The organism is Pseudoduganella ginsengisoli, assembly GCF_009720865.1.
Taxonomy (GTDB): domain Bacteria; phylum Pseudomonadota; class Gammaproteobacteria; order Burkholderiales; family Burkholderiaceae_D; genus Rugamonas; species Rugamonas ginsengisoli.
Genome location: NZ_WNLA01000004.1, coordinates 57,672 through 168,249, shown reverse-complemented (window position 1 = coordinate 168,249; position 110,578 = coordinate 57,672). Strand labels below are relative to the sequence as shown.

Genomic DNA, 110,578 nt, shown 5'->3' with positions numbered 1-110,578 from the left:
GCAGCCCGCCCCCTCTGATGGCCATGCTGCGCTGCACTGCAAGGGGCTTGCGGTCGTTACCGCCTTTCACAGTTTGATACAAAGGCGCTACAAAACCCTATAAGGCGGACACCCTCGCCCCGTACAATCAGCAACATGAGCGAACATATCCTGATTATTGAAGACGATCCGCGGCTGTGCGACATGCTGTCGGAATACCTGGCCAAGTCCGGCTACACGGTCACCACGCACATGCGCGGCAAGGCCGGACTGGCCTGGCTGGCGGAAAACCGCGCCGACGCCGTCATCCTCGACCTGATGCTGCCCGATATGGATGGCCTGGAAATTTGCCGCCAGCTGCGCGCGTCGTCCGCCGTGCCGGTGCTGATGCTGACGGCGCGGGGCGACGCCATCGACCGCATCATCGGCCTGGAACTGGGCGCCGACGATTATTTGCCGAAGCCGTTCGAGCCGCGCGAATTGCTGGCGCGCCTGCGCGCCGTGCTGCGCCGGGGCGGCGAAGCGCCCCGCGCGTCAAAAGAAGTGCTGCGCTTCGGCCGCCTGGAAATCGAACCGATCGCCTATGCGGCGCGGCTGGACGGCAAGCTGTGCGACTTGACGGCATGCCAGTTCGATTTGCTGTTGCTGCTGTCCCGTAATGCGGGCCGCGTGATGTCGCGTGAAGCGCTGATGGACGCCACGTCCGGCAGCCAGAGCGACGTGTTTGACCGTTCCATCGACGTGCACATGTCGCGTTTGCGCGCCGCCATTGAAGACGATCCGAAACACCCGCGCCGCATCATCACGGTGCGCGGCGCCGGCTATGTGTTCGCCAAGGACCAGGATTGACGGAGCTCGCAATGCCACGGCTGTATTTCAGGTTTTATATCGCGCTGCTGGCCAGCCTCGCGCTGTTCACGGCAGCGGCGGCGCTGCTGTGGCACTACGCCGGCCCGTTCGAACCATCCGACCGCGCACTGGGCCTGTTGCTGCGCAATACGCTGCCGCCGGTGACGGCGCCCGCCGCCGAACAGCAGGCCGCGCTGACGCGCCTGACGAAGGACATCAAGGCCGACATCACGCTGTACAGCCGCGAAGGCGAACGCCTGGCCTACGTGGGCGAGCCGCTGCCCCGTCCCACGCGCGGCATGTGGCGCGAGCGGCGCATGATGCTGGAACATGGCTCCGGCTCAGCGGGATCCGCGTCCATCGCGGACGAACACGAACGCATGATGGCGCGCCATTTTGACCGCGACGAAGACGGCCATCTGCGCCCGCGCCGCTTCTTCATGCGGCTTGACGACGGCCGCCTGGTGGTGTCGTCAACACCACTGCGTCCCGTGCCGCCGCGCTACCGCCTGCACTACATGCTGATTGCACTGGCCATCATTATTGCCATCGGCGCGTATCCCGTGGTGCGCCGCCTGACGCGGCGCCTGGAACGCCTGCAGCGCGGCGTGGAATCGCTGGGCGAAGGCAAGCTGTCAGCCCGCGTGAAAGTGGAAGGCAATGATGAAGTGGCGCTGCTGGCGGCAAGTTTCAACCGTTCGGCCGACCAGATTGAAGCGCTGGTGGGCGCCCATAAAACCCTGCTGGCCAACGCATCGCACGAATTGCGCACGCCGCTGGCCCGCATCCGCCTGGCGCTGGAACTGTCGAGGGACAGTGTCGACGAAAAGCGCCGCGCGGGGCTGGAACAGGATATTGCGGAACTGGACCAGCTGATCGATGAAATCCTGCTGGCCAGCCGCCTCGACATGGCGGACGTGGCGCACGACAAAGGCGGCGCGCATTCGGAACGGGAACAACTGGACGTGCTGGCGCTGGCGGCGGAAGAATGCGCACGCTATGACGAAGCGGAACTGGAAGGCGAATCCGCCGTGGTTCACGGCGAAGCGCGCCTGCTGCGCCGCCTGCTGCGCAATTTACTGGAAAACGCCCGCCGCCACGGCGCCCCGCCGACGAAAATGCACGTGCGCTGCGCGGGCAATCTGGCGGAAATCACCGTGCAGGATGCTGGGCCCGGCGTGCCCCCTGCGGACCAGGACCGCATCTTCGAACCGTTTTACCGCAGCGGCAATGCGCGCGACAGCACAGGCACGGGACTGGGCTTGGCGCTGGTGCGGCAAATCGCGCGCCGCCACGGCGGCGACGTACGCTGCGAACAGGTGCGGGGCGGCGCCAGCCGCTTCGTGGTGACGTTGCCGCTGGGATGACCGGCCCACGCAATAGCTGTCCGTTTCCGGACACTGTACCGCATGGAACCGTGCGCTATCGGACAACCCGGCATGACTGGCGCACGTTTCCAGATATGGCACGCGTCTTGCGATAGCGGTGGTATTCTTCACCACCGCTGCTTTTTCCATGAATCGAACCTTTTCCAGCCTGGTACAGGATTTCCGCGTCGGCTTGCGGCTGCTGGCGCGCGAACCCGCGTATGCACTGACCGCCGTTGCCGGCCTGGGCATCGGCCTGGCCGTATGCCTGCTGTTGCTGGGCTTTGTCCGCTATTCGTGGCAATACAATGCGCACGTCCCCGATGCGCAGCGGGTCTACGTCGTCAAACAGCGCCACAATGCCGATCCCGGCGCGCCATGGTATGACCAGGTCCCCGCCATGCTGTCGCGCGCCGCGCCGCAGGTGGCCGGCGTCGAGCAGGCTGCCGGCTACCTGACGTGGGCGCCGCTGGCCATCAAGCGCGGCAGCCGCCCGGTCGCGGTGGCCGGACTCGCTGTTACGCCGGGCTTCGAGCGCATGCTGGGCCTGCAGGCAGTCAGCGGCGATATCAGCGCGGCACTGGCCAGGCCGGACGGGCTGGTGTTGACGGAAGCATCCGCGCTGCGCCTGTTCGGCACCACGGATGTGCTGAACCGCGTCGTGCCGGTCAGCACCGCGAACAGCCACAAGGCGGCGCTGCGCATCAGCGCCGTGGTGCGCACGCCGCCTGCCAACTCCACCATGCCATTTGAAGCGCTGCATGGCCTAGGTTCCGCCATCATGCCGCCCGATATCCGCGGTGAAGCGCAAACGGGCGCGCAAGGCTGGTGGGGCTATGTGCTGGTCAAACTGGCGCCCGGCGCATCGCCAGCCAATGTGGCGGCCGGGCTGCAGCGGGCGCTGGACCAGGCGCCGTTCATGCAAACGCTGCCGCCCGGTACGCGCGAGGCGCTGGGCACGCGCAAAGCCATGGAAGTGCATCTGGCGCCATTGACGGACGCGTATTTCGACCACGACGTGTCGGCCAACTTCCTGTCGATGCGCATCGAGCGGGGCGACAAGGACGTGGTGGGCGGCCTGGCCGCCGTGGCGCTGCTGGTCCTGGCGCTGGCCGCCATCAATTACGCCAACCTGGCCACGATCCGCGTGATCCGGCGCCGCCGGGAAATCGGCTTGCGCAAGGTGCTGGGCGCGGGACTGGGGCGCCTGGCGCTGCAATTTACTGCCGAAGCCATGGCCGTGTCGATGCTGGCTACGCTGCTGGCCGTGCTGCTGGCGTGGCTGGCGCTGCCCCTGTTCGGGGCCGCCATGAACCGTGATTTGTCCGGCATCCTGTGCGCACAAAACGTGGCTGCCGCACTGCTGATTGGCGTGGCGCTGGGTCTGGTGACGGCGGCTTACCCCGCATGGGCCGCGTTCCGCGTACGCCCTGCACAGGCACTGGCAGGCCGCCCCGATGCGGAAGCGCCGGGCGGCGCGCGGCTGCGCAAGGGGCTCGCCATGCTGCAGGTGGCGGCAGCTATGGCGCTGGCCAGCTATGCGATTGCCGTCGGCTGGCAAACGCGCTACGCCATCCATTCGTCGCCGGGATTCGATCCCCGGCCATTGCTCGTGTTTGAATTGCCGGAACCGCACAATGCACAATCCAGTCCGGAAGCGCGCAGCCTGATGCAGGCGCTGGCGCGCGACGCCGCGATTGCTGGATTGGCTGTCTCCAATGAGCCGGTGGGCGCCGGCCGCAACCAGCAGCATACGGCGCTGCGCGGCGCCGCCAGCGTTGCCGAAGTGGCAACCGATATCCAGTCCGTCAGCACGGACTTCTTCACCGTCCATGGCATCGCGCCCGTCAGCGGCCGCCTGTTTGCATCGCGCTCGGACCGCGAAGACGATGCGGAACCGCTGGTGGTCAACCAGCTGGCCGCGCGCCGATTGGGATTTGCCCATCCAGACCAGGCCATCGGGCAATCCGTGCAATTCAGCGATCACGGTCAATGGCGCAGCAAGCGCATCGTCGGCGTGGCGCAAGACGTGCGTTTCCAGTCGATGAAAACCGCGCCCCGGCCGGCCGCCTATGCATTGAGCACGGCGGGCTCGGTCCTGACGGTGCGCGCAGCCGCCTCGCCCGCCGCGGCCGAGCAGGCGATCGCCGGCGCATGGCAGCGCTACTTTCCTGATGCGCCGCTGGACGTGCGCAGCGCACAGGATATTTACGCGTCCGGCTACGCGGACGACTTGCGCCTCGCGGGCTTGCTGGCCGGGACCACGGCGGTCGCGCTGATGCTGGCGGCCAGCGGCGCCTATGTGCTGGCGGCCGACGCGATCCGCCGCCGCACGAAGGAAATCGCGCTGCGCAAATTGCATGGCGGGCGCGGGCGCGATATCGGCAAGCTGGTAGCCCGGGAACTTGCAGCGCTGGTGGCGCTGCCTGCCATGGCAGGATTGCCGGTGGCGGCAGTGGCGATCGAGCGCTATCTGTCGGCGTACGTCGAGCGCGCACCGATCGGGTGGTGGCCTCTGGCGTGGGCGCTGGCATTGGGCGCTGTCACGGCTTGCCTTGCCGGCGCACGCCACGCGTGGCGGGCAATACGCTTGCAACCCGCCACCGCATTACAGGCTTAACCCGCCGCGAAATCGCGCAGTGCGGCGCCGTGCATACGGTACCGCACCCACTCGTCTTGCGGCAAGGCGCCGATCGACAGGTAAAAGTCGATCGCCGGCTGGTTCCAGTCCAGCACACTCCACTCGAAGCGGCCGCAGCCCTCTTCCACTGCAATGGCCGCCAGATGGCGCAGCAAGGCTTTGCCTGCGCCTTTGCCCCGGCTGGCCGGCGACACGTACAAGTCTTCCAGGTAGAGCCCCTTCTTCGCCTGCCACGTCGAATAATTGAAGAAATACACGGCAAAGCCCACAGCCTCGCCATCCACTTCGCAAATCAGTGCACGGGCCGGGGCGCCTGGACCGAACAGGCTGGTGCCGATGGTGTCAACAGTGGCGGCCACCTGGTCGCCTGCCTTTTCATAGACTGCCAGCTCGATGATGAAGCGCAGGATCAGTTCGGAATCGGCAATGGTGGCGGGACGGATATGAAGGGTCATGGCGAATCTCAACGAAGGAAAAACGCCATGCTACGCCACGCAGTAAAATGCATGAAGTGCATTTATTTCACAAAGTATTGAACACCATGCATCCTATTCTGCGCCGCCTGGACTTGAACCTGCTCCCCGTCTTCGATGCGCTGCTGCGCCAGCGCTCCGTGACGGCTGCCGCCAGCGAACTGGCCATGAGCCCATCCGCGCTGAGCCACGCGCTGTCGCGCCTGCGCGAATCGCTGTCCGATGAATTATTTGTCCGCATTGGCAATACCATGCAGCCCACAGCTTATGCGGAAGGTTTGGCCGCGCCCGTGGCCACTGCCCTGGAAGCACTGGCGCTGGGGCTGGGTGAAGCACGGGGCTTCGATCCCGCCACCAGCGAGCGCACCTTTGTGCTGGCCGCGACGGATTACACAGCGTTTGCCGTGCTGCCGCCGTTGATGAAACGCTTGCAGCAGGCGGCGCCCCGCTTGCGCTGCAAAGTCATCTATTCCAGCGGCCGCGCATCCAGCGAAGAACTGGCGGCGGGCCGCATCGACTTTGGCATCGGCTATGAAGAAGATCCGATTACGCCGGCGCCCGGCATAGAAAGCTTCGACTGGCTCAGCGACGACTACGTGGTGATTGCCGCGCAAAACCACCCGGCCATCCGGGGCGCCATCACGATGGAGCAATATCTGGCGGCACGCCATGCCGTCGTCACGCCGTGGAATGAGTCGTCCGGCTATATCGACAAGGTGCTGGAAAAGATGGGATGCCAGCGCGACGTGGCGCTGTATTTGCCGTCCGTGCTGGCGGCGCCGTTCGTGATCGGCGGATCGGAACTGGTGATGACGGTGCCGCGCCAGGCGGCGCTGGCGCTGCGGGAAACGGCGGCCATCCGCATTTATGCTGCGCCGTTTGCCATTCCCCGCTATACGGTCAAGGTGTATGGGCACGTCCGGCACAGCCGGACCGCTGCCCACCTTTGGATGAAGAACGTGCTTATGGCGATTCGCACAGGCAGTGCGTGATGGCCGCGAATGGCTTGTGCTGGACCGAGACTTCATTCAGCCAGCTCAATTCCTTCGCGGTTTCCGCCGCCGCGCCCATCGGCAAACCGGTCGGCGCAATCGACGCCTTGACGAACGGCGCCAGCGTATCGGCAACGGCGTGCGTCACGGAGCCGCCAAACAATTCCAGCAGCTTGTCGAACTTCGACGATTCACGCTCGATGTACACGATGCGGTGATCCGGGCCCAGCTTCGCGCGCTCGGCTGCGGTCTTCAGCGCGTCCTGGTACGTACCCAGGCGGTCCACCAGGCCGCGCTCTTTGGCTTGCGCGCCAGTCCACACACGGCCCTGCGCCACTTCATCGATTTTCTCCGGCGTGGTCTTGCGTGCAGCCGCCGCGCGGGCCGTAAAGTCGCTATAGATATGATTGACGCTGGTCTGGATCAACTGCTTGAAGCGCGGATCCATCGGGCGCAGCGGGTTGTATGCGCCAGCCAGCCACGTGGTGGTCACGCCGCCCGTGTGGATGCCCAGCTTGTCGCCGACTTTTTCCGCCGTCGGCAAGATGGCGAACACGCCGATCGAACCGGTGACGGTATTCGGCTCGGCAATGACTTCATCGGCCGACATGGAAATCCAGTAGCCGCCCGACGCCGCCACGTTACCCATCGAAACAATGACCGGCTTGCCCGCCGCGCGGGTCAGTTCCAGTTCGCGGCGGATCTGTTCCGAAGCAAAGGCGCTGCCGCCCGGCGAGTCAATGCGCAGCACGACCGCCTTGATGTTCTTGTCTTCACGCGCGGCGCGGATCAGGTTCGACGTGGACAGGCCGCCGATTTGTCCCGGAGGCGCCATGCCGTCGCTGATTTCACCGACCGCCATCACGACGCCGACGGCATCGCCCATGATTTTCGGACGGTTGCGGGCCAGGTATTCGTCAAAGCCCACCTGGCGGAACGATTTGCCTTGCGCATCCTTGGCGCCACGGTCGATCATCATCTGGCGGATTTCGTCGCGGGTTTTCAAGCCATCGACGAACTTGTTCTCTTGCGAGAATTTACCCATATCACCGCCCGCCTTTTCAAACAGCGCAGGCAAATCATCGATGATTTTCATAACCTGGCCTTGCGGCAGCTTGCGCGATTTTTCCACTTCATCCGTGTAGTTGGCCCACAGTGCATTTTGCAGATACGCTTCCGCTTCTTGCGCGGCCGGCGACGGACCATTGGCGATATAGGGTTCGGCAAAGCTCTTGTACGTGCCGACTTTCATCAGGTTGACGGTAATGCCGATCTTGTCCAGCGCATCGCGGTAGTAATTGCGGTGGCGGCCAAAGCCTTCCAGCATCACGCCGCCCATCGGGTGCACATACACTTCGTTCGCATGCGCGGCCACCAGGTATTGGCGCTGGCTATAGTTGTTACCCCATGCGACGACTTTCTTGCCGGACGCCTTGAAGCGTTCCACCGCGCGCGCCACTTCGCGCAAGCTGGCCTGGCCGCCGCCATCCATGTCGTCCAGCAGCAGCAAGGCGCCGCCCACGTTTGGATCCTTGGCTGCCGCGTCCAGCACCGTCAGCACATCGCGCAGCACGACGGTGCGGTGCGCCTCGCTGCCCGTCAGGTTGGCTTTCAGCGCGTCGCGCACGCTGCTGGGCGACTGTTCCACCAGCTCGCCCTTCAAATCCAGCACCAGCGTGGTTTTTTCACTGAGCGGCTTGGGGCCGCCAAAGATGATGGCCCACGCCAGCGCCAGCAGCACGATCAGGAAAATCAAATTGAAAATGGCCCTGCGGCCCGCATCCAGTGCGCGCCAGGCAAAGCCAAAGCCGCGGCGCACATAGGAAAAGATGGATCGTGACATCATGACTCCTTGTTGAAATTTAATTTCTGGCAACACTTTAACGGATACAGCCTTTATTTACCACTGGGCGGGAGATCAAAAACAGTCCCGCCATCACCAGCAAACCATTGACCACCAACAGTTCCAGGCCGATCCGGTACGGCCCGAACAGCACACCTTGCCAAACGTCAAGCAGCCAGCATAAGACCGGCCCCGCCAGCGCCACCAGCGGCACCCAGCGGTCATTGACCTTGCGCTGCGTCAACATCCCAAACGCAAACAAACCCAGCAGCGGGCCATACGTGTAGCCGGCCAGCTTCAAGATCACGACGATCACGCTGGGACTGGCAATCCATTTAAATACCATTACCAGTACAAGGAACAGCGCGCAAAAGGCCAGATGCACGCGGCGCCGCAGGCCGATCCGCTGCGCTTCCGTTAAATCGGCGCGGCGCTCGATGCCCAGCATGTCGATGCAAAACGATGACGTCAGCGCGGTAATCGCCCCGTCCGCACTGGGAAACAGCGCCGACACCAATGCAATGAAAAACACCAGCTGGATCACGGCCGGCATGTGGCCCATGACGATGGCCGGGAACAGCTGGTCGCCTTTGGCCGCCACGCCGGCCAGCGGCGCATACAGGTGCAGCAAGCCGCCGAGGAACAGGAACAAGACCAGCACGCCGGTCAATATCACTGTCAACAGCAGCATGTTCTTTTGCGCACCGGCCAGCGTGCGCACGGAGATATTTTTTTGCATCATTTCCTGGTCCATGCCCGTCATGGCAATCGTGATGAACATGCCGGCCACCACCTGCTTCCAGAAGTACAGCGGGCTGTTGACGTCCATCGTCAGCACGCGCGACAGGCCCCTGTCGCCCATCTGCGCCAGTGCACCTGCGGCATCGAGATTCAGCGCATGCAGCAGGAATGCGGCGCACGCAATCAGCCCGGCCAGCATGCACGCCGTTTGCAGCGTATCGGTCCATACAATGGTTTTCACGCCGCCTTCGAATGTGTACAGCAAGATCATCGCAAGGATCACGCTGGCGGTGATCCAGAATGGCACGCCCAGGCTGTCCAGCAAGGTGGCCTGCAAAATATTGACGACCAGGTACAGCCGTGCGCTGGCGCCCAATGTGCGCGACAGCAGGAAAAACGCGGCGCCGCTCTGGCGCGACCGGCGGCCCAGCCGCATGTCGAGGTAGTGGTAAATCGACGTGAGTTGCAGGCGGTAGTACAGCGGCAGCAGCACGAACGTCACGGCCAGGTAGCCCAGCACATAGCCCAGCGTGATTTGCAGGTAGCCAAAGCCATCGCGCCCCACGGCGCCGGGCACGCTGATGAACGTCACGCCGGATAACGTGGTACCCACCATGCCGAACGCCACCAGCATCCAGTGGCTGTTCTTGTTACCGATAAAAAAGCTGGCATTGGTGGCGTTGCGCGACGTCCGCCAGGCGACACCCAGCAGCAGCGCGAAATACGCCAGCACGATGGCAAACAGGAGAGCGGGAGACATATATTTCCGATACGAAAAACTTTGGGGCGCAATATAACACTGACTCACCCGCCCTTCCTTAGCGGTCGCTTACAATGGCGCCATGTACTCTCAAGACACCATCGCTTACGCGCGGCAGCAGGAAGCGCTGATCCGCCCCCTTGAATACCGCGTGCACGCCCAGCATGACGGCCGCAGTGAAGCCCGCGAAGACGGCATGCGCGATTACGCGCGTGTGCTGTATGCGGCATCGTTCCGCCGCCTGCAGGGCAAGATGCAATTGCTCGGCGTCGACGCCAACCGCTTCAACCGCAACCGTTTGACCCACAGCCTGGAAGTGGCGCAAATCGCCCGCTCGATTGCCGCGGAACTGGGACTGGAGCGCAGCGTGGTGACGGAAACCTGTTCACTGGCGCACGACATCGGCAACCCGCCCTTCGGCCACTATGGCGAGAAAATCCTCGACAGCCTGTGCGCCGAAGTGGGCGGGTTTGAAGGCAATGCACAAGCGTTCCGCATCTTGCGCACGCTGGAAAAACGCCACTATGGCTATCCTGGCTTGAACTTGACGGTGCGTACGCTGTTCGGCATCACCAAGTATTTCCACACGCGGGCGGAAAATCCCAGGAAATTCCTGTACGACGATGACCATGCATTCCTGTCGGGCGAACTGGCAAAGCACGGGGTCGCCGTCACGAAAAGCATCGATGCGCAAATCATGGATTTGTCCGATGAAATCGCGTACGCGGCGCATGACGTGGAAGATGCGCTATCGTTCGGCATTATCACGGTGGGCGAAATTGCCCATGAATTCAAGATCAGCCCGGAGTATGGCGCTGCGTACGGCATGTTCACGTGTATCTCGGATTTCGCCCACAGCGAAGCGCTGAAATGCGAGCAGCATGCATCGTCGGAAGAATATTCCATTGTGCTGCGCAAGGAATTGACGTCGCAGATCGTGTATGAACTGTGCCGCGATATCGCTGTCGTCGATGGGCAGCTGGGCTACAAATCCAAGCTGTTGCTGGCCAAGGGGTTAAAGAGCTTGCTGTGGAAGGCGATTTTGCGCAAGAAAGATGTGCAGCTGTATGAAAAGCGCGGCGAAAAGATTATTCGCGGCTTGTTTGAAGTGCTGACGGACCGGCACTACAACCGGGGCAACATCTTGCTGCCGCCGGAATTGCGGTGCTTAAAAGATAGCCAGGAGCGGCTGGTGGTCGATTACATTGCGGGGATGATGGATACGTCGGCTGCGCAAGAGTATGAAAAGTATTTTGGGCCGCGCAGTTTGGAAGCGATTTACTGACCGGTGAACGGGGCCGCATAGCGGCGTGACAATTCGCGCATTTTTTCGCTGAGGCAAGCTGCTATGCTTCGCCATTTATGGCTCCCGCCATGTGCGTTTAGACCCAATCCCTGAACAGGAAACAATTGATGCGCTGTATTTTTATGGCAGTTGTCCTGGCTTGCTGCGCGGCAGGCGCAACGGCCGCTTCCAACACCTCCGCCGAATCCGATCCAAGCAAGCCGCCTGTGCTTGATGCTGGTGAAAAATGTACCGATGCAGTCGTTCAAACCGCCCTGCCAATCTGGCCGAAAGATGCGCTTCGCTCGGGCACGGTTGGCTGGGTTGTAGTCCGCTACGATTTAGATGGCAGCGGGCGGGCGCAAAATGCCGAGATCTCCGCGTCGGCGCCTCAACAAGTCTTCGATAAGGCATCTGTGGACAGTGTAAAACGTTCGAAATTCGCCACGGGATTCGCCAAGACCGGATGCAAGACGGTATTGGTTTATTCTCTTCAAGCAAATAGTTAACCGGAATATGGCATTCACCGTCAGGCACATGTATCTCACGCTTGTTGCAGCAGGACTTGCCTTATGCAGCGTACTTAACGCGGCTCATGCTGCCGATGTTTTCGGCATTGAAGATGAAAACCTGCAGCCTGTACCACCGGCCGTCGCAGCCGCGTTGCGTGCGCATGTCAGGAAGACAGAATACAGGGAATGCGCGCAAGGAGACTTCGTCGGCAGCGCAGTGGATTTGCAGGGGCAAGGGCGAAATCAGGACTGGATTGCGAAGACCGCCGATGGTTGTGCATGGGGGGCAGCGACTGCGAAAATCTGGATACTGAAACATGACATGCCCCGGTATCGCGTTGTGCTGGACACTGGCGGCCATGGCGTAGACTTGCTGAAGTCAACTTCGCATGGACTCCGTAATCTTTCCGTGAGCAGTGGCACAGCAGGGCATTATTCAGATGCCCTGCTCAAGTTTAATGGCCGGCGCTATAAAGTGTTCAAGTCGTGCTTTGTTGATCCGGGCAATCCCGAAGAGGCTAGTAAGCATCCGGATGGGCAATGCCACATCAATTAGTTAAATATTACGGGTTGATAAGGAATGAATTATACGGATATTGGCAAAACCATCTATGGCATTCGCAGGCTGGACAGTGTTTTAACTGGCTTTACCGAATGGATGGCGGAGCACGTTTCGCCGCAAGTCAATTTATCCGGGCCCGAGTTGAGAGTTGCGGTGGCTGCAGCCTACTTTGAGGATAGAAAATCACTTTCCGGCATTAAAGAAGCGTACCTTGAGTTATTGGCGCTATTTGATCAAATTGAAAGGGAAAAAACGCCAGAACTATTGGCTGGCCGCCTTGAAGTAGTGCGCCATTTGCATCATGAAATTCCAAAGGTATTCTCGGCAGTTGGGTATGATGCGATACCGGCGGCTTTTCTTGCAGCGCATCCCAATCTTTAAGTGTCAAACTTCCCTGCAAGCCCTTTGGCTGGATTGGCTTGAAGTGTATTCACCGCCAATCCAGTATGCTGCCAGTCGCCGCTGCGCGATCAATGCCCGCCCACCACGCGGCGAGGTTCCACCGCCGCCACGCCCTCGCGCGCATCCAGCCGCCCGCTAAACGCCGTCAACGCATACGCCCCCATCACCACCAGCGCACCGATCCACCCCGTGTGTATCAACCCCAGGCGCTCGACAATCAAGCCCCCGCCCCATGCGCCGCCGGCAATACCCACATTAAACGCCGCGATATTCAAGCCGGAGGCCACATCGACCGCACGCGGCGTGTAGTGTTCGGCCTGCTGCACAACGTACACCTGCAAGCCCGCCACATTCCCAAACGCCACCGCGCCCCACAGCAGTACGGTCGCCACCACCAGCACCGGATGCGGCGCCGTGAATGACAGCGCCAGCAGCACGGCAGCCAGCCCGGCAAAGATGATTTTCAGCGCGCCAACGGGACCGCGCTGATCCGCCAGCTTGCCGCCCCAGATATTGCCCACGGCAACCGACACGCCATACACCAGCATCACGAGGCCCACCGCATTGTCGCCAAAACCCGCCAGCTTTTGCAGGATCGGCGCCAGATACGTAAAGGCCGTGAACGATCCGCCATAGCCGGCCGCCGTCATCGCATACACCAGCAGCAAACGCGGCTGGCCCAGTACTTTGACTTGCTGCAGCAAGGACGCCGGTTTGCCATGCCGTATCGACGATGGCACAAACAGCAGGCTGCCGATAAACGCCAGCACGCCCAGTGCGGAAACGGCGAGGAATGTCGCGCGCCAGCCCAGGTGCTGGCCAATAAACGTCCCCAGCGGCACGCCCGTCACCAGGGCCACGGTCAAGCCTGTAAACATGATGGCAATCGCACTGGCCGCCTTTTCCTTTGGCACCAGCGACGTGGCAATGGTGGACCCAATGGAAAAGAACACGCCATGCGCCAGCCCCGTTAAAATGCGCGCGGCCACCAGCGATCCATAGCCGGGCGCCAGCCACGCCAGCAAGTTACCGGCAGTGAACAGCACCATCAGCCCCAGCAGCAATTGCTTGCGCGGCATGCGGCCCGTCAATGCAGTCAATACCGGCGCGCCTACGGCAACGCCCAGCGCATACAGGCTGACCAGCAGCCCGGCGGATGGCAAATTCACACCGAGGTCGGCGGCAATGGTGGGCAGCAAGCCGACAATGACGAATTCGGTGGTTCCGATGGCAAAGGCGCTGATGGTTAGCGCCAGCAAGGCAATAGGCATAGTTAAACTCCAGGTTGAATTGAATGCCTGGCAGTATCGGACTGATCGTCGTTGCGAAAAATATGTCAAACAGCAGAAGATATTTGATTGAGAGTCAACAATGATGGATGCGGAAGCGTTGGCGCAATTGCTGACCTACAAAATGCCCTACGGTAAATACAAAGACCGGGTGCTGGCTGACTTGCCCGGCCACTACCTGGGGTGGATGGCCCGCGAAGGCTTCCCGCAAGGCAAACTGGGTAGCCTGCTGGCGCTGATGTACGAGCTGGACCATAACAATTTGCGGGGCCTGCTGGATCCGCTGCGCGCGCCGCGGCGCTAACTGGCTAAAATGGCAGTTTTCACAGCGGAGACAGCGATGGCAAGCACCAGCTACGTGCGCAAAATGGCCGAGTACAACGCATGGATGAATGCGAAGGTCTATGAAGCGGCAGCCAGGCTGCCGCCCGCCGAACTGGCGCAGGATCGGGGCGCATTCTTCGGCTCGATACTGGGCACGCTGAATCACCTGGTAGTGGCCGACACCATCTGGCTGAAGCGCTTTGCCGCCCATCCGGCACAATTTACTGCGCTGGACCCCGTCCGCGCACTGGCGCTGCCGCAGCAACTCAATGCTGTGCTGTTCACCGACCTGGCTGAAATGACGGTGCACCGCGTCTGGCTCGATGGCGTCATCAGTGCCTTTGCCGATGCATTAACGGAAGCGGACCTGGCCTCGTCCCTGCATTATGCAAACACGAAAGGCGTGCCGTTCACGCGCCAGTTAGGCGGCGTCATGATGCACTTCTTTAACCATCAAACCCACCACCGTGGCCAGGTTTCGACCTTGCTGACGCAAGCGGGCGTAGACATTGGCGTTACGGATTTACTGCTGCTGATACCTGACGCACTGTGAGTTCCGGATAGCCGGTCGCGGGATCGAACTCACGGCTGAACACATGCCCGGGCAATAGCGCCAGCAACACTTCGGCAGTGGTGCGCACCGTACAGCCAGCCGCCACGTGCCCGCCCAGCACCCTGCCCTGCGCATCGGACACCGACATGTGCAAATGCGCACCGTCGGGCGCCACCGATCCGGCCAGCGTGAGGATTTCCAGGTCACCGGTCAATGCCGTTGGCTGCGGCAAGCCCGCGTAACGCAATTGCGCGCCATCCAGGCTGCCGATGCCCTGCAATACAAACGCGGCCTGTGCGCCGGCTGACACCACGGCATCGACCAGCGCCGCCCGCAAATCCTGGCCCGGCGCCAGCCGCACGGGCAAGGCGTGCAGCGGCGCCATCATCAGCTGGTGATCTTCGGCGCCGTCAGCGCCGTCAATTCACCGCTATCGGCCAGCCGCTGCACATCCTCGAAGCCGCCAATCAGCGTACCGTCAATGAACACCATCGGCAACGTCGGCCAGCCCGACCACATTTTCAGCGCCGTGCGGCGGCGCCACTGGCTGAAGTAGCTGCCATATTCCAGGTACGCGTAGTGCACGCCCAGCCGGTCCAGCAAGGCCCGCGCCTTGCGGGGAAAGGGATTCATCGCCATTCCCACCACCACCACTTTGTTGGCCGCGATGGCTGCTTGCACTTGCTGCACGATATCGGCATGGTTGCCGCTGATTTTCGCGCGGATGGCAGGATGAATACGGGACTCTTCAAGGACAGGTCGGCTCATGGTTGGCGATTTTCCGTAACTTATTAGGCAGATGATGGCATTTTAGAGACAATATTTCCACTCTGTCACGATAGAATTGTGTCATGTCACGCAGCTTGGAAACGTGACACGTTGTCCCGATCAAACTGCCGTGGAAGGAAATCAAAAATGAAAACGACGTTCGCCCTGCTGGTACTTGCAAGCTTTGCCCTGACGGGCTGCGCCACCCAACCCGCCGCAACGACGGCGCAGGTAGTGGATACGCCCAGCAAGACGGTAAAGGCCGAATATGATGTCCCGATTACGGCCAGCCGCACGCAGCGCAGCAATGTCCAGTAAGGACCGCCGCTAGCGGGAAGAAAACGCCAGCCGCTTTCCTTCCCGCAGCATCTGCGCGAAATCGTCCGCCGGTACTGGCGGACTGAACAGATAGCCCTGCAACTGGTCGCAACCCAGCTCCCTCAGGAAACTCATTTGCTCCGCAGTTTCCACCCCTTCCGCCACTATCTCCTGCCGCAACTGCTGCGCCATCGTGACGATGGCCCGCGCAATGGCGCAATCATTTTCTTCGTAGGGCAAGCCGATGACGAATGAGCGGTCGATCTTCAAGGTACTAATGGGGAATTTCTTCAGGTAAGCGAGGCTGGAATAGCCGGTACCGAAATCATCCAGCGCCAGCGCCAGCCCCATGGCCACCAATTCATTCATGATGCTGATGACGTTGTCCGCACCGCCCACCAGCAAGCTTTCCGTAATTTCCAGCATCAACTGTTCGGGCAGGACGCCGTGGCGCCGCATGACGTCCGCCATGCGTTCCGGCAAACGCGCATCGAACTGGCGCGCCGACAGGTTGACGGCAATCGGCGTCATGATCAGGTTATCGTCCTGCCACGCGCGCACCTGGCGGCACGCTTCTTCCAGCACCCAGTTGCCCAGTTCCAGGATCAGCCCCGTCTCTTCCGCCACGGGGATGAACACGCCCGGCGACACCATGCCGCGCACCGGATGCTTCCACCGCAGCAGCGCTTCCGCACCGACGATGCGGCCGCTGCGCAAGCTGACTTTCGGCTGGTAATACAGCTGCAATTCCTTGTTCACCAGCGCCTGGCGCAACTCGCTTTCAATGCGCAAATGCTCTTTCGCGCGCTGGTTCATTTCTTCGCTGTAGAACAGGAATTCCACTTCACCGTGCACGGCTTTCGACGTGGCCACGTCCGCATGGCGGATCAGGGTCGCCGTATCCGTACCATCTTCCGGATACACGGCAATGCCGGTATGGACGCGCACTTGCAGCGTATGCTGCGCCAGCTCGATCGGTGCGGCCACCGATGCTGCCAGCTTTTGCGCAACGATGGCTGCGTGTTCGCGTTTTTCAATGTGCAGCAGCGCGATGGCAAAGCGGTTGCCGTCGAGCCGCGCCAGCACATCCGCTTCACGCAGCACGCCACGGAATTGCTTGCCCACGGCTTGCAGCACTTCGTTGCCGACATCATGGCCCAAGGTATCGCTGATGGCGCCCAGCCTGCCGATTTCCACCGACAGCAGCGCGCCGTGTTCATGGCTGCGGCGCGCTTCCGTCAGCGCCTGCCCCATCAGCTGGGACAACAGGCACTGGTTCGGCAAGCCCGTCAGCGTGTCATAGTTGGCCATGCGCTGCATGCGCGCTTCCGCATCCTTGTGCACGCTGATGTCGGAAAACAGCGAGAACGTGTGGCTGATATTGCCATCCTCGTCGCGCACGGCGCTGATGGTGACGGACTGCGGGAACAATTCACCGTTTTTGCGGCGGCCGACAATTTCACCGCGCCACGGTCCCGCGCCGGACATGGCGGCGCGCACCTTGGCGCGGAATTCCGCGTCATGCACGCCGGAGCGCAGCAAGTCCGGCGTGCGCCCCAGCGATTCGCTGGGCGTATAGCCGGTGATGCGGGTAAAGGCGCTGTTGATGGAAACAATGCGTTCGCTGGCGTCGGTAATCAGCACGCCCTGGTCGCTGTCTTCAATGATGCGCGCGTGCAGGCTGATTTTGTCGACCTCTGACAGCGGTTCGTGCACCTGCGTCATCGATGCATGCATGCCGACTGGGTCGCCGCTTTCATCTTTCAACAGCATCATGGCCAGCTTGACCCAGACCACGTCGCCATTCTTGCGGCGGCGCCGTACTTCCGCCACCACAGTTTTATTGTCCCCCTCCGCCATGAACAAGTCCGCGATGTGATCATCTTCATCATCGTCGGCATGCAGGAACAGGATGTTTTGCCCCAGTACTTCCGTGGCCGTATAGCCAAACAGTGTTTCAGCGGCGGCATTCCACGACGTCACGTAGCCGGCCAGGTCCAGCGTCAATACCGCTTCCGGCGGCGCGGCCGGCACATTGTCCGGCACGGATCGCGCCTGGACTTCGGCCAGCGCCGCGTCAAGTTCGGCAAGCGTGGCCGCCAGGGCTTCGCCCTGTTGCGTTCGGGCCGCAAGGCTCAGTGCCAGGCAGCGCTCGATCGCCTTGTCAACCATGGGCCTGGCCCTTGTCGGTCGCCACGCTCAGCATCCAGCTGTGCGATTCGCCAACGATGCGGTTGAACTCTTCCGGCGCCAGCGGCAGCTCCGGCAATTGTGCGGCGACAGCGGCGAAATCGCGCCGTTCCGCCGCTTCGACCAGCGCCAGCAAGGCGCCCAGTTCTCCTTCCTTGTCCAGCAGCGCATGTGCGACCGCATCGCTGACCGTCAATGGCGCCAGCACTTCCTGCAGCGGCATGCCGAACAGCACGCCCAGCAGTGAAAACATGCCGACCATGAATGCCTGTTCTTGCTGCGGCTTGCCCATGCCGGTTTCACGCGCCAGCAATTCCAGCATGTGCGCGCGGACTGCCACGCGGGCCAGCAGCATCGGCGAACGCACGTCGCCTTCGCGGGCCGAGAACAGCATCAAGTTCAGCCAGCGGCGCAATTGCTGGCGGCCCAGGATCAGGATCGCCTGCGCAAAACTGCCGACCTTGCGGCCCGACCCCATCGACAGTGAATTGACGACTTTCAGCAAGTGGTACGACAGCGTGGGATCGCGGCGCAGCAGCGCTTCGATTTCATGGGTATCCGCATCGTTCGACACCAGCTGCACCAGTTGCAGCGCCAGCGCGCGCGATGCCGCTTGCGCGCCGACGGCTTTGGCAGGCGGCGCCAGCGGCCAGTCGCCCGCCAGCAGCGCCGCGTTCGGCGCCAATGTGTTCTTGTCGAATGCGTCGATACGCTGCACCTGTTCGGCAGCTAATGCCTTCCAGCCCGCCTCCAGCCATGCCTGCGGATCGTCCAGCCCATCGGGAATGAAGCAAGGGAATTGTTCCGCCAGGGAGGCCAGATCGTCATCCGGCTGCGCCGACGGCGCAGCGGCGGCCAGCAGCAAGCCGGCCAGCTTGCCGTTACGGTCGGCAAGGTGTTCAAGGAATACGGGTGGGGTGGAGCCAAGTGCAGTCATGATGCCTGGTGGAACAGTTAGCGGGAAACAGTTATAGGAACGGATATAGTTACATTATGGTACTCCGAAAACTGTTGGCGATGGTCAACTCTGTCCGGCTATCTCCTGCCAACTTGCGCTGGACGCCACACCCATGCCAGGCAGATAACGGCACAGTTGTGCAAAGACATGAGGCTGGCGCATACGGCTGATCCACCACTCCAGCGCCGCACCCTGTTCGCCCGCCCGCCACGCCACATAAAATTGTTCGTCCGGCTTCGGCTCTTCCACTTGTTTTTCCACCAGCAGCCCTGCTGCTATGGCAGCCCGCGCCCCCGGTTCGGGCAAGAAGCCGAAGCCCAGCCCGGCCACTTGATAATCATATTTGCAGTGCAGCGTCGGCACGGACAGCGTGTCCTGGCCCAGCACCAGCCCCACCGTGCGGGGCGCGATGCGGCGCGCCGTATCCGCGACAGCAATGGCGCGGTGGTGCTGCAACTGGCTGCGCCCCAGTTTGCCCTGGACAAGCGCCAGCGGATGATGGGGCGCGACGGCAAACACAAACCGCACGGAACCGATCGCATGCGACACATAACCGCCTCCGGGCGGCCCGTCGCCGGGCGCGCCCACCAGCACATCCACGCGGCGGTCCAGCAGCGCTTCCCATGTGCCGGACAGCGCTTCCTGCACGATACGCAGCCGCGTTTGCCGCGCCACCCCGTAAAAGGCCGACACGTCCGGTTCCAGCGCCAGCGGGGAAAACATGGAATCCATGCCGACCGCCAGTTCCGTTTCCCAGCCGGACGCCACGCGCCGCACCCGGTCTTCCAGGTCTTGCGCGGCTTTCAACAGGTAGCGCCCTTCTTTCAGCAATTCCTGCCCCGCCTTCGTCAATTCCACGCGGGGACCATTGCGCTCGAACACTTGCACGCCCAAGTCTTCTTCCAGCTTGGCCACCGTATAGGAAATCGTCGACGGCACACGGTGCAATTCTTTGCCGGCGGCGGAAAACGAACCGCGCCGGTCGATGGCATCCACAATCTGCAGCGCTTCCAGGCTTAATCTGAGCATTCGAATTTTTCGATAATGAGACGGAAAATTTTCCGTTTTTTTAATCAATGCGACCCGCCTATACTGTGATCCATCGACGCGATGAATGCAAGAAATAGTAAAAAACCTCGTTCGAATTTATCGCATAACCATTTCAAGGAGCCAAAAATGCTGCAAGTACGTAAAAGTGAAGACCGGGGCCACGCTAACCACGGCTGGCTGGATTCGCACCACACGTTTTCGTTTGGCCACTACTACGACCCTCAGCACATGGGTTTCGGCCCGCTGCTGGTGATCAATGAAGACCGGGTCGCCCCCGGCCAGGGCTTTGGCGCCCACGGCCACCGCGACATGGAAATCATTTCCTACGTGCTCGATGGCGCGCTGGAGCACAAGGACAGCATGGGTAACGGTTCCGTGCTGCACTATGGCGACGTGCAGCGCATGACGGCCGGCACCGGTGTGCGGCACAGCGAGTTCAACCACTCGAAAACGGAAGGCGTGCATTTCCTGCAAATCTGGATCCAGCCCTCGCAAACGGGCATTGCGCCCGGCTATGAAGAAAAACACTTCACGCCGGACAGCAAACAAGGCAAATTGCGCCTGATTGCGTCCAGCGATGGCCGTGACGGTTCCGTGCTGATCCACCAGGATGCGGCCATTTACGCCACCATCCTGAACGGCGCGGACCAGGTGGCACACCAGCTGACAGCGGGCCGGGCCGGCTACGTACACCTGATCCGGGGTACGGCCACCGTCAATGGCACGGCCCTGAAAGCAGGCGATGCATTGAAAGTCATAGCAGAAGAGCAAGTCGTCATCAGCGGTGCGGAAGCGGCAGAATTACTGGTCTTTGACTTGCCATATTGAAAAAGTGAATATGCTACCTAATATAGGCCGCATAGACATTCCGCAAATTTTGCTATGATGCAGGCATGCGTTTCCTCAAATGAAGCGCATGCCTGTCATAACATAAAGAGTAAATCATGCAGCCCGCCGCAGAAACACCAGTCAAAGAAGAACTCGATTACGTCACGTCGTGCCTGTTGCCGACCCCTTGGGCGCAGTTCACGCTGCACGCGTTTGTCGAGCATGCGACGGGCAAAGAACATTTGGCCATGGTGCTGGGCGATATCACCGATGGCCAGCCGGTGCTGGCGCGCGTGCACTCTGAATGCCTGACGGGCGACGTGCTGTATTCGCAGCGCTGCGATTGCGGCGCGCAGCTGGAAGGCGCGTTGAAGCGCGTGGCCGAAGAAGGCCGCGGCGTCGTGCTGTACCTGCGCCAGGAAGGCCGCGGCATTGGCCTGATTAATAAAATGCGCGCATACCGCTTGCAGGAAGCGGGCTTCGACACGGTGCAAGCGAATGAACAGCTGGGCTTTAAGGCCGACCAGCGAAATTACGCGCTGGTCGAACCCATGCTGAAGCAATTCAATGTCAGCAGCCTGCGCCTGATGACGAATAACCCGCGCAAGATCGCGGCCATGGAAGCATTGGGCGTGACGGTCGCCGAGCGCGTGCCGCTGCTGGTCAACCGCAACAAGTTCAACCAGCACTACCTGAATACCAAAGCCGCCAAGCTGGGCCACATGATGACCCCGCCGGCCGCCACCGCCGCCGAAGACGGCGAACTGTAACTTCCTCTTGCCCTGCCGCCTGCCTGCATGAGTCCACACTTCAGCGTCACATCAACTTTCCCGGGCAGCGCAGGCGCTGCCTTCCACATCAAACGATTGGCTGCCGCCTTGCTGGTGGCGTGCAGCGGTGCGGCGCTGGCCGCCCCTGCCACGCCGGCGCCGCCGCAGTCTCCTGACCAGCCGCGCACCGCTGCCGATACGGCCGCGTTGCCGCAGCCATCGAGTTCCGCGCAAAAGCTGTATTCCAGCGCCAAGGCCGACTTGCTGCAAGTGCGCTCGCTGCTGAAAAGCGGCCGCACGCAATCGTCTGTCGGCTCCGGCTTCTTGATCGGCAACAGCAACCTGGTGGTCACGAATTACCACGTGGTGTCGGAATTCGCGCTGGAACCGGATACCTACACGGGTGAATGGGTCGACACGGGCGGCCAGCGCGGCAATGTGGAATTGATGGCGGTCGACGTGCTGCATGACCTGGCCGTGGTGCGCGTGAACCGCAACGGCACCGGCGTGTTCAACATGCCGGAACGCCTGGCGCACCTGTCGCAAGGCCAGTACCTGTACTCGCTGGGCAATCCGCTGGACTTGGGCTTCGCGATTTCCGAAGGCGCCTACAACGGCGTCATCAACCGCAGTTTTTACGACCAGCTGATGTTCACGGGCCCGATCAATTCCGGCATGAGCGGCGGCCCCAGTGTGACGGTCAATGGCGATATCGCCGGCGTCAACGTATCGAAGCGGCTCGACGGTGAACTGGTGAGCTTCCTGGTTCCTGCGCGCTATGCACAGGAACTGTTGAAATCCGTGACGCCCAACAGCACGCCGCCGAAGAACTTTACCGACGTCGTGGCGCAGCAATTGCTGGCGCACCAGAAGGCCATGGTGGACCAGTTGCTGGCCGCGCCGCTGACGATGAAAGCCATGGGTCCGTACAAGGTGCCGGTGCGCGAATCGGAACAAATGCGCTGCTGGGGCAAGTCCAACGTCAAGGCGGACAAGCCGTTCACGGTGGACATCACCAGCTGCGCGATGGAGTCGGCGATTTTTGTGTCCGGCACCTTGCAAACGGGCGCCATCGGCATCCGCCACCAGTTCATGCGCAGCACGGGGCTCGATCCGGTACGCTTCGCACAATTGTCCAGCGCATCGTTCAAGAATGAAGGCTTCGGCAGCCACAAGGACAGCCGCCTGACGGGACCGCAATGCACGGAACAATTCGTACGCGCCCAGGGCCCGAACAGCGTGCCGCTGCGCGCCGTGCTGTGCGTGCGCGCCTACCGCAAATTCCAGGGCTTGTATGACTTTGCCCTGCTGACGGCCAGCACGGATGAAGGACTGATGAATTTACAAAGCCGCCTCGATGCGCGGGGCGTGTCCTATGAAAACGGCATGCGGACTGCGCGCGCTTTCCTGGAAGCGCTGTCGCGCGGGACGGCGCCATGACCGCACCTTACTACATCGAGACCTTGTCGCGCAGCGGCGACGTGCTGCACCGCCAGCGCTTCGAGCAATTGCCGATTCACGTCGGGCGCGGCTACCACAATGAATTCATCCTCGACGATGCGCACACGGCGGAACGCCATGCGGTGATTGACGTGGATGCCGATGGCCACCTGGTGATGCGCGACCTGGGCAGCCAGAATGGCGTGGTCCACCTGGGCAAGAAGCAGGCGCAAGTTGCGCTGTCCGGCACCACTGTCGTGCGGCTGGGCCATACGCGCCTGCGCGTGCGCAATGCGGACTTCCCCGTCGCGCCGGAAGTAGCCGACACCACGATGCACGCATGGGAAGGCGGCGCGCCCGCACTGGCGGGGCTGGCGCTGATTGCCTTGTTCACGGGCGTGGACGTGGCGCTGTCCGATGCGGAATCGTTCAACGCCATCCGCTACCTGCTGGTGATAGCATCGGGCCTGGGCGCCGGCATGGTGTGGTGCGGCGTGTGGGCGCTGGCCAACCGGCTGTTTGGCGGCCACGCGCGCTTTGGCCGCCATCTGTTCATCCTGGGCAGCGGCTTGATTGCCATCGGTGCGTGGAAAACCATCAGCAGCGTGCTGGCGTATGCCTGGTCGGCGGAAGTGTTTACCCGCTATGGCAACCTGGCGACCTTGGCGCTGGGCTGTGGCATGGTGTTCTTCCACTTGCGTACCATCCTGCCGCGCCACCCGCGCCGCCTGGCCGTGATGTCGACGTTGCTGATGATCGCCGGCAGCGGACTGCTGTTAATGAACAATTACCAGACGACAGGCCGGATGTCGAGCGAACTGTATATGTCCGTGCTGCTGCCGCCTGCCGTGCGGCACAGCCCCGACCATTCCGTGGACGACTTCATGGCGCAGGCGGGCAAGTTGAAACACCAGGCCGATGCCGCCAAGGCGAAAAGTGTGAAGGCGGACCTCGATGACGATGATGAAGATTGAGCTGCCCGCTCCCAGCCGCCATGCCGCGCACGGTTGAAATGATTAAAATTATTAAAATTTTAATCATTTGATATCCTCACGGCTTTCCACTTTGCCAGGGAGAGCCGTTTGCAAAACCATTCGTCGCGCATCTGGTTAGCCCTGGAGCAGCACGAACGCCGGCTCGGGGCCGGCGATGGCTGGCATTCCGCTTATGACAGCTTAGGCCGGGAGAAAGCCGCCGCTCCCGGATTTGGCATGCGCGATATGGCCAGCCAACTATCGCGCGTCGAGCGCGTGCGGCAAGCGCTGGCCGATTCGGGCGAACTGGCCCGTCACCTGATCGCCACCCGCCTGTCCGGCATTTCCCTTGCAGGCATATGGGACATCCTGCTTGCCACCTGCGAAGACATTGCCCTCTACTATGGCGGTTCCGTCGTCGCCGGCGCGGCGGTTGGCGCTGCGGGCGGGGCCTTCCTGGGCGGCGTGGGCGCCATTCCTGGCGCTGCTGTGGGCGCAACGGCGGGCGCGCAAGTGGGCAGCTGGGTCATGGCGGCGCTGGGATTGAAGTCCCTGGCTGAAGGATTGGCCACCGCCATTCCCGACGCGCTGCACTATTACGAACGCGGTTTCCGTGAAGCGTGGGGACCCGCGCCGCAAACAAGCCAGTCAAGTATCCAGATATACAGCAACGGCGGCAACGTGCGCCACGCCGCGTTTGAATTCGCGAATGGCCATGTGGCGATGATTGCCGCGATCCTCACTGCGCTGATGGCGTATCTGTCGCGCGGCAGGGGCAGCAAGGGCGTAGTCTTGCAAGAGATCCGCGAAAGCCGCCGCCTCGGCCCGAGGATTGCCCAGTGGGTGGAAGACAACGAACAGCGGCTGGCGAACCACCCTGCCCTGCAGTCGCGCCGCAACAATGTGGCGGCAAGCCCGGCCGAAGAACCAGGCGCACCGCCGCCGAAACGCGGACGCCAGCCGGATGAAGGCGACCCGCGCCGCGCACCAGCCGGCATGCCGCAAAAGAAGGTACCGTGCTTCCAACCCAACGACTTGCCGCAAGCGAGCTATCCGGAATTTGACCGGCAGTTGGCGGGGCAAGAGGCGGGGTTGAATGATATGACGGTGGAGGAATATGTTCGGGGGCGGGAGGCTTACGGCAATGGTAGTGCGAAGCGCGATCGAAACGTCGCCCAGTCAGCGCGGGACGACTATAAAAAGGATCTCGTCGTAATATTACGGGAGCAATTTGAAAAGACCGGAATGTCACCACGCCAAGCCAAGTTGGAGGCACAGGAAGCAGCCAATAAAAAGATGAGTACATTGGCTGCCCTGCATAATCCTGACATGATCGCTGGAGGCAAAGATGTCATCAACGGATTTGGCGACCGCGGGATAAATTCACGCATTGGCCCTCAGTGGAAAAGCAGGGTTGGCGCACTGGACCAGGCCGCAGCGCAGGTTCCAGCTGCGATGCGTAGTCATGTCAAAATAAACGCGAAGCTAGAACGTTGCAAATAAAGGGTGAGTATGAACGAGTACTTTGAAATGTTCCTGGACGAATTAGGGCCCGCTACCCATCAGCGTCCCGTACCAACGTCCAGTATCGAGCGTTATAGAGGCAAGCTTCCCCAGCAACTGCTGGAGTATTGGGAAGAGTACGGATGGTGTGGCTACGCAAACGGCCTGTTCTGGACCGTCGATCCCCAGGAGTATGAACCTGTGCTGAAAGCCTGGATCGGTGAAACACAGTTCATGGAAAAAGATGCGTACCACCTCATTGCAAGAAGCGCGTTTGGAAAACTGTACTTTTGGGGTGAAAACACTGGCGATACTCTGAAGGTTTTTGCACCCGGTTCATACTGCCTCCCTCGCGCATCGTTGTTCCGAAAGGACGAGTTAGAACGAGGTCTCCGCGTATTTTTCAGCAATCGGGATCGCGAAGAAAATGACTTCGCCGACTTGTTCGCACCCGCCCTGCGCAAACTGGGGCCGCTCGCCCACGATGAGCTATACGGCTTCGTTCCAGCACTCGCGCTCGGCGGCCCATCGGATATCGGGCATCTGCAAAAAGTCAAAGCCGTGGAGCATCTGGTATTCCTTGCCCAGCTCGCGCCGCTGGAAATCATGGCGCCGCCGTCAACCGAAAAAAGCTAAGAACGCCTGGCACAATCGGCATTGTCCTGCCAGAAGCAACCGCGTACACTGGGCCGCCTCAATCGTCCACTATCGGCGTGAACGGTTCATCCATAACCCTACACGATTTTATGCACGCAATTTACTTTAGATGGAAAGTAGCCTCCGGCCATGAGCAAGACTTCGAGCGCGCCTGGCAGGAACTCACTGAACTGATACGCGCCGAGCGGGGCGGCCTCGGGTCGCGTTTGCACCGGTGCGCCGATGGCCATTATTTTGCGTACGCCCAATGGCCGTCCGAACTCGTGTGGGCTGTCCAACCCGAGCCCACCGCACGCATGGCCGAGCTGCGCAACCAGATGCGTGCATGCGCTGAACTTGTCGATGGCCCGCTTCGGGGTGACGTCGTTGCTGACCTCTTGGTATCGGCAACTCCCGAGTAAGGAAACAGGACGGCAATAGCCCGCACCAGGCTGCGCCCATCACCCCGCCCCACGCCTGAACTTTGCCTGCCGCGCCGCCTGGCGCAGCGCATCGAGGAAAACCCTGGTGCGCTTAGGCAGGCTTCGTGTGCCATAGACTGCGTGCATCTGCGCCGGCTGCCCGCCGGCTGACACCACCGTATAGGCAGGACAGGCGCGCACCAGTGCGCCGCTTTGCAAATAAGGCGCAGCTACCCAGCTGGCGATCCGCCCCACGCCGGCGCCGGCCAGCACCAGCTCCAGCACGCCATTGCCAGTATTGACGCGGTGCGCAGCGCGCATGTGCTGGCGCACCGTCCGCCCGCTTGACGCAAAATGCCAGTCCTTCAGCACACGCGGCGCAATGTGCTGCACGAGCCGGTGTTCCGCCAGCTCCTCAGGTTCCTGCGGCAAGCCTGCCTGCGCCACATAGTCTGGCGACGCGCACAGGATACGGTCATATTCCCACAGCGGATAGACCAGCAAATCGCTGTCCGCCGGGAAGGCGCCACGGATCGCGAAGTCGAGTTTCTCCTGGATCGGGTCGATGAGCGCATCGGAATACAGCACATCGATTTGCACGTCAGGGAAGCGCGCCGCCAGCCGCGCGATTTGCGCCGGGAAGAAATGGCGGCTGCCGATTTCCGGTGCAGAAAAGCGTATCCACCCTTTCGGCGTGTCTTGCACGTCGGCCAGCGATTCTTCCGCTTCCGCCTGCATATCAAGGATGCGCCGCGCATAGTCGTAATACACGCCGCCGGCCGCCGTCAGCGCCACGCGCTTTTGCGAGCGCTGCAGCAGCGCCATGCCCAATTGCGTTTCCAGCGCCTGCACGGTGCGGGTGGCGGAACTGGGCGAAATCGCCAGCATGCGCGCCGCCGTCACGAAGCTGTGCCGTTCGATGACGGCGCAAAAGACTTTCAATTCCCACAGCGTGCGGCCTTGCATGCGATGCCTCCATAATAAACGCGATTTCTGCAACAAGATATTGCAACAACAACGCAAATGGGGCAACTACACTGCATATACCTCATCACCCAACAAGGAACCCCATGTCCCTGCACTTTGACGATATCCGCCAGGCCGCCGCCCGCATTGCCGGCCATGCCCACCGCACCCCCGTGCTGACGTCGCGCACCGCCAATACCGTCACCGGCGCCGAACTGTTTTTCAAATGCGAGAATTTCCAGCGCGTGGGCGCATTCAAATTCCGTGGCGCCTACAACGCGCTGTCGCGCTTCACGCCGGAACAGCGCAAGGCCGGTGTCGTCACCTATTCGTCCGGCAACCATGCGCAAGCCACGGCGCTGGCTGCGCAATTGCTGGGCATTCCCGCCACCATCGTGATGCCGCACGATGCGCCGCAAACCAAAGTCACCGCGACCAAGGATTATGGCGCCCAGGTGCTGGGCTATGACCGCTACACGGAAGACCGCGAAGCCATCGGCCGCGAACTGGCGCAAGCGCGGGGCATGACGTTGATTCAGCCGTATGACCACCCGGACGTGATTTGCGGCCAGGGCACGGCAGCGCTGGAATTGTTTGAAGAAGTAGGCCAGCTCGACGTGCTGCTGGTATGTCTCGGCGGCGGCGGTTTATTGGCTGGCTCCGCGCTGGCGGCATCGGGCATGGCGCCACAGTGCGACGTGATCGGCGTGGAACCGGAAGCCGGCGACGACGGCCGGCAATCGCTGCGCGCCGGCCGCATCGTCCACATTCCCGTGCCGGACACGATTGCCGATGGCGCCAAGGTCACGCACATCGGGGAACACAATTTCGCCGTGATCCGGCAGCACGTGAAAGACATCATCACCGTCAGCGATGCGCAACTGGCCGATACCATGCGCTTCTTTGCATCGCGTATGAAAATGGTGGTGGAGCCTACCGGCTGCCTGGGTGCGGCTGCGGCACTGCACGGCGCCTATCCAGTCAAGGGCAAACGCGTGGGCGTCATTGTCAGTGGCGGCAACGTGGATTTACCTGTGATGGCGCAACTGTTCGCGGGCTAAACTCTGTGGCGCGCTGCCAGCAGCCATAGCGCAAACACGGACTCGCCCACCAGTGGCGGCAGCATGATGAACGGGAACAGCATGTCCGCCACGGCTGGCGCCACCAATAGCGCAAAGCTGTTGACCAGGTAGCTGGCGCCGGCCAATGCCATCAGGATGCCAATGGCTTTCGGTACAAAGCCGGAGCGGAACAGCAGCCAGCCGCGCGCCACGCAGGCGACGCCAAAGAAAATCAGCCCGATGCCAAAACCGAAGCCATGCACTTTCACGGCCAGGTAAGCCAGCGTCTGCAATTGATCGGGCGGGAACGCTTTTAAATAGGCCGCATCGCCCAGCAAGAACAAAGGCAGCAGCAAGTTCAGTTTATTCGCCGCCAGCACGGCAGTCTGCACCACGTTGATCAACGTGGCAAACTGCGCGACGCCGCGGTCCACGGGCCGCAGCAGCAGGTACAGCACGACGATGACGGGCAAATCCAGCACGTGCATCAGCAAGTCGCCCGCTATGCCCGCACGCCACAGCCCTTCCGACGCCATGATGTTGTGCGCCGTCGCTGCCGCATCGCCGGACACCACCAGCGAGCCGCGCACTTTCATTTCGCCAAACGCGCCAAGCACGATCAGCGCCAGGTACAGCAAGCCCGCCAGCCGCAAATGCCACGCTTGCGGACGTTCCACTGCAAGGAATGCCGGCGTGACGGCCATGTCAGCGCACCGCCGCGCGGGTGGCCACCGAACCCCAGCGTTCGCCCTGCTGTTTCACGTAACGCTGCACCACGTAACCCCATGGAACCGCGATATACACCAGCACGACAAACGAGCAATCAAAGACTGTCGAACTGATGGCGGCATCGACATGCCCATTCACCCACCATTGCGGCAGCGGAACGAATACCAGCCAGATGGTTTTCCATGCAGCTTCCCACAGCAGCAGCGGCAGCATTTGCAGCGGATAGCGCAAGCCCAGCAAACTCAATAAAGACAAGGCGCCCAGCATGCATGCCACCACGCCTTCATTGCGCTCCCACGACTGGGCATGCAGCAGGATTTCTTTCCAAATCTGCGAGCCCATGGCAAGGGCAATCAGTGCATACATGGCACGCAACATATACAAACGGTACAGCGGTACGTCGTTCATGGCCGGCTCCTGTGGGATGGGTTATTCGACTTCCTTCAATATTTTTTCCAGCGACGCCACGCGCGACTGGATGTCTGCCAGCGCGGCGCTGACGGATGCCAGCGCCTGCGCGGTTTCGGCCTGCGCCGCCACGGCTTTGGCAGCCATGTCGCGGTACGCCTCGTCCTGCGCCAGGCGCACTTTTGCCTGCATCACGGCGGACAGGTATTTCCAAAAAAAGATCACTACGGCGGCGGCGGCCGGAAAGAAAAACGCCGCGAAATATGCATTCTCGGTCATGGCAATCTCTACGATTCAGGGTTGTTGGTCAGGGTGGCCGCCGCGGTGGCAATCGCATCCGGGGTCAGCGGCACGTTAAACGGGGTGACTTCGAAATAATTGAGCGCCTTGCCATCGCTGGATAGTTCCATCGTGCTGCTGACCAGGCCCGCCGCTTCCAGCTTTTGCAAGTGCAAGTGCAGCAGTGGACGGCTGATGCCGATTTCCCGCGCCAGCTGGCTCACATAATTGCGTCCGCCGCCCTGCAGCGCCGCAATGATGCGCAGGCGGTGCGGGTTGGCCAGCGCATTGAGCACTGCCAGCAACTGGTCGCCATCGTCGGGGTTTAATTTTGTATTCACGTGTAAAGAATAACTTACAGGTGAAAGGAATTCAACTGCTAAATGAGTCGGGTGTGCGTCGGGTGCGCGTCGGGTGCCCGATCAAGATCCTTAAGCCATGGGCGCCAGTGGCGTAGACGTTCCGCGGCGTGGTTCTGTCTGCTGACTGTCCGATGGGTTGTATATGGCAAAGCAGCCCTTGCCGCCTCTCTTTGCCTGATAGAGCGCCGTGTCTGCGTTTCGCAGCATCTCGTCCGCGCTGGTTACACCCGCCTCATGCAAGGCGATCCCGATGCTGATACCGATCGGCGTAGCCTGGCCATCTGCGGCATACGCACGGGGAAGCGTGGCAAGAATTCGTTCCGCGAGCACGCGCGCATCGTCGGGCCGGGCCAGTTCTTCAGCCAGGATCGTGAACTCGTCCCCGCCGAGGCGAGCGGCCAAATCGGTCATCCGGCTACATTTTTTCAATATCTGCGCCACCTCCTGCAGCAGCACGTCACCGGCGGCATGTCCCATCTTGTCATTGACTTGCTTAAAACCGTCCAGGTCCATGTAGAGCACAGCGAACGGCGCGACAGGGCGGCGCTGCTCCAGGTTGATGCGATGGGTCAGCCGATCCATGAAAAACCCGCGGTTGGCCAAGCCGGTCAGGCGATCATGCGTGGCCACATGCCGCAGCTGGTTCTCGGCGTCGAGCCGCTGCAGATCGGCCGCAAACAATTGACGGGCATTCCACCAGATCAGCAAGGCAAGCGCCAGCACGTTGGCGATCACGAAGATCGCCACGCCCAGCTCGTTTTCGTAGAGACCCGCCCGCTGTCCCGCAAGGCGTAGCCAGCCCATTCCTATGGGCAAAAGGATCGCACATGGCAGCAGCGTGCGCGCCATCCGGCCAGCCGGGCCATCGTTGGTGACAACCGCCATCGGACCGACGTCGGGCCGCGCGTACAGGGAGGCGCCGGCCAGCAACAGAAACGACGTGGCTGTATGGACTGCCATCGGGATGAAGAGTCCGACGCCATAAAAACGGCTGATACCGTAGGTGTAGCCGACAATCGCTAAAAGCGAAATCAATGCGCTGACGACCGCGATAACCTGCGCCAGCACCAGGCCCCGTCCAATGTGAAGCAAGATGATCACCACGCTCAACATCAAGAAATTGGCGGCAGTATTCGGCGCCATCCGGTTACTTGGGCCGGGCCCCAGGTCCAGCTTATCGGTGAAGAGCCATAAATCCGCGCCGGGCGCCGCGCCAAGCAGAATTTCCGACAGCTTCCAGAGGGCCACCAAGCCAATCCCGGCACCGCATGGAATTGCGAATTTGCGCAGGAGCGGTAGTCGGATCGACCAATGGTGGGCCATCAATGCCGCGCCGCCAAGTATCATGCCCAGGGCCGTGACCGGATTCATCGCAACCAATTTCGGGTCGATGCGCTTCAAGATTTCGATATCCCAATTCCAGCCGGCTAGTGCCAAAAAGCCAATCAGTGCCGGGATAAGCGTGAGGGCGTACTTCACTGGATATCAAAAGTGTATGGACGAGTACCTATGTTAGCACTCCTGCGTGTCTCAAAAACAAACTCGAACGATGGGACGAGCCCTCCCGCAGACAGTCAAACGGATGGGCCCGGATGCAGGTGTATGGCCAGCCACATCGCGCCATCGGACACGGTGAGGACAGTATGGGGAGTACGGGATGGCAGGAACAGGTAATCGCCTTCGCCCAATGCAACGTGGCCGCCTGCGACATCCAACGTGGCGCTGCCTTTCAGCAACACCACCCATTCATCCTGTTCCTGGACATATGGTTGCGAAGCGATTTTTGACGTGCTGACGATGCGCTCGATGACCAGTCCTTTATGAGACAGCAAGACATCGAAGCGCTCGCCTTGCGCCGGCGGCGCGGCATCCGCGAGCAAATTGCCGACTGCCGGGCCCGGCATTCAGGCGAACTCCACCTGGGTTGCCGGCACGGCCCGGGTGCGGGGGCCGAAACTGGACAGGTTCGACAACGTCGCGTTGTGATGCGCCGCGATTTGCTGTGCAGTCAGCACGCCGTTGTCCAGCGTGGAGTGGCCATCCGCCACCAGTTGCACCGGATAGCCGTGCGCCATGGCGCGGCGCGTGGTGGTATCGACGCAAAAGTCGCTTTGCAGGCCGCAAATCACCAGTCGGTCGATGCCGCGCTGCTGCAACTGGGCGTGCAAGTCCGTGTTATGGAAGGAATCCGATGCCTGTTTGCGCAAGCGGATGTCGGTAGCCGCCGTCTCGAGTCCATCCGCCAGTTGCCACCCTGCACTATCAGCCTGCAGGGGGCCACCGGGTTCATCATGCTGGATCAAAAACACAGGCGCACCTGCGGCGCGCGCTTTCACGCTGACCGTATTGATATTGGCAAGGATGCGGCTGATGTCCCAGGCGGCGTATTCGCCATAGCACAGGGCTTGCTGGACATCGATAATAAGCAGGGCAGTTTTCATGGCGGCGTTAGCGTTGTTGCACGGAAGAAAAATTAGTAAGCGTTAGTATGGATTCGTATCGCATATAGGCCGGTAGTGGTGGTTCGCAAAATCCGGTTTCGTGGAAAGGCATACCTACCGCGCCAGCGGCGGCAGCATCGCGGGAATCAATTCGGAAATTGCCATCGGCTCGCGCTCTTGCGGCCACAGCAATTGGCCACCTTGGGCGACAAAGCCCTGCAGCATATGGATCGCGAATTGCACGCCCAACTGCAAAGCTTGCCAAGTATCCACGCCAAAAAGTACATGGGGCGCACGCTCCAGGCCATCGAGCAGTACGGCACAGGCACATTCACCCGTCCCCGTCTCATAGGGCGCGCCAACGCCGAACGTGAGCGCAAATTCGCGGCCATCCGCGTCCATGGCCAGCAATGTGCGCTGCGCAATCCAGTTCTGGTTCAGCTGGCCAACTGCCATGCAGGCCCTTTCAACTCAACCGTATTGCCTTCCGGGTCTTGCACGTAAATCGACGGTCCCTCGCCTTCCGCACCATAGCGCGATTCGGCCGGCCCCGCTTCCACACCATGCGACGCCAGCCAGGCAAGAATGCCCGCCTCGTCGAAATCATCGACACGGAAGCAGAAATGGTCAACGTTGCGTCCTTCCTTGCCGGGCGCGGCGCCGCCCATCTTGCCCAATTTGCCATCGACGGGCACCAGATCCACCAGCGATGCGCCGGCGCGCAACTGGATCAAGCCGATCGCTTCTTGCCGCTTCTCGATCGTGCAGCCCAGCACTTGCGTGTAAAAAGTGATCATTTTGTCCAGATCCTGGACCCGCAAAACAATATGGTCGATGTCGCGCAGCTTGATCATTGATCCTCCGGCAAAGTTGTTGATTCAACTATATGCGGCCACGTTTGAATTCGGCAAGGAATTTCGCGGTCTGTTCTGGCGACAAGACTTTAACAGGGTCGCCGTGGTAGACATACAGATACGGCAATCCGCCCAGCCGGTCCGTCAGCTTCGCCGACACCAGGAAGAAAGTCCCGAGCGGATACTGGTCTATATCCGTCATGACCTTCGGGCAATAAGCGATCAATGCCGGGGAATACGCTTGCCCCGGCACTGGGCAAATCCGCACCTGGTTGTCGACCACACACGATTGCACCGCCACATCCCGGTACGCATAAATGTCACGCGCCATCGCCATTCTCCAGTGAATCCAGTTTGCTTTGCGCGAGGGCCAAATCCCCATGCAGCGCGAGCAGTGCGTCCGCGCCCATCAGCGACGCCATTTCGTCTTGCGCCGCCCGCCATGCGCGACGCGCATGGCGGACTTTGTCCCGCCCGGCTTCGGTAATGGTCACGATACGCTGGCGCGGGTCGTCCCCGGGCGTGACCGTCAGCCAGCCGGCATCCGCCAGCGGCTTCAAATTACGCGTCAGGGTCGTGCGCTCCGCACCCAGCAACGAAGCCAATTGCATCATTGGCAACGCTTGCACATGGACATGAACGAGTACGGAAAATTGCGTGGTCTTTAACCCGCTTGCCGACAAGTGCCGGTCGTACAAGCGCGATACAGTCCGCGCGAGCTTGCGCAATTGGAAAAAAGTACAGGCTTGGGGGATAGCCAGTAAAGCAGGATCGAGCATCATAGGTGTAGCTACACGCAAGTATCAGAAAACCATTATAGTGTATGCGCACCCCTTCCCTCCCCCCTTGGAGAAAGATTTTCATGGAAACAACAATGTCAGATGCGTGGCTGGCCGAAGAAACAGAAATCCGCACCAAAGCCGCGCCATTCGGTGTGGCCAGCCGGGATTATTTGCGCGAGCGTAGCGGTCATGATTTTTTAAACGGTATGAATACGGGCGAAACGCCGCCGCCACCGATTGCGGAATTAATGGGATTTGTATTGATCCGCGCAGATCACGGCGAAGTGGTTTTCCAGGGGACGCCGGGACGGCAGCATTACAATCCCAGCGGCATGGTGCATGGCGGTTATGCAGCCACATTATTGGATACCGCAGTCGGATGTGCCGTGCATTCGACACTGCCAGCCGGAAAAGGCTTTACGACATTGGAGTTGAAAGTCAACTATATCCGGGGAATGAATGATAAAACCGGGCCGGTGCGCGCCGAAGGGAAAGTGATTACTGCCGGTGGACAAGTGGCGGTGGCGGAAGGCAGGATTGTCGATGCGAATGGAAAGATTTATGCGCATGCGACGACGACGTGCTTGATTTTCCCGATTTAAACTACCGAACTAACGTACCCCAGTCGTAGGGAGGGTTCTACGAACCCGCCATTCTTCGGTCCGCCACTGCCTCCACCATTTAAGAAGCCGCCGCTCCGCAAACAATGGCGGGTTTATAAAACCCGCCCTACGGATTTAACGTCAGCGCAGCAGTTTATGCCAACTCCTGGCGCGATCGCGCTAGTTGATGGTATGAAACTTCCTGAAACCCGCCATTTCTGGCGAAAAAAAGCCGGGTGCATCGCTGCCCCCCGGCTTTTCAATCTTGCCTTAACAATCAGGAATCGCGCCGGATCAGCAATGCCACCGCCTCCGCATTAATCCCCTCTTCCCGCCCCAGATAACCCATACGCTCATTCGTCTTGGCTTTGACATTCACTTGGCCAACAGAAATACCCAAATCCTCGGCAATATTCGCCGCCATTACAGGAATATGCGGCGCCATCTTCGGGCGCTGCGCAATAATCGTGCAATCGACATTACCGATATCGTAGCCGGTGGCTTTCACACGCTTGGCGGCTTCGCGCAGCAAGGCGCGGGAATCTGCTCCTTTAAAGGCCGCATCCGTATCAGGAAAATGCTTGCCGATATCTCCTAATGCGGCCGCACCAAGAATCGCATCCGTAATCGCATGCAGCAAAGCATCCGCATCCGAATGTCCCAATAATCCTTTCACGTGCGGAATTTCCACGCCACCGAGTATTAATTTGCGCCCCTCAACTAACTGGTGGCAATCGTAGCCCTGGCCTATGCGAAATGGCAATAATACACTCATGATTATTCCTGTTCAGTTTGCGCCATATACATTTCCGCAATGCGGATATCTGATGGCAATGTGACTTTCAAATTCCGCGGATGGCCTTCAATCAATAACGGCGAATAGCCCAGCATTTCCACTGCACTGGCGTCATCTGTAACCGCCAACGGATCAGGCGCCTCGCTTAATGCCCGCAATAATAAAGCGTAGTTAAACATTTGCGGTGTTTGCGCCAGCCACAAGCCGTCGCGCGGTACGGTCGCCAGCGCGCTTCCGCGCGTACTTTTCACTGTATCTACCACAGGCAAAGCCAGCAATCCGCCACCCGGCGCATCGCCCGCGCCTTCGATTAATTTGCGGATCAACGCGGGCGTCAGGCCCGGCCGGGCCGCGTCATGCACGAGCACCAGGTCGGTATCGGCCACTTGTTCACGCACCGCGCGCAAGCCATTCAAGATGGAATCCATGCGCGTCGGGCCGCCACAGCGCAGTACCGTGACACCGGTTTCCGATGGCGAAATGACACCGTCGATATAACCATCGCCTTCGCTGACGACGATATATGTATGCGAAATCAGCGGGCTGGCGAGAAAAGCGTCGGCGGTCAGGCGCAGCATGGGCTGGCCCGCGATGGGCAAATATTGCTTGGGACTGCCTGCCGCCATGCGGGCGCCCACGCCGGCAGCGGGGATCAGCGCCACGCAGCGCCGTGTTGTTTGTAGTGGTTCTGTCATGTTTTTATCAGGTCCAAGCGGCTTTCAGCGGCGCTTGTGGTCCTGTTTAAGGATACGTTGAATCTCGCCATCACAGGCATTGCTGATGCGCCGGTATTCCGCTGGCGCATCGATCGCCACTTGCGCCACTTCCGCTTTTTGCATTTCATTACGGATAAAAGGCATCCACGATGCCTGCACTTCATGTTCCAGTGCAGACACGGCAGTACCCTGTGGCGCATAAAATGGCTTGCCCGAAAAGCGCTTGGCCAGTGCATCGCGCACGACTTGTTCGGCTTTCGGCAAGTGATCCAGGTAAGCCTGCATGTGCCGGAATTCGTGCGCGAGGACTTCCTTGTAGGCGCAAGTTCCCGGCGCAAATTCATTGCCCACGTAAATCACGAACGGTTTATAACTCAGGCTGAAGGCCAGTTGCGGTGCTATGCACTCATAACCGCTGAGCGGATCCGGCAAGATACGCAGCTTCACCGGGTTCAGCTGGATCCACGATTCCGCCTTGGTCAGCCCCAATACATACTGGCTGTTGCCGCCGCCCGTCCCCGCCATCGCGGTCAGCGCCTTGTACGACAATTGCGTGTTAATGGAATAGCCATTTTGCTGGGCCGTCAACACCGAAATCGTCTTGTCCAGCGTATCTTCGCAGCGCGCCTGGAATGCCGTGCGCGCCGGTGCGGCCTCAGCGGAACCAACCGCAGCCATCAGCAGGCACAGCAGCCTCCACATGGATCAGCCCGGCTGCCAGGCGCCTGCCTGGATTTTTTCCAGCCAGAAGGCGCCAATAATGGTTTTCACATCCGTGATGGCGCCCGTGCGGACAGCATCCAGCATATCAGCCAACGGCATGGAGATGGTTTCAATGAATTCGCCCTCGTCGAGCTGCGCTTTGCCGGCCACGAGGCCGCGCGCCAGATAAATATCGAGGAATTCGTCGGAGTATGCGATGGCGTTATGGATGGTGCAAACGAAATCCCACTGGGTCGCCGTGTAGCCAGTCTCTTCCAGCAATTCACGCTTCGCGCATTCCAGGTGGTCTTCATCCGTTTCGAGCTTGCCAGCTGGCAGTTCGATAAACACGCGGTCATTGGGATAGCGGAACTGGCGTTCCAGCAGCACGTCGCCATTGTCCAGAACGGGCAAAATCACCACGGCGCCGGGGTGTTTGATGTATTCGCGGCCGACTTCTTTGCCATCGGGTAAACGAATGATATCGCGGTGGACTTTCAGGAAGTTGCCGTCATAGGCAATGCCGCCACTGACGCGGGTTTCTTTTAAGTGCGCATCCATGCGCCCTCCTCGGCTGAGTTCAGAAACCCGCAGTGTACAGCTTAGTGACGATGTTTGTGCAGGTAGCGCACGGCAAAGCCCGGGAAGGCCAGCACGAGGAAGAAACAGGCGGTGATCGCGTAAAACTCCCACGTTTGCGGGAACACGCCGCCGATGCGGTTTTCCAGTGCGACGGCAATGCCGCCCACCAGAACGTACAGCACAGCCAACTCGCCCAGGCGGGCCAGCAGCGGCTTGTGCCACGGCCCTGCCTCGCCGCGCGCACCTTTCAGTGCGATCACGGCGAATACCTTGTCATTAAAGAAAGGCAGGTTGGCGCCCACAATTGCGAGCAAGATAACCAGCCAGCTGGAGGCGCCAATATCCATAGCGAATTACGAAGCCAGGGTCTTGGTCATCGCTGCCAGGCATGCGTTCAGCAGCGGGCCAGGAATCACACCAAACGCCACCACGGCCAGCGCATTCAGGCCCAGCACCAGTTTGGTGTCGCCGAATACGGAGATCGGAGCGGTGTCGGCTGGTTCGTCAAACCACATGACTTTCACGACGCGCAGGTAGTAGAACGCACCGATCAGCGAGAACATCACGGCCAGCACGGTCAGCCACGTTGCACCGGTCTGCAGTACGGCTTGCAGCACGGAGAACTTGGCGGCGAAGCCCACCATCGGCGGCACACCGGCCAGCGAGAACATCAGCAGCGACATAATCAGCGCATAGCCTGGCGAACGCTTGGACAGACCTTTGAAGTCAGCCAGTTCGTCCGCTTCGAAGCCTTGACGCGACAGCACCATGATCAGGCCGAACGTACCCAGCGTGGTGAACACGTACACCACCGAGTAGTACAGCGCCGAGCTGTACGCGGCAGCCGCGTTGGATTTGTCCACGCCCACGACGCCAGCCATCAGGCCCAGCAGCACGAAGCCCATTTGCGCGATGGTCGAATACGCCAGCATACGCTTCAGGTTGGTTTGTGCGATTGCCGTCAGGTTGCCCACAGCCAGCGACAGCACAGCCAGGATCATCAGCATTTGCTGCCAATCTTTAGCCAGCGGCAGCATGCCTTCCACCAGCAGGCGTACGCAGATAGCGAACGTTGCCAGTTTCGGTGCGGCGCCCAGCAGCAGGGTCACTGGGGTTGGCGAACCTTGATACACGTCCGGCACCCACATGTGGAATGGCACAGCACCCAGTTTGAACGCCAGGCCGGCCACCACGAATACCAGGCCAAACACCAGGATGGTTGGCTTGATGGTGCCGCTGGCGGCTTTCAAGGCCACTTCCGTCACGTCCAGCGAACCGGTCGCACCGTACAACATGGAAATGCCATACAGCAGGAAGCCGGAAGCCAGTGCGCCCAGGATGAAGTATTTCATCGCAGCTTCGGTCGAGACCGAGTGATCACGGCGCAGCGCCACCAGCGCGTACAGCGACAGCGACATCAGTTCCAGGCCCAGGTAGATGGACAAGAAGTTGTTGCCGGAGATCATGACCATCTGGCCCAGCAGTGCGAACAGCGCCAGGATGTAGAACTCGCCGCCCAGCGTATCGCCCAGCATGCCGCGCTGGTGCGCGTACTGGCGGGAATACACGAGGGTCACGGCCACGGCGCCATACGACGCCAGTTTCAGCAGGTTGGCCATCGGGTCGGACACGAACATGTTATTGAACGTGTAGACGGTGGCGCCCGTGTTGTAGTCAGCCAGGCTGAAGAAGGCGCAACCGGCCAGCGTCAGCAACGACAGTACGTAAGTGATCGAACGCTTGCTTTCAGCCAAGAACATATCGATCAGCAAGATCGCCGACGCGGCGACCAGCAGGAAGACTTCAGCGTACAGCGGCGCCATATTGGCCGCTTGCTGGGTCGTTTCAGGAGTCATCATTACTAAGTCCTATTTATGGCAGTTTGCTGATTGCGACATGCTTCAGCAGGTCGGCCACCGAAGTTTGCATCGTGTCGGTGAACGGCGCTGGATACAGGCCCATCGCCAACACCGCGATTGCCAGGATGCCCAGCATCAGGAATTCACGGTTGTTGATGTCGGTCAGTTCCGCCACGTGGTGGTTCGCCACTTTGCCGAAGATCACGCGCTTGGCCATCCACAGCGAATAAGCCGCGCCGAAGATCACGGCGGTGGCCGCTGCGATACCGGTCACGAAGTTGAATTTCACAGCGCCAATGATCACCATGAATTCACCGACGAAGCCGGACGTGGCTGGCAGGCCGCAGTTGGCCATCGAGAACAGGATGAAGAATGCGGCGAAACGCGGCATCTTGTTCACAACGCCACCGTAGTCGGCGATCTGGCGCGAGTGGGCGCGGTCATACAGCACGCCGATGCACAGGAACATCGCACCGGAAATAAAACCGTGCGACACCATCTGCACGATGGCGCCCTGCACCGACATGTCGTTGAACATGAAGAAGCCCAGGGTCACGAAGCCCATGTGCGCGATGGACGAATACGCCACCAGTTTTTTCATGTCTTTCTGTACCAGGGCCACCAGGCCAATGTAGATCACGGCGATCAGCGACAGGCCGATGACGAACCAGGCCAGGTCGCGCGATGCGTCAGGAACGATAGGCAGCGAGAAACGCAGGAAGCCATACGCGCCCAGTTTCAGCATGATCGCGGCCAGCACGGCGGAACCGCCGGTTGGCGCTTCAACGTGAACGTCAGGCAACCAGGTGTGGACCGGGAACATCGGAACCTTGACCGCAAAGGCCATGAAGAAGGCGAAGAAGATCAAGGTCTGTTCCGTCATGCCCAGTTTCAGCTGGTGCCAGTCCAGCACGTTCCACGAGCCGGATTTGTTGTACAGGTAAATGATCGCAACCAGCGTCAGCAGCGAGCCAAAGAACGTGTACAGGAAGAACTTGAACGCGGCATACACGCGGTTCGCACCACCCCACACACCGATGATGATGTACATCGGGATCAGGGTCGCTTCAAAGAAGAAGTAGAACAGCAGGCCGTCCAGCGACGCGAATACGCCGATCATCAGGCCCGACAGGATCAGGAAGGCGCCCATGTACTGGGCCACGCGTTCCTGGATCACTTCCCAGGCGGAAATCACGACGATGACCGTGATGAAGGCCGTCAGTGGAATGAACCACAGCGACAGGCCGTCCACGCCCAGCCAGTAGAAGATGTTAAAACGCTCGATCCACGCGGATTTTTCTGCGAACTGAATGCCGTGATGGGCCGTGTCGAAACGGGTGATCAGCGGCAGCGTCGGCAGCAGCGACACCAGCGAACCGGCCAGCGCCAGCACGCGCGTCAGGCCGGCACGCGAATCGTTGCCGATGGCCAGGATGATCAGGCCGAATACCACCGGCAGCCAGATCGACAGGCTCAGGTAAGGAGTTGAACTAAATAAAATTGTTGACTGCATCTTATTCTCTTTGCGTGTCAGCGGTTAGGCTTGCCAAAACGGCAGGAAGTAGACCAGGAAACCAACGATGCCCAGGATCATGACGAACGCATAGTGGTAGATGTAACCGGTCTGCGCCAAGCGGGTCAGCGACGAGAACCAGCCCACTACTTTGGCGGAACCATTAACCACCAGGCCGTCGATCAGGGTACGGTCGCCTACATTCCACAGGCCGTTGCCCAGCAGGCGCGCGCCACCGGCGAACACCACTTCGTTGAACTTGTCCATGTAGTACTTGTTATCCAGCACAGTGTGGATAGCCTTGAACTTGTCGTAGAACCAGGCCGGTACTTTTGGATTGATCATGTAGCAGTAGTACGCGGTTGCCACGCCAGCGATGGCCAGCCACAGCGGCAGCGTCATCACCGAGTGCTTGACCATGCCGAGTGCGCCACCCACGTGGTGGAACTCATGCGACAGTTCGGCCATGGCTTCGTGGGCTTCGTTCACGAAGATCACGTTCTTGAAGAACTCGCCGTACAGCATCGGTTCGATGGCGATGAAGCCGATGATCACCGATGGGATGGCCAGCATCACCAGCGGGAACCACACAACGAATGGCGACTCATGCGGTTTCTCGCCTGGGCCCAGGCCATGGTGGCCGTGGTCGTCGTCTTCTTCTTCGTGGTGCGCGTCGGAGTCATGTGCCGGAGCAGCATGCGCATCGTGTTTGCCATGCGCGTGGTCATCGTGGCCGTGCGCATGGGCCTTGCCGAAGCGCTCTTCGCCGTGGAACACGAGGAAGTACATACGGAACGAGTAGAACGCGGTCACGAACACGCCTGCCAGCACGGCAAACTTGGCGAAACCTGCGCCGGCGATGTGCGTCGCGCCAACGGCTTCAATGATCGAGTCTTTCGAGTAGAAGCCCGAGAACAGCGGCGTGCCGATCAGGGCCAGCGAGCCCAGCAGCGACGTGATCCACGTGATCGGCATGTATTTGCGCAGGCCGCCCATGTTGCGGATGTCCTGGTCGTGGTGCATGCCGATAATCACGGAACCAGCGCCCAGGAACAGCAGCGCCTTGAAGAATGCGTGGGTCATCAGGTGGAACACGGCAACCGAATAGGCCGAGCAGCCCAGCGCCACCGTCATGTAGCCCAGCTGCGACAAGGTCGAGTACGCAACCACGCGCTTGATGTCGTTCTGGATGATGCCCAGGAAGCCCATGAACAGCGCGGTAATCGAACCCATGACCAGCACGAACGACAGCGCGGTGTCCGACAGTTCGAACAGCGGCGACATGCGCGACACCATGAAGATACCGGCGGTAACCATGGTTGCCGCGTGAATCAGTGCGGAAATCGGGGTCGGGCCTTCCATCGAATCCGGCAGCCACACGTGCAGCGGGAATTGCGCGGATTTACCCATCGCGCCGATGAACAGGCAGATGCAGGCAGCCGACAGCAAGTTCCAGTCGAACGACGCCAGCGTCTGCGTGGCCAGCGCGTCTTTCATTGCGAACACTTCGGTGTACTTCATCGTGCCGGTATGCGCCACCAGCAGGCCAATGCCCAGGATGAAGCCGAAGTCGCCCACGCGGTTGACCAGGAATGCCTTCATGTTGGCGACAATCGCGGTCGGACGCTTGAACCAGAAGCCGATCAGCAGGTACGACACCAGGCCCACCGCTTCCCAGCCGAAGAACAGCTGCAGGAAGTTGTTGGACATAACCAGCATCAGCATCGAGAACGTGAACAGCGAAATGTAGGAGAAGAAGCGGTTGTAGCCTTCGTCTTCCTGCATGTAGCCGATCGTGTAGATGTGCACCATCAGCGACACGAACGTCACCACGCACATCATCATTGCCGACAGCGAATCAATCTGGAAGCCCACTTCCAGCTTCATGCCCGCGACCGTCATCCACGTATAGATGGTGTCGTTGAAAGTCATGCCGTGCATGACGTCATTGAGCGTCATTGCAGACAGCACGAACGAAATCAGCACGCCCAGAATGGTGGCGCTATGCGACACCGTGCGGCCGACCAGATTCCCGAAGAACCGGGTACCGAGCAAACCGGCCACCGCTGAACCTGCCAGCGGCGCCAGAGCGACGGTTAGAAGGATGTTAGGGTTAATCCCCGCCATGTTGAACCTTTATTTTTTATTCGAAATTTTCGATCCCGGTCAGCCTTTGAGGCTGTCCAGGTCTTCCACATTGATGGTGTCCAGGTTACGGAACATCACCACCAGGATCGCAAGGCCGATCGCCGATTCAGCAGCGGCCACGGTCAGGATGAAGAAGACAAAGATCTGACCGGCTGCGTCGCCCAGGTAATGCGAGAAGGCGACGAAGTTCATGTTCACCGCCAGCAGCATCAGTTCGATGGCCATCAGCAAAACGATGATGTTTTTGCGGTTCAGGAAAATACCGACGATCGAGATTGCGAACAGGATCGCACCCAGGACCAGGTAGTGAGCCAGCGATAAGGTCATGGGGCCTCCTTGGTTTCTACTGGGCGGTTGTTCACAGCGGCCATCTTCACGATGCGCAGGCGGTCGTTACGTTTCACGCGTACTGCGTCAGCCGGGTCGAAGTACTTGATGTCCTTGCGTTTGCGCAGGGTCAGTGCAACGGCGGCAATGATGGCCACCAGCAGCACGGCAGCGGCAATTTCAAACGCATAGATGTACTTGGTGTAGATCAGCAAGCCCAGCGCCTTGGTGGTGCCGATCATGCTGGCAGCTTCCGGCACGGTTGCGCCGCTCAGGCCGAACGAGCGCCACAGCACGGACGCCATTTCCAGCACGATCACGCCGCCGACCAGGGCAGCCAACGGCAAGAAGCCCCAGAAACCTTCGCGCATCTTGACGATATTGATGTCCAACATCATCACGACGAACAGGAACAGCACCATCACGGCGCCCACATATACGAGCACCAGCACGATGGAAAGGAATTCAGCTTTCAGCAGCATCCAGATGCCGCCGGCCTGGAAGAACGCCAGCACCAGGAACAGGGCAGCCTGTACCGGGTTCGGGGCGGTAATCACGCGCAGCGACGCCAGCACCAGCACGGTCGCGAACACGTAAAACAAAATACTAGTAAAGTCCATAGTCTTGTTATTTCCTGGTAGCGATCAGCGGTACGCTGCATCCGTTTCACGGTTGGCGGCGATTTCCGCTTCATAGCGGTCACCCACGGCCAGCAGCATCTCTTTGGTGTAATACAGGTCGCCGCGTTTCTCGCCGTGGTATTCCAGCACGTGGGTTTCCACGATGGAGTCCACTGGGCACGATTCTTCGCAGAAGCCGCAGAAGATGCATTTGGTCAGGTCGATGTCATAGCGCGTGGTACGGCGCGAACCGTCGTCACGCTGCTCGGACTCAATGGTGATCGCCATGGCCGGGCACACTGCTTCGCACAGTTTGCAGGCGATGCAGCGCTCTTCGCCATTGGGATAGCGGCGCAGCGCGTGCAGGCCGCGGAAGCGCGGCGAAATCGGCGTCTTCTCTTCCGGATACTGCACGGTGATCTTACGCGCGAACATGTACTTGCCCGTCAGGGCCATGCCTTTGATCAGTTCCGACAGCATCAGGCTGCCGAAGAAATCTTTAACTTTTTCCATTATTCGCTTCCTTACTTCCAAATATTCCACGACGTCTGCATGACACCGGCCACCAGCACCAGCCACACCAGGGTCAGAGGGATGAACACCTTCCAGCCCAGACGCATGATCTGGTCATAACGGTAGCGTGGGAAGGTACCGCGCACCCAGATAAACACGGACACGATGCAGAACGTTTTCACGAACAGCCAGAAGAAGCCGCCGAAACCGCCGCCGATATCCAGGAACTTGAATGGCGCATCCCAGCCGCCCAGGAACATGATCGAAGCCAGCACGCCGATCAGGATCATGTTGGCGTATTCGGCCAGCATGAACATCGCGTACGACATCCCCGCGTATTCCACCATGTGGCCCGCCACGATCTCGGACTCGCCTTCCACCACGTCGAACGGGTGGCGGTTGGTTTCAGCCAGGCCGGACGTCAGGTAAATCACGAACAGCGGCAGCAGCGGCAGCCAGTTCCACGACAGGAAGTTCAAGCCCATTTCCACCATGCGGCCTTTTTGCTGGCCTTGCACGATGTCGATGAAGTTCAGCGAACCGGACACCATCAGAATCACCACCAGCACGAAGCCCAGTGGAATTTCGTACGAAATCATCTGTGCCGATGCGCGCATCGCGCCCAGGAACGAGTATTTCGAGTTCGACGACCAGCCGGCGATAATGATGCCGTACACCTCCATCGACGTGATGGCCAGCAGCACCAGCATGCCGGCATTCACATTGGCCAGGATCGCTTCCGGACCGAATGGCACCACCGACCAGGCGGCCAGCGCCGGCATGATGGTCATGATCGGGCCGATCACGAACAAGCCTTTGGCGGCCTTGGTCGGGATCACGATTTCTTTCAACAGCAGCTTCAGCGCGTCAGCGATCGGCTGCAGCAAACCGCCGGGACCCACGCGGTTCGGGCCGATACGGATCTGGATCCAGCCGATCAGCTTACGTTCCCACAGGGTCAGGTATGCCACCAGCAACAGCAGCGGCATCATCACGCACAGCAGGCGAATCATGGTCCAGGCCAGCGGCCAGACCGGACCCAGCAATGCGGAACCCTGGGTTTGAATAACAGTTACGAACTCAGGCAACGCCATTACTTGGCCTCCTTGGCGATGGTGACAGGACCAAACATCGCGCCCAGAGCGGCGGTCGATGCGTGGGCGGCGGCAACGCGAACCACGTTGGCTGGCAAGCCTGCTTCAATCAGGGCCGGCAGGACGGCGGAGCCGTTACCCTGCGTGACTTTGACCTTGTCGCCGGCAACGATGCCCAGCTTGTCCGCCAGCGCTTTCGACACACGCGCCGATGGCGCGGCGCCGTCCGGGGTCGCCAGCAGCGGGCCGGAACGGCGCGCCAGCGCGTCAGCGAAGTGGATCGGCACGTCGGCCAGGCGTTCCAGCAGCGCTTCGCCGCCGGTTGGCGCCTTGGCAGCCACGGGAGCCAGCTTGGCTACGTTGTTCAGCTTGGCCGACAAGTCCGTCACGCCGGCGCCGAACAGCTCGTCGCGGATGGCTTCCGACGTTTCGTATTCGAAACCAGTCAGGCCCAGGATGTTGCCCAGCACGCGCAGCACTTTCCATGCCGGACGGGCATTGGCCAGCGGCTTGACGGTGCCGTTGAACGATTGCGCGCGGCCTTCCGCGTTGACGAAGGTGCCCGACGTTTCGCTGAATGGCGAAATCGGCAGCAGGACGTCAGCGTAGTCGGCGCCGTGCTTGAAGGCGGACATCACCACCACCATTTCCGCGCCTTTGACGGCGGCGATGGCTTGCTGCGGGTTGGCCGCATCCAGTTCCGGTTCCACGTTCAGCAGCACGTAGGCTTTCTTCGGTGCGGAGAAGGCTGGAACAGCTTGTTTTGCGTTCGCCCCGACCAGGTAGCCGCCGACCGTGTTGGCCGCTTCCACCAGGTAGCCCAGCTTGGCGCCGGTCTGGTCAGCGATCCACTGCGCGGCAGCATGCAGTTGCGATGCCTGTGGGTGCGCCGCGGCGGCATTACCCAGGAACACCGCCTTGCGCTCGCCGGACAGCAGCGAAGCCGCGATGGCTTTCGCAGCGTCCGACGCTTCGATACCGTCGAAGCCCGCAGGGGCAGCGATTTCTTTGGCGCTTGCTACGGCCACCACCACTTGCGACAGCGCAGCCAGCCAGTCGGATGGCGCAGCGATCAGTTTATTGGCGGTCGTGATCAGGTTTTCTTCATCCGCGCCATGCAGCACCGACAGTTTCGCACCGGCTTTGACAGCGGCACGGATGCGGGTAGCCAGCAGCGGGTGGTCTTTACGCAGGAACGAGCCAATGACAAACACGCGCTGCAGCGCCGTCACGTCGGCAATCGGCATGCCCAGCCATGGCTTGATCTGGCCGTCCAGTGCGAAGTCGGTCTGGCGCAGACGGAAGTCCACGTTTTCCGAACCGACAGCGCGGGTCAGCTTTTGCAGCAGGTGCAGTTCTTCCACGGTCGAATGCGCGGTCGCATACGATGCGATCGAATCCGCGCCGTGTTCGTGCTTGATGTTTTTCAGGCCGTGCGCCACGTATTCCAGCGCGGTTTGCCAGTCGACTTCTTTCCATTCGCCGCCCTGCTTCAGCATCGGCTGCGTCAGGCGCTCGTCGCTCGCCAAGGCTTCGTACGAGAAGCGGTCCTTGTCGGAAATCCAGCACTCGTTGACGGCTTCGTTTTCCAGCGGCAGCACGCGCATGACTTTGCCGTTCTTGACCTGAACGATCAGGTTGGAACCCAGCGAGTCGTGCGGCGACACGGATTTGCGGCGCGACAGTTCCCACGAACGGGCGCTGTAGCGGAATGGCTTCGACGTCAGCGCGCCCACCGGGCACAGGTCGATCATGTTGCCGGACATTTCCGACGACACGGCTTCACCGACGAAGGTGGTGATTTCCGAGTGTTCGCCGCGGCCGATCATGCCCAGTTCCATCACGCCGGCCACTTCCTGGCCAAAGCGTACGCAACGGGTGCACTGGATGCAGCGCGACATTTCTTCCATCGATACCAGCGGGCCGGCTTGCTTAGGTGCCACCACGCGCTTTTCTTCTTCGTAGCGCGACGTGTTCTTGCCGTAGCCGACAGCCAGGTCTTGCAGCTGGCATTCGCCGCCCTGGTCGCAGATTGGGCAATCCAGCGGGTGGTTAATCAACAGGAATTCCATTACGGACTTCTGTGCATGCACCGCTTTGTCGGAAGCGGAGCGCACAACCATACCGGCCGACACAGGCGTGGCGCAAGCAGGCAAAGGCTTAGGCGCCTTTTCCACTTCGACCAGGCACATGCGGCAGTTTGCTGCGATCGACAATTTCTTGTGATAGCAGAAGTGCGGAATGTAGGTACCCAGTTTGTTGGCAGCGTCCATCACCATGCTACCAGCAGGGACTTCGACTTTCTTGCCGTCTATTTCGATTTCAACCATGGTGATCGTTACGCAGGCTTAGAGGTAAGCGGGCACCAAGCAATGCTTGTGCTCGACGTGATATTCAAATTCTTCGCGGAACTGCTTGACGAAGGCGCGTACCGGCATGGCGGCAGCGTCGCCCAGCGCGCAGATCGTGCGTCCCTGGATGTTGTCGGCGATGGAGTTCAGCATGTCCAGATCCGACGGACGGCCCTGGCCGTGCTCGATGCGGTGGACCATGCGGTACATCCAGCCGGTGCCTTCACGGCACGGCGTGCACTGGCCGCACGACTCTTCAAAGTAGAAGTACGACAGGCGTTCCAGCGCTTTGACCATGCAGCGGGTTTCGTCCATGACGATGATTGCGCCCGAACCCAGCATCGAACCGGCTTTCGCGATCGAATCGTAATCCAGGTCGGTGTTCATCATGACTTCGCCGCGCACGACAGGCGCCGACGAACCACCAGGAATCACGGCCTTGATCTTTTTGCCACCGCGCATGCCGCCGGCCAGTTCCAGGAATTCCGCGAACGGCGTACCCAGTGGAACTTCGTAGTTGCCTGGACGCTCAACGTCGCCCGAGATCGAGAAGATCTTCGTGCCGCCGTTGTTTGGCTTGCCCAGCGCCAGGTAGTTTTCCGCGCCAATGTTCAAGATGAACGGGACGGCGGCAAACGTTTCCGTGTTGTTGATGGTGGTTGGCTTGCCGTACAGGCCGAACGATGCAGGGAAAGGCGGCTTGAAGCGCGGCTGGCCTTTTTTGCCTTCCAGCGATTCCAGCAGCGCGGTTTCTTCGCCGCAGATGTAGGCGCCATAACCGTGATGGGCGTGCAGCTGGAATGAAAATTCGCTGCCCATGATCTTGTCGCCCAGGAAGCCCGCTGCGCGCGCTTCTTCCAGCGCTTCTTCAAAGCGCAGGTATTCCTGGAAGATTTCGCCGTGGATGTAGTTGTAGCCCACGGTGATGCCCATTGCGTACGCGCCGATGGCCATGCCTTCAATCAGGGCGTGCGGGTTGTAGCGGATGATGTCGCGGTCCTTGAAAGTACCTGGCTCGCCCTCATCTGTATTGCAGACGAGGTACTTTTGACCAGGGAACTGACGCGGCATGAAGCTCCACTTCAAACCAGTAGGGAAACCAGCGCCGCCGCGGCCGCGCAGGCCCGAGGTTTTCAAGTCGGCGATGATGGCTTCCGGCGCGATCTTTTCTTCCAGGATGCGGCGCAATGCCGAATAGCCGCCACGTTTCACGTAGTCGGCCAGGCGCCAGTTGTCGCCGGTCAGATCCTTGAGGATCAGCGGCTTGATGTGACGGTCGTGCAGACAGGTCATTTCTTCAATTCCTCCACCAGGGCGTCGATCTTGTCGTTGCTCATGAACGAGCACATGCGGTGGTTATTCACCAGCAGCACCGGTGCGTCGCCGCACGCGCCCATGCACTCGCCTTCCATCAGCGTGAATTCGCCGTCAGCGGTGGTGTCGCGGTAGTCGATGCCCAGCTTGTCCTTCAAATGCTTGGCAGCGCGTTCGCCGCCGGACAAGGCGCATGGCAGGTTGGTGCACACGGTGATCTTGTGTTTGCCGACCGGCTTCAGGTTGTACATATTGTAGAAGGTGGCCACTTCCTGCACGGCGATAGCCGGCATGCCGATATAGTCGGCCAGTTCCTTCATGACTTCAGGGGAAACCCAGCCCAGTTCAACCTGGGCATGAGCCAGCGAGGCCATCACGGCCGACTGGCGCTGGTCGGCCGGATACTTGGCCAACTCGCGGTCGATTTTTTTATAGCACTGCTCAGTTAACAACATACGTTTGCCTCTCGCACTTAGCGTTCTTAGCGGTCAGGTTATCGGTCAATGCTGCCGAACACGATGTCCTGCGTACCAATGATGGTCACGGCATCGGCAATCATGTGGCCGCGTGCCATTTCATCCAGCGACGCCAGGTGGACGTAGTCTGGAGCGCGCAGCTTCATGCGGTATGGCTTATTCGCGCCGTCCGATATCAGGTAGACGCCGAATTCGCCCTTCGGATGTTCCACCGCGCTGTATGCTTCGCCTGGTGGTACGTGGAAGCCTTCAGTGAACAGCTTGAAGTGGTGAATCAAGGACTCCATGTTGGTCTTCATGTCCACGCGCGATGGCGGCGCCACCTTGCGGTTGTCCGTGATGACCGGGCCTGGATTGTTGCGCAGCCATTCCACGCACTGCTTGATGATGCGGTTCGACTGGCGCAGTTCTTCCACGCGCACCAGGTAACGGTCATAGCAGTCGCCGTTGGTGCCAACCGGGATATCGAAGTCCAGCAAGTCGTATACCTCGTACGGCTGCTTCTTGCGCAAGTCCCAGGCAATGCCCGAACCGCGCAGCATGGCGCCCGAGAAGCCCATTGCCAGCGCATCTTCCGGCTTGACGACACCAATGCCGACCGTACGCTGTTTCCAGATACGGTTATCGGTCAGCAGGGTTTCGTATTCATCGACATAGGTCGGGAAACGGCGCGTGAAGTCTTCGATGAAGTCCAGCAGCGAGCCCTGGCGGTTTTCGTTGAGTTCCTTGATGGTCTTGGCGGACTTGATCGGCGATTGCTTGTGCTGCGGCATCGAGTCCGGCAAATCGCGGTACACGCCGCCCGGGCGGTAGTACGCCGCGTGCATACGGGCGCCGGACACGGCTTCGTAGCAGTCGAACAAGTCTTCGCGGTCGCGGAACGCGTACAGGAACGGGCCCATGGCGCCCACGTCCAGCGCGTGCGCGCCCAGCCACATCAGGTGGTTCAGGATACGGGTGATTTCATCGAACATCACGCGGATGTACTGTGCGCGCAGCGGTACTTCCAGGCCCAGCAGCTTCTCGATGGCCATCACGTACGCGTGCTCGTTGCACATCATCGACACGTAGTCGAGGCGGTCCATGTAAGGCACGGACTGCAGGTACGTCTTTTGTTCCGCCAGCTTTTCCGTGGCGCGGTGCAGCAGGCCGATATGCGGGTCGGCGCGCTGGATCACCTCGCCGTCCAGTTCCAGCACCAGACGCAGCACGCCGTGCGCTGCCGGGTGCTGCGGACCAAAGTTCAGGGTGTAATTCTTAATCTCAGCCATGTTTTACTTCCCGTAGTTTTCTTCGCGGATCACGCGCGGCACGTTTTCGCGCGGATCGATGGTCACAGGCTGGTAGATGACGCGCTTTTGAGCTTCGTCGTAGCGCATTTCCACATAGCCCGATACCGGGAAGTCCTTGCGGAATGGGTGGCCCATGAAACCGTAGTCGGTCAGGATGCGGCGCAAGTCGTTGTGGCCTTCAAAGATGATGCCGTACATGTCGAACGCTTCGCGCTCGAACCAGTTCGACGAACGCCACAGCGGCGTGATGGATGCCACGACAGGCATCTCATCGTCCGGTGCAAACACGCGCACGCGCACGCGCCAGTTGTGCTTGACCGACAGCAGGTGCACGACGGCGGCGAAACGCTGGCCGTCCCACGCGCCTTCGCCGTAGGTGGAATAGTCGACGCCGCACAGGTCGACCAGCTGGTCGAACCCGAGTGCGGCGTTGTCGCGCAGCGTCTGCATGACGCCGTAGTAGTCAGCGGCGTTTTTCACCACCAGGGTGACTTCGCCCAGCGCGACCGTCACGGTAACGCGCTCGCCCAGCGCTTGAGCCAGGGCGGATTGCAATACTTCCAGTTGTGTACTCATATTTTTTCAGCGTCCCGATTAGCGTGCGATCGTGTTGGTACGCTTGATCTTGTTCTGCAATTGCAGGATGCCGTACAACAGCGCTTCCGCGGTCGGCGGGCAGCCTGGCACGTAGACGTCCACCGGCACCACGCGGTCGCAGCCGCGTACGACGGAATACGAATAGTGGTAGTAGCCGCCGCCGTTCGCGCACGAACCCATGGAAATGACCCAGCGTGGTTCCGACATCTGGTCGTATACCTTGCGCAGCGCCGGCGCCATCTTGTTGCACAGCGTGCCGGCCACGATCATCACGTCCGACTGGCGTGGCGATGGACGGAACACGACGCCGAAGCGGTCCAGGTCGTAACGGGCCGCGCCCGCGTGCATCATTTCAACCGCGCAGCAGGCCAGGCCGAACGTCATCGGGAACATCGACCCGGTACGCGCCCAGTTGATCAGCTTGTCGGCTGTGGTGGTGATGAAACCTTCGTTTAATACGCCTTCAATAGCCATGGCTTATTCCCAATCAAGGGCACCTTTCTTCCAGATATACCAAAAACCGACCACGAATTCAGCGATGAACACCATCATCGTGACAAAACCTTGCCAGCCCAGTTCGCGCATCGACACGCCCCATGGGAAGAAGAATGCCGTTTCCAGGTCGAACAAAATGAACAGGATCGCGACGAGGTAGTAACGCACGTCGAATTTCATGCGCGCATCTTCGAACGCTTCGAAGCCGCACTCGTAAGGGGACAATTTTGCAGAGTCAGGCTTGTGTGGACCGAGCAGACGGCCCAGGACCTGCGGGACGACGCCGACACCAATGCCGACGAGCAGGAACAGGAGGACGGGGAAATAATTTTCGAGGTTCACGGTGGTTGAGCTTAATGTTGAACGTTCGGTTGAATGTCACCGCGGAGTCAACCGCGGCGTGAGCGCCTGCCCCATACGGAACACAGCGTCGTTGCGGCCTTCCCACCGTGCAGCGCACTGGCTTCGTTGCCACGCCTGACTACGTTCAGTATGAAACAAGCTCTGTCGCTCAATCCCGGCCAGCGCTTATTTACTGCGCCGGATCTGAGCTAAACATCCTCGTAAAAAAACCAGCGGTTGGTCAGGGTTCACAACCCCAGCCTCCTTGCTGGCTTTTCTAATTATGGTGCCGACGACGAGACTCGAACTCGTACAGCTTGCGCCACTACCCCCTCAAGATAGCGTGTCTACCAATTTCACCACGTCGGCTTGTTTAAGGCCGCTATTCTAATCGAATTCAGCGTCTTTGTTAATGCGAATTGCGCTGAAACAAGAAGAAAAACGAACAAACTTGACTAAAATCCTAGAGTACTCCGATTACTTCTGCTGAGCCGGCGCCGAAGCAGGCGCAGCCGGAGCGGAGGCTGCCGAGGCAGCAGCAGGCGCTGCGGCAGGTACGCCATCATTGACAGCAGCCGGTGCAGCCGGCGCGGCGCCAGGGATCGCGTCAGCGCCTTTGACAGGCGCAGGTGCGGCCGGCGCAGCTTTGTAGTTCTCCAACACGCCACCGCCGGTGCTGCTGGCGCGGTGCGTTGCCATCGATGCCAGCGCCAGGGTCGCGCCAAAGAAGATGGCGGCGGCAATCGCCGTGGATTTCGACATGAAGTTCGACGAACCGCTGGCGCCAAACAGGCTGCCCGATGCGCCGGAGCCAAAAGCTGCGCCCATATCGGCGCCTTTACCATGCTGCAGCAGCACGAGGCCGATAATGGCCAGCGCCGACAAAACCTGCACGATGATGATCACGTTGTAAAAAGCGTTCATGTATCTCTATTCCAGTTAATTAATCTGCTGCGTAAATAATGCCAAGGAAGTCCGCCGGCTTCAGTGCCGCGCCGCCAATCAGGCCGCCATCGATATCCGGCTGCGCCATCAATTCTTTCGCGTTGTCCGGCTTCATACTGCCGCCGTACAGGATTTGCATGCCTTGCGCGACTTCCACGCTGCGGCTTGCCAGCTGCTTGCGCAGTTCAGCGTGCACTTCCTGCGCCATGGCCGGCGTCGCGGTCTTGCCGGTGCCGATCGCCCATACCGGCTCGTACGCCAGCACGATCTTCGCCAGCGATGCCGTATCCAGCACATCCATCACGGCTTGCAATTGCGCACACACGATGACATTGGTCTGGCCGGCTTCGCGCTGCTCCAGCGTTTCACCCACGCACACCACCGGCGTCAGACCCGCATTGACTGCGGCCAGCGCTTTTTGCGCCACCAGTTCATTCGACTCGCCGTGGTAAGCGCGGCGCTCCGAGTGGCCGACGATAGCATAGCGGCAACCAAAGTCATTCAGCATCGAGGCCGCCACTTCGCCCGTGTAGGCGCCAGCCGCGTAAGCCGACACATCTTGCGAACCCCAAGCCACCGGCGTGCCCGTCAACAGCTGCTGGCACTGCGCCAGGTATGGCGCCGGTGCACAAACCGCCGTATCCGCTTGTTGGGCCGATTTCGTGGCCAGTCCGGCAGTAATACCGGACAACAGCGTGTTGATGCTGTCGCGGCTGCCATTCATCTTCCAATTGCCGATTACAAGTTTGCGTCGCATAGTAGCCTAAAATTCAATAACCCGTTATTTTAGCGCGAGGCATTAATCGGGGTCAAAGAATACCGTTGCTTTGTTAAATGCCGTTTATGCGACTTGCAACATAATCTTGCCAATATGCGTCGAGCTTTCCATCAGTTGATGGGCCTCGGCCGCCTGCTCCAGCGGGAAGGTCTTGAAAATCACCGGCTTGATGGCCCGCTGTTGCAACAGGGGCCAGACAACTTCCTGCAGTTGCATCGCGATACGGCCCTTGAAGTCCGCGGAGCGGGGGCGCAGCGTGGAACCCGTGACCGTCAAACGGCGGCGCAGCACCTGCCCCATGTCCAGCGTCCCTTTGGCGCCACCCAGCAAGGCAATAATGGCAATTCGGCCATCATCGGCCAGGCACGCAATTTCACGGGGCAGGTAATCGCCGCCCACCATGTCGAGGATGACATCGACGCCCTTCCCCGCCGTCAATTCCTTGACGACCACAGCGAAGTCTTCCGTCTTGTAATTAATGCCCCGCTCGGCGCCCAGGCGCTCGCATTCGCGCGCCTTGGCATCGCTGCCTGCCGTGGCAAACACGCGGTGGCCCAGCGCTTTCGCCAGCTGGATGGCCGTCACGCCAATGCCGGACGTGCCGCCCTGCACCAGTAAGGTTTCACCTTCCGACAATTGCGCGCGGTCGAACACATTGCTCCACACGGTAAAGAAGGTTTCCGGCAGCGACGCCGCTTCCAGTGCAGACCAGCCTTGCGGCGCCGGCAGCACTTGCTGCACGGGCGCCGTGCAATACTCGGCATAGCCGCCGCCCTGCGCCAGCGCACAGACCAGGTCGCCCCGCTTGAAGGGGGTATTTGCCAGGTCTCCGCCGACGATTTCCCCCGCCACTTCCAAGCCAGGGATATCGGAGGCGCCCGGTGGCGGCGCATAACTGCCCATACGCTGGAACACGTCGGGACGGTTGACGCCGGCGAAGTGCACCTTGATCAGCACTTCGCCAGCTTTGGGTTCGGGAATGGGACGTTCGCACAGCCGCAGCACGTCGGGAGCGCCCGGCTGGGTGATTTCAATTGCGCGCATGGGGGACCCTTTCGAATGAAAGGGCGATTGTAACGTGGGCGGGCCGGGCGCGCAGCACACGCCCGGCCCGCCAGGACAGCTTAACCGCCTCCCGTGCGAGAACTGCGTGGCAACGGCGTATTGACCTTCCAGTTCGCCGACAGCATCTGCCCTTCCTCAATCTGTTCCGCCGTCATTTTCTTGACGATGGCCGAACGCTGCTCGGCCGCGTTGGCGTTGCCGGCCGCCGCCGACAAGTTCCACAGCATATAGGCCAGCACATTATCCTGCGGCATGCCACCGATGTGATACCGGTACATCAGCCCCAGTACTTGCTGCGCTTCCGCATGGCCTTGCTCGGCTGCCTTGCGGAACCACGTGATGGCTTGCTTATGGTCCTGGATCACGGCATTGCCGGTGTAATACATGGCGCCCACCACGTATTGCGCATCGGCCTTGCCTTTCAATGCCGCCTTGCGGTGCCAGACGAGCGCTTGCTTGTAGTCTTGCTGCACGCCGCGGCCCATGTAATACATTAAGCCAAGCAAATGCTCGGCGTCAGTATTGCCGGCGCGGGCCAGCGGTTCGATTTCTTTGTACGCAACCGCGTAGTTGCGGTTGTTATAGGCTGTCGCCCCTTCCGCGAAGCCGGCATGGGCGGGGCTTCCCAATATCCCCCATGCCACACCGGCCGCAGTCATCATCCTTAATAATTTTTTCATTGTTCTAAAGTTTTCGGTTGTCTCTTCCGATGACCGATACATTATTTCCAGCGCACCTTGCCCAGGCCATCGACGCTGACATTGCGGTTTTGCGGCTGTCCGTAGACAGTGACGGAACCCAGCCCGGACAGGCTCAAGGTGGCGTTTTGCTTCGCCGTCACGGTCGCATTGCCAAGGCCGCTCAAATCAATGGTCACGCTGTCTGCCTGGAATTGCTGCGCATTCAATCCACCCAATCCACCCAGGCTGGCTTTCAGGGTCTTGCTGCGTCCACCCAGCGTGATGTAGCCGGCGCCCTGCAAATCCAGTTCGATGCTGTCGTTGTCCGCCGCCCACACGTGCATGTTGCCCACACCGCCCAGGTTTGCGCGGATATTGCGGTAGTCACACGAGACCTTCATGCTGCCCGCGCCATCCAGGGTCAGCTGGATTTCGTCGCCTGAAAAGCCAGACACGTCCGTCGTACCCACGCCTTCGGACACCAGTTCACGCAGCGATGGCAACACCAGCTCAGCCTTGACTGTATTGCGGCCAAACTTGAAACCGTGTGATTCCGAGTCCAGGTGCAAGGTATCGCCTGCCTGTACTGTCGTGATTTTGGCGACGTAGCGTTTGTCTCCGGTGACGGTCAGCGATGGCGTATCGCCGCGCCGTAACTTCAAGTCAATTACACCGTCGAGCTTGACGCGTACGACGCGCGCATCAATGGCGCGGGATTCCGTCGTGTTTTCATCGGCGGCATTGGCTTCCATGGTTGAACCTGCAAAAAAGCCCAGGATGGCCAGCAGCGCGCCGAAGCGGAAAGATTTCATTAACATAGCGGGTTCCTCTCGATCACTGCCGGATTAACCCGCGAAGCCCGCCTTTTCTGCCGCAGTCAGGCGCTTGGCCGACACGACGACGACCGGCACTTTGCCGGCGATGTCCGGGCTGGCCACATACGATGGCTGTTCCAGCGTCGTTGCCGGACGTTTTGCAGGGCGCGCCAGCGCTTCCGACGTCAAGCCCACTACCAGCGCGGCGGCTACGAAGATGATTTCCATGTTTTTAGCGATATTCATTTTTATTCTCCCCTGATCTGTGATTGCTGAAGTATTGCGGTATGGTTGAACTATACCGATACGCCCTTTGATTCAGATCAGGATTGCGATGAACTGCAAAAAACGGGGACCAGACGTCGGTTTTCAGGCCATTTCACTGTTTTCAGGGCTGGCCTGCGTGCCGCAAGCATGGCAAAACCGGCTGAACGCACTCTTGCGGGCGCTGCAGGCGCCGCAGTGGTTGAACAGGCCGATACCGCAGTGGGGGCAAAAGTCGCGCGACGGGTCTTTCAAGTCGACTGGGCGTTCGCAGCCGGGACAGACACCCTTGTCCAGCCGCGCCAGCGCCACGTCATACGATAACGTCCGGCGGCGCTGGCTGTCCGGCAGCGCTTCCGCTGCCTTTTGCCGGTCCAGGTAGCGCTGCAGCGATACAATTGCCTGGCGCCCGATCAGCACTGTCAGCAAAATGCCGACGAGGTAGCGCACATAGCCGCCATAGCTGGGCAGGTACGGCACCAGTTCGACAAGAACGCAAACGCTGCAAAGTAAATAAAGCCCCACACAAACGGCCAGTACTGGCTCTTGCGCTTGTTGCGGAACAGCCAGATGGCAGCAATCAGCAACGGCAAGGTCAGCATCAGGCGGTAGCCGAAGACGCGCAATTCCTGCGCCCGCAAGGCGGACTGGTAGGCGCCCTGCGCCGCCTCGGCCAGCCTGTCCCATTCCTGCTGGGCTTTATCTTTCGCTTGCGATGCATCGAGGTGCGCCTGTTCCTGCGCTTCCACGGCAGAGAGCGCCTTGCGCTCGTCGGCTTTCAGGCTGTCAAGCTGCTGCGTGCGTTTGATGAGTTCCGGGTCTTGTTCCGGCCTGGCGGTGGCATGGCGCGTGGCCAGCCAGTTATCGAACGTTTCACGGGCCGACTGCGTATTGGCTTGCGCCACCTGATGCTGCTGGCGCGCCTGCTCCAGCGCCTTGCCGGCTGCGGACAGCCTGGCCTCTTCCTGCCTCAGCGCTTCGCGCACGGCGGGCGTGCGCTGCGGATCCATGAATTGTTCCAGCGCCAGCGGCTGCTCGACCGTCCCCAGGTTGTCGACGATCTTGCCGCCCAGGCCGATCAAGAAGCCGGCAAACGCAAACGCGACCAGCCACAAGCCACGCTGGAACCATTTTTCAGACAGGCGCAGGGCTTTACTCATGGGTACCTCCGGGGAATAGTTATCTCAATGATAACGCATTTTAGCAACGCGTTCAGAGGCCGCGCCGCCCTTCAAACAAGTCCGCCATGTCCCGCAAGCCGGCCGTCAGGCATTCCAGTGCGGCCGACACGCGCGGCACGCCGCGCAACTGGCGCGGTGTCAGCAGCCACAACTGAGAGCGGAATTCGGGCAGCGGCGGAGAAATGCGCCGCAGCTGCGCGCTGGAGTCGCCCAGGTAGCAGGGCAGGATGCCGATGCCCAAGCCGGCTTCCATCAGCCGCGCAACGGCCAGCGTGCTGGAACAGCGCACCGCCGCGCGCTGTATCAGCCCCTGCGCTTGCAGCCAGCGCGACGACGCCAGGTGCGCCAGTGTGTCGTCGACCGTGATCCATGGCTGCCGCTGCAGCGCGGCGGTATCGACGGCAGGCCAATCCAGCGGCGCATACATTGCCACGCCGATATCGCACACGACGCGGCCAATCAGGTCGCCCTCCGGCTCGCCGCCGGCGCGCAGCGCGATGTCCGCTTCACGCTGGCGGATATTGGCCAGCCGCTCATCGATCAAGAGATTGATGCTCACCTTCGGCAATGCGGCGCGGCAGCGCGCCAGCAGCGGCGGCACCACGTGCGGCACCAGCGTCTCGGTGGTGGTCACCGTCAGGCGTCCTTCGGCGGCCAGCGCACTGTCGCGGTCGAGCTCATGCAGGCGCTGTTCGAACTCCCCCGCCAGCGCCAGCAACGCCGCCGCCGCCTCCGTGGCACGGTAACCCTGGCGGCTGCGCTCGAACAGCGTGGCGCCGACGGCGATTTCAATGGCGCGGATACGGCGAAACAGCGTGGGATGGCTGGAGCCCAGCGCTTCGGCCGCCTTCGACAGCGAGCCATGGCGCGCCACGGCCAGCAGCACCTGGAAATCGTTCCATGCAAGCTTGTGTGTGTTCATGCGTTGTTCAATACTGAAAGCATGGTGTTCATCCGGCGCCTGTCGCCGCCCAGCCAGGGCCCTGACAATGCATCCATTGATTCAGTCATTGTCCAGGGAGAAATTCATGATCCGTCACATTGTATGCGCATTGGCCATGACGGCCATTGCAGCCACGAGCGCTTCATACGCCGCCGCGCCAGCGCCGTCATCGCCACCATCGCCGTCCTGTGGCACGGACGAATACCGGCAATTCGATTTCTGGGTGGGAAACTGGGAAGCGTACGACCGCGACGGCAAATTGCTGGGCCATACCCTGATTGAAAAAATCGAACAGGGGTGCGTGCTGCAGGAATGGTGGCGCGGCAATGGCCCGGAAAACGGCGCCGGCACCAGCTTGAGCATGTATGACCGCAAGCACCGGCTGTGGCGCCACGTGTGGACCAGCGCGCGCGGCAATTTCGCGCCGATCGGCGGCGGTTGGCAGGGCGGCCGCATGCTGATGACCGGTTATTTCGTCAACGACCAGGGCGAACGCGAGCTGCACCGCACCGTGTGGGAGCCGGAGGCAGGCGGCGTGCATCACCGCTGGGACAGCACCACGGATGGCGGCGCGACATGGCACGTGATCCACGAAGCGTGGCTGCGCCGCACCGACAAAACATTGGCAAAGTAAGGGGGCGATGAAGCCGCACCAGGATGTCAGACCGCATGCTCAGGATTGAACGCCCCGCCCGGCAAACTGATGGTGGCCATGAAGCCGCCTCCCGGCGCGTTGGCCAGCGCCAGTTCGCCGCCATGGGCTTGCACGATCCCCCGTGCAATGCCCAGCCCCAATCCCATGCCGCCGGCATTCTGGCTGCGGCCATGCTCCAGCCGCACATAGGGTTCGCACAATTCGGCCAGCGCTTCCTCCGGCACGCCGGGCCCGTGGTCGCGCACGACAATTTCAATATTGCCGCCCTTCTCGCGCACAGCCAGTTCCACTTGCTGTCCATAGTGCAGCGCGTTGTTGAGCAAGTTGCCAATGGCGCGCTTCAGCGCCAGCGGTTTCGCCGTGACTGTCAAGCCGGACGCATTGAACGTGACTTCATGTCCCGCCAGTTGCGCATCGCGCACCATGCGCCCCAGCAGCGCATCGAGCCGCACTTCCGTCGGGTTTTCATGGATATCGCTGTCCTTGACGGTTTGCAGCGCCCCTTTGACCATCATGTCCAGTTCATCGAGGTCGTCATGGAATTCCGCCTGCATCGCTTCATCGTCGAGCAATTCCGTGCGCAGCTTCAGGCGCATGATGGGCGTGCGCAAGTCGTGTGAAATCGACACAAACAATTTTTCGCGGTCGTCGATATAGCGCTGGATACGCTGGCGCATCGCGTCAAACGCACGCGCCGTATTGATGAATTCACGCGACCCGGTTTCCGGCAGCGCAGGCGGATTTTCTCCCCGGCCAAATGCCGCCGCCGCTTCCGACAATGCCGCCAGCGGCCTGGTAATCCAGCGCACGACAAGTATCGACAGCAGCAGCACAGCCGCCAGCGACAGCGCCTGCAGCAGCAGCCGGTCGCGCGTCAGCGGATTGCCTGTTTCCAGGAAATACGGATTCGGCATCAAGGTTGCCAGGTACAGCCAGTTGCCAGGCTCCAGTTCGGCCTGGATCACCAATACGGGCGCCGGACGGGCCAGGCGCACTTGCTGCGTCCACGCTTCGGGCAAATCCGTCAGCATGACGTCGCGCCGCGCCGGCAAGCGTTCCAGCCACGTAAAAGACATGCGGATGTCCGGCGTGTTCGGCAGCGCATCCTTCATCGACACGCGCAAATGCGCCAGCGCCGCATCGGCCAATTCCTGTCCTGTAATGGGTTCCACATCGACTGGCGCATCAATGATGTTGGCAAAAAAACGCGTACCGCCCATTTCGCGGAATTGCTGCAAAATCAGCGGCCGGTAATTCGGCGGCAGGCTGAGAAAAAACCGCACTGCGCCCGCCGCGCTTTTCCCCACATGCTGCGAAGCGGTCGCCACTTCCGCCAGCGCTTCTGCGCGGCGCTGCGTGGCCCAGATGAAATTGCCCGCCAATTGCGTCAACAGCACGCCGATGACCATCACCAAGGTCAGGCGTCCCCACAGCGATTGCGGCAGCAAACGCTGCAGCATGCGCTGCCAGCGCGGCACATGGCGCACAGCCTGCGGCGCGGGCGCCGGCGCGGCCGGCCGGTGGTGTTCACTAAGCATTGGACGACGTCACATCGGCAGAAAAGACATAACCGGCGCCGCGCACCGTCTTGATCAGCAGTGGGTGCTTGCCGCCATCATTGAGGCGCAGCCGCAGCCGGGAAATCTGCACGTCGAGGAAACGGTCCAGCGGCCCTGAATCGCGTCCCCGCGTGCCTTCACACAACGCGCTGCGGTCGAGGATATCGCCCGCGTGTTCGACAAAGTATTTGAGCAGCTGGAAGTCCAGGCCCGTCAGCGGCACCAGGTTGCCGTTCGGGTCCGTCACGGTGCGCTCCACCGTGTCCAGCGTAAAGCCGACGAAACGGTAATAGCGCGGCGCCGCGGCGCTATCCATGCCGGTGCGCCGGTGTATGGCTTTAATGCGCGCCAGCAGCTCGCGCGGGCTGTACGGCTTCGACACATAATCATCGGCCCCCAGTTCCAGCCCCACCACGCGGTCGGTTTCATCGGAACTGGCAGTGAGCATGATGATCGGCACGTTGGACCGGTGCCGCACGGTTTTGCACAGCACGAAGCCATCAGTATCGGGCAGCATGACATCCAGGATCACCAGCGACAACTCGTCCGCGTAGCGGTTGAATTCCGCGAGGAACGATTCGCCGTTATGGGCCAGGTACACTTCATACTGGTTTTTTTCCAGGTACGTTTTCAGCAGGGTCCGGGTTTTCTGGTCGTCGTCGACGATAAGGATTTTTCGCATAATGCAGCTCAATTTAATTTTTCGTGTAGGTGCGGGCAATCGCCCCGAGCCGGCGCTGCGCATCGGCCACGCTGACATGGTCATCTAGAAAATACCGGTGCACTTCCGCCACGATGGCGTCGCGCACGGTTTCATCGGTGGCCATGCGGTGCACCAGGCTGGGCACCTGCGCTTCCGGACCGCTGGTAAACAACTTCCACGATGCCCGCGCGCACGCATCCATTTTTGCCACCGGCGCGTTGCGCAATACGGGAATCGACCCTTTGATCTGGTTGTAGTCATTTTGCAGCGCCGGCGTGACAATCAGCGCGGCCAGCTTTTCCTGGTTGCCCCGGTGCGCATTGCGCGCCACCAGCATCGACAGCGTATCGATGTTGTACAAGTGGTAGCGTTCCGTGCCCGGCACGGTGGCGCAGCCAAAGCCGTCATCCACCGCCAGTCCGCGCGCCATCAGCTCCCCCTTGGCCCAGTCGCCCATCACCATCATGGCCGCGCGGCCTTCGGCCAGTTCACGCACGCCGGCATCCCACGTGCGCTCGGCAATCGCGGGACCCATCCATTTCTTCAGGCTGCGCAAGCGGTTCAGCGCGGACGCCAGCCGCGCATCGCTATAGGCCGCCGCATCGCGCTGCTGGAACAGGCTGCGGTAAAACGCCGCCCCTTCCGACAGCACCAATGTTTCAAATAATCCCGCCACCTGCCAAGGCTCGCTGCTTTGCACCAGCGGCGTTACGCCCAGCTGCTGCAATTTCGCGGCCACCCGTTCGAAATCATCCCACGTGGCCGGCGCCGCCAGTCCGGTGCGCGCCAGCAATTTGCGGTTGTAGAACAGGTTATTCATACGGTGGATGCCGACGGGCGCCGCATAGACATGGCCATCGGACTGGATCGCTTCGGCCACGGCCGGCAGCAGCACCTTGTCCCACTTGCCCGCTTGCGCCACCGCATCGAGGTTCTGCAACAATTCCAGCCGTGCCCAGTCCCGGATCACGATGCCGTTGACTTGCGCAACTTCCGGCGCATCCTTGGCCAGCATGCGGCTGCGTAGCACGATGGCGGCCGCCGCGCCGGATCCGCTGGGCACCATGCCGTCGCGCCAGCCAATATTGTCTTGTTCGGCCAGGCGCGCCGCGATCAAATCAACGGCTTTGCGTTCGCTGGCGGATTGCCACCAGTGCAGCACCTGCAGCGAATCGGCGCGCGCAGGCGCGCCGCCGGCAATAAAGCAGGCGGCAACGGCAAGTGCTGCGATTACTGGTGCGCGGTTCGTCTCCGTCATGTGCTCCGAGCCGGCTCGTTGTCCGGTCCTTGTAGTTTTGCATTCTGTGGTGCGGGTCAGACTATAACTCATTGATTGATTGGATCGTTGGTAAGGATGCGAAGCATTTTGCAAAGAAGCGCAACGATTTATTGCGAAATGTTGCAGCCGCCGCCGCCGCCCGCACTGGGAGCATTGTAAGGATATGTTAGCGCGCGCGCCGCCGAGAAATAACTTAATTCAAGCAAATCAAGTACTTAACATACAAACAAGAGCCTCTCCGGGCTTTGCTGGAATCACATTTTTTCCACGGTTATTGTCCGTACCAGCAGCACTGAAAACAACAAACCGGAGACTCACAACGATGAACCGCAATACCCTCCTGAAGACCCTGCCCGCCGCTATCGCTCTTGCCGTTTCCTGCGGCGCGGTCCAGGCCAGCGACCACGATAACGAAGGCTTCCACGGCTACCTGCGCGCAGGCGTCGGCACCAGCAACCATGGCGGCACGCAAAGCTGCTATGGCCTGGGCGGCATCACCATGTCGTACCGCCTCGGTAACGAGTGCGACAGCTATTTTGAAGGCGGCTATACCAAGGAAGTCGCCAAGGCCGCCAACGGCGCCAGTTTCGTGGCCACGCTGTGGGCCAGCGCTTACAAAAACAGTTCCGACTTCGGCGACGCGAAACTGGGCCTGGCCAAAGCCTACGTGGAAGCGCGCAACGTGCCGGAATTGAATGGCGGCGTCGCGTGGATCGGCAAGCGCTACTACATGCGTCCCGACATCCACATGCTGGACCTGCAATATATCAATGAAAACGGCACGGGCGGCGGTATCGACCGTTATCCAGTAGGCCCGGGCAAAATCAGCTACGCTTTCTTCAAGGACAATGATTTCAACACCACCGACCCGCTGACGGGCAAAGTCACCAGCTCGTCGGCCGCGATCCGCCAAAACATCAACTACGAAGGCTTGCCGGTCAACCAGGATGGCACGCTGGACTTCGCAGCGTCCATCATTTCCGCCGACGGCAACGACAAGAACACGCACGGCGGCTGGCAATTGTCGGTGTTCCACCGCCAGGACAAGGTACTCGGCGGCGGCAACACGGTCGGCGTGCAATATGGCGTCGGCCCCGGCACCGGCATCAATGGCCCATGCTGCGCCCGTATCGGCCCATCGGGCAGCACGCTGCTGGGTTCTGACTACACCCGCCTGCGCATCTTCGATTCCCTGTGGATCCAGCCTACCCGCGATTACTCGATGGAATTCGTGGCCCTGTACCAGCGCGACAAGAATGACAAGACCGGTTCCACCACGTGGACTACCGTGGGCGCCCGTCCTGTCTATGCGCTGAGCGACAACTTCAAGCTGCAGGGTGAACTGGGTGTCACCACCCTGAAAGCCGACGCAACACCCGGCACGGCGCGCCTGACGAAAGTGACGCTGGCGCCGACCCTGGGCCTGGGCCGTGACTACTGGTCGCGTCCTCAGTTGCGCTTCTTCGTCAGCTATGGCAAGTGGAACAACGCGGCGACGGCGCTCGTCAACGCCTTCAACAATTCCGGCCCTGTGTATGGCAAGGACACGAGCGGCGTGTCGTATGGCCTGCACATGGAAGCCTGGTGGTAATCACTGATAAAGCAATCGCTGATAAAACTTTCGGAGACAAGACATGAAACTCAAGACCCTCGTATTGGCAGCTATGCTGGCTGCCGGTTCGGCGCAAGCGGCGCCGCAAGTGGAAGTGCTGCACTACTGGACGTCCGGCGGCGAAGCCAAGTCCGCTGCGGAACTGAAGAAAATGATGGAAGCCAAAGGCGTGGCATGGAAAGACTTCGCCGTGGCTGGCGGCGGCGGTGAAAATGCTGCGACTGCGCTGAAAGCCCGTGTCATGGCCGGCAGCGCGCCGACCGCCGCGCAAATCAAGGGCCCGTCTATCCAGGAATGGGGCCAGGAAGGCGTGCTGGCCAACATCGACCAGGCAGCCGCCGATGGCAAGTGGGATGCGAACCTGCCGCCTGTCGTGACCAATGTGATGAAGTACAAGGGCCATTACGTGGCTGTGCCGGTCAACGTGCACCGCGTGAACTGGCTGTGGGTCAATCCTGCCGTGCTGGCGAAAGCCGGCGCCAAGGCGCCAACGAACTTCGATGAATTCTTTGACGCGGCCGAAAAAATCAAGAAGGCCGGCATGGTGGCCGTGGCCCACGGCGGCCAGCCATGGCAGGATGCGACCCTGTTTGAATCCGTGGTGCTGGGCACGGGCGGCGCCGACTTTTACAAGAAAGCGCTGGTGCAGCTGGACCAGGCCAGCCTGACCAGCCCGACCATGGTGAAAAGCTTTGAAACGCTGGCCCGCATCAAGACCTACATCGACAAGGATGCGGCGGGCCGCGACTGGAACCTGGCCACCGCCATGGTCATCAACGGCAAGGCCGGCATGCAATTCATGGGCGACTGGGCCAAGGGTGAATTCTCGGCGGCGGGCAAAGTGCCGGGCAAGGATTACCTGTGCATGGCAGCGCCGGGCACGGAAAAAGCGTTCACCTTCAACATCGACTCGCTGGCGATGTTCAAGATGAAGGGCGCCGACGACCAGAAAGCGCAGCTGACGCTGGCCAATGCCGTGATGAGCCCTGAATTCCAGGAAGTGTTCAACTTGAACAAGGGTTCTATCCCGGTCCGCGCCGGCGTGCCGCGCACCAAATTCGACAGCTGCGCCACCAAGTCGATGGATGACATGGCGTCCACCAGCAAAGGCGGCGGCCTGGTGCCATCGATGGCGCACGGCATGGCAGTTGACACGGCCAAGGCAGGCGCGATCCAGGACGTGATCGCCAAGTTCATGAGCACCACCATGACGCCGCAGGCAGCAGTGCAAGCGCTGGCGAAGGCTGCGAAAACCATGTAATGCCCTGTGGCCTGTCCCGTTGTAAAAGCCGGCAGGCCACACTCCGTAGGGCGGTTCTGCCGTCGAGGCAGGGCCGCCAGGCGCCGCCAGCGGCGCATGCATGGCGGCTTGGCCTCCCGGCCAAACCGCCCTACGAGTGACGATCACGTCACAGCAAAGTTCCCAGGAGATTCACCATGTCCGCAACACCCCTTTCTTCCACCGTGCGGCCCGTTGCGCCGCCCGCCAAAGCGCCGCCCCCGCGCAGCGCCGCCAACGACAGTTACGTTCCCCCATCGCTTCCCGCCACCAGCCGCTTCGGCGCCTTGGCCGATGAGTGGCTGCCGCGCCTCGTGCTGTCGCCCACCATCGTTGCGTCGCTGGTCTTTGTCTATGGTTTCATTGCGCTGACCGCGTACCTGTCGCTGACCGAATCGCGCATGATGCCCAATTTTGAATTCGCCGGCCTGGTGCAGTATGAGCGCCTGTTCGGCATCGAGCGCTGGTGGGTGTCCGCCTCCAACCTCGGTATTTTCGGCGGCCTGTTCATCCTCGTATGCCTGGCCATCGGCCTGATGATGGCCGTGCTGCTGGACCAGCGCATCCGCCACGAAGGCGCATTGCGCGCAATTTACCTGTACCCGATGGCGCTGTCGTTCATCGTGACCGGCGCGGCATGGAAGTGGATTTTGAATCCCGGCCTGGGCCTGGAAAAAATGATGCACGACTGGGGCTTCACGAACTTCACGTTTGACTGGCTGGTCAATTCCGACATGGCCATTTACACAGTGGTGATTGCCGGCGTGTGGCAATCGTCCGGCTTCGTGATGGCGCTGTTCCTGGCCGGCCTGCGCAGTGTCGATGATTCCATCATCAAGGCGGCCATGGTCGATGGCGCCAGCCTGCCGACAATTTACCGCCGCATCGTGATTCCGTCGCTGCGTCCAGTCTTTTTCTCCGTGCTGCTGGTGCTGGCGCACATTGCCATCAAGAGCTTCGACCTGGTGATGGCGCTGACGGCGGGCGGTCCGGGCACATCGTCCGACGTTCCCGCCATCTTCATGTATCAATTTTCATTCACCCGCGGCCAGCTGGGCCTGGGCGCCGCTTCCGCCATGATGATGCTGGCCACCGTGCTGGCCGTGCTGGTGCCGCTGATGTACCTGGAAACAAAAGGAGCCCGCCATGGCCGCTGATATCAACCTCAACCTGCGAACTTCCGCAATATTGTCGCTGCACATGGAAACAGGAGGAGACTGCCATGCCCTCTGATATCCAATCCCTCGATGGTGAACGCATCACCATCGGCCGTGTCGCCATCTATACCCTGCTGGTGCTGGTGGCCCTGTATTACCTGGCGCCGCTGTATGTGATGCTGACCACGTCCGTAAAAACGCTGGACCAGATCCGCGACGGCAATTTGCTGGACTTCCCGCTGGCCCCAACCACGGCGGCATGGAGCAAGGCGTGGTCAACGGCTTGCACCGGCGTGCGCTGCGAGGGCCTGGCGCCCTACTTCTGGAATTCCGTGCAAATGGTGGTGCCGGCCGTGCTGATTTCCAGCCTGATTGGTTCGCTCAACGGCTATGTGCTGGCGCACTGGCGCTTCCCCGGCCACAACGTCGTGTTCACGGCGCTGATGGTGGGCTGCTTCATCCCGTTCCAGGTCGTGATCTTGCCGATGGCGCGCCTGCTGGGCATGGCGGACCTGGCCAATACGACGACGGGCCTGGTGGTGGTGCACATCATTTATGGCATCGCCTTCACCACGCTGTTCTTCCGCAATTACTACGTGACGGTGCCCGATGAACTGGTCAATGCCGCGCGTATCGATGGCGCAGGCTTCTTCATGATCTACCGCCGCATCATCTTCCCGCTGTCGCTGCCGATTTTCATGGTGTGCTTCATCTGGCAATTCACGCAAATCTGGAATGACTTCCTGTTTGGCGTGGTGTTTGGCGGCGCCGATGCGCAGCCAATTACCGTGGCGCTGAATAACCTCGTCAACACGTCGACTGGCGTGACTGAATACAACGTCAACATGGCGGCAGCCATTATCGCGGCACTGCCGACCCTCGTGATCTACATGGTCGCAGGTAAATACTTCGTGCGTGGCCTGACTGCCGGCGCCGTCAAGGGATAATTAGGAGACAAACATGGCAAGCTTATCAATCCGCAACGTGCGCAAGGTGTATCCGAATGGCGCAGAAATCCTCAAGGGCATCGACCTCGATATCGAGGATGGCCAGTTCCTGATCCTCGTTGGCGGTTCCGGCTGTGGCAAGTCCACGCTGCTGAACATGATCGCGGGCCTGGAATCCGTGACGCACGGTGAAATCGCCATCGGCGACCGTGTCGTCAACAAGGTGCCGCCAAAAGAGCGCGACATTGCAATGGTGTTCCAGTCGTATGCGCTGTATCCGACCATGACGGTGCGCGAAAACATTTCGTTCGGCCTGGGTATCCGCAAAGTGCCGCAGCAGGAGCAGGACAAGATCGTGGCCCGCGTCGCCGATACGCTGCAAATGGGGCACCTGCTGGACCGCAAGCCGGCGCAATTGTCCGGTGGCCAGCGCCAGCGCGTGGCCATGGGACGCGCGATTGCCCGCGATCCGTCGCTGTTCCTGTTCGACGAACCGCTGTCGAATCTCGACGCCAAGCTGCGCGTGGAAATGCGGGCTGAAATCAAGCTGCTGCACCAGCGCTTGGGCGCCACCATCGTCTACGTGACGCACGACCAGATTGAAGCCATGACCTTGGGTGACCGCATTGCCGTCATGCGTGACGGCGTCGTGCAGCAATTCGGCAGCCCGCAAGATATCTATGACTTGCCGAACAACCTGTACGTCGCAGGCTTTATTGGCTCGCCTTCGATGAACTTCCTGCGCGGCCGTTTGACGGCGCATGGCAGCGGCATTGCGTTCGCGCTGGAACATGCGGGCACCACGACGTTGCTGCCGGTGCCGGACCCGTCGAACGCGTTACTGCAATACGCGAACAAGGAAGTCATCCTCGGCATCCGTCCGGAACACGTGACCGACGCGGAATCCGCCCGCCGCGCCGCGACGGCGGAAGGCTACCACCCGACGGAAGTTGATTGCACCATCGAGATGACGGAGCCGACCGGGCCGGACACGCTGGTGTTCGCATGGTTCAACGGCATCCGCGCCACGTGCCGCACGCACCCGCGCGCCGGCGCACTGCCGGGCGGCGATGTGCGGCTGGCGTTTGACTTGTCGAAAGCCGTGTTCTTCGACCCGGCCAGCGAATTACGTATCGGTATGGCGCCAATGTAACGGCAAACTTGTATAAGCTCGATAACGACATGCGCCGGCAACGACCGGCGCAGCGGAGACGGTAGTGAAACTGCACGGGATAAAAATCGCCCACCGGCTGGCGCTGGGGTTCGGGCTGATGCTGGTATTGATGGCCGTGGTGGCCTCTATCGGCGCGTTGTCGGCGCGGGCGGCGCAAAGCCGGATGGCGCAGGCGGTCGAACGCAGCAACGCGCATTCGGTGGAGCTGGCGTCGATGCGCCAAGCGCTGTTCCGCCAGGGACAGGCGGCGCGCAACCTGGGCGCCACCAACGATTTGCAAAAGATGCAGTCGGAAATGGCGCGCGTCGTTGCGGAACAAACACGCTATGCCGAAGCGGAAAAGCGCTTGCTGGCGTCGATGCAAGGTGTGCCGCCTGATGCGGAGTCCGCTGCCGTGCTGGACGACATGCGCAGCTTTGCGCAGGCGTGCGCTCCGCAAATCGCACAGGCGCAAGCCTATGTCACGGAATTCAACGCGGGGCAGGCGCTGCGCGTATTGACGACGGAAGTGGCGCCGCTGCAGGAAAAATGGCTGGGGGCGCTGGATCGCATGACGGCCCTGCAAAACCGCAATGTCAGCCGCAGCCTGGCGGCGTTTGATGAACAGGGCCGCCATGCAATGCTGCTGATGGCCCTGGTCTGCGCCGTGGCGCTGGCGTTTGCCATGTTGGCCGCGTGGCGCCTGGCGCGCAGCATTACGCAGCCGCTGGGCCAGGCCCTGGCGCTGGCGCAGCGCGTAGCGGCAGGCGATTTGTGCGCGGGCGCGGAATTGCCGGGCCACGGCAGGAAAGATGAAACAGGCCAGTTGCTGGCGGCGCTGCATTCCATGCGGGCCAGCCTGGCGCGTACCGTCAGCACGGTGCGCAATGGCGCCGATACGGTCAGCGTGGCGTCGAGTGAAATCGCAGGCGGCAATGCGGATCTGTCGGTGCGGACGGAATCGCAGGCAGGCGCCTTGCAGCAGGCTGCCAGTTCGATGGAAGCGCTGATATCGACGGTGCGCGCCAACGCGGGCCACGCGCAGCAGGCGTCGCGACTGGCCGTATCGGCATCGCAGATCGCCGCGCAAGGCAGCGCGGCGATGTCCGGGGCGGTGGCAACCATGCAGGATATCCGCGCCGATGCGCACCGCATCATGGACATCATCGGTGTGATTGACGGCATTGCGTTCCAGACCAATATCCTGGCGCTGAACGCGGCGGTGGAAGCTGCCAGGGCCGGTGAACAAGGCCGCGGCTTTGCCGTCGTGGCCAGCGAAGTACGCTCGCTGGCCCAGCGCAGCGCCGGCGCGGCCAAGGAAATCAAGACCCTGATCGGCGGCGCTGTCTCCCGCATCGATACGGGCGGCGCGCAAGTCGATACGGCGGGCGCCACCATGCCCCGCATCGAGGCAGCCGTACGGCAGGTGGAAGACTACATGCGCGATATCGTCGACGCCAGCCAGCGCCAAAGCGACGGCATCGCGCAAGTGAGCCAGGTGATTGCCCGCATGGATGACATGACACAGCAAAATGCAGCGCTGGTAGAACAAGCCGCAGCGGCAGCCCAGAGCCTGCGCGAACAAGCGCAAGCGCTGGCCGGCACGGCAGCGGTATTCCGCCTGTAAGCGCGTCCCCGATTCCCTCCAACCCCTCTTTAGCCGGCTCACGCCGGCTTTTTTTTGTGGGGTCAGACGTGCATTCGTGCATATCCCCCGTGGGGTCAGACGTGCATTCGTGCGTATTTCCGCGTGTATTTCACTGCCGCGCCGCGCTTGTGCTGTCACTGCATGGCTTACACTGCTATCCCGGTCCGGCGCGCGCTGAATCGAAGTCAGGCCAGGCTGCCGATACACGGGTTAAAAAAGCACTGGCCCCGAAGTCCATACACGCAAACGCCTATGCGTGCAGTTGCGATGCCGCGCCGAAGCATGCATGAATGCACGTCTGACCCCACGGGCGGAATGCATGAATGCACGTCTGACCCCATGGTGGCAGCCAAGTTGGTAAGATGGAAGTTTTCCGCTAACGACTGAAACTGCCATGAAAATATCCGTGCTCCGGCGTGCCGCCGCGCTGCTTTGCCTCGTTCCTGCTGCTGCCGCGCTTGCCGCTGCAACGCCATCCGCCTCCGTCACCGCAGGCGAAAAGCTGTATCAGACGTATTGCGCGTCATGCCACGGCACCAAACTTGAAGGCGGCGCAGGCCCGACACTGCTCGACCACGCGTGGATCCACGGCGCCCCCACCAAGTCCAACCTCGTCAACACCATCAGCAAGGGCGTTGCCGGCAAAGGGATGCCGGCCTGGGGGCAGACCTTGAGCGCCGCGCAAATCAGCCACCTTGCCGACTTTATCGCGGCCGCGCCAAAGGCAACCGCATCCGTTGCCGCTGCCAAGCCTGCCTCCAGCGACAACCTGGCCGGCCTGAAATTGCCGAAGGGCTTCCACATTGCCGTCTATGCCGACAATGTGGAAACCGCCCGTTCCATGACGGTTTCTGATAGCGGTATCACCTACGTCGGTTCGCGCAAGGCCGGCAAGGTCTACGCGCTGGTGGACGACAACAAGGATGGCGTGGCCGACCGCGTCATCACCGTGGCGGAAGGCTTGCAGCATCCGATCGGCGTCACCATGCTGAACGGCGCCTTATATGTGGCGGAAATTTCCCGCATCATCCGCTTCGACAACATCGACAAGACCTACGCCGGCAAGCCCGCCTACAAGGTCGTCAAAGACGACTTGCCGAAAGAAACGTGGCACGGCGAGAAATACATCAAGGCTGGCCCGGACGGCAAGATTTACGTGCCGGTCGGCGCTCCCTGCAACACGTGCGACAAGGAAGGCGAGATTTACTCGAAGCTGTGGCGCATGAACCCGGACGGCAGCGGCTGGGAAGAATATGCGCGCGGCATCCGCAATACGGTCGGCTTCACGTGGCATCCGCAAACCAAAGAGCTGTGGTTCACCGATAACGGCCCCGATGAAATGGGCGACAACATGCCGTCGTGCGAATTGAATGTCGCGCCGAAAGCCGGCTTGCACTTCGGCTTCCCGTACTGCCACGGCGGCGTCTTGCCCGATCCGAAACTCGGCAAAGCCAACAGCTGCGAACAATATGTGCCGCCCGTTGCGCAACTGGGGCCGCATGTGGCGCCGCTGGGCTTGACGTTCTATACGGGCACGCAATTCCCGCAAATGTACCGCAATCAAATCTTTATCGCGGAACATGGCTCGTGGAACCGCGATAACAAGATCGGTTATCAGGTGAGCCTCGTCACGCTGTACGGCAACAAGGCCGTCAGCAAGACCACGTTCCTGGAAGGGTTCTTGCAGCGCGATGAAAAAGTCACCGGCCGCCCTGTTGACCTGGCGGTGATGGCCGATGGATCGCTGCTGGTGTCCGATGACCATGCGGGCAAGGTGTACCGCATCACGTACAGTAAGTAAGCGGAGGTGGTTGAGCTGCATGGCAGGCGGGGCAGCCTGCCGTACAGCCCGGAGAGGTAACGGGCGGGCATTGCACCCGCCTGCCCGGCATCGCCGCTGCGGCGCCGGGACTTAGCCGAACCGCTTACTTGCGGTCGTTTTTGTGGCTTTGACGGCCAGCTTCAGCGTGCTGTTCAGGCGTGCCGCCACGGGTGCCGCCCGACGAACCGCCGGATGAACCGCTACCTGATGAGCCGGATGAGCCGGATGAGCCGCTGGAACCCGACTGCTTGTTGCCGTCGTTTTTGTGGCTCTGGCTGCCTGCTTCACGTGCTTCTTCCGACGTGAATTCGTGCGCATGGCCGGAAGCGTGAGCGGCCCGGCCGCCTTCCGCTGCGATTTCACGCTGGCGTTGCGGGTCCATCGATGCAAACCCGCGGTTGCTGGTGTCGCCCGACTGCTTGCTGCCGCCTTGCGAACCACCCTGATTGCCACGATTGCCGCCGCGGTCGTCATCGTCCTTGCCGCGGCCCTGGTTACCTTGGTTACCTTGGTTAGCCATAACATCCTCCATAAATGGTTGGGTTGTCCTTTGGCGCATCGGCATGCTGCCTGTTGGGGCTCCGGAGCGATGCGCTAAAGGAGTCGTCATCCTAAGCCGCTCAACGATCGAATTCTGTAGGTGTGCTCATGGTATCCATGTAGGACTAGTCCACACCAGAAAGGAACACAGCCGTTACAAGGTGCGCAGGTAAGCCAGCAAATTCGCGATGCGCTGCTCATCGGAGATACCCCAGAACCGCATCTTGTTGTCCGGGACGACTTTCTGCGGTGAGCGCACAAAGGCCGCCAATACAGGCTCCGTCCACACGATGCCGGAATTCTTCATCGCTGCCGAATAGTTATAGTCAGTCGCTGCACCGGCGCGGCGGCCCACGATGCCCGTCAATTGCGGACCAAACCCGCTGCGCGCCGACGGTCCCGCCTGATGGCACCACTGGCATCGGGCAAACTCCGCCCGCCCTGCCTCGGCATTCCCCACCAGCGCGGCGGCCGCCGGTGCGCTGCCGGCCCGCACGTCCACGGCCACGCTGGCCGCCGCAGCCATCAGTGGCAGCGCCGCCCATCCGATTGTCCGCCTCATCGCTGCCCTTGTTCCAGGGTGTCCACCACGCGGCCCAGCGCCGCATCAAAACGTTCCCGCTGCTCGGCCAGCAATGCCCATACGCGGTTGTGCTGTCCGCCCTCCACCACCATCAATTCACGCTGCCGCGCACGTGCAGCCGACGCCACCAGCCGCTCAGGGATCTCCAGCGGAATCACGGCGTCGTGTTCCGCCGCCACCACCAGTAGCGATCCTTCAAAGTGCGCCAGGATATCCCACGCATCCGTGTCAGCCCAGCTGCGCTCGCGCCGGATCACGGCAGAAAATTCCGGCCCGAACGGCACGTCATACGCGGCCGGTGTGTACACGCCCGGCACCATCAGCACCAGTGCCTCCACTGAATGCAATTGCGTGAGCCGGATCGCGTTGTACGCCCCCATGCTGATGCCGATCAGCGACAGCGGCTCTTCGATGCGGCGCGCTGCGATCACGGCCTGCGCCTGGCGCGTGCGGCTGGCCACCGACGATTGCGATAATTCGCCACCGGTCTCGCCATGTCCCACGCAGTCAAAGCACGTGGTGCCCACGCCGCGCTGTTGCAGCGCGTTCCGCAGCAAATGGTGCATGTGGCGCGTGCTGGCGCCCGCCCCGTGCAGCAGCACTGTGTGGTTGCTGCGCTCGCCGGCATAGTGGTCGCCCTGCAATGTCCAGCCGTCAAAGGGAACGCCAAATTGCTCAATCCGTGCCGTCATGATGGTGATCGTTAGCAAAAGCGCCATTCTAAGACACGCCCGCCGCAGCCGTCCAAGAATTCGGATAGCCCGCACACACCCTTTCCAAGCCCTCATACGCGGCTTGCACACACCCCACTGCCGCCCATGAAAATGACTATATAAAACAATGACTTGCAAAAGTGTAACGAATTTTTTCAAGCAGGCACGGCGATTGCTATTAAGAAGCCAGCCCCGCGGCTTACCCGCTGCGGATCCCCACAAAAACGGAGACTGCTATGCAAAAAAAGCGCCCAATTACTCTCTACATCCTCGTCGCGATGCTGCTCGGTATCGCGGTCGGTTATGCCTGCCACACGATCTTCCCTGACAAGAAAATCGCTGCCACCATTTCCGGCCATATCTCTCTCATCACGGACATCTTCCTGCGCCTGATCAAAATGATCATTGCGCTGCTGGTGTTCTCGACGCTGACCGTCGGCATCGCCAACCTGTCCGATGGCAAAGCCGCCGGCCGTATCGGCGCCAAAGCCTTTGTCTGGTTCATGGGCGCCTCGCTGGTGTCGCTGACCTTGGGCATGGTGTTGTCCAACCTGTTCCAGCTCGGCACCAACCTGGGCTTGCCGCTGCCTGAAGTCACGGCCTCGACCGGCCTGAAAACCGCGGCCTTCACGCTGAAAGATTTTGTGTCGCACGTGGTGCCAAAATCGCCGATCGAAGCCATGGCAAACAACGAGATCCTGCAAGTGCTGGTGTTCTCGATCTTCTTCGGTTCCGCACTGGGCGCCATGGGCGAAACCGGCAAGCGCCTGCTGGTTGTGATTGACGAACTGTCGCAAGTGATGCTGAACATCACCAGCGCCATCATGAACATGGCGCCACTGGCCGTGTTTGCCGCGACCGCTTCCGTCGTGACCACCAACGGCCTGGGCATCCTGGCCACGTTCGCCAAATTCATGGGCGGCTTCTACTTCGCGCTGGCTTGCCTGTGGGGCTTGCTGATTGCCGCCGGTTTCGTCGTCATTGGTCCGCGCGTCTTCAAGCTGCTGGGCCTGATCCGCGAACCGTTCCTGCTGGCCTTCTCCACCGCCAGCTCGGAAGCCGCGTATCCAAAACTGTTGCTGGCACTGGACAAGTTCGGCGTACAGCGCCGCATTTCCAGCTTCGTCATGCCGATGGGTTATTCGTTCAACCTGGATGGCTCGATGATGTACTGCACCTTCGCCGTGCTGTTCATTGCACAGGCTTATGGCATCGACCTGTCGATCGGCACGCAAATCACCATGCTGCTGCTGTTGATGCTGACGTCGAAAGGGATCGCGGGCGTGCCGCGCGCATCGCTGGTCGTGATTGCCGCGACGCTCACGCAGTTCAACATTCCGGAAGCCGGCTTGCTGCTGCTGATGGGCGTGGACCAGTTCCTCGACATGGGCCGCTCGGCCACCAACGCTGTCGGCAATGCCATTGCCACCGCAGTCGTTGCGAAATGGGAAGGCGCGCTGGGCCAGCAGGAAGCGGACGAACACCGCGCCTACCCGCACGCTGCCTGATGCCAGCTCATTGATATACCGGCCCGGCAGGCACCGGGCCAGCTTTACCCCTCGCTTTACATAGAACACCACCTATACCAATACTAAGGAGTCAACATGAAATACGCCGCAATCGCCCTCGCCACCACCATCCTGTCGCTGGGCAGCAGCGCCGTTCATGCGCAATCGAACATCAAGATTTACGGCGTTGCCGATGGCGGTATCGTCATCGAACGCGGCGGCGTGGGCGGCACCAATACCTACGTCAGCAGCGGCCTCAATTCCGGTTCCCGCATTGGTTTCAAGGGCACGGAAGACCTGGGCAGCGGCTTGAAAGCCAACTTCGTCATCGAAGGCGGCGTAGGCATTGATACCGGCGCGTCCGGCCAGGGCGGCCTGACGTTTGGCCGCCAGTCGTTTGTCGGCCTGTCCGGCGACTTCGGCTCGCTCAGCGTCGGCCGCCAGTACTCGGCCTATTACAAAGCGCTGCGCGACGTGGCCGACCCGTTCGAAGACGGCCTGGCCGGCCAGGCGCCGAACATCATGGCCGCGCCACGCCGTATCGATAACTCCATCAGCTTCTCGTCGCTGCGTTACGCAGGCTGGGCGCTGGACGCCACCTATGGCGCTGGCGAAGTGGCCGGCAACAGCACCCGCAAGCGTTCGCTGAGCGTAGCCACCAACTACGTGCAAGGCCCGCTGGCCGTGGTGCTGGCGCACCATCGCAAGGAAGACGCGGTGCTGGACGCCCATACGCGCAATTCGCTGGCCACCGTGCGCTACACGGTCGGCGCCTACACGGGCCACCTGGCCTATGTGCAAAACCGCGGCGCCGCCGGCGCCGACAGCCGCGACTTGCTGGCCGGCGTCAGCGCGGAATTCGGGCCACACCGCTTCCTGGGTTCCGTGGTCGACCACCAGGACCGCAGCAAATTGAACCAGGATGCGCGCCAGTTCGGCGTCGCATACATGTATGCACTGTCCAAGCGCACCGACGTGTACACGGCGTATGGCCATATCAACAACCAGAATGGCGCCAAATTCACCGTTGGCAATGCCACTGATGACGGCCATACCCCGACTGCCTTCAACCTGGGCATGCGTCACCTGTTTTAATCCACCAGGCGAGGATTAATCATGGAGCGGCCACTGCGGTTATTACGGAGTGGCCGCCTGTTCTATCTTTGCTATAGTCTGTTCATGCCACCTTCGCACGACACTCCCTCGCTGCCACCGGCCCTTGCGCCGCGGCTGGCGCCGGCGCACGTCCGCCCACGCTGGCGCAGTGCGCTCGCGTGGATGATCGTCGTGCTGGTGGGCGCCGCATTGGCATGGCTGGCTTACTGGTGGCTGGAAGAATTGAATACGGAGCGGGTCCGCTCCGCCGGAGCGCGCCGCCTGGAAACCTATGCGGCCAGCCTGGAAAACTTGCTCGATAAATATGAATTCCTGCCGCGCATGCTGGAGCTGGACAAGGAAGTGGTGGCGCTGCTGCAGCACCAGGACGACCCGGCATTGCGCAGCACCGTCAACGAATACCTGGAACGCCTGAACCGCCAGGCCGGCACCAGCACCATTTACATCGTCAATTTGCAGGGCCGCACGCAGGCCGCCAGCAACTGGCGCCAGAAAGACAGTTTTGTCGGCGACTACGTGGCGTTCCGCCCGTATTTGCAAGACGCGCTGCGCGGGCGCTCGGGACGCTTTTATGGCGTCGGCACCACCAACCGCGAAGCCGGCTATTTTTTCGCACAAGGCATTTACCGCGACGGCAAAATGCTGGGCGTGGCGACCGTCAAGGTCAACATCAGCGAACTGGAAAAAAGCTGGAACACAGGCACCATCGACAAAGTCATGCTGGCTGACAGCAATGGCGTGATTTTCCTCAGTTCCGCCCCTGCATGGCGCTATCGTACGCTGAGCCCCTTGCCCGCCAGTGTGCGCGCCAGCCTGGAACAAACCCGCCAATATCACCAGGAGCCATTGCCGCCGCTGCGCTTCGATGCCGACGTGCCCCGCAACGACGGCACGCGCGTGGTATCCATCCGCGATCCGGGCGCGCCGGACAACTTGCGTCCCGTGCCGATGCTGGCGCAAACCCGCACGCTGGCGCCGCGCCAGTGGACGTTTATTTATTTATCCGACTTGTCGACCGTACGCGCCAATTCGCGCATTGGCATGGTGTTTGCCATCCTCGCCTATGGCTTCCTCGTGCTGCTGTTCCTGTTCTTCCGCCAGCGGCGGCGCGCGCTGCGCCAGCGGCTGCAGGCACGCGAAGATTTGCTGTCCGCGTATAACAGCCTGGAAGCCATGGTGGCCGAGCGCACGTCGCGCCTGGAAAAAATCACGCAAAGCCTGTCGGAAGAAATCGAAGTGCGGCGCCAGGCCGAGCAGCAATTGCACCGTACGCAAAGCGAACTGTTCCAGGCCGGGAAAATGGCTGTGCTGGGGCAAATGTCGGCCAGTATCACGCACGAATTGAACCAGCCGCTGACGGCGCTGCGCACCATGTCCGACAATGCCGTGCTGCTGTTTGAGCGCGGCCGCATGGACGACGCCCGCAACAACTTGAAAAACATTTCGCAGATCGTGGCCCGCATGGGCACCATCACGGGCAAGCTGAAGACCTTTGCCCGCAAGTCCAACGACGCGCTGGTGGCGGTATCGATCGATACGGCCATCTCCAATGTGCTGGTGCTGATCGAGCGCCGCATGTCGCTGGAAAAGGTCACGTTCCAGCTGCGCATCGCGGAGCCGGAACTGTATGCGCTGTGCGACAGCAACCGGCTGGAGCAGGTGTTGCTGAACTTGATGACCAACGCACTCGATTCGATGGCCGCCAGCAGTGAAAAAGTATTGAGCCTGAGCGTCGGCCGGGCCGCAGAATGGGTGGAATTGCGCGTATGCGATACGGGCCCGGGCCTGTCGGAAGAAACGCGCGCCCATTTATTTGAACCGTTTTACACTACCAAGCCACAGGGACAGGGTCTCGGCCTCGGCCTTGCGATCTCCGAGCAGATCATCAAGGATTTCGGTGGCACATTAAGCGCGGAGCACACGGGAGCCGGTGCATGTTTCGCCATCAAATTAAAACCGGCTCCCATGGAGACATGATGGACAGCATTTACGACATTGAGATTTTACTGGTCGAAGACGACCCGACCGTGCGCGCCGGCAGTGCGCAGGCGCTGGATTTGGCCGGCTTTAACGTGCGTGAATTCGTCGAAGCGGAAAAAGCCCTGGCGCAAATTGAGGCGCACGCGCCGTTCGTGCTGGTGACCGATGTGCGCCTGCCCGGCATGAGCGGCCTGGAATTGCTGCAGGCGGCGCGCAAGATCGATCCGAATATGCCGGTGATCGTCGTGACGGGCCATGGCGATATCGCGATGGCCGTGCAGGCGATGCATGACGGCGCGTATGACTTCATTGAAAAGCCGTATTCATCCGAACAGCTGGCCGACGTCGTGCGCCGCGCGGCCGACAAGCGCGCGCTGCAGCTGGAAGTGCACAGCCTGCGCCAGCGCCTCGCCAACAGCCATGGCATAGCCGCCACCCTGCTGGGCAATGCGCCCGCCATGGTGGAATTGCGCCGCCTGATCGACAGCGTGGCGGTCCAGCCGGCCGATGTGCTGATTTATGGTGAAACCGGCACGGGCAAGGAATTGGTGGCGCGCTGCCTGCACCAGTTCAGCCAGCGCGCGTCCAGCCACTATGTGGCCATCAATTGCGGCGCGGTGCCGGAAACCATCTTTGAAAGCGAATTGTTTGGCCACGAAGCGGGCGCGTTTACCGGCGCGGCCAAGCGCCAGGTGGGCAAGATCGAGCATGCCGATGGCGGCACGCTGTTCCTCGACGAGATTGAAAGCTTGCCGCTGACGCTGCAAGTGAAGCTGTTGCGCGTGCTGCAGGAACGCTATATCGAGCGGCTGGGTTCCAATTCGCCGGTGCCCGTCAACGTGCGCGTGGTGGCGGCGTCGAAGGTGGATTTGAAAGAGTTTTCCGACCAGGGAAAATTCCGCAGCGACTTGTATTACCGCTTGAATTTGATCGTGCTGCGCATCCCGCCGCTGCGCGAGCGGCGCGAAGATATCCCGCTGCTGTTCGAGCACTTCCTGATGGATGCGTGCACGCGCTACAACCGCGACATGCCGATGGTGCCGGCTGCGCACATGCAGGCGCTGATGGCGCATAACTGGCCGGGCAACGTGCGTGAATTGCGCAATGCGGCGGACCGCTTCGCGCTGGGCATGGGCACGGGGCCAAATGGCGGCATCGCGGCATCGCTGCCGCTGGCGGACCAGGTGGCCGCGTTTGAGCGGGCGCTGATCGAACTGGAATTGCGCAATGCGGGCGGCAGCGTGGCCGATGCGTGCGCGGCGCTGTCGGTGCCGAAGCAGACGCTGTACCACAAGATGCAAAAGTACGGTTTGGCTGGCGAAGATTACCGCGCTTGATCACCCACGGTGCCAGGCACCAAAGCAAAATTTTTCAATGCGCTACTGCCTGCTGTAGGGCGGATTAGCGCGCAGCACATAATCCGCCATGCCTGTGCGGCCTGCACGCATGGCGGATTACGCTAACGCTAATCCGCCCTACGCTTGAAGCTGGGGCAACTTCCACGCCTACCGGTGGCATAGCTAATAAAAAACCGCCGGGCTTGCGCACCGGCGGTTTTCACTGATAGCCTGACGCAGATTACTGCGCAGCAGCTTGTGCAGCTTCTTCAGCCACAGCCTTCATCGACAGCTTCAGGCGGCCGCGCTCGTCGGTCTCCAGCACTTTCACGCGCACTTGCTGGCCTTCTTTCAGGTAGTCGGCCACGGCGTTCACACGCTCGTTGGCGATCTGCGAAATGTGCAGCAGGCCGTCTTTGCCTGGCATCACTTGCACGATGGCGCCGAAGTCCAGCAGCTTCAGCACGGTGCCGTCGTAGGTCTTGCCCACTTCAACCGATGCGGTCAACTCTTCGATGCGGCGCTTGGCTTCCTGGCCGGCAGCGGCGTCCACCGAAGCGATGGTCACGATGCCTTCGTCGCTGATGTCGATCTGCGTGCCGGTTTCTTCGGTCAGCGCGCGGATCACGGCGCCGCCCTTGCCGATCACGTCACGGATCTTCTCTGGGTTGATCTTGATGGTGATCAGGCGCGGTGCGAAGTCCGACAGTTCGGTCTTCACGTGCGGCATGGCTTTTTGCATTTCGCCCAGGATGTGCTCGCGGCCTTCCTTGGCTTGCGCCAGCGCCACTTGCATGATTTCCTTGGTGATGCCCTGGATCTTGATGTCCATCTGCAGCGCGGTAATACCGTTGGCGGTGCCGGCTACTTTGAAGTCCATGTCGCCCAGGTGGTCTTCGTCGCCCAGGATGTCGGACAGCACGGCGAAGCGGCCGCCTTCCTTGATCAGGCCCATTGCGATACCCGCCACGTGCGCTTTCATCGGCACGCCGGCATCCATCAGCGCCAGGCAGCCGCCGCAGACGGAAGCCATCGACGACGAACCGTTCGATTCAGTGATTTCCGACACCAGGCGCACGGAGTACGAGAACTCTTCCTGCGATGGCAGCGCGGCAACCAGTGCGCGCTTGGCCAGGCGGCCGTGGCCGATTTCACGGCGCTTCGGCGTGCCAACACGGCCGGTTTCGCCGGTGGCGAACGGTGGCATGTTGTAGTGCAGCATGAAGTCGTCCGTGTATTCGCCCATCAGCGCATCGATTTTTTGCGAATCGCGCGCGGTGCCCAGGGTGGCGACAACCAGCGCCTGGGTTTCGCCACGGGTGAACAGTGCGGAGCCGTGGGTGCGCGGCAGCACGGACGAACGGATCGAGATTGGACGCACGGTGCGGGTGTCGCGGCCGTCGATACGTGGCTCGCCTTCCAGGATTTGCGAGCGCACGACCTTGGCTTCCATGTCGAACAGGATGTTGCCGACTTCAACCGCGTCAGGTGCGGCAGCGCCGGCGGCAGCCGCTTCGGCTTCCAGGTCGGCTTGCACTTGCGATTGCATCGCGCGCAGTTTTTCCGTACGGGCTTGCTTGTCCTTGGTCTGGTACGCTTCGCGGATTTTCGCTTCAGCGAAGTGCGCCACGCGGGCGATCAGCGCTTCGTTCTTTGGCGCCGGGGCCCATTCGTGCTCTGGCTTGCCGCCATCACGCACCAGTTCGTGGATCGCATCGATCACGACTTTCATTTGCTCGTGGCCATACACCACGGCGCCCAGCATGACTTCTTCCGACAGTTGCTGCGCTTCCGATTCCACCATCAGCACGGCAGTTTCAGTACCGGCCACCACCAGATCCATCTGGGACGTTTTCAGTTGCGCTGCGGTTGGGTTCAGGATGTACTGGCCATCCTTGTAGCCCACGCGGGCGGCGCCGATTGGGCCGTTGAATGGCACGCCAGCCACGCACAGGGCGGCGGAAGCACCGATCATCGATGCGATGTCCGGGTCGATTTCAGGATTTACCGACAGAACGTGCACAATTACTTGCACTTCGTTCATGTAGCCTTCCGGGAACAGAGGGCGGATAGGACGGTCGATCAAACGGGAGGTCAGCGTTTCTTTCTCGGAAGGACGGCCTTCGCGCTTAAAGAAACCGCCAGGGATTTTACCTGCCGCGTAGGTTTTTTCCAGGTAGTCAACGGTCAGAGGGAAGAAGTCCTGGCCTGGTTTCGCGTCTTTACGCGCCACCACAGTTGCCAGCACGACGGTGTCATCCATCGAAACCATGACTGCGCCGGATGCCTGGCGAGCGATTTCGCCGGTTTCCAGGGTCACGGTGTGTTGGCCGTACTGGAAGGTTTTCGTAACTTTGTTAAACATGGGTAATCCCTTTCTATTTGCCGACAGATTTTCAGGAGCTGTCGTTCACCTCACCACGGACAGCGAATTTAACAATTGGGCGCCGGGCCTTTAGGCCGGGCTCCCACAACTTTCCGCTGCCTTTACTGCTATTACTGCAATTACTGCATGTGCATCAACTGCTGGATTGCCCGATTTAGTCCCGGGTTTAAATGACAAAATGCCCGCGGCAGCGAACTGACGCAGGCATTTTGATTAAGCCGGGACGTACAAAGATTACTTACGCAGGCCCAGTTTAGCGATCAGATCGCGGTAACGGGTTGCATCTTTGTTTTTCAGGTAAGCCAGCAGGCTCTTACGACGGTTAACCATCATGATCAGGCCACGGCGGGAGTGGTGATCTTTGGTGTGGGCTTTGAAGTGGCCGTTCAGTTCGTTGATGCGTGCGGTCAGCAGTGCAACTTGAACTTCTGGCGAGCCGGTGTCGTTTTGGCCACGTGCGTTGTCCGCGATGATGGCGGCCTTGTTGATGTTTTCTACGGTCATGTTAATACCTTTCACATGCGGTGGTCGGAGTTCGCACCCCATTCACCGTGACTACGTTAATAAAAAAACCTGGCCCGTTAAGGCCAGACCCGGAAGTATAGCGGAATTTCGCGCCAGTGCCACTTTGTTTATCTCTAAAATGGCAGGCAGGGAGGAAAAAGCGTGAAAAATCTTAAATTTGTAGCAAGTTTTACACTACTGGCCGGCCTGGTCTGCCTGCCTGGTTGCGCCGGACTGTCCGGACCGCCAAATCCGGTCGCCACGGATGCCACGTTTGCGGCACTCAAACCCGGCGTCGATACGCAAGCCACGGTGGCGCAAAAGCTGGGGCGGCCCTATGACACCACGTATTTGACGTTGCGCGACATGAACGTGTGGTCATACAAATACCGGCAGGCCGGCATCTGGTATTCGCTGATGCACCTGCATTTCGACCGCCAGGGCGTGCTGCGCGAATTGATGTCCGGCCCGGATCCGGATTACGAAGACCGGCGTTCGTTCTGACTTATTCTGTCTGCGGATTCAAGCGTTCAGTCTTCGAATGCAGCTTATTCAAGCCAGACAAGTACGCCTTGGCGGACGCCACCACGATGTCCGGATCCGCGCCCACGCCATTGACGATCCGGCCGGCATTCGACAGGCGCATCGTGACCTCCCCTTGCGACTGCGTGCCCGTGCTGATCGCATTGATCGAGAACAGCACCAGTTCCGCGCCCGTTTGCGCCGCGCTTTCAATTGCGTTCACCATCGCGTCAACCGGACCGTCGCCCGTGCCTTCGCAGCTATGCTCCTTGCCGCCGATGGAAAACACGACCTTCGCATGGGGCATTTCACCGGTTTCTGAACGCTGCGCCAGCGACACGAAGCGGTAGTATTCATCTTCGTGCGCGTGTTCTTCATCCGTCACCAGCGCCACGATGTCTTCATCGAAAATTTCCGCCTTGCGGTCAGCCAGTTCCTTGAAGCGGGTAAAGGCGGCATTGATTTCCGCCTCGGAATCCATGTCGATGCCCAGTTCCTGCAAGCGCTGCTTGAACGCATTGCGGCCGGACAGCTTGCCCAGCACGATTTTATTGGCGGTCCAGCCCACGTCTTCCGCGCGCATGATTTCATACGTTTCGCGGGCTTTCAGGATGCCGTCCTGGTGGATGCCGGACGCATGCGCAAACGCATTGGCGCCCACCACGGCCTTGTTCGGCTGCACGGCAAAGCCCGTGATTTGCGACACCATTTTTGACGCGGCCACGATTTGCGTGGTATCGATATTCGTCGTCAAGTTGTAATAGCCGCCGCGCGTGCGCAGCGCCATCACGACTTCTTCCAGCGCGGTATTGCCGGCCCGCTCACCGAGGCCGTTGATCGTGCATTCAATTTGCCGCGCCCCGCCGATCATCACGCCGGCCAGCGAATTGGCCACCGCCAGCCCCAGGTCGTTATGGCAGTGCACGGACCAAATCGCCTTGTCGGAATTCGGAATGCGCTCGCGCAAGCGGCGGATGGTTTCACCAAACAATTCCGGCACGGCATAGCCAACCGTGTCGGGGAAATTAATGGTGGTGGCGCCTTCGGCAATCACGCCTTCCAGCACGCGGCACAGGAAATCCTCTTCCGAGCGGCTGCCGTCTTCCGGTGAAAATTCAATGTCATCCGTGTGGTTGCGGGCAAAGCGCACGGCCAGCTTTGCCTGTTCCAGCACTTGCGCAGGCTCCATGCGCAGCTTCATTTGCATGTGCAAGGGCGAGGTGGCAATAAACGTGTGGATGCGCTTGCGGGCGGCAGGCTGCAGCGCTTCGGCGGCGCGGGCAATGTCGCGGTCATTGGCGCGCGACAGCGAACAGACAGTGGAATCCTTGACGGCGGCGGCAATGGCGCGGATGGATTCGAAATCGCCCTGTGATGCCGCGGCAAAGCCCGCCTCGATCACATCCACCCGCAGCCGTTCCAGCTGCTTGGCGATGCGCAGTTTTTCTTCCCGCGTCATCGACGCGCCCGGCGATTGTTCGCCGTCGCGCAAGGTGGTGTCGAAAATGATCAGGCGGTCACTGTTGCTCATATTGGCTCCTTGGTTGCACCGCCCCGTCACGGTCAGCGTCGGGTCAGCGGCGTTCGCTTTGGTCTACAGGTTCGTGTTCAGTCTGGACAATCGACACAGGTTTGCCCTTGGCCATGCGCCAGAAAAACACGGCATAGCCGGACAAGCCATAAATCAGGAAAATCGGGAACATGACTTTCGGCGGGTCGATCGATACCAGCGCAAACACCAGCGCAATCACGAACACGAAAATAAACGGGACCGATTTGCGGAAGTTCAATTCCTTGAAGCTGTAGAACGGCACGTTGGTGACCATGGTCAAGCCTGCAAACAGGGCAATGGCAAACGACGTCCACGACAGTTGCAAGCCCGGCACTTCCAGGTCATTCATCAACAGCACAAAGCCGACCACGGTGGCAGCCGCAGCCGGGCTCGGCATGCCCTGGAAGAAACGCTTGTCGACCACTTCAATGTTGGTATTGAAACGGGCCAGCCGCAGTGCGGCGCCGGCGCAATAGACAAACGCGGCAATCCAGCCCAGCTTGCCCATGCCGCGCAGCGACCATTCATAGATGACCAGCGCCGGCGCGGCGCCAAACGACACCATGTCGGCCAGGCTGTCGTACTGGGCGCCAAATTCGCTTTGGGTATTGGTGAGGCGGGCGATGCGGCCATCGAGGCCGTCGAGGATCATGGCAACAAAAATGGCCCAGGCGGCATGTTCAAAACGCTGGTTCATGGCCATGACGATGGCAAAAAAGCCGCAAAACAGCGCCCCCGTCGTAAAGGCATTCGGCAACAGGTAAATGCCGCGCGAGCGCGGCTGTTCATCCTGCCCCCTTACCCTGCGCGCGAACTTCGCAAAGCGCGAGTTCTTGGGCTTGGCCGGGCTATTGCCATTCTTGTTTCTGCGACGGGGGAAAGTTGCCATATGAATCCATTTCTATGCTATCTGCGACCTATTATATCGAGAGACGACCTTGCAGCAAAAGAAATAGACTCAGCCCTCCAGTCAGTTAAGTCTTATTTAAACCGGACTTTTCCGACCAAATGCATGTTCAGCGTCGTCTCGCCTGGCTCGAAGCTGGGTTCTTCCACTGCCATTTCCTGCGCGGGGGCCGCGCCCTTCATCATCATCGGCTGCGAACGGGCAAACGAAGCATTGCCGCCCGCATAGTTGCCGGAACCTTCGAAATCCACGGTTTCCAGCAGCGCATCGGCTGGATTACGGCCCATAGCGCGGGAAATCGCGGCGATGCGTTCCTGCAAGTTCTGGTACGTGGCAGCGATGCGCTGTTCATCCAGTTTTTTCGTGGCGACTCGCGACAAGCCAAAACTGATGCCGTTCAGGGTCAAGATTTTTTGCGCACTGGCCACGGTTTTCGGCAATTTATCCAGGCTGGTGGTGGTCACTTGCAAATACTGGCCCACGCGCCATGCGGCCGGCTGGCGCACCTTGGGCGCGGCGCCGGGCGGCAGCGGGCGCTCTTCCGGATACACGGGATACGTGTAATAGCCCTGCGTTTTCATCGCGGCCGTGGGATCTTCCTTGCGCAAAATTTCCATGCCCTGTTTCATTTTCAAATTCACGCGCGACGCGGCGGCAGCCTTGTCCTTGTCCTGCTCTTCAATGGCCATCGTCACCACGGCCTGGTCATTTGGCGCCGTGACTTCGCCATTGGCGGCCACGATGACTTCGGTGCCGGAAGGCGGCGTGGTCTGGGCGTAAGCTTGCGTGGCCAGCAGCAGCGTGGCGGCCAGCAGGTTTTTGCGGAAGGTCATCTTGTTGTTCTCCAAATTGCTAACAGTGAACGCACTTTAACCCATCTCAAACTTTTCACCGGAATCCCTTGGTGACCTTTTGTAACAGCGTGGCAGGCGCTACAAAGTTGTAAAAATAAGAATATGGCCGATAAAGCCGAGACTGCCGATATCAACGATGCGGGGATGGTAGCAGGCAGCTATGTCAATAGCAGTGCGTTCCTGTATCAGAATGGCGCGGCGACACCAATTCCGTTCCCCGGCGCATTCAAGACCATGGCAGTCGCGATCAATGCGCGCGGCATGCTGCTGGCCGGCCTGGGTGTGATCGGCGTTGCCCTGCGCCGCCGCTCTTCCACCGCTGGCCAGGGGCGATAAAACCCGGCTGGTCATTCGGCGCCGCGGCCGTTTGCAACAGTTATGCGGCCAGCCGGCGCGGTTCCGCGGCAGGACGGCGCGGCGCCGGTGCGGCGGGTACGGCATGCAATGACGCCGGGCCATGCTCGGCCAGCGTGAAGAATTGCATAGTCTGCGTCAAGTCCGCCGCTTCCTGTTCCAGCGTATTGGCCGATGCCGCGGCATGTTCCACCAGCGCGCCATTGCTTTGCACATCGGCATCCATGTGGGCAATCGCCGCACCCACTTGCGCGATACCGGCCGACTGTTCCTCGCCGGCCGCCTGCATTTCACGCATGATGTCCGTCACGCGGGTGACACTGGCCACGATGTCTTCCATGGTGGAGCCCGCGTCAGCCACCAGGCGGTCGCCCGCTTCCACCTGCTCGACCGACGCGGCGATCAATTCCTTGATTTCCTTTGCGGCGCTGGCCGAACGCTGCGCCAGCGTACGCACTTCCGTTGCCACCACGGCAAAGCCCCTGCCCTGTTCGCCTGCGCGCGCCGCTTCCACTGCCGCGTTCAGCGCGAGGATATTGGTCTGGAACGCAATGCCATCGATCACGCTGTTAATGTCGGCAATCTTTTGCGCCGACTCCTTGATGGATTGCATCGTATGTACCACTTGTGCCACCACGGCGCCGCCCTTGCGCGCCACATCCGATGCCGACTGCGCCAGCAGATTGGCCTGATGGGCGCTGGCGCTGTTGCGCTGCACGGCTTCGGTCAAATGCGCCATCGACGCCACTGTCTGTTCAATCGACGTCGCTTGCGACTCTGTGCGGCTGGCCAGGTCGCGGTTGCCTTCCGCCAGTTGCGTGGCTGTCGCTTCCATCGTCATGGCGCCATGGCGCACGTGCCCCACGATATCGGCCAGGCTTTCCGTCATGTGTTTCATGGCATCGAGCAGGCGGCCCGGCTCATCCTGGCCGTGGACATCGATCTTGCTGTCCAGTTTGCCTTCGGCGACGGTATGCGCGACTTTCAGCGCATATTCCAGCGGCCGCTTGACGAGGCGCACCAGCAGCGGATGCAGCAAGCCCGCCACCAGCGCCACCAATACCATGCCGATCGTGGCAAAGCGGTTGCTCAACGACATCGCCGATTGCGTGACTTCCGCTGCGATAGCTTCACCGACTATCAACATATTCCAGCTCGGTACGTACTGGAATGCCGTCAAATGTTCGCTGCCTTTGAGGTGATAGCGCATGGTGCCGGTCTTTTGCTCCAGCATCTTTTTCACGTACTCGCTGCCCGCATCATCCTTGGCCGCCAGCACATTCGTGCCCTCTTCCTTGCGGTGGATCAGCAGTTTGCCCAAATCTTTATTGGCACGGGCTTCCAGCGCATAGAACTGGCCCGATTCGCCCAGCTTCATGGCGTTGACTTTGTCTTTCAGCGACCGCAGCGAATCTTCAAAGCTGACGCCGACGTACAGGATGCCGATGACCTTACCGGCCGCATCTTTGATCGGCTCATAGCTGGTCATGTACATATTGCCGAACAGGTTCGCAGGCCCCGCATACGCTTGGCCATCCAGCACTTTGCGGTAGCCCGGGTGGTCGGCTGCCAGCTTGGTGCCGATGGCCCGTTCGCCATTTTCTTTCTTGTGCGACGTGGTCACGCGCACAAAATCATCGCCACGCCGTACGAACACGGTGGCATATACGCCGGTCAATTTCGTGAAGTTGTCCGGCACGGAAAAATCCAGGTTCAACACCTTGCCGCCGGCACTGATCGTTGGCACGGTTTCCGCTCCCACCGTCACGGTATTGGCTGGATCGACTTCCAGCCCTTGCGGGAACCAACTGGCAAACACGCGCGCATAGGTAGCGACCTGCTTGCGCAAATCCGCATCGACGATTTCCACCGCATCGCCGAGCAGCTTGGTCTTGTCGGCAACTTCCCGCGTGGCTTCCTGCTCCGCCAGCCGCGACAGGCCGGAGCCCACCATCAGCACGAACACGAGGAAGACAGCACTGACAACGGCAAATGCCGCTGCGGAAACCTTGGTCGCTACACTCCAGTCACGCCACATGGTGCCTCCGAAATTGTCGAAGAGAAAAAACCAGCGTAGCACAACAGAAATATCCCGGCGGAAAACTCTTATTAACTTGACATGGAGCAATTCGGTGCCAGGCACCAAGCGATTTTGCAACAAAAAAGCCCGGCTGCTAGGCAAGCCGGGCTTGGGTCGGGGAATGGCAGTACACCACTCCCCATGTATGCAGAACTGATTAGTTCTTCGACTGGTCAACCATCTTGTTCTTGGCGATCCAAGGCATCATCGCACGCAGCTGGGCGCCAACGGTTTCGATCTGGTGCTCGGCGTTGATGCGGCGGCGGGAAATCAGCGTCGGTGCGCCGGCCTTGTTTTCCAGGATGAACGACTTGGCGTATTCGCCGGTCTGAATGTCTTTCAGGCACTGGCGCATGGCTTCCTTGGTCGCGGACGTCACGACTTTCGGACCCGTCACGTACTCGCCGTATTCGGCGTTGTTCGAGATCGAGTAGTTCATGTTGGCGATACCGCCTTCGTAGATCAGGTCAACGATCAGTTTCAGTTCGTGCAGGCATTCGAAGTACGCCATTTCTGGTGCGTAGCCGGCTTCCACCAGGGTTTCGAAACCAGCTTTGATCAGTTCAACGGCGCCGCCGCACAGAACAGCCTGTTCGCCGAACAGGTCGGTTTCGGTTTCTTCACGGAAGTTGGTTTCAATGATGCCGGCCTTGCCGCCGCCGTTGGCCGATGCGTACGACAGGGCGATGTCACGGGCGTTGCCGGATTTGTCCTGGTACACAGCGATCAGGTGAGGAACGCCGCCGCCTTGACGGTAGGTAGCACGCACGGTGTGGCCTGGGGCTTTCGGTGCAACCATGATCACGTCCAGGTCGGCGCGTGGCACAACTTGGCCGTAGTGCACGTTGAAACCGTGCGCGAAGGCCAGGGTGGCGCCTTGCTTGGCGTTTGGCGCCACGTTTTCGTTGTAAACCTGAGCGATGTTTTCGTCTGGCAGCAGAATCATGATGACGTCAGCAGCTTTCACCGCGTCGTTCACTTCCGCTACTTTCAAGCCGGCTGCTTCCACTTTCTGCCACGACGCGCCGCCTTTACGCAGGCCAACGGTCACGTTGACACCGGATTCGCTCAGGTTTTGTGCGTGAGCGTGGCCTTGCGAGCCATAGCCGATGATGGCAACGTTTTTGCCCTTGATCAGGGAGAGGTCAGCGTCTTTGTCGTAGAAAACTTTCATGGTTTTTCCTTGGTAAAAATGAGGTACGTACTGCGTTATGTGTGTGAGTTTGCTATGTGTGAAGCAGATCAGACTTTCAGGATGCGCTCGCCGCGGCCGATGCCGGAACCGCCCGTACGGACGGTTTCCAGGATCGACGTGCGGTCAATCGCATCGATGAAGGCATCCAGCTTGCTCTTCGCGCCGGTCAGCTCGATGGTGTAAGTCTTCTCGGTCACATCGATGATGCGGCCACGGAAGATGTCGGCAGTGCGCTTCATTTCTTCGCGCTCTTTGCCTACGGCCCGGACCTTGATCAGCATCAGCTCGCGCTCGATATGCTGGCCTTCGGTCAAGTCCACCACTTTCACCACTTCGATCAGGCGGTTCAGGTGCTTGGTGATCTGTTCAATGATGTCGTCGGAACCCGAAGTGACGATGGTCATACGGGACAGCGTCGGATCTTCCGTCGGCGCTACCGTCAGGGTTTCGATGTTATAGCCGCGGGCCGAGAACAGGCCAACCACACGGGACAAGGCGCCGGCTTCGTTTTCCAGCAGTACAGAAATAATATGTCGCATTACAGATCCTCCGAACCCAGCAGCATTTCGGAGAGGCCCTTACCTGCCTTCACCATTGGCCACACATTTTCACTTGGATCGGTAATGAAGTTCATGAACACCAGCCGATCCTTCATACCGAACGCTTCTTTCAGGGCGCCTTCGACGTCGCCCGGTTTTTCGATGCGCATGCCCACGTGGCCATAAGCTTCGGCCAGTTTTTCAAAGTCAGGCAGCGAGTCCATGTAAGACTCCGAGTAGCGCGAACCGTAATCGATTTGCTGCCACTGGCGCACCATGCCGAGGAAGCGGTTGTTCAGCAGGATGATCTTGGGGGTCAGGTGATACTGTTTGCAGGTCGCGAGTTCCTGGATGTTCATCTGGATCGAACCCTCGCCCGTGATACATGCCACGGTCGCATCCGGGTTCGCCATTTGCACGCCCATCGCGTACGGCAAGCCGACACCCATGGTGCCCAGGCCGCCGGAGTTCAGCCAGCGGCGCGGCTTGTCGAATTTGTAGTACTGGGCAGCCCACATCTGGTGCTGGCCCACGTCGGACGTCACGAACGCGTCGCCACGGGTCACATCCCACAGGGATTCCACCACCTGCTGTGGCTTGATGACCAGGTCGGACGTCGAATACTTCAGGCATTCGCGGCCGCGCCATTCGTTGATCTGCTTCCACCAGTTCGACAGCGCAGCCTGGTTCGGCTTTTGCTCGGCAGCATCCAGCTGCGCGAGGAATTCAATCAGCACGTCCTTGACGTTGCCGACGATAGGAATGTCGACTTTCACGCGCTTGGAAATCGACGACGGGTCGATATCGATGTGAATGATCTTGCGCGGGTTGGTGGCGAAGTGTTTCGGGTTGCCGATCACGCGGTCGTCAAAGCGGGCGCCGATGGCAATGAGCACGTCGCAGTTCTGCATCGCCATGTTGGCTTCGTACGTGCCGTGCATGCCTGGCATGCCGACGAATTTGTCGTTGGTGGCAGGGTACGCGCCCAGGCCCATCAGCGTATTCGTGACAGGGAAGCCCAGGCGGTCGCACAGCTTGGTCAGCTCATTGGTGGCGTTGGCCAGGATGACGCCGCCGCCCGTGTAAATCATCGGACGTTCGGCAGCCAGCAGCATTTGCACCGCCTTGCGGATCTGGCCCGAATGGCCTTTGTCCACTGGACGGTAGGAGCGCATTTCCACTTCTTTCGGATAGTGGTACACCGCTTTTTGCATGCTGATGTCTTTAGGGATATCGACCAGTACCGGGCCAGGACGGCCGGTTTTGGCGATAAAGAAAGCTTTCTTGATGGTCTCTGCCAGGTCTTTAACGTCCTTTACCAGGAAGTTGTGCTTGACGACCGGACGGGTAATACCGACGGTGTCGCATTCCTGGAAAGCATCCTGGCCGATGGCGTGGCTGGGCACCTGGCCCGAAATCACGACCATGGGGATCGAGTCCATGTAGGCAGTGGACAGGCCGGTCACAGCATTGGTAACGCCTGGGCCGGAAGTCACCAGCGCGACGCCGACTTTTTGCGAGCAGCGCGAATACGCGTCGGCAGCATGGATAGCGGCCTGCTCGTGGCGCACGAGAATGTGCTGGAACTTGTCCTGTTTGAAGATGGCGTCGTAGATGTACAGCACAGCGCCGCCGGGATAGCCAAAGACGTGTTCTACACCTTCTTCAGCGAGGCAACGTACGACAATTTCCGCGCCCGTGATGGGTGCGTTGGCTTCGGTGTTCATAAAACATTCCTTTCAAGGTCCATACGGGAGATTGATCGGATGCTCTTGCCTGGCGAAGCATGCTGACGACGTGACAGAATCCCTAGGCTTCCCTTCTTTCTGCGGTCACGGCGCAAATTCCCATACCCATGGAGAGGTAAGGTTCAGTACGACGCAAACGCAACTCGTTTGGCCTGAGTGTCTGCCGCGGTATTGCATACTTCTCGCGCTTGTGGCACGGGTTAGAGCAAACTGCTGACAAATGAAAGCGGGATTTACCGGTGGCGACTTTGTGGTTCGCCGGATAAAACCAAGGGCTTCGTGGTGTGCAAAGCTTCCAGCAAGGTATCAAGACCCATGGTTTTGGTCAAGGAAAATTTAATATATCGCTCATTCCCACGCGAATATGGTGCAAACCCTTACGAGGAAGCGCCGAAGGAGGTGTCCTCCAGGTGCATTTTTTGCTAAGATGCATGTCTCCCCGCAGCACGCTTCCCCATCGCATGGCAACAGACAAAGAATTATCGGACTTCCTCGAAAACGTCGAGCGGCGCGCCTACAAACAAGCCTTATACGCAGTGCGCAAGGAAGAAAGCGCACTGGACATCGTGCAAGACGCGATGATCAAGCTGGCTGAAAAATACGGCGATAAACCGGCGTCGGAATTGCCGATGCTGTTCCAGCGCATCTTGCAAACGACCATCCTTGATTATTTCCGACGTGAAAAAGTTCGTAACACTTGGGTAAGCCTGTTCTCGGGCATGTCATCCTCTGCCGACGAGCACGAAGACTTTGACATTCTGGAAACGTATGAAGCGGAGCAAGGGACGGAAGCGTCGGAATCGTCGGCTGACAAAGTTGAGCGTATGCAAATACTTAGCGCCATCGACGCCGAGGTGCAAAAGCTGCCGGCACGTCAACGGGAAGCGTTCCTCATGCGTTACTTGCATGATCTGGATGTGGCTGAAACCGCGGAAGCAATGGGATGTTCCGAAGGGAGTGTCAAGACACATTGCTCACGCGCAACACATACATTGGCTGAAGCATTAAAAGCCCAGGGAATTAAATTATGAACACCGAAGACCTCAATTTCGCTTACAAAGTGCGCCATGCGCTCAATGAAAAGCTGGATGATCTGCCGGCTTCGACTACCGACCGCCTGGCAGCCGCCCGCAAAGCTGCCATGGCGCGCAAAAAACCGCATGTGCCGGTGCGCGTGACGCAATCGGAACTGGCCACGGCCGGGGCCGGCGGCTTCTTCTCGCACCCGTTTGGCTGGCTGGGCCGTATGAGCGTGGCCGTACCGCTGCTGGTGCTGGTGGCCGGCATGGTGGGCTTGTACCAGTACGAACAGCAGCAGCGCATCAATGAACTGGCAGAACTCGACGCCGCCGTGCTGTCGGACGAATTGCCATTGTCCGCTTACCTGGACCATGGCTTTAACACTTATCTGGAAGAAAGTCGCGAGCAATAAGGATGGCGCGTACCAGCCGCATTGGCCCCCTCTACCCTACCAAGGCCGGACTGCTCGCATCCGTCCTGTTGGCCGCCGGCGCCTTTGCGCAGGGGCCTGTTTCGTCTTCGCCAGCGGCAGCGCAGCCTGCCGCCACGGCGCCTGCCCCCGCACAGCCTGCCGCTGCTCCCGCTGCTCCCGCTGCTCCCGCTGCCTCTGCCGCAGTGCCAACTGCCGGCAAACCTGCGGCGGCCGGCAAGCCGGGCCTGGCGCCGATTGCCATGGAAAAGCCGCTGTGGAAAGACTTGTCTGCCTCACAGCAGCGCGCCCTGGATCCATTGAAGGGCGAATGGGACAAGCTGGAAGGGTTGCGCAAGCAAAAGTGGCTGGAAATTGCCAACCGCTATAACACCATGAAGCCGGATGAGCAGGCCCGCGTCCAGGAACGCATGCGCGACTGGGTGCGGCTGACGCCGGACCAGCGCCGCCAGGTACGTGAAAACTTCGCCCGCTCGCAAAAAGTCGCGCCGGTCCCGGGCCAGAAATCCGCGCAGTGGGAGCAATACCAGCAATTGCCGCCGGAACAAAAGAAGCAGTTGGCAGAAAAGGCGCCGAAAAAACAGGTCGTCAATCCGCCGTCCCCGGCACAAAGCAAGATTCAAACCGTACAGCCGGTGAAGCGCGCCGTACCGGGCTCGACGCCGTCCGCTGCGGCCGCAGCGGCGCCGCCGCCTGCCAGCGCCCCAGCTGCCGCTACGGTTGCAGCTTCTCCCGCCGCTGCAACTGCTGCACCCGGCGCATCGGCGCCAGCAGCAACCTCTGCCACCAGCACACCTGCCGCTTCCAATGTCAAATAACACCACGCAGGGCCCGGCGCCGGCAATCAAGCGGCGCGTGATCGCCATCGTGTATGAAATGCTGCTGGCGTTTGCCGTGCTATTCCTGCCTTTCCTGATCCTGGAAGTAGCGATGCAGGCGTCGCACACGCCGCTGGCGGAACACGTGCGCCAGGCGCTGGCTTTCCTCGTACTGGGCGCCTATTTCATACACCAGTGGTCGCGCGAAGGCCAGACGCTGGCCATGCGCACGTGGCGCATCAAGCTGGTCTTTCCCGGCTATAGCCACGTGCCGCTGAAAATCGCCGCGCTGCGCTATGTGCTGGCGTGGGGCTGGGTCATGCCCGGCATCCTGGCGTCCTATGCGCTGGGCTTGTCGCGCTGGCACTCGCTGTACGCCATGTTCGCCAGCATGGGCGTGTGGGCGCTGCTGGCGCTGCTGGATAAAGACCGCCAGTTCGTGCATGACCGCCTGGCGGGTACGCGCCTCGTGCAATTGCCGAAGCCTGAAAAGAAAGCGGCGGCGCAGCCGGCCGCCTAACTGCGGGCCAAATCCCGGATCGCACTGCCCTGCACGCGGTGCACCACCAGTTCTTCCATGCGCTGCGCCCCTACCGCTTGATAAAACCGCAGCGCCGGTTCATTGGTGTTCAACGCCCACCATTCAAAGCGCGCACAGCCCCGCAATTCCGCAATGCCCGCCACGTGCGCCAACAACGCCTTGCCATAGCCCCGCCCCTGGAACGCGGGACGCACGAATAAATCGTCCAGGTGCAGGCCGCGCTTGCCGGTGGTCGTGGCAAACGTCTCGTAATACACGGCAAAGCCCGCAACTTCGCCATCGGCTTGCGCGACCAGCGCGTGCGCCGCCGGTTGCGGGCCAAACAGGCTGGCCTGCAAATCATCGGCCGTAACCGTCACCGGATGCGGGAAGCCTTCCACGACAGCCAGTTCCCGGATCAAGTCCACCAGCAGCGCCGCGTCTGACGGGTGCGCTGCGCGTATCAACAGCGGCGTCGTCATCAGAAATCCCCCCCATCTTCCACCTCTGCGCCGCCCTGCCCCGGCACCCATTCAATGATGTCGCCCGGCTGGCATTGCAGCTTTTCGCAAATCCGCTCCAGCGTGGCAAAGCGGATGCCCTTGACCTTGCCCGACTTGAGCAGGCTGAGATTCTGTTCCGTGATACCGACGTACTGCGCCAGTTCGCGTGATTTGATTTTCCGCCTGGCCAGCATCACATCCAAATGCAGCACGATGGCCATCAGATGAAGCCCTCGTTTTCTTCAGCCAGGCGGCGGCCTTCCTGCAATACGCTGCCAAACAGGTAAAACAGGCCACACGCCACCATCATCACCAGCGCTTCCGACGACACGCCCATCTGCACGGCCGCGCCGTGGATGCCCAGCACATGCCGCCACAGCAAACCGCGCAGCGGCTGCTCCGCAATCGCCATCAGCAGCGCGCCAAACGCGCCGCCCGCAAAGGCCCGCACATGGGCAATGGCGGCAGCGGAAAACAAATCGCGCGCCTGGAATGCGCGCAGCAAGCCATCGAGCCGCCACGACGCATACATCAGCAGCGCCAGCGTTGGCAGCGATACAGCCGCCCCGCTCCAGCGCTGCGCCGGCGATAAAGAAAACGCAGCTTCCATCGTCAGGCCGTCAGGCGAGAACGTCATGTGAAATCCCGGCATCGGGACCGGATGCGGATAAAACCACGCAAAACCGAAGTACACAGACTGCAGCAACACGAACACCAGCAGAAAAAACCGGAATGTTTTGATCGACATGATTGTTATATGATAATGTTTTATCGTTTTACGATAAAATTTAATTGTAGTTCAATCAGTATACGTGAAAGGAACCGCTATGCGCACGACCCTGCTGTTCGCCATGCTGGCCCTGTTGGCCGGATGTAAAACCATCACGGTGGAAGAACGCCATTTGATTCGCCCTGATGCGCTGTCCGGCCAGGCGCCGAAACAGCACCTGGATTTGCCCGGTGCGAAAGAAATGGAACTGGCGCGCCCCGAAGGCGCTGTATTGAAAGGCGTGCTGCTGGAAAAACCGGGCGCGAAACTCACCGTGCTGTACTTCGGCGGCAACCTGTTCCACATCGATGACGCGGGCGATAAGGTGGCCAAAGCGCTGGCGCCATGCAATGTGAATCTGGCGATGATGGATTACCGGGGCTATGGCCGCAGCAGCGGCACGCCGACCGTGGCCAATATGGCGGACGATGCACTGGCTGTCTTCGATTACCTGGACCAGCGCTATCCCGGCGCAGTGGCCGTACATGGCCAGTCGCTGGGCAGTTTTGTCGCGGCACAGGTGGCGCGCCACCGCAACGTGGCGGGACTGGTGCTGGAATCGACCACCACCAATGCGCGCGACATGGTCAACAACAGCATCCCGTGGTATTTCAAACCCTTCATCCGCGTGGAACTGGCGCCGTCGCTGCTGGCGGCCGACAACACGGCCCAGCTGTCGCACGTGCAGGCGCCAACCCTGATGATGACCGGCGAGGCCGACGAAGTCACGCCGCCGGCACTGGCGCAGAAAGTTTTTGAAGCGCTGCCCGCCACGCATAAGCGCTTCGTCGTGACGCAAGGCGCGGGGCATAACAATGTCTTGTCGAATCCCGCCACAGCAGGCGCGCTGTGCCCATTCCTGCACGCCCCGGCAATGCTTTAATTCACTTCAATGGGCGATGGTCACGACCGGCATGTCCGTACCGGATGAAAAAACGATCTTGCGGATGTAGCTGTCGTCCTGGCACACGGCCATTTCGTCATCAAACACGACGCGGCCGTTTTTAAACACCGTGGCATGGGCGCCGCTGGAACCGCCGCACTGCCACTGCGCGTTGCTGGCGCCCGGCACGCCCCGGAAGCGCACGACGTACTTGTCCTTGCCGATCAGGCAATGGCGCTCGACTTCATATACATCCGTGAGGAACCACGTGGTGGAGTCGAATTTCACGAGATCGGACGTGCGCCACAATTCCATCGGGCGGCGCGGCGGCTTGTCCGGATAAAAGAAACCCAGTTCCAGCTTGCGCTGCTTGCGCTGGCAATCCATCCCCACCAGCGAGACGCCGTCGGCCATCGGCTGGCGGTAGTCATACTGGGGCACGGCGGCCTTGCTTTGCACTGCCGCCACCAATGAGACTGCAGCAACCAGAACCGACATCACAACTCCTGCAATATTATTTGATCAATAACGATTATATGCCGAATCAGAAGCGCTCTGACGGCTTCAGGTAGCGCCATTGCCCAAGCGGCAGCGACGACATGGCGATCCGCCCGATACGGATGCGCTTCATGCTGACCACTTCCAGGCCGACGGCGCGGCACATATGCGCGATCTGGCCCGGCTTGGGCGCCTTCACGGCAAAGCGCAAACGGTGCTCATTTTGCCAGCTGGCCTTCAGCGGCGCCAACGGTTTCCCATTGAACGACAAGCCATGGTTCAACAGTGCGAGGCCATTATCGATGATGCTGCCTTTGACCTCGACGATGATTTCCTGCTCCAGCCCTTCCTGCAGGCGGCGCGACACACCGAATTCCTGCGTCAGCACCACCAGTCCCGTCGCCTGCGTATCGAGCCAGGGCTCCATCGCCAGGTTTTTCACATGCCGCTTCAGGAAGCGCTCGCCCCGCACGGATTCCACGCGCGTGTCTTCCCGCACGCAGCTCAACACCGGTAAGCCTTCGCTGCCGATGCCGGCATTGACGCCGGCCGGCTTGTTGACGATGATCGTCACCGGCCTGATTTCCAGCAACGACGCATCCGGCGCCAGCGCCACCGCCTGTTCAGCGGTGACACGCGCGCCCGGCTCTTCAACCGTCACGCCATCGACCTGCACGTAGCCGCCTTCGATATAGATTTCCGCTTCGCGGCGCGAACACTGCACCTGATCCATCACGCGCTTGGCGAGACGGATGGAATTTTCCTGATCCATCATTATTCTTTAACCGTGTTGCTGAAATATTGCGCAAACACTTGCGCCGTGGTTTCCATGTCTGCCCGCGTCACGTCGAGGTGCGTAACGAGCCTTAAGCGGGGCGCCATCGACACGCGGATATGCTGCGCAGCCAGCGCATCGGACAAGCCCTGCATCTCCTCGCGCGGCACGTCGACGTACACGATGTTGGTCTGCGGCGTGCTGACGGACAGCCCCGGAATCTTTGCCAGTTCGGCGGCCAGGAAGGCAGCATTGGCATGGTCGTCCGCCAGGCGCTGCACGTTGTGCCGCAATGCATACAGGCCGGCCGCCGCCAGCATGCCGGCCTGGCGCATGCCGCCGCCCAGCATCTTGCGCCAGCGCTTGCCCGACTCAATCAAGGCGCGCGAACCGCACAGCAGCGAACCGACCGGCGCGCCCAGCCCTTTCGACAGGCACACGGACACGGAATCGAAACCGGCCACCGCTTCGCGCAGGCTGACGCCCTGCTGTACGGCGGCATTGCAAATGCGGGCGCCGTCGAGGTGCGTGGCAAGTCCCTGGTCATGGGCGAACGCCGTCGCCTGCGCCACATACTCGCGCGGCAGCACCCTGCCCCCGATAGTGTTTTCCAGCGCCAGCAACCGCGTGCGGGCAAAGTGGACATCATCCGGCTTGATTTGCGCGGCGATATCGGCCAGCGCCAGGCTGCCGTCAGGCTGGTTGGCGATCGGCTGCGGCTGGATACTGCCCAGCACTGCGGCACCGCCGCCTTCATAGCGGTACGTGTGGGCTTCCTGGCCCACCAGGTATTCATCGCCGCGGCCACAGTGCGCCAGCAGCGCGATCAGATTCGTCTGCGTGCCCGATGGCGCGAACAGCGCCGCTTCGTAGCCAAACAAATTGGCCGCCGTATCCTGCAGCAGGTTGACGGTAGGGTCATCGCCGTAGACATCGTCGCCCACCGGCGCGGATTGCATCATGTCGCGCATGGCGGCCGATGGTTTGGTGACAGTGTCGCTGCGCAGATCGATCCAGAAATCAGTCATCAAGGCTCCCCGTTAAAAAACAAAACGGCGGACCCGTGGATCCGCCGGCAAGTCGCTTAAGTCATTTACATTTGCGGCGCCATCATGCCGGCACGTGCGCCGTATAAAAGCGCTGTCCCATTTCCTGCAAGCCCAGCGTTTCCAGCACTTCCTGCAGCCGTTCGCTGGGCCGGCGGCGCGGCAGGTTCTTATACGTCGCGATGATCAGCTCATTTTTCATCGAATGTTCCCAGCCCACCAGTTCCGTCACGTTGACCTGGTAGCCGTGCGCTTCCAGCTGCAGGCAGCGCAGCACGTTGGTGACCTGGCTGCCGAATTCACGCGTGTGGATCGGGTGGCGCCAGATTTCCGTCAGCGCGCTCTTGCCCAGCGACTGTCCCTTGTTCTTGCGCAGCACGGACGCCACTTCTGCCTGGCAGCACGGCACCAGCACCATGTGCCTGGCCTTTTTCTTCAGCGCGAAGTCGATCGCGTCATCGGTGGCAGTATTACACGCATGCAGCGCCGTGACGATGTCGATCTGTTCCGGCAATGCCTGCGACGTGGTCGATTCCGCCACCGACAGCGGCAGGAACGACATGCCGGGGAAGTGGAATTTCGCGGCCAGCTGCTGCGATTTTTCCACCAGCTCGGCGCGCGTCTCAATGCCGTAAATGTGCGAAGCGTCGTCCAGCCCCTTGAAGAACAGGTCGTACAAAATAAAGCCCAGGTACGATTTGCCCGCGCCATGGTCGACCAGCGACACGCCGCGTTCGCCGTTGGCTTCGCGCACTTCCTTCAACAGCGGCTCGATGAACTGGTACAGGTGATAGACCTGCTTGAGCTTGCGGCGGCTGTCCTGATTCAGCTTGCCGTCGCGCGTGAGGATGTGCAGTTCCTGCAGCAGTTCGATGGACTGGCCGGGGCGCACCTCAGGTGGTAAACCCTGCGGCAGACCGCCAGCTGCGGCAGTCGCCGCAGCGGTATTCTTATTGCGCTTCATCGATCCATGCCTGTTGAATGGCTTCCAGTACGCGTTCGCCGCCGCGCGAGTGGTCGTCGTCGAAGCCGTCCAGCTCCACTACCTTGTTGTGCAAGTCGACAAAGCGGATCGTCGCGGGATCGACCTCCGGGAATTTGTCGTACAGCGCTTCAGCAATGGCCGTAATGTCGGTCCATTTCATCAGTGGCCTCCCTCGCTGGCGTGGTTGATCGTGTATTTGGGAATTTCAATGACGAGGTCTTCATCGGCCACCACAGCCTGGCACGACAGGCGCGAGACGGCTTCCAGGCCCCATGCCTTGTCCAGCAAGTCTTCTTCCGTATCCGTCGCTTCGTTCAGCGAATTAAAGCCTTCGCGCACCAGCACGTGGCACGTGGTGCAGGCGCACGATTTTTCGCACGCGTGCTCGATGTGGATGTCATTGTCCAGCATCACGTCGCACAAGGTCTTGCCGGCCGGGGCTTCAACGACGGCGCCGTCCGGGCACAGTTTGGCGTGGGGGAGGAATACGATTTGGGGCACTTCTTGACCTCTTTGATTACCGGACCGCTTCAGGCCAGCGGCTTCGATTGGTTCAGTATGGATCCCCGCGGCGGGCGCCGAGCCTTTCGCGGGGATGACGCGTTCGGGGCGGCGGCTTAGGCCACTTGATCTAATGATTTCCCAGCCAGGGCGCTGCGCACGGAGCGGTCCATGCGGCGCGATGCGAATTCTTCCGTGCCGCGCGCCAGTTCTTCGACTGCCAGCTTGACGGCCTGGTGGTCCACCGCGCCTTGATTGGACTGCGCCAGCGTCGCGCGGGTGCGGTCCATCAGCGCGACAATGGCGGCCTTCTCTTCATCAGACAGCAGCGCCGCATCTTCATCCAGCGCTGCCTGCGTGGCCAGCAGGATGCGTTCCGCTTCCACCTGTTCTTCACGCAGCGCGCGCGCTTTCATGTCCACTTCGGCGGACTTGTACGAATCTTGCAGCATGCGCGCCACGTCATCATCGCCCAGGCCATACGATGGCTTGACGGTGATCGACGCTTCCACGCCGGAGCGCAATTCGCGGGCCGATACGGACAGCAAGCCGTCAGCATCGACTTGATAAGTAATGCGGATGCGGGCCGCGCCAGCCGCCATCGGCGGAATGCCGCGCAATTCAAAGCGCGCCAGCGAACGGCAGTCGGCCACCAGTTCACGCTCGCCTTGCAGCACGTGCACGGCCAGCGCCGTTTGCCCATCCTTGAACGTCGTGAATTCCTGCGCGCGGGCGCATGGAATGGTCGAGTTGCGCGGGATGATTTTTTCCACCAGCCCGCCCATGGTTTCAATCCCCAGCGACAGCGGCGTCACGTCCAGCAATAGCCAGTCGTCACCTGGCGCACGGTTACCGGCCAGCAGGTTGGCCTGGATCGCGGCGCCCAGCGCCACGACTTTGTCCGGGTCGATATTCGCGTGCGGAATCGTGTGGAAGTAATCGCCCACGGCGCGCTGCACGTGCGGCATGCGCGTGGCGCCGCCCACCATGACGACGCCATCGATATCGTCCGCATCGACATTGGCGTCGCGCAGCGCTTTCTTGACGGCGTTCATGGTCTTGCCGACCAGGTGTTTCGTGATCTCGGCGAATTTTTCCGCCGTGATTTTCAAGTGCACTTCTTCGCCAGAACCAAGGATGGCGTCTACCATCACTTCAGACTTGGTCGACAGCAGTTCCTTCGCTTCGCGCGCCTTCACCATCAGCACGGCCGTGTCTTCATCGGACAATGGCGCCAGCTTTTCCTGCTCGTGGATCCAGCAGAACAGGCGGTGGTCGAAGTCGTCGCCGCCCAGCGCGGAATCACCGCCGGTGGCCAGCACTTCAAACACGCCTTTCGACAGTTTCAATACCGAGATGTCGAACGTGCCGCCACCGAGGTCATAAACGGCAAACAAGCCCTCCGACGCGTTGTCGAGGCCATAGGCAATGGCGGCCGCCGTTGGTTCCGACAGCAAACGCAGCACATTGATGCCGGCCAGCTGCGCGGCATCCTTGGTGGCCTGGCGCTGCGCATCGTCGAAGTACGCCGGCACCGTGATGACTGCGCCCACCAGGTCGTCGCCCAGCGAATCTTCCGCGCGCTGGCGCAGCGTAGCCAAAATCTGCGCCGACGTTTCCACCGGCGACTTCACGCCCGCCACGGTTTTCAATTGCACCATGCCGGGCGCATCGACGAAATCGTATGGCAGGTTTTCAGCGTAAGCGATGTCCTTGAGGCCGCGGCCCATGAAGCGCTTGACCGACACGATGGTGTTTTTCGGGTCCGTGGTTTGCGCGGCTTGCGCCTTGTAGCCAATGTGCGCGTGGCCGTTCGGCAGGTAGCGCACCACGGATGGCAGCAGCGCATGGCCGTCTTCATCGTTCAGCACTTCAGGAATGCTGTTGCGGACGGTCGCGACCAGCGAATTGGTGGTGCCCAGGTCGATCCCCACCGCCAGCCGGTGCTGGTGCGGCGCGGTCGACATGCCGGGTTCGGAAATTTGCAGAAGTGCCATAGGGGTTTTTCTTATTCGATCGCGTCGAAGGCAAAGCGGACTTCGTCGCCAAATTTTTCCAGGAACATCAAAGCGCGCACGCCCTGCGCGGCGGCATGGTAGTCGCCGCTGTTCAACTGGTTTTCAATATCGTTCAGTTGCGCCTTGCGCGCGCCGCGCAGCTGGCCGTCAAGCTGTTCCAGCTCGCCGATATCCTTTTGCGCCCTGGCGTCTTCCAGCGCTTCGCGCCATTCCATTTGCTGCATCAGGAAGGCCGGCGGCATGGCAGTGTTGGACTCGGTCTGCAAGTCCACGCCATTGAGTTCACACAGGTATTTGGCGCGCAGCTGCGGATTTTTCAGCGTTTGGTATGCTTCATTGGCGCGCGTCGCCCATTGCATGGCGACGCGTTTTTCCGCATCCGTCGCGTTGACGAAGCGGTCGGGATGGACGCGGCTTTGCACGTCGCGGAAGGCGCTGTCCAGCGCCCCCGCATCGATGGCAAATTGCTGTGGCAGGTTAAAGAGTTCGAAGTGGTTCTGCACGGTGTGATGTATTAAATGCGGAAGCTTTCGCCGCAGCCGCACGCATCTTTCTCGTTCGGGTTGTTGAACTTGAAGCCTTCGTTCAAGCCTTCCCGCGCGAAATCGAGTTCCGTGCCATCAATGTACGGCAAGCTTTTCGGATCGACGAACACTTTCACGCCGTGCGATTCGAACACGCTGTCCTGCTCATCCGCTTCGTCCACGTATTCCAGCTTGTAGGCCAGACCGGAGCAGCCAGTGGTGCGCACACCAAAGCGCAGGCCCAGGCCCTTGCCGCGGCGTTCAATGTAGCGGTTGATGTGCTTGGCCGCTTTTTCGGTCAGGGTAATTGCCATACTGTCCTCCAGCTTATGCCGAATGCTTCGCCTTGTAGTCGTTGACGGCCGCCTTGATGGCGTCTTCCGCCAGGATCGAGCAGTGGATCTTCACTGGCGGCAGCGCCAGTTCTTCCGCAATAGCCGTGTTCTTGATGGCCAGCGCTTCATCCAGCGACTTGCCTTTCACCCATTCGGTCACCAGCGACGACGACGCAATCGCGGAACCGCAGCCATAGGTCTTGAACTTGGCGTCTTCGATCAGGCCATCCGCGCCCACCTTGATTTGCAGCTTCATCACGTCGCCGCAAGCCGGTGCGCCCACCATGCCGGTGCCAACGGAATCGTCGCCCTTTTCAAAGGAACCAACGTTGCGCGGGTTTTCGTAGTGGTCCAACACTTTTTCCGAGTAAGCCATTTGATGCTCCTATCTATTCAATTTTGTACGCGATTAGTGGGCGGCCCACTGGATGGAACTGATATCGACGCCGTCCTTGTACATTTCCCACAGCGGCGACAGTTCGCGCAGCTTGCCCACCTTGGACTTCATCAAGTCCACGGCGAAGTCGATATCTTTTTCGGTCGTAAAACGGCCAATGGTAAAGCGGATCGAGCTGTGCGCCAGTTCATCGCTGCGGCCCAGCGCGCGCAGCACGTACGATGGTTCCAGCGATGCCGACGTGCAGGCCGAACCGGACGATACCGCCAGGTCTTTCACTGCCATGATCAGCGATTCGCCTTCCACGTAGTTGAAGCTGACGTTCAGGTTGTGCGGCACGCGGTGCTCCATGTCGCCGTTGATGTACGTTTCTTCGATTTCCTGCAAGCCTTTGGCCAGGCGGTCGCGCAGTGCCTTGATGCGGCCGATTTCGCTGTCCATCTCGACTTTGGCCAGGCGGAAAGCTTCGCCCATGCCGACGATCTGGTGGGTCGGCAAGGTGCCGGAGCGCAGGCCGCGCTCATGGCCGCCGCCGTGCATTTGCGCTTCGATCCGCACACGCGGCTTGCGGCACACGTACAGCGCGCCCACGCCTTTCGGGCCATAAGTCTTGTGCGCCGTGAAGGTCATCAAGTCAACCTTGGTTTTTTGCAAGTCGATCGCGACTTTGCCGGTGGCTTGCGCCGCGTCGCAATGGAAGATGATGCCTTTCGAGCGGCACAGTTCGCCGATTTCCGCGATGGGCTGGATCACGCCGATTTCATTATTGACCAGCATGACGGATACCACGATGGTGTCCGGACGGATGGCCGCGGTCAGCTGCTCGATCGTGATCAGGCCGTTATCTTGCGGTTCCAGGTACGTCGCGTCAAAGCCCTGGCGCTCCAGTTCACGCACCGTGTCCAGCACGGACTTGTGCTCGGTCTTGACGGTGATGATGTGCTTACCCTTGGTTTTGTAGAAGTTCGCCGCGCCTTTCAGCGCCAGGTTGTTCGATTCCGTCGCGCCGGACGTCCAGATGATTTCACGCGGGTCCGCATTGACGAGCGCCGCCACGTGGCCACGCGCCTCTTCCACGGCCTTCTCGGCGGTCCAGCCATACATGTGGCTGCGGGAAGCCGGGTTGCCGAACTGTTCGCGCAGGTACGGGATCATCTGGTCGGCCACGCGCGGATCGATTGGCGTCGTGGCCGAATAGTCCATGTAGATCGGGAAGTGCGGCGCGGTGTGGAATTCCACCGGGGCAGTGAGTACCTGAGCCTGGGCGACGGTTTTTTCAGGGGCGTTCATCAATTACTCCAAATATTTGCAGCTGGTTTAGCCCAAAGCAGCGTTGCGGTGCATGACCACGACGTTTTGCTCGGCATGTTTCTGTTTTTGCTGATCGACCAGGTCCTGCAGGGAAACGGAGTCCAGGTAATCGACCATTTTTTCATTCAGGGTGGCCCACAGTTCGTGGGTCATGCAGCGCGCGCCCGTGGCGGCGTCGGCGCCATGGCAGTTTTCCTTGCCGCCGCACTGGGTGGCGTCCAGCGGTTCATCCACTGCAATGATGATGTCGGCGACCGTCACCTTGTCGGCACGGCGCGCCAGGCTGTAGCCGCCGCCGGGGCCACGGATCGATTCAACGATTTCATGGCGGCGCAGCTTGCCAAACAATTGTTCCAGGTAAGACAGCGAAATCGCCTGGCGTTGCGAGATGCCAGACAGCGTGACCGGGCCTTTGCCTTGGCGCAAAGCCAGATCAATCATCGCAGTCACTGCAAAACGGCCTTTGGTGGTCAGACGCATCACAACCTCGGTTGAGTTAGAATACTTCCTTGTTCAACATCACTTAAAGACTGATTAGTTGAACGATTTAGTCAAGTATACCTTATTTGACTATTCTTGTCAGGCGACGCCGCTGACGCCGCCAGTCGAGGCTGTGTGCGCGTTTTTACGGGTGTTTCAACAGCGTAACAAGCCCATCGGCTTGAACAGCGCGTGCATATTGCTATTGGTAATAAAGCTGAGGTTATAAGGGTGCTCAGCGGCAATTTGCGGCAACGCTTGCGCCTCTTCCAGCTTATTGAGCTGTTCGGCAATCTTTCCCCACAACACTAACGTTGGCTGCTGTTCGTTCAGCGCCGCCAGCACGGTTTGCAGGAATGGCATCCACGCTTTCGCATCTTTTGCCGGCGCCACGGTTTCACGGAATACCAGCGTGGCATTCAACAGCAGGAAACCCGCGTCAAAGAACTTTTGCTGAATTTCACCGAGCGATTGCACGACGCCCGGCACGCCGCGCGATTGCGCGGCAATGCGGGCCAGCGCCAGCGTGCCCGTATCGTCCGGCGCCAGGCGGCCGTCCGCCACCAGCAGCATTTTCATGAAATTGCGCAGCGACGTGGCTTTATTGACAGCTTTCGACAAGCCGCCGCCCTCTTCTTCCGACCACAGGCCCTTGACGGCGCCATCCATGAAACACACGCCGGTCGCGCTTTCCGCGCGCGGATACGGCCCCTCGCCGATCAACACATAACGCACCCGGTCCATCGGCTGCGCAAACGCGGCAAACAGGCGCTGCTCCGTCGGCAGGAAGTCCGTCAACGTCTCGAAGTATGCCGGCGTCGCGGCATGCATGGCCTGCAAACCGGCAGCCAGCACAGGGCGCCAGGAAGCGTCGGCGCGCTCCAGCGCCTCAATCAGGTGGGAAGGAATCGGCATGGCGCAAAGATGGGCAAAAGCGGCGATTCTAGCAGACCGCTCCACAGCTTCCCACTTGGCAATAGCTATTGCCTATGAAAATTCCAGCAGGCAATAAATCGGTTTTCTTTACACTGGGAATTTTTCATTGAATAATCGCAATACCAAGTTATTGATTTAGTTCATTTTTTTATGCAAGGCACGCCTTATGCTTGGGTTAATGTAGAGCAATCCGCGCACCTCTTTAACAAGAGGGAATAATATGAGGGGACGTAGCGATGAAACTGCCTGCCATCGTTCGAAAAATTACCGTGCTGTTCCTGCTAGTGGCCAGTCAGACTGCCAGCGCCACCGTGGTCACGCTGGTGGCGCCCAGCGCCAGCGAACGCCAGGTACAAAACAACCGCGCCAATGCAGCGGATTCGCAGCCGGGATGCACGTCCGATGGCGGTTGCCAGCTCCTGGCCGGCGCAACGGCGGTCCCCGCACCGAGCCAGCTTGCCGCCCCGGCGAATGAAGCTGCCGCCGGCAACGACATCAGCTACTTCACGTCGACTTTTGCTGCCGTCCGTACGGACTCAGTCCTGTCGTCGCCCGGCAGCCAGCCGGGCCCTTCCTATAGTGTACCCACCCATGCGATTGAGGCCGCTGACCAGTACGCCAGCGATGAGGAACTCAAGTGGAAGGTCAAGCTGAAGATGCTACAAGCCTACAGCAGTGTACGGGCGCTGGTTTCCCAGTTCGACACGGACCAGGGCAGCGCCCGCGAAGCCGCCAGCATCGCGTCCGCCCCGTACCAGCAAATCAGCGCGCCCAACAACGGCGCAGGCTACGGCAGCGGCGCCGTTGACCGGGACTTTAACAGCCTGTGCGTTGCCAAGGATGGCAGCTACAACACGGTAGGCGCATCCAACCAGCGGAGTTGTCCGGAAGGCAGTGTTTATGTCAGTACCAACCGCAGCGCAGCCATGGCGGAATATGTTACCTACTCGCAATCACTGAATAGTTCGCCGAAAAATATGGCCAGCCCTTACGCCATGCATTCGGCCGATTCGCGCGCTCCCCGCAGCGACCCCGCCCCACAACAATACAGGCGCTGCAGTGACTGCGACTTCGATCTCGACCCTGGCGCGGAACCCGGCATGATTTCACGTTTTATCAAGTGGCTGAAAGAGCCCAGTTCGGTGATGCTGCTGCTGGGCATAGCGGTAGTCATCGCCGTGATATCCGATGCGCTGACCAAGGCCCGCAACAACTGAGCAGGGATAATCGGGGCCGCCGGGCCTGTCCGGCGGGCCCGGCACTAGATGTGTCCCTGCCCTGCCAGTCCGGCCGCCAAAGCCAGCATGACGGCGCCCGTTAATGCTTCAATCCCCTTCCACACCAGCGGCTGCCGCAGCCATGCAGACAGGCGGCTGGCGCCATATCCCAGCGCGGTAAACCACAGCAGCGACGCTGTCATGGCGCCCACGGCAAAACTGGGACGGTCGGCTTGCGCATATTGGCCGCCCAGCGAGCCCAGCAGCACCAGCGTATCCAGATAAACGTGGGGGTTCAACAGCGACAGGGCCAGGATGGTGACCAGGGCGCGCCGCCAGTCCGCTTGCACGCCATCGTCCCGCACTTCCAGTGTCGACGTGCGCAACAGCGACGCCCAGCTGCGCAAGCCATACCACACGAGGAACGCCGCGCCGCCCCAGCGCGCCGCACCCAGCAGCAACGGCGATGACTGGATCAGCGCCCCCATGCCGGCCACTCCGGCTGCAATCAGCACGATATCGACAGCAATGCAGGCCGCCACTGTCACGCCGACGTGGCGCCGCCACACGCCCATGCGCAGCACATGCGCGTTTTGCGCCCCGATCGCCATGATCAGGCTGGCGCCCATCCCTAATCCATTCAAAAACACTGCCGGTACCAGCATCGCAACCTCCTGTCGTCAAGTCATGGGCTGATGTTGGCTTGCCCGGCAGATAAAATGAAGCTGCATTAATATTTATGAGGTTACTTAAGAATTTCTAATGTAAAGGTCCGCCATGCTGCCCGATCCCCGCCAGGCCGACACCCTGCTTGCCATCCTCGACACAGGCAGCTTCGAGCAGGCTGCCGCACAATTGCATATCACGGCGTCGGCCGTGTCGCAGCGCATCGGTGCGCTGGAAGCGGCACAGGGCGCGCCGCTGGTGATCCGCAGCCGCCCCTGCCGCCCGACGCGCGCGGGCCAGCACCTGGCCCAATACCTGCGCCGCAGTAAATTGCTGGAACAGGAATTCCTCGCCGAGTCGCGGCAAGACGATGCGCGCCCGCTGTCCGTGCCG

Annotated in this window: 120 protein-coding genes, 1 tRNA gene and 1 pseudogene (1 of these 122 running past the window's edge); 41 read left to right on the top strand and 81 right to left on the bottom strand. The window is 60.6% G+C overall.

Annotation, left to right across the window (positions count from 1 at the left end):
- Positions 1-135 precede the first annotated feature (135 nt).
- The 3 genes from GM668_RS09120 to GM668_RS09110 all read left to right on the top strand — a co-directional run bounded on the left by GM668_RS09120 (position 136) and on the right by GM668_RS09110 (position 4,815).
- Positions 136-828 carry a response regulator gene (locus GM668_RS09120; protein ID WP_155438640.1) on the top strand — a complete coding sequence of 231 codons (693 nt, stop codon included), beginning with the start codon at positions 136-138 and terminating at the stop codon, positions 826-828.
- Between the two features lie 11 nt (positions 829-839).
- Positions 840-2,195: a sensor histidine kinase gene (locus GM668_RS09115; protein WP_155438639.1), complete on the top strand. Its 1,356-nt coding sequence runs from the start codon at positions 840-842 to the stop codon at positions 2,193-2,195.
- A gap of 148 nt (positions 2,196-2,343) precedes the next feature.
- The gene (locus tag GM668_RS09110; RefSeq protein WP_155438638.1) at positions 2,344-4,815 is read left to right on the top strand and encodes an ABC transporter permease; all 2,472 of its coding nucleotides are present in this window, start codon (positions 2,344-2,346) and stop codon (positions 4,813-4,815) included.
- Here GM668_RS09110 and GM668_RS09105 read toward each other — a convergent pair.
- Positions 4,812-5,291, bottom strand: a complete 480-nt coding sequence (locus GM668_RS09105; RefSeq protein WP_155438637.1) for a GNAT family N-acetyltransferase — start codon at positions 5,289-5,291, stop codon at positions 4,812-4,814. The two genes, GM668_RS09110 and GM668_RS09105, sit on opposite strands and share 4 nt — an antisense overlap.
- A 47-nt stretch (positions 5,292-5,338) precedes the next feature.
- On the opposite strand from GM668_RS09105, the gene GM668_RS09100 reads away from it, so the two are divergent.
- Positions 5,339-6,301: a LysR family transcriptional regulator gene (locus GM668_RS09100; protein WP_155438636.1), complete on the top strand. Its 963-nt coding sequence runs from the start codon at positions 5,339-5,341 to the stop codon at positions 6,299-6,301.
- Here the strand turns inward: GM668_RS09100 and sppA are convergent.
- Positions 6,273-8,144: a signal peptide peptidase SppA gene (gene sppA / locus GM668_RS09095; RefSeq protein WP_155438809.1), complete on the bottom strand. Its 1,872-nt coding sequence runs from the start codon at positions 8,142-8,144 to the stop codon at positions 6,273-6,275. The genes GM668_RS09100 and sppA overlap by 29 nt on opposite strands.
- A gap of 37 nt (positions 8,145-8,181) precedes the next feature.
- Positions 8,182-9,645, bottom strand: coding sequence for a sodium:solute symporter (locus GM668_RS09090; RefSeq protein WP_155438635.1), 1,464 nt, complete (start codon positions 9,643-9,645; stop codon positions 8,182-8,184).
- Positions 9,646-9,727: 82 nt separating this feature from the next.
- Here GM668_RS09090 and dgt point away from each other — a divergent pair, with 82 nt between their 5' ends.
- From dgt to GM668_RS09070, 4 genes are all read left to right on the top strand, one after another.
- Positions 9,728-10,930 carry a dGTP triphosphohydrolase gene (dgt, locus tag GM668_RS09085; RefSeq protein ID WP_155438634.1) on the top strand — a complete coding sequence of 401 codons (1,203 nt, stop codon included), beginning with the start codon at positions 9,728-9,730 and terminating at the stop codon, positions 10,928-10,930.
- A 128-nt stretch (positions 10,931-11,058) separates the two neighbouring features.
- On the top strand, positions 11,059-11,439 hold the full coding sequence (locus GM668_RS09080; RefSeq protein WP_155438633.1) for a TonB family protein: 381 nt from the start codon (positions 11,059-11,061) through the stop codon (positions 11,437-11,439).
- A gap of 7 nt (positions 11,440-11,446) precedes the next feature.
- Positions 11,447-11,998, top strand: coding sequence for a hypothetical protein (locus GM668_RS09075; RefSeq protein ID WP_155438632.1), 552 nt, complete (start codon positions 11,447-11,449; stop codon positions 11,996-11,998).
- A 24-nt stretch (positions 11,999-12,022) separates the two neighbouring features.
- The gene (locus GM668_RS09070; RefSeq protein ID WP_155438631.1) at positions 12,023-12,385 is read left to right on the top strand and encodes a hypothetical protein; all 363 of its coding nucleotides are present in this window, start codon (positions 12,023-12,025) and stop codon (positions 12,383-12,385) included.
- Positions 12,386-12,474: 89 nt separating this feature from the next.
- On the opposite strand, the gene GM668_RS09065 is transcribed toward GM668_RS09070, so the two are convergent.
- Positions 12,475-13,677, bottom strand: coding sequence for an MFS transporter (locus GM668_RS09065; RefSeq protein WP_155438630.1), 1,203 nt, complete (start codon positions 13,675-13,677; stop codon positions 12,475-12,477).
- A gap of 103 nt (positions 13,678-13,780) precedes the next feature.
- Between GM668_RS09065 and GM668_RS09060 the strand changes: the two genes are divergently transcribed.
- Both GM668_RS09060 and GM668_RS09055 read left to right on the top strand, forming a co-directional pair.
- Complete coding sequence (locus GM668_RS09060; protein ID WP_155438808.1) at positions 13,781-13,999, top strand: DUF3820 family protein; 219 nt, start codon at positions 13,781-13,783, stop codon at positions 13,997-13,999.
- A 36-nt stretch (positions 14,000-14,035) separates the two neighbouring features.
- Positions 14,036-14,572 (top strand): DinB family protein, encoded by a 537-nt coding sequence (locus GM668_RS09055; RefSeq protein ID WP_155438629.1) that lies wholly within the window; start codon positions 14,036-14,038, stop codon positions 14,570-14,572.
- Here GM668_RS09055 and GM668_RS09050 read toward each other — a convergent pair.
- Together GM668_RS09050 and GM668_RS09045 are read right to left on the bottom strand one after the other, a co-directional pair.
- On the bottom strand, positions 14,535-14,948 hold the full coding sequence (locus tag GM668_RS09050) for a PPC domain-containing DNA-binding protein (protein ID WP_155438807.1): 414 nt from the start codon (positions 14,946-14,948) through the stop codon (positions 14,535-14,537). The two genes, GM668_RS09055 and GM668_RS09050, sit on opposite strands and share 38 nt — an antisense overlap.
- Positions 14,949-14,959: 11 nt before the next feature.
- On the bottom strand, positions 14,960-15,340 hold the full coding sequence (locus tag GM668_RS09045; RefSeq protein ID WP_155438628.1) for a glutaredoxin domain-containing protein: 381 nt from the start codon (positions 15,338-15,340) through the stop codon (positions 14,960-14,962).
- 147 nt (positions 15,341-15,487) lie between these two features.
- Here GM668_RS09045 and GM668_RS09040 point away from each other — a divergent pair, with 147 nt between their 5' ends.
- A complete protein-coding gene (locus tag GM668_RS09040; protein WP_155438627.1) occupies positions 15,488-15,658 on the top strand; it encodes a hypothetical protein in 171 nt (56 codons plus the stop codon).
- Between the two features lie 9 nt (positions 15,659-15,667).
- Here the strand turns inward: GM668_RS09040 and GM668_RS09035 are convergent, their stop codons facing one another.
- The 3 genes from GM668_RS09035 to GM668_RS09025 all read right to left on the bottom strand — a co-directional run bounded on the left by GM668_RS09035 (position 15,668) and on the right by GM668_RS09025 (position 19,835).
- Positions 15,668-17,830, bottom strand: coding sequence for a putative bifunctional diguanylate cyclase/phosphodiesterase (locus tag GM668_RS09035; protein ID WP_155438626.1), 2,163 nt, complete (start codon positions 17,828-17,830; stop codon positions 15,668-15,670).
- Positions 17,823-18,785 carry an EAL and HDOD domain-containing protein gene (locus GM668_RS09030; protein WP_155438625.1) on the bottom strand — a complete coding sequence of 321 codons (963 nt, stop codon included), beginning with the start codon at positions 18,783-18,785 and terminating at the stop codon, positions 17,823-17,825. Before GM668_RS09030 ends, GM668_RS09035 begins: the two co-directional genes overlap by 8 nt.
- A gap of 84 nt (positions 18,786-18,869) precedes the next feature.
- Positions 18,870-19,835: a LysR substrate-binding domain-containing protein gene (locus GM668_RS09025; protein ID WP_155438624.1), complete on the bottom strand. Its 966-nt coding sequence runs from the start codon at positions 19,833-19,835 to the stop codon at positions 18,870-18,872.
- 147 nt (positions 19,836-19,982) lie between these two features.
- Between GM668_RS09025 and GM668_RS09020 the strand changes: the two genes are divergently transcribed.
- The 7 genes from GM668_RS09020 (at position 19,983) to GM668_RS31735 (ending at position 26,429) form a co-directional block, all read left to right on the top strand.
- Entirely contained in the window at positions 19,983-20,684 is a 702-nt protein-coding gene (locus tag GM668_RS09020; protein WP_155438623.1) for a pirin family protein, read from the top strand.
- Between the two features lie 116 nt (positions 20,685-20,800).
- Positions 20,801-21,454 (top strand): GTP cyclohydrolase II, encoded by a 654-nt coding sequence (gene ribA, locus GM668_RS09015; protein ID WP_155438622.1) that lies wholly within the window; start codon positions 20,801-20,803, stop codon positions 21,452-21,454.
- A 27-nt stretch (positions 21,455-21,481) separates the two neighbouring features.
- Entirely contained in the window at positions 21,482-22,894 is a 1,413-nt protein-coding gene (locus tag GM668_RS09010; RefSeq protein WP_155438621.1) for a S1 family peptidase, read from the top strand.
- Entirely contained in the window at positions 22,891-23,868 is a 978-nt protein-coding gene (locus GM668_RS09005; RefSeq protein ID WP_155438620.1) for an FHA domain-containing protein, read from the top strand. The genes GM668_RS09010 and GM668_RS09005 overlap by 4 nt, the downstream gene beginning before the upstream one ends.
- 108 nt (positions 23,869-23,976) lie before the next feature.
- Positions 23,977-25,371, top strand: a complete 1,395-nt coding sequence (locus GM668_RS09000) for a DUF6861 domain-containing protein (protein ID WP_155438619.1) — start codon at positions 23,977-23,979, stop codon at positions 25,369-25,371.
- A 9-nt stretch (positions 25,372-25,380) separates the two neighbouring features.
- Positions 25,381-26,007, top strand: a complete 627-nt coding sequence (locus GM668_RS08995; protein ID WP_155438618.1) for a GAD-like domain-containing protein — start codon at positions 25,381-25,383, stop codon at positions 26,005-26,007.
- A 110-nt stretch (positions 26,008-26,117) separates the two neighbouring features.
- Positions 26,118-26,429: an antibiotic biosynthesis monooxygenase family protein gene (locus GM668_RS31735; RefSeq protein WP_155438617.1), complete on the top strand. Its 312-nt coding sequence runs from the start codon at positions 26,118-26,120 to the stop codon at positions 26,427-26,429.
- Positions 26,430-26,468: 39 nt separating this feature from the next.
- On the opposite strand, the gene GM668_RS08985 is transcribed toward GM668_RS31735, so the two are convergent.
- Positions 26,469-27,395 (bottom strand): LysR family transcriptional regulator, encoded by a 927-nt coding sequence (locus GM668_RS08985; RefSeq protein WP_155438616.1) that lies wholly within the window; start codon positions 27,393-27,395, stop codon positions 26,469-26,471.
- 104 nt (positions 27,396-27,499) lie between these two features.
- Between GM668_RS08985 and GM668_RS08980 the strand changes: the two genes are divergently transcribed.
- On the top strand, positions 27,500-28,456 hold the full coding sequence (locus GM668_RS08980; RefSeq protein WP_155438615.1) for a threo-3-hydroxy-L-aspartate ammonia-lyase: 957 nt from the start codon (positions 27,500-27,502) through the stop codon (positions 28,454-28,456).
- Here GM668_RS08980 and GM668_RS08975 read toward each other — a convergent pair.
- The 11 genes from GM668_RS08975 to GM668_RS31125 form a co-directional block, all read right to left on the bottom strand.
- Entirely contained in the window at positions 28,453-29,160 is a 708-nt protein-coding gene (locus GM668_RS08975; RefSeq protein WP_155438614.1) for a DUF4386 domain-containing protein, read from the bottom strand. The genes GM668_RS08980 and GM668_RS08975 overlap by 4 nt on opposite strands.
- Before the next feature lies 1 nt (position 29,161).
- Positions 29,162-29,593: a hypothetical protein gene (locus tag GM668_RS08970; protein WP_155438613.1), complete on the bottom strand. Its 432-nt coding sequence runs from the start codon at positions 29,591-29,593 to the stop codon at positions 29,162-29,164.
- Between the two features lie 21 nt (positions 29,594-29,614).
- A complete protein-coding gene (locus GM668_RS08965; protein ID WP_155438612.1) occupies positions 29,615-29,872 on the bottom strand; it encodes a hypothetical protein in 258 nt (85 codons plus the stop codon).
- Between the two features lie 8 nt (positions 29,873-29,880).
- Positions 29,881-30,213, bottom strand: coding sequence for an ArsR/SmtB family transcription factor (locus GM668_RS08960; RefSeq protein WP_170305559.1), 333 nt, complete (start codon positions 30,211-30,213; stop codon positions 29,881-29,883).
- 90 nt (positions 30,214-30,303) lie between these two features.
- Positions 30,304-31,713: a diguanylate cyclase domain-containing protein gene (locus GM668_RS31730; RefSeq protein ID WP_155438611.1), complete on the bottom strand. Its 1,410-nt coding sequence runs from the start codon at positions 31,711-31,713 to the stop codon at positions 30,304-30,306.
- 95 nt (positions 31,714-31,808) lie between these two features.
- On the bottom strand, positions 31,809-32,138 hold the full coding sequence (locus tag GM668_RS08950; protein WP_155438610.1) for a cupin domain-containing protein: 330 nt from the start codon (positions 32,136-32,138) through the stop codon (positions 31,809-31,811).
- Entirely contained in the window at positions 32,139-32,675 is a 537-nt protein-coding gene (locus tag GM668_RS08945; RefSeq protein ID WP_155438609.1) for a cysteine hydrolase family protein, read from the bottom strand. It lies immediately after the preceding gene.
- 114 nt (positions 32,676-32,789) lie between these two features.
- Positions 32,790-33,131: a DUF6968 family protein gene (locus GM668_RS08940; RefSeq protein WP_155438608.1), complete on the bottom strand. Its 342-nt coding sequence runs from the start codon at positions 33,129-33,131 to the stop codon at positions 32,790-32,792.
- The gene (locus GM668_RS08935; protein WP_155438607.1) at positions 33,113-33,529 is read right to left on the bottom strand and encodes a VOC family protein; all 417 of its coding nucleotides are present in this window, start codon (positions 33,527-33,529) and stop codon (positions 33,113-33,115) included. The genes GM668_RS08940 and GM668_RS08935 overlap by 19 nt, the downstream gene beginning before the upstream one ends.
- 28 nt (positions 33,530-33,557) lie before the next feature.
- Positions 33,558-33,860, bottom strand: a complete 303-nt coding sequence (locus GM668_RS08930) for a hypothetical protein (protein WP_155438606.1) — start codon at positions 33,858-33,860, stop codon at positions 33,558-33,560.
- Positions 33,850-34,212, bottom strand: a complete 363-nt coding sequence (locus tag GM668_RS31125; protein WP_371868675.1) for a MarR family winged helix-turn-helix transcriptional regulator — start codon at positions 34,210-34,212, stop codon at positions 33,850-33,852. Before GM668_RS31125 ends, GM668_RS08930 begins: the two co-directional genes overlap by 11 nt.
- 179 nt (positions 34,213-34,391) lie before the next feature.
- On the opposite strand from GM668_RS31125, the gene GM668_RS08920 reads away from it, so the two are divergent.
- Positions 34,392-34,913 (top strand): PaaI family thioesterase, encoded by a 522-nt coding sequence (locus GM668_RS08920; RefSeq protein WP_155438804.1) that lies wholly within the window; start codon positions 34,392-34,394, stop codon positions 34,911-34,913.
- Positions 34,914-35,190: 277 nt separating this feature from the next.
- Here the strand turns inward: GM668_RS08920 and ispF are convergent, their stop codons facing one another.
- The 28 genes and pseudogenes from ispF to GM668_RS08780 form a co-directional block, all read right to left on the bottom strand.
- Positions 35,191-35,688 (bottom strand): 2-C-methyl-D-erythritol 2,4-cyclodiphosphate synthase, encoded by a 498-nt coding sequence (gene ispF, locus GM668_RS08915; protein ID WP_155438605.1) that lies wholly within the window; start codon positions 35,686-35,688, stop codon positions 35,191-35,193.
- Between the two features lie 2 nt (positions 35,689-35,690).
- Positions 35,691-36,404 (bottom strand): 2-C-methyl-D-erythritol 4-phosphate cytidylyltransferase, encoded by a 714-nt coding sequence (gene ispD / locus GM668_RS08910; protein ID WP_155438604.1) that lies wholly within the window; start codon positions 36,402-36,404, stop codon positions 35,691-35,693.
- A 24-nt stretch (positions 36,405-36,428) separates the two neighbouring features.
- On the bottom strand, positions 36,429-37,127 hold the full coding sequence (locus GM668_RS08905) for a hypothetical protein (protein WP_155438603.1): 699 nt from the start codon (positions 37,125-37,127) through the stop codon (positions 36,429-36,431).
- A gap of 3 nt (positions 37,128-37,130) precedes the next feature.
- Positions 37,131-37,688: an NUDIX domain-containing protein gene (locus tag GM668_RS08900; protein WP_155438602.1), complete on the bottom strand. Its 558-nt coding sequence runs from the start codon at positions 37,686-37,688 to the stop codon at positions 37,131-37,133.
- A gap of 41 nt (positions 37,689-37,729) precedes the next feature.
- A complete protein-coding gene (locus tag GM668_RS08895; protein ID WP_155438601.1) occupies positions 37,730-38,056 on the bottom strand; it encodes a DUF2818 family protein in 327 nt (108 codons plus the stop codon).
- A 6-nt stretch (positions 38,057-38,062) separates the two neighbouring features.
- Positions 38,063-39,568, bottom strand: coding sequence for an NADH-quinone oxidoreductase subunit NuoN (gene nuoN / locus GM668_RS08890; RefSeq protein ID WP_229499084.1), 1,506 nt, complete (start codon positions 39,566-39,568; stop codon positions 38,063-38,065).
- Positions 39,569-39,581: 13 nt separating this feature from the next.
- A complete protein-coding gene (locus tag GM668_RS08885) occupies positions 39,582-41,081 on the bottom strand; it encodes an NADH-quinone oxidoreductase subunit M (protein WP_155438600.1) in 1,500 nt (499 codons plus the stop codon).
- A 24-nt stretch (positions 41,082-41,105) separates the two neighbouring features.
- The gene (nuoL, locus tag GM668_RS08880; protein ID WP_155438599.1) at positions 41,106-43,208 is read right to left on the bottom strand and encodes an NADH-quinone oxidoreductase subunit L; all 2,103 of its coding nucleotides are present in this window, start codon (positions 43,206-43,208) and stop codon (positions 41,106-41,108) included.
- 39 nt (positions 43,209-43,247) lie between these two features.
- Positions 43,248-43,556 carry an NADH-quinone oxidoreductase subunit NuoK gene (gene nuoK, locus GM668_RS08875; RefSeq protein WP_154380960.1) on the bottom strand — a complete coding sequence of 103 codons (309 nt, stop codon included), beginning with the start codon at positions 43,554-43,556 and terminating at the stop codon, positions 43,248-43,250.
- Positions 43,553-44,176 carry an NADH-quinone oxidoreductase subunit J gene (locus tag GM668_RS08870; protein WP_155438598.1) on the bottom strand — a complete coding sequence of 208 codons (624 nt, stop codon included), beginning with the start codon at positions 44,174-44,176 and terminating at the stop codon, positions 43,553-43,555. The genes nuoK and GM668_RS08870 overlap by 4 nt, the downstream gene beginning before the upstream one ends.
- 24 nt (positions 44,177-44,200) lie before the next feature.
- Positions 44,201-44,689: an NADH-quinone oxidoreductase subunit NuoI gene (gene nuoI / locus GM668_RS08865; protein ID WP_155438597.1), complete on the bottom strand. Its 489-nt coding sequence runs from the start codon at positions 44,687-44,689 to the stop codon at positions 44,201-44,203.
- An 11-nt stretch (positions 44,690-44,700) separates the two neighbouring features.
- A complete protein-coding gene (gene nuoH / locus GM668_RS08860; RefSeq protein WP_155438596.1) occupies positions 44,701-45,783 on the bottom strand; it encodes an NADH-quinone oxidoreductase subunit NuoH in 1,083 nt (360 codons plus the stop codon).
- On the bottom strand, positions 45,783-48,113 hold the full coding sequence (gene nuoG / locus GM668_RS08855) for an NADH-quinone oxidoreductase subunit NuoG (RefSeq protein ID WP_155438595.1): 2,331 nt from the start codon (positions 48,111-48,113) through the stop codon (positions 45,783-45,785). The genes nuoH and nuoG overlap by 1 nt, the downstream gene beginning before the upstream one ends.
- An 18-nt stretch (positions 48,114-48,131) precedes the next feature.
- A complete protein-coding gene (gene nuoF, locus GM668_RS08850) occupies positions 48,132-49,427 on the bottom strand; it encodes an NADH-quinone oxidoreductase subunit NuoF (protein WP_155438594.1) in 1,296 nt (431 codons plus the stop codon).
- Positions 49,424-49,903 (bottom strand): NADH-quinone oxidoreductase subunit NuoE, encoded by a 480-nt coding sequence (gene nuoE / locus GM668_RS08845; protein WP_155438593.1) that lies wholly within the window; start codon positions 49,901-49,903, stop codon positions 49,424-49,426. Before nuoE ends, nuoF begins: the two co-directional genes overlap by 4 nt.
- 38 nt (positions 49,904-49,941) lie before the next feature.
- Complete coding sequence (locus tag GM668_RS08840; protein ID WP_155438592.1) at positions 49,942-51,195, bottom strand: NADH-quinone oxidoreductase subunit D; 1,254 nt, start codon at positions 51,193-51,195, stop codon at positions 49,942-49,944.
- 3 nt (positions 51,196-51,198) lie between these two features.
- Positions 51,199-51,792 (bottom strand): NADH-quinone oxidoreductase subunit C, encoded by a 594-nt coding sequence (locus GM668_RS08835; protein ID WP_155438591.1) that lies wholly within the window; start codon positions 51,790-51,792, stop codon positions 51,199-51,201.
- A gap of 18 nt (positions 51,793-51,810) precedes the next feature.
- Complete coding sequence (locus GM668_RS08830; RefSeq protein ID WP_155438590.1) at positions 51,811-52,287, bottom strand: NuoB/complex I 20 kDa subunit family protein; 477 nt, start codon at positions 52,285-52,287, stop codon at positions 51,811-51,813.
- 3 nt (positions 52,288-52,290) lie between these two features.
- A complete protein-coding gene (locus GM668_RS08825; protein WP_170305558.1) occupies positions 52,291-52,650 on the bottom strand; it encodes an NADH-quinone oxidoreductase subunit A in 360 nt (119 codons plus the stop codon).
- Positions 52,651-52,934: 284 nt separating this feature from the next.
- Positions 52,935-53,019, bottom strand: a tRNA-Leu gene (locus tag GM668_RS08820).
- Positions 53,020-53,127: 108 nt separating this feature from the next.
- On the bottom strand, positions 53,128-53,574 hold the full coding sequence (gene secG, locus GM668_RS08815) for a preprotein translocase subunit SecG (RefSeq protein ID WP_155438589.1): 447 nt from the start codon (positions 53,572-53,574) through the stop codon (positions 53,128-53,130).
- A 19-nt stretch (positions 53,575-53,593) separates the two neighbouring features.
- Entirely contained in the window at positions 53,594-54,352 is a 759-nt protein-coding gene (gene tpiA / locus GM668_RS08810) for a triose-phosphate isomerase (protein ID WP_155438588.1), read from the bottom strand.
- A gap of 84 nt (positions 54,353-54,436) precedes the next feature.
- Positions 54,437-55,417, bottom strand: coding sequence for an NAD(P)H-quinone oxidoreductase (locus GM668_RS08805; protein WP_155438587.1), 981 nt, complete (start codon positions 55,415-55,417; stop codon positions 54,437-54,439).
- An 80-nt stretch (positions 55,418-55,497) separates the two neighbouring features.
- Positions 55,498-56,118 carry a tetratricopeptide repeat protein gene (locus tag GM668_RS08800; protein ID WP_155438586.1) on the bottom strand — a complete coding sequence of 207 codons (621 nt, stop codon included), beginning with the start codon at positions 56,116-56,118 and terminating at the stop codon, positions 55,498-55,500.
- A gap of 41 nt (positions 56,119-56,159) precedes the next feature.
- Positions 56,160-56,936 carry a GIN domain-containing protein gene (locus GM668_RS08795; RefSeq protein WP_371868665.1) on the bottom strand — a complete coding sequence of 259 codons (777 nt, stop codon included), beginning with the start codon at positions 56,934-56,936 and terminating at the stop codon, positions 56,160-56,162.
- Positions 56,937-56,963: 27 nt separating this feature from the next.
- Entirely contained in the window at positions 56,964-57,179 is a 216-nt protein-coding gene (locus GM668_RS08790; protein ID WP_155438585.1) for a hypothetical protein, read from the bottom strand.
- Between the two features lie 123 nt (positions 57,180-57,302).
- Positions 57,303-58,357 (bottom strand): annotated as a pseudogene (locus tag GM668_RS08785) (serine endopeptidase).
- A 52-nt stretch (positions 58,358-58,409) separates the two neighbouring features.
- Positions 58,410-59,300 (bottom strand): LysR family transcriptional regulator, encoded by an 891-nt coding sequence (locus tag GM668_RS08780; RefSeq protein ID WP_155438584.1) that lies wholly within the window; start codon positions 59,298-59,300, stop codon positions 58,410-58,412.
- Between the two features lie 106 nt (positions 59,301-59,406).
- Here GM668_RS08780 and GM668_RS08775 point away from each other — a divergent pair, with 106 nt between their 5' ends.
- Positions 59,407-59,955 carry a hypothetical protein gene (locus tag GM668_RS08775; protein ID WP_155438583.1) on the top strand — a complete coding sequence of 183 codons (549 nt, stop codon included), beginning with the start codon at positions 59,407-59,409 and terminating at the stop codon, positions 59,953-59,955.
- A gap of 26 nt (positions 59,956-59,981) precedes the next feature.
- On the opposite strand, the gene GM668_RS08770 is transcribed toward GM668_RS08775, so the two are convergent.
- The 3 genes from GM668_RS08770 to GM668_RS08760 all read right to left on the bottom strand — a co-directional run bounded on the left by GM668_RS08770 (position 59,982) and on the right by GM668_RS08760 (position 63,496).
- Complete coding sequence (locus GM668_RS08770; RefSeq protein WP_155438800.1) at positions 59,982-61,436, bottom strand: sensor histidine kinase; 1,455 nt, start codon at positions 61,434-61,436, stop codon at positions 59,982-59,984.
- Positions 61,437-61,506: 70 nt separating this feature from the next.
- Positions 61,507-62,220, bottom strand: coding sequence for a response regulator (locus GM668_RS08765; protein ID WP_371868674.1), 714 nt, complete (start codon positions 62,218-62,220; stop codon positions 61,507-61,509).
- Positions 62,221-62,230: 10 nt separating this feature from the next.
- The gene (locus GM668_RS08760) at positions 62,231-63,496 is read right to left on the bottom strand and encodes an ABC transporter substrate-binding protein (RefSeq protein WP_155438581.1); all 1,266 of its coding nucleotides are present in this window, start codon (positions 63,494-63,496) and stop codon (positions 62,231-62,233) included.
- Positions 63,497-63,839: 343 nt separating this feature from the next.
- On the opposite strand from GM668_RS08760, the gene GM668_RS08755 reads away from it, so the two are divergent.
- The 7 genes from GM668_RS08755 (at position 63,840) to GM668_RS08725 (ending at position 73,114) form a co-directional block, all read left to right on the top strand.
- Positions 63,840-65,108 carry a maltoporin gene (locus GM668_RS08755; protein WP_155438580.1) on the top strand — a complete coding sequence of 423 codons (1,269 nt, stop codon included), beginning with the start codon at positions 63,840-63,842 and terminating at the stop codon, positions 65,106-65,108.
- A gap of 43 nt (positions 65,109-65,151) precedes the next feature.
- Positions 65,152-66,390: an ABC transporter substrate-binding protein gene (locus tag GM668_RS08750; RefSeq protein WP_155438579.1), complete on the top strand. Its 1,239-nt coding sequence runs from the start codon at positions 65,152-65,154 to the stop codon at positions 66,388-66,390.
- A 176-nt stretch (positions 66,391-66,566) separates the two neighbouring features.
- The gene (locus tag GM668_RS08745) at positions 66,567-67,565 is read left to right on the top strand and encodes a carbohydrate ABC transporter permease (protein ID WP_155438578.1); all 999 of its coding nucleotides are present in this window, start codon (positions 66,567-66,569) and stop codon (positions 67,563-67,565) included.
- Positions 67,566-67,630: 65 nt separating this feature from the next.
- Positions 67,631-68,512 (top strand): carbohydrate ABC transporter permease, encoded by an 882-nt coding sequence (locus GM668_RS08740; RefSeq protein WP_155438577.1) that lies wholly within the window; start codon positions 67,631-67,633, stop codon positions 68,510-68,512.
- A 13-nt stretch (positions 68,513-68,525) separates the two neighbouring features.
- A complete protein-coding gene (locus GM668_RS08735) occupies positions 68,526-69,665 on the top strand; it encodes an ABC transporter ATP-binding protein (RefSeq protein ID WP_155438576.1) in 1,140 nt (379 codons plus the stop codon).
- A gap of 64 nt (positions 69,666-69,729) precedes the next feature.
- Complete coding sequence (locus GM668_RS08730) at positions 69,730-71,292, top strand: methyl-accepting chemotaxis protein (protein ID WP_155438575.1); 1,563 nt, start codon at positions 69,730-69,732, stop codon at positions 71,290-71,292.
- A gap of 415 nt (positions 71,293-71,707) precedes the next feature.
- Positions 71,708-73,114 (top strand): c-type cytochrome, encoded by a 1,407-nt coding sequence (locus GM668_RS08725; RefSeq protein ID WP_155438574.1) that lies wholly within the window; start codon positions 71,708-71,710, stop codon positions 73,112-73,114.
- A gap of 124 nt (positions 73,115-73,238) precedes the next feature.
- Here GM668_RS08725 and GM668_RS08720 read toward each other — a convergent pair whose 3' ends face one another.
- The 3 genes from GM668_RS08720 to GM668_RS08710 all read right to left on the bottom strand — a co-directional run bounded on the left by GM668_RS08720 (position 73,239) and on the right by GM668_RS08710 (position 74,950).
- Entirely contained in the window at positions 73,239-73,655 is a 417-nt protein-coding gene (locus tag GM668_RS08720; protein WP_155438573.1) for a KGG domain-containing protein, read from the bottom strand.
- A 174-nt stretch (positions 73,656-73,829) separates the two neighbouring features.
- The gene (locus GM668_RS08715) at positions 73,830-74,237 is read right to left on the bottom strand and encodes a c-type cytochrome (RefSeq protein WP_155438572.1); all 408 of its coding nucleotides are present in this window, start codon (positions 74,235-74,237) and stop codon (positions 73,830-73,832) included.
- A complete protein-coding gene (locus GM668_RS08710; protein ID WP_229499082.1) occupies positions 74,234-74,950 on the bottom strand; it encodes an alpha/beta hydrolase in 717 nt (238 codons plus the stop codon). The genes GM668_RS08715 and GM668_RS08710 overlap by 4 nt, the downstream gene beginning before the upstream one ends.
- A 257-nt stretch (positions 74,951-75,207) precedes the next feature.
- Between GM668_RS08710 and GM668_RS08705 the strand changes: the two genes are divergently transcribed.
- The 4 genes from GM668_RS08705 (at position 75,208) to GM668_RS08690 (ending at position 80,912) form a co-directional block, all read left to right on the top strand.
- Positions 75,208-76,479, top strand: a complete 1,272-nt coding sequence (locus GM668_RS08705; RefSeq protein WP_155438570.1) for a dicarboxylate/amino acid:cation symporter — start codon at positions 75,208-75,210, stop codon at positions 76,477-76,479.
- 96 nt (positions 76,480-76,575) lie between these two features.
- Positions 76,576-77,574 carry a porin gene (locus tag GM668_RS08700; RefSeq protein ID WP_155438569.1) on the top strand — a complete coding sequence of 333 codons (999 nt, stop codon included), beginning with the start codon at positions 76,576-76,578 and terminating at the stop codon, positions 77,572-77,574.
- Positions 77,575-77,658: 84 nt separating this feature from the next.
- Positions 77,659-79,572 carry a sensor histidine kinase gene (locus GM668_RS08695; RefSeq protein ID WP_155438568.1) on the top strand — a complete coding sequence of 638 codons (1,914 nt, stop codon included), beginning with the start codon at positions 77,659-77,661 and terminating at the stop codon, positions 79,570-79,572.
- Entirely contained in the window at positions 79,572-80,912 is a 1,341-nt protein-coding gene (locus tag GM668_RS08690) for a sigma-54-dependent transcriptional regulator (RefSeq protein WP_155438799.1), read from the top strand. The genes GM668_RS08695 and GM668_RS08690 overlap by 1 nt, the downstream gene beginning before the upstream one ends.
- Before the next feature lie 241 nt (positions 80,913-81,153).
- Here GM668_RS08690 and pnp read toward each other — a convergent pair whose 3' ends face one another.
- Positions 81,154-83,277 (bottom strand): polyribonucleotide nucleotidyltransferase, encoded by a 2,124-nt coding sequence (pnp, locus tag GM668_RS08685; RefSeq protein WP_155438567.1) that lies wholly within the window; start codon positions 83,275-83,277, stop codon positions 81,154-81,156.
- A 255-nt stretch (positions 83,278-83,532) separates the two neighbouring features.
- The gene (gene rpsO, locus GM668_RS08680) at positions 83,533-83,802 is read right to left on the bottom strand and encodes a 30S ribosomal protein S15 (protein WP_155438566.1); all 270 of its coding nucleotides are present in this window, start codon (positions 83,800-83,802) and stop codon (positions 83,533-83,535) included.
- A gap of 162 nt (positions 83,803-83,964) precedes the next feature.
- On the opposite strand from rpsO, the gene GM668_RS08675 reads away from it, so the two are divergent.
- Positions 83,965-84,306: a hypothetical protein gene (locus GM668_RS08675; protein ID WP_155438565.1), complete on the top strand. Its 342-nt coding sequence runs from the start codon at positions 83,965-83,967 to the stop codon at positions 84,304-84,306.
- Between the two features lies 1 nt (position 84,307).
- Here the strand turns inward: GM668_RS08675 and GM668_RS08670 are convergent, their stop codons facing one another.
- The 3 genes from GM668_RS08670 to GM668_RS08660 form a co-directional block, all read right to left on the bottom strand.
- Complete coding sequence (locus GM668_RS08670; RefSeq protein WP_155438564.1) at positions 84,308-85,855, bottom strand: 2-isopropylmalate synthase; 1,548 nt, start codon at positions 85,853-85,855, stop codon at positions 84,308-84,310.
- A 43-nt stretch (positions 85,856-85,898) separates the two neighbouring features.
- Positions 85,899-86,765: a CDP-diacylglycerol--serine O-phosphatidyltransferase gene (gene pssA, locus GM668_RS08665; RefSeq protein ID WP_155438563.1), complete on the bottom strand. Its 867-nt coding sequence runs from the start codon at positions 86,763-86,765 to the stop codon at positions 85,899-85,901.
- A gap of 92 nt (positions 86,766-86,857) precedes the next feature.
- Positions 86,858-87,616, bottom strand: a complete 759-nt coding sequence (locus tag GM668_RS08660) for an SIMPL domain-containing protein (protein WP_155438562.1) — start codon at positions 87,614-87,616, stop codon at positions 86,858-86,860.
- A 123-nt stretch (positions 87,617-87,739) separates the two neighbouring features.
- Here GM668_RS08660 and GM668_RS08655 point away from each other — a divergent pair, with 123 nt between their 5' ends.
- Positions 87,740-87,973: a hypothetical protein gene (locus tag GM668_RS08655; RefSeq protein ID WP_155438561.1), complete on the top strand. Its 234-nt coding sequence runs from the start codon at positions 87,740-87,742 to the stop codon at positions 87,971-87,973.
- Positions 87,974-88,013: 40 nt separating this feature from the next.
- Here the strand turns inward: GM668_RS08655 and GM668_RS30895 are convergent, their stop codons facing one another.
- The 4 genes from GM668_RS30895 to GM668_RS08635 all read right to left on the bottom strand — a co-directional run bounded on the left by GM668_RS30895 (position 88,014) and on the right by GM668_RS08635 (position 93,532).
- The gene (locus tag GM668_RS30895) at positions 88,014-90,029 is read right to left on the bottom strand and encodes a methyl-accepting chemotaxis protein (RefSeq protein ID WP_155438560.1); all 2,016 of its coding nucleotides are present in this window, start codon (positions 90,027-90,029) and stop codon (positions 88,014-88,016) included.
- Between the two features lie 199 nt (positions 90,030-90,228).
- Positions 90,229-91,245 (bottom strand): ketol-acid reductoisomerase, encoded by a 1,017-nt coding sequence (gene ilvC / locus GM668_RS08645; protein ID WP_155438559.1) that lies wholly within the window; start codon positions 91,243-91,245, stop codon positions 90,229-90,231.
- A 68-nt stretch (positions 91,246-91,313) separates the two neighbouring features.
- Entirely contained in the window at positions 91,314-91,805 is a 492-nt protein-coding gene (ilvN, locus tag GM668_RS08640; protein WP_154380409.1) for an acetolactate synthase small subunit, read from the bottom strand.
- Positions 91,805-93,532, bottom strand: a complete 1,728-nt coding sequence (locus tag GM668_RS08635; protein WP_155438558.1) for an acetolactate synthase 3 catalytic subunit — start codon at positions 93,530-93,532, stop codon at positions 91,805-91,807. The genes ilvN and GM668_RS08635 overlap by 1 nt, the downstream gene beginning before the upstream one ends.
- Before the next feature lie 482 nt (positions 93,533-94,014).
- Here GM668_RS08635 and GM668_RS08630 point away from each other — a divergent pair, with 482 nt between their 5' ends.
- The 4 genes from GM668_RS08630 to GM668_RS08615 are packed head-to-tail and all read left to right on the top strand — an operon-like array spanning position 94,015 to position 96,341.
- Entirely contained in the window at positions 94,015-94,584 is a 570-nt protein-coding gene (locus GM668_RS08630) for an RNA polymerase sigma factor (RefSeq protein WP_155438798.1), read from the top strand.
- The gene (locus GM668_RS08625) at positions 94,581-94,985 is read left to right on the top strand and encodes a DUF3619 family protein (RefSeq protein ID WP_155438557.1); all 405 of its coding nucleotides are present in this window, start codon (positions 94,581-94,583) and stop codon (positions 94,983-94,985) included. Before GM668_RS08630 ends, GM668_RS08625 begins: the two co-directional genes overlap by 4 nt.
- Before the next feature lie 2 nt (positions 94,986-94,987).
- Entirely contained in the window at positions 94,988-95,821 is an 834-nt protein-coding gene (locus GM668_RS08620) for a DUF3106 domain-containing protein (protein WP_155438556.1), read from the top strand.
- The gene (locus tag GM668_RS08615) at positions 95,811-96,341 is read left to right on the top strand and encodes an RDD family protein (RefSeq protein ID WP_155438555.1); all 531 of its coding nucleotides are present in this window, start codon (positions 95,811-95,813) and stop codon (positions 96,339-96,341) included. Before GM668_RS08620 ends, GM668_RS08615 begins: the two co-directional genes overlap by 11 nt.
- Here the strand turns inward: GM668_RS08615 and GM668_RS08610 are convergent.
- From GM668_RS08610 to GM668_RS08600, 3 genes are read right to left on the bottom strand one after another with little or no spacing between them, the layout of a single operon-like run.
- Positions 96,338-96,823, bottom strand: a complete 486-nt coding sequence (locus GM668_RS08610) for a GNAT family N-acetyltransferase (protein WP_155438554.1) — start codon at positions 96,821-96,823, stop codon at positions 96,338-96,340. The two genes, GM668_RS08615 and GM668_RS08610, sit on opposite strands and share 4 nt — an antisense overlap.
- A complete protein-coding gene (locus GM668_RS08605; RefSeq protein WP_155438553.1) occupies positions 96,823-97,065 on the bottom strand; it encodes a helix-turn-helix domain-containing protein in 243 nt (80 codons plus the stop codon). The genes GM668_RS08610 and GM668_RS08605 overlap by 1 nt, the downstream gene beginning before the upstream one ends.
- Entirely contained in the window at positions 97,065-97,592 is a 528-nt protein-coding gene (locus GM668_RS08600) for a DUF2975 domain-containing protein (protein WP_155438552.1), read from the bottom strand. Before GM668_RS08600 ends, GM668_RS08605 begins: the two co-directional genes overlap by 1 nt.
- A gap of 79 nt (positions 97,593-97,671) precedes the next feature.
- On the opposite strand from GM668_RS08600, the gene GM668_RS08595 reads away from it, so the two are divergent.
- Complete coding sequence (locus tag GM668_RS08595; protein WP_229499080.1) at positions 97,672-98,496, top strand: alpha/beta hydrolase; 825 nt, start codon at positions 97,672-97,674, stop codon at positions 98,494-98,496.
- Between the two features lie 6 nt (positions 98,497-98,502).
- Here the strand turns inward: GM668_RS08595 and GM668_RS08590 are convergent, their stop codons facing one another.
- From GM668_RS08590 to GM668_RS08530, 13 genes are all read right to left on the bottom strand, one after another.
- Positions 98,503-98,994 carry a hypothetical protein gene (locus GM668_RS08590; RefSeq protein ID WP_155438551.1) on the bottom strand — a complete coding sequence of 164 codons (492 nt, stop codon included), beginning with the start codon at positions 98,992-98,994 and terminating at the stop codon, positions 98,503-98,505.
- A 46-nt stretch (positions 98,995-99,040) separates the two neighbouring features.
- Entirely contained in the window at positions 99,041-99,769 is a 729-nt protein-coding gene (locus tag GM668_RS08585) for an RNA pseudouridine synthase (protein WP_155438550.1), read from the bottom strand.
- Positions 99,769-100,797: a low-specificity L-threonine aldolase gene (gene ltaE / locus GM668_RS08580; protein ID WP_155438549.1), complete on the bottom strand. Its 1,029-nt coding sequence runs from the start codon at positions 100,795-100,797 to the stop codon at positions 99,769-99,771. Before ltaE ends, GM668_RS08585 begins: the two co-directional genes overlap by 1 nt.
- A gap of 82 nt (positions 100,798-100,879) precedes the next feature.
- Complete coding sequence (locus GM668_RS08575; protein WP_155438548.1) at positions 100,880-101,779, bottom strand: class I SAM-dependent methyltransferase; 900 nt, start codon at positions 101,777-101,779, stop codon at positions 100,880-100,882.
- Positions 101,766-101,960: a Fe-S cluster assembly protein IscX gene (iscX, locus tag GM668_RS08570; RefSeq protein WP_155438547.1), complete on the bottom strand. Its 195-nt coding sequence runs from the start codon at positions 101,958-101,960 to the stop codon at positions 101,766-101,768. Before iscX ends, GM668_RS08575 begins: the two co-directional genes overlap by 14 nt.
- Positions 101,960-102,301: an ISC system 2Fe-2S type ferredoxin gene (gene fdx, locus GM668_RS08565; protein ID WP_170305557.1), complete on the bottom strand. Its 342-nt coding sequence runs from the start codon at positions 102,299-102,301 to the stop codon at positions 101,960-101,962. The genes iscX and fdx overlap by 1 nt, the downstream gene beginning before the upstream one ends.
- A 116-nt stretch (positions 102,302-102,417) precedes the next feature.
- Positions 102,418-104,298 carry a Fe-S protein assembly chaperone HscA gene (gene hscA / locus GM668_RS08560; protein ID WP_155438545.1) on the bottom strand — a complete coding sequence of 627 codons (1,881 nt, stop codon included), beginning with the start codon at positions 104,296-104,298 and terminating at the stop codon, positions 102,418-102,420.
- An 11-nt stretch (positions 104,299-104,309) separates the two neighbouring features.
- On the bottom strand, positions 104,310-104,822 hold the full coding sequence (gene hscB / locus GM668_RS08555) for a Fe-S protein assembly co-chaperone HscB (RefSeq protein ID WP_170305556.1): 513 nt from the start codon (positions 104,820-104,822) through the stop codon (positions 104,310-104,312).
- Positions 104,823-104,833: 11 nt separating this feature from the next.
- Entirely contained in the window at positions 104,834-105,157 is a 324-nt protein-coding gene (iscA, locus tag GM668_RS08550; protein ID WP_155438544.1) for an iron-sulfur cluster assembly protein IscA, read from the bottom strand.
- Positions 105,158-105,170: 13 nt separating this feature from the next.
- Entirely contained in the window at positions 105,171-105,554 is a 384-nt protein-coding gene (iscU, locus tag GM668_RS08545) for a Fe-S cluster assembly scaffold IscU (RefSeq protein ID WP_155438543.1), read from the bottom strand.
- A gap of 33 nt (positions 105,555-105,587) precedes the next feature.
- Positions 105,588-106,865, bottom strand: coding sequence for an IscS subfamily cysteine desulfurase (locus GM668_RS08540; RefSeq protein WP_155438542.1), 1,278 nt, complete (start codon positions 106,863-106,865; stop codon positions 105,588-105,590).
- Positions 106,866-106,892: 27 nt separating this feature from the next.
- Positions 106,893-107,366 carry a Fe-S cluster assembly transcriptional regulator IscR gene (gene iscR, locus GM668_RS08535; protein ID WP_154380371.1) on the bottom strand — a complete coding sequence of 158 codons (474 nt, stop codon included), beginning with the start codon at positions 107,364-107,366 and terminating at the stop codon, positions 106,893-106,895.
- Between the two features lie 156 nt (positions 107,367-107,522).
- Entirely contained in the window at positions 107,523-108,281 is a 759-nt protein-coding gene (locus tag GM668_RS08530; RefSeq protein ID WP_155438541.1) for a uracil-DNA glycosylase family protein, read from the bottom strand.
- A gap of 257 nt (positions 108,282-108,538) precedes the next feature.
- Here GM668_RS08530 and GM668_RS08525 point away from each other — a divergent pair, with 257 nt between their 5' ends.
- Complete coding sequence (locus GM668_RS08525; protein WP_155438540.1) at positions 108,539-109,519, top strand: hypothetical protein; 981 nt, start codon at positions 108,539-108,541, stop codon at positions 109,517-109,519.
- A gap of 44 nt (positions 109,520-109,563) precedes the next feature.
- On the opposite strand, the gene GM668_RS08520 is transcribed toward GM668_RS08525, so the two are convergent.
- Positions 109,564-110,184: a LysE/ArgO family amino acid transporter gene (locus GM668_RS08520; RefSeq protein ID WP_229499078.1), complete on the bottom strand. Its 621-nt coding sequence runs from the start codon at positions 110,182-110,184 to the stop codon at positions 109,564-109,566.
- Between the two features lie 112 nt (positions 110,185-110,296).
- On the opposite strand from GM668_RS08520, the gene GM668_RS08515 reads away from it, so the two are divergent.
- Positions 110,297-110,578, top strand: the 5' end (the start) of a protein-coding gene (locus GM668_RS08515; protein ID WP_155438539.1) for a LysR family transcriptional regulator ArgP. It continues 627 nt past the right edge of the window; the window shows 282 of its 909 coding nt (coding positions 1-282); its start codon is at positions 110,297-110,299; the stop codon falls past the right edge of the window.

What these genes read in the sequence shown, in the direction of transcription:
- GM668_RS09120 (WP_155438640.1), top strand. Translation starts at nt 136, where the DNA reads ATGAGCGAACATATCCTGATTATTGAAGACGATCCGCGGCTGTGCGAC.
- GM668_RS09115 (WP_155438639.1), top strand. Translation starts at nt 840, where the DNA reads ATGCCACGGCTGTATTTCAGGTTTTATATCGCGCTGCTGGCCAGCCTC.
- GM668_RS09110 (WP_155438638.1), top strand. Translation starts at nt 2,344, where the DNA reads ATGAATCGAACCTTTTCCAGCCTGGTACAGGATTTCCGCGTCGGCTTG.
- GM668_RS09105 (WP_155438637.1), bottom strand. Translation starts at nt 5,291, where the DNA reads ATGACCCTTCATATCCGTCCCGCCACCATTGCCGATTCCGAACTGATC.
- GM668_RS09100 (WP_155438636.1), top strand. Translation starts at nt 5,339, where the DNA reads ATGCATGAAGTGCATTTATTTCACAAAGTATTGAACACCATGCATCCT.
- sppA (WP_155438809.1), bottom strand. Translation starts at nt 8,144, where the DNA reads ATGTCACGATCCATCTTTTCCTATGTGCGCCGCGGCTTTGGCTTTGCC.
- GM668_RS09090 (WP_155438635.1), bottom strand. Translation starts at nt 9,645, where the DNA reads ATGTCTCCCGCTCTCCTGTTTGCCATCGTGCTGGCGTATTTCGCGCTG.
- dgt (WP_155438634.1), top strand. Translation starts at nt 9,728, where the DNA reads ATGTACTCTCAAGACACCATCGCTTACGCGCGGCAGCAGGAAGCGCTG.
- GM668_RS09080 (WP_155438633.1), top strand. Translation starts at nt 11,059, where the DNA reads ATGCGCTGTATTTTTATGGCAGTTGTCCTGGCTTGCTGCGCGGCAGGC.
- GM668_RS09075 (WP_155438632.1), top strand. Translation starts at nt 11,447, where the DNA reads ATGGCATTCACCGTCAGGCACATGTATCTCACGCTTGTTGCAGCAGGA.
- GM668_RS09070 (WP_155438631.1), top strand. Translation starts at nt 12,023, where the DNA reads ATGAATTATACGGATATTGGCAAAACCATCTATGGCATTCGCAGGCTG.
- GM668_RS09065 (WP_155438630.1), bottom strand. Translation starts at nt 13,677, where the DNA reads ATGCCTATTGCCTTGCTGGCGCTAACCATCAGCGCCTTTGCCATCGGA.
- GM668_RS09060 (WP_155438808.1), top strand. Translation starts at nt 13,781, where the DNA reads ATGGATGCGGAAGCGTTGGCGCAATTGCTGACCTACAAAATGCCCTAC.
- GM668_RS09055 (WP_155438629.1), top strand. Translation starts at nt 14,036, where the DNA reads ATGGCAAGCACCAGCTACGTGCGCAAAATGGCCGAGTACAACGCATGG.
- GM668_RS09045 (WP_155438628.1), bottom strand. Translation starts at nt 15,340, where the DNA reads ATGAGCCGACCTGTCCTTGAAGAGTCCCGTATTCATCCTGCCATCCGC.
- GM668_RS09040 (WP_155438627.1), top strand. Translation starts at nt 15,488, where the DNA reads ATGAAAACGACGTTCGCCCTGCTGGTACTTGCAAGCTTTGCCCTGACG.
- GM668_RS09035 (WP_155438626.1), bottom strand. Translation starts at nt 17,830, where the DNA reads ATGGTTGACAAGGCGATCGAGCGCTGCCTGGCACTGAGCCTTGCGGCC.
- GM668_RS09030 (WP_155438625.1), bottom strand. Translation starts at nt 18,785, where the DNA reads ATGACTGCACTTGGCTCCACCCCACCCGTATTCCTTGAACACCTTGCC.
- GM668_RS09025 (WP_155438624.1), bottom strand. Translation starts at nt 19,835, where the DNA reads ATGCTCAGATTAAGCCTGGAAGCGCTGCAGATTGTGGATGCCATCGAC.
- GM668_RS09020 (WP_155438623.1), top strand. Translation starts at nt 19,983, where the DNA reads ATGCTGCAAGTACGTAAAAGTGAAGACCGGGGCCACGCTAACCACGGC.
- ribA (WP_155438622.1), top strand. Translation starts at nt 20,801, where the DNA reads ATGCAGCCCGCCGCAGAAACACCAGTCAAAGAAGAACTCGATTACGTC.
- GM668_RS09010 (WP_155438621.1), top strand. Translation starts at nt 21,482, where the DNA reads ATGAGTCCACACTTCAGCGTCACATCAACTTTCCCGGGCAGCGCAGGC.
- GM668_RS09005 (WP_155438620.1), top strand. Translation starts at nt 22,891, where the DNA reads ATGACCGCACCTTACTACATCGAGACCTTGTCGCGCAGCGGCGACGTG.
- GM668_RS08995 (WP_155438618.1), top strand. Translation starts at nt 25,381, where the DNA reads ATGAACGAGTACTTTGAAATGTTCCTGGACGAATTAGGGCCCGCTACC.
- GM668_RS31735 (WP_155438617.1), top strand. Translation starts at nt 26,118, where the DNA reads ATGCACGCAATTTACTTTAGATGGAAAGTAGCCTCCGGCCATGAGCAA.
- GM668_RS08985 (WP_155438616.1), bottom strand. Translation starts at nt 27,395, where the DNA reads ATGCAAGGCCGCACGCTGTGGGAATTGAAAGTCTTTTGCGCCGTCATC.
- GM668_RS08980 (WP_155438615.1), top strand. Translation starts at nt 27,500, where the DNA reads ATGTCCCTGCACTTTGACGATATCCGCCAGGCCGCCGCCCGCATTGCC.
- GM668_RS08975 (WP_155438614.1), bottom strand. Translation starts at nt 29,160, where the DNA reads ATGGCCGTCACGCCGGCATTCCTTGCAGTGGAACGTCCGCAAGCGTGG.
- GM668_RS08970 (WP_155438613.1), bottom strand. Translation starts at nt 29,593, where the DNA reads ATGAACGACGTACCGCTGTACCGTTTGTATATGTTGCGTGCCATGTAT.
- GM668_RS08965 (WP_155438612.1), bottom strand. Translation starts at nt 29,872, where the DNA reads ATGACCGAGAATGCATATTTCGCGGCGTTTTTCTTTCCGGCCGCCGCC.
- GM668_RS08950 (WP_155438610.1), bottom strand. Translation starts at nt 32,138, where the DNA reads ATGCCGGGCCCGGCAGTCGGCAATTTGCTCGCGGATGCCGCGCCGCCG.
- GM668_RS08945 (WP_155438609.1), bottom strand. Translation starts at nt 32,675, where the DNA reads ATGAAAACTGCCCTGCTTATTATCGATGTCCAGCAAGCCCTGTGCTAT.
- GM668_RS08940 (WP_155438608.1), bottom strand. Translation starts at nt 33,131, where the DNA reads ATGGCAGTTGGCCAGCTGAACCAGAACTGGATTGCGCAGCGCACATTG.
- GM668_RS08935 (WP_155438607.1), bottom strand. Translation starts at nt 33,529, where the DNA reads ATGATCAAGCTGCGCGACATCGACCATATTGTTTTGCGGGTCCAGGAT.
- GM668_RS08930 (WP_155438606.1), bottom strand. Translation starts at nt 33,860, where the DNA reads ATGGCGCGTGACATTTATGCGTACCGGGATGTGGCGGTGCAATCGTGT.
- GM668_RS08920 (WP_155438804.1), top strand. Translation starts at nt 34,392, where the DNA reads ATGGAAACAACAATGTCAGATGCGTGGCTGGCCGAAGAAACAGAAATC.
- ispF (WP_155438605.1), bottom strand. Translation starts at nt 35,688, where the DNA reads ATGAGTGTATTATTGCCATTTCGCATAGGCCAGGGCTACGATTGCCAC.
- ispD (WP_155438604.1), bottom strand. Translation starts at nt 36,404, where the DNA reads ATGACAGAACCACTACAAACAACACGGCGCTGCGTGGCGCTGATCCCC.
- GM668_RS08905 (WP_155438603.1), bottom strand. Translation starts at nt 37,127, where the DNA reads ATGTGGAGGCTGCTGTGCCTGCTGATGGCTGCGGTTGGTTCCGCTGAG.
- GM668_RS08900 (WP_155438602.1), bottom strand. Translation starts at nt 37,688, where the DNA reads ATGGATGCGCACTTAAAAGAAACCCGCGTCAGTGGCGGCATTGCCTAT.
- GM668_RS08895 (WP_155438601.1), bottom strand. Translation starts at nt 38,056, where the DNA reads ATGGATATTGGCGCCTCCAGCTGGCTGGTTATCTTGCTCGCAATTGTG.
- nuoN (WP_229499084.1), bottom strand. Translation starts at nt 39,568, where the DNA reads ATGATGACTCCTGAAACGACCCAGCAAGCGGCCAATATGGCGCCGCTG.
- GM668_RS08885 (WP_155438600.1), bottom strand. Translation starts at nt 41,081, where the DNA reads ATGCAGTCAACAATTTTATTTAGTTCAACTCCTTACCTGAGCCTGTCG.
- nuoL (WP_155438599.1), bottom strand. Translation starts at nt 43,208, where the DNA reads ATGGCGGGGATTAACCCTAACATCCTTCTAACCGTCGCTCTGGCGCCG.
- nuoK (WP_154380960.1), bottom strand. Translation starts at nt 43,556, where the DNA reads ATGACCTTATCGCTGGCTCACTACCTGGTCCTGGGTGCGATCCTGTTC.
- GM668_RS08870 (WP_155438598.1), bottom strand. Translation starts at nt 44,176, where the DNA reads ATGGACTTTACTAGTATTTTGTTTTACGTGTTCGCGACCGTGCTGGTG.
- nuoI (WP_155438597.1), bottom strand. Translation starts at nt 44,689, where the DNA reads ATGGAAAAAGTTAAAGATTTCTTCGGCAGCCTGATGCTGTCGGAACTG.
- nuoH (WP_155438596.1), bottom strand. Translation starts at nt 45,783, where the DNA reads ATGGCGTTGCCTGAGTTCGTAACTGTTATTCAAACCCAGGGTTCCGCA.
- nuoG (WP_155438595.1), bottom strand. Translation starts at nt 48,113, where the DNA reads ATGGTTGAAATCGAAATAGACGGCAAGAAAGTCGAAGTCCCTGCTGGT.
- nuoF (WP_155438594.1), bottom strand. Translation starts at nt 49,427, where the DNA reads ATGACCTGTCTGCACGACCGTCACATCAAGCCGCTGATCCTCAAGGAT.
- nuoE (WP_155438593.1), bottom strand. Translation starts at nt 49,903, where the DNA reads ATGTTGTTAACTGAGCAGTGCTATAAAAAAATCGACCGCGAGTTGGCC.
- GM668_RS08840 (WP_155438592.1), bottom strand. Translation starts at nt 51,195, where the DNA reads ATGGCTGAGATTAAGAATTACACCCTGAACTTTGGTCCGCAGCACCCG.
- GM668_RS08835 (WP_155438591.1), bottom strand. Translation starts at nt 51,792, where the DNA reads ATGAGTACACAACTGGAAGTATTGCAATCCGCCCTGGCTCAAGCGCTG.
- GM668_RS08830 (WP_155438590.1), bottom strand. Translation starts at nt 52,287, where the DNA reads ATGGCTATTGAAGGCGTATTAAACGAAGGTTTCATCACCACCACAGCC.
- secG (WP_155438589.1), bottom strand. Translation starts at nt 53,574, where the DNA reads ATGAACGCTTTTTACAACGTGATCATCATCGTGCAGGTTTTGTCGGCG.
- tpiA (WP_155438588.1), bottom strand. Translation starts at nt 54,352, where the DNA reads ATGCGACGCAAACTTGTAATCGGCAATTGGAAGATGAATGGCAGCCGC.
- GM668_RS08805 (WP_155438587.1), bottom strand. Translation starts at nt 55,417, where the DNA reads ATGCGCGCAATTGAAATCACCCAGCCGGGCGCTCCCGACGTGCTGCGG.
- GM668_RS08800 (WP_155438586.1), bottom strand. Translation starts at nt 56,118, where the DNA reads ATGAAAAAATTATTAAGGATGATGACTGCGGCCGGTGTGGCATGGGGG.
- GM668_RS08795 (WP_371868665.1), bottom strand. Translation starts at nt 56,936, where the DNA reads ATGTTAATGAAATCTTTCCGCTTCGGCGCGCTGCTGGCCATCCTGGGC.
- GM668_RS08790 (WP_155438585.1), bottom strand. Translation starts at nt 57,179, where the DNA reads ATGAATATCGCTAAAAACATGGAAATCATCTTCGTAGCCGCCGCGCTG.
- GM668_RS08780 (WP_155438584.1), bottom strand. Translation starts at nt 59,300, where the DNA reads ATGAACACACACAAGCTTGCATGGAACGATTTCCAGGTGCTGCTGGCC.
- GM668_RS08775 (WP_155438583.1), top strand. Translation starts at nt 59,407, where the DNA reads ATGATCCGTCACATTGTATGCGCATTGGCCATGACGGCCATTGCAGCC.
- GM668_RS08770 (WP_155438800.1), bottom strand. Translation starts at nt 61,436, where the DNA reads ATGCTGCAGCGTTTGCTGCCGCAATCGCTGTGGGGACGCCTGACCTTG.
- GM668_RS08760 (WP_155438581.1), bottom strand. Translation starts at nt 63,496, where the DNA reads ATGACGGAGACGAACCGCGCACCAGTAATCGCAGCACTTGCCGTTGCC.
- GM668_RS08755 (WP_155438580.1), top strand. Translation starts at nt 63,840, where the DNA reads ATGAACCGCAATACCCTCCTGAAGACCCTGCCCGCCGCTATCGCTCTT.
- GM668_RS08750 (WP_155438579.1), top strand. Translation starts at nt 65,152, where the DNA reads ATGAAACTCAAGACCCTCGTATTGGCAGCTATGCTGGCTGCCGGTTCG.
- GM668_RS08745 (WP_155438578.1), top strand. Translation starts at nt 66,567, where the DNA reads ATGTCCGCAACACCCCTTTCTTCCACCGTGCGGCCCGTTGCGCCGCCC.
- GM668_RS08740 (WP_155438577.1), top strand. Translation starts at nt 67,631, where the DNA reads ATGCCCTCTGATATCCAATCCCTCGATGGTGAACGCATCACCATCGGC.
- GM668_RS08735 (WP_155438576.1), top strand. Translation starts at nt 68,526, where the DNA reads ATGGCAAGCTTATCAATCCGCAACGTGCGCAAGGTGTATCCGAATGGC.
- GM668_RS08725 (WP_155438574.1), top strand. Translation starts at nt 71,708, where the DNA reads ATGAAAATATCCGTGCTCCGGCGTGCCGCCGCGCTGCTTTGCCTCGTT.
- GM668_RS08720 (WP_155438573.1), bottom strand. Translation starts at nt 73,655, where the DNA reads ATGGCTAACCAAGGTAACCAAGGTAACCAGGGCCGCGGCAAGGACGAT.
- GM668_RS08715 (WP_155438572.1), bottom strand. Translation starts at nt 74,237, where the DNA reads ATGAGGCGGACAATCGGATGGGCGGCGCTGCCACTGATGGCTGCGGCG.
- GM668_RS08710 (WP_229499082.1), bottom strand. Translation starts at nt 74,950, where the DNA reads ATGACGGCACGGATTGAGCAATTTGGCGTTCCCTTTGACGGCTGGACA.
- GM668_RS08705 (WP_155438570.1), top strand. Translation starts at nt 75,208, where the DNA reads ATGCAAAAAAAGCGCCCAATTACTCTCTACATCCTCGTCGCGATGCTG.
- GM668_RS08700 (WP_155438569.1), top strand. Translation starts at nt 76,576, where the DNA reads ATGAAATACGCCGCAATCGCCCTCGCCACCACCATCCTGTCGCTGGGC.
- GM668_RS08695 (WP_155438568.1), top strand. Translation starts at nt 77,659, where the DNA reads ATGCCACCTTCGCACGACACTCCCTCGCTGCCACCGGCCCTTGCGCCG.
- GM668_RS08690 (WP_155438799.1), top strand. Translation starts at nt 79,572, where the DNA reads ATGGACAGCATTTACGACATTGAGATTTTACTGGTCGAAGACGACCCG.
- pnp (WP_155438567.1), bottom strand. Translation starts at nt 83,277, where the DNA reads ATGTTTAACAAAGTTACGAAAACCTTCCAGTACGGCCAACACACCGTG.
- rpsO (WP_155438566.1), bottom strand. Translation starts at nt 83,802, where the DNA reads ATGACCGTAGAAAACATCAACAAGGCCGCCATCATCGCGGACAACGCA.
- GM668_RS08670 (WP_155438564.1), bottom strand. Translation starts at nt 85,855, where the DNA reads ATGAGCAACAGTGACCGCCTGATCATTTTCGACACCACCTTGCGCGAC.
- pssA (WP_155438563.1), bottom strand. Translation starts at nt 86,765, where the DNA reads ATGGCAACTTTCCCCCGTCGCAGAAACAAGAATGGCAATAGCCCGGCC.
- GM668_RS08660 (WP_155438562.1), bottom strand. Translation starts at nt 87,616, where the DNA reads ATGACCTTCCGCAAAAACCTGCTGGCCGCCACGCTGCTGCTGGCCACG.
- GM668_RS08655 (WP_155438561.1), top strand. Translation starts at nt 87,740, where the DNA reads ATGGCCGATAAAGCCGAGACTGCCGATATCAACGATGCGGGGATGGTA.
- GM668_RS30895 (WP_155438560.1), bottom strand. Translation starts at nt 90,029, where the DNA reads ATGTGGCGTGACTGGAGTGTAGCGACCAAGGTTTCCGCAGCGGCATTT.
- ilvC (WP_155438559.1), bottom strand. Translation starts at nt 91,245, where the DNA reads ATGAAAGTTTTCTACGACAAAGACGCTGACCTCTCCCTGATCAAGGGC.
- ilvN (WP_154380409.1), bottom strand. Translation starts at nt 91,805, where the DNA reads ATGCGACATATTATTTCTGTACTGCTGGAAAACGAAGCCGGCGCCTTG.
- GM668_RS08635 (WP_155438558.1), bottom strand. Translation starts at nt 93,532, where the DNA reads ATGAACACCGAAGCCAACGCACCCATCACGGGCGCGGAAATTGTCGTA.
- GM668_RS08630 (WP_155438798.1), top strand. Translation starts at nt 94,015, where the DNA reads ATGGCAACAGACAAAGAATTATCGGACTTCCTCGAAAACGTCGAGCGG.
- GM668_RS08625 (WP_155438557.1), top strand. Translation starts at nt 94,581, where the DNA reads ATGAACACCGAAGACCTCAATTTCGCTTACAAAGTGCGCCATGCGCTC.
- GM668_RS08620 (WP_155438556.1), top strand. Translation starts at nt 94,988, where the DNA reads ATGGCGCGTACCAGCCGCATTGGCCCCCTCTACCCTACCAAGGCCGGA.
- GM668_RS08615 (WP_155438555.1), top strand. Translation starts at nt 95,811, where the DNA reads ATGTCAAATAACACCACGCAGGGCCCGGCGCCGGCAATCAAGCGGCGC.
- GM668_RS08610 (WP_155438554.1), bottom strand. Translation starts at nt 96,823, where the DNA reads ATGACGACGCCGCTGTTGATACGCGCAGCGCACCCGTCAGACGCGGCG.
- GM668_RS08605 (WP_155438553.1), bottom strand. Translation starts at nt 97,065, where the DNA reads ATGGCCATCGTGCTGCATTTGGATGTGATGCTGGCCAGGCGGAAAATC.
- GM668_RS08600 (WP_155438552.1), bottom strand. Translation starts at nt 97,592, where the DNA reads ATGTCGATCAAAACATTCCGGTTTTTTCTGCTGGTGTTCGTGTTGCTG.
- GM668_RS08595 (WP_229499080.1), top strand. Translation starts at nt 97,672, where the DNA reads ATGCGCACGACCCTGCTGTTCGCCATGCTGGCCCTGTTGGCCGGATGT.
- GM668_RS08590 (WP_155438551.1), bottom strand. Translation starts at nt 98,994, where the DNA reads ATGTCGGTTCTGGTTGCTGCAGTCTCATTGGTGGCGGCAGTGCAAAGC.
- GM668_RS08585 (WP_155438550.1), bottom strand. Translation starts at nt 99,769, where the DNA reads ATGATGGATCAGGAAAATTCCATCCGTCTCGCCAAGCGCGTGATGGAT.
- ltaE (WP_155438549.1), bottom strand. Translation starts at nt 100,797, where the DNA reads ATGACTGATTTCTGGATCGATCTGCGCAGCGACACTGTCACCAAACCA.
- GM668_RS08575 (WP_155438548.1), bottom strand. Translation starts at nt 101,779, where the DNA reads ATGAAGCGCAATAAGAATACCGCTGCGGCGACTGCCGCAGCTGGCGGT.
- iscX (WP_155438547.1), bottom strand. Translation starts at nt 101,960, where the DNA reads ATGAAATGGACCGACATTACGGCCATTGCTGAAGCGCTGTACGACAAA.
- hscA (WP_155438545.1), bottom strand. Translation starts at nt 104,298, where the DNA reads ATGGCACTTCTGCAAATTTCCGAACCCGGCATGTCGACCGCGCCGCAC.
- iscA (WP_155438544.1), bottom strand. Translation starts at nt 105,157, where the DNA reads ATGGCAATTACCCTGACCGAAAAAGCGGCCAAGCACATCAACCGCTAC.
- iscU (WP_155438543.1), bottom strand. Translation starts at nt 105,554, where the DNA reads ATGGCTTACTCGGAAAAAGTGTTGGACCACTACGAAAACCCGCGCAAC.
- GM668_RS08540 (WP_155438542.1), bottom strand. Translation starts at nt 106,865, where the DNA reads ATGAACGCCCCTGAAAAAACCGTCGCCCAGGCTCAGGTACTCACTGCC.
- iscR (WP_154380371.1), bottom strand. Translation starts at nt 107,366, where the DNA reads ATGCGTCTGACCACCAAAGGCCGTTTTGCAGTGACTGCGATGATTGAT.
- GM668_RS08530 (WP_155438541.1), bottom strand. Translation starts at nt 108,281, where the DNA reads ATGCCGATTCCTTCCCACCTGATTGAGGCGCTGGAGCGCGCCGACGCT.
- GM668_RS08525 (WP_155438540.1), top strand. Translation starts at nt 108,539, where the DNA reads ATGAAACTGCCTGCCATCGTTCGAAAAATTACCGTGCTGTTCCTGCTA.
- GM668_RS08520 (WP_229499078.1), bottom strand. Translation starts at nt 110,184, where the DNA reads ATGCTGGTACCGGCAGTGTTTTTGAATGGATTAGGGATGGGCGCCAGC.